Source organism: Streptococcus sp. KCJ4932 (genome assembly GCF_004352745.1).
GTDB classification, from domain to species: domain Bacteria; phylum Bacillota; class Bacilli; order Lactobacillales; family Streptococcaceae; genus Streptococcus; species Streptococcus ruminicola.
In genome coordinates, this window is record NZ_SJWW01000009.1 from 1 (window position 1) to 87332 (window position 87332).

Sequence of the window (87332 nt, forward strand, 5' to 3'; positions counted from 1 at the left end):
TACTTGGATAGTAAAGATACTAATCTAGACGGTATTTTACCACAAATATTTAGTGATGATTTATTAGATGTTATTGAAGACAAAGATTTTGTATTTCAACTTTTTGCTTCTAAATATAGGAATAAGATATATTATCATTTTTGTTTATTGCTTGAAAAGCAACCTGAGATTTCTTGTTATGAAGATATAATTTTTGAAATGATTTCAAAAATATTATTAAATGGCACATTTTATCAAATCGAACCATATTATCATTATAGAAAAATAGAAGAGGTACTTTCTAGATTAATGTTGAATGTTTATGATGAGCATAAAGAGGATGAAATTTCAGAGCAGTGTTTAGACATCATCGATAAAATGTTTGAAAATGAATTCGGAAATGCTCGTATATTAATCGATGAATTGATGCAGAAGTGAGCTCAGTAAGAAGGGGGGTATTATATATTGATAAGAGTGCTAATTAAAAGGAGTCCCTATGTCATTTGAATCAGATATTTTTAGAAAAAAGCGTGTGGTGTTTGAACGCTTGGTGACGTTTGGATTTGAGAAATCTGAGGCTGGTTATGACTATACGAAGCTGATTTTGAATAGTGATTTTGAAGTGCGAGTTCATGTCTCATTGGATGGTCAGGTGTCTACAAGAGTGATTGATACTGATTTAAATGAAGAGTATCTTGCTCTTCATGTGGCTGGTGCGAGTGGCAATTTTGTTGGGAAGGTTCGTGAAGCTTATCAAGAAGTTCTGGTGCGTGTGGCTGAGGCTTGCTTTGAAGCTCTGCCATTTGCCAGTGATCAAATGAACCGACTGGCTAGTCACTTGAAGACGACATATGGCGATGATTTTGATCATCCATTTGAGAAATACCCTGACTTTTCTTCATTTCGCTATCCTGAAAATCAGAAGTGGTATGGTCTTGTGATGACGCTTGCGCGTGGCAAATTAGACCTTGGTGAGGAGCAGTGGTCGCAAGAAGAGCTAGACGAAAAAGTTGAAATAATCAATATCAAGGTTGAGCAAGATAAGTTGCCTGAATTGATTGCAATCAAGGGCGTTTACCCGTCTTACCACATGAATAAGAAGTCTTGGGTGAGTGTGGTTTTAGATGAGACAGTCCCTGATGAGCTCCTTTTTTCTTTAGTGGAAAATAGCAGAGCTTTGGTCGCTGGAAAGCAATTAGGGAGCTCATCTGGACCTGATTATTGGTTAATTCCAGCTAACCCCAAGTATTATGATATTGATGCTGAATTTGCAGCAAACAAGGTTATTTTATGGACACAAAAAGCAAGCATTAAAAAAGGTGATTTCGTGGCAATTTACATAACAGCACCGACTAAGGCAGTTCGGTATTTTTGCCAAGTCTTAGAAGCTGATTTGCCAAATGAAACTTACCGAGATGATACTTCCATCAAAAAATTAATGAAAATAGAACTGCTTCATACTTTCTCAGATGAGCAAGTGACTTTTGAAACGTTAAAAAGTTGTGGCGTCAAAGCTGTTCGTGGTCCACGACGAATGACAAAAGAATTAATTGAAAAAATCGATTCACTCAGAAAAGAATAAAGTAACCGTGCTAGTAGGTGCGGTCTTTTTTTGAAAATAAAATTGAAAGAATATTGCAAAAATAACTTTTGAAGAGTATACTATCTAACAATCGGGAGGTGCTTATGAGGAAAATCGAACGAAAAAATACAGGTCTTTTAGTAACGAGCAGTACGATTTCAAAGATAGGTGATACTTTATTTGATTATGTGAATAATTCGTTTTTAGCGAGTATGAACGTGAAATCAATGGTTTTGGTAGGAGTTTATCAAGCACTTGAAAATGTCATTGGAGCCCTGTTTAATTTATTTGGCGGAGTGATTGCGGACCGTTTCAGAAGAAAGAAAATTATCATTTTAAGTGATTTTTTGAGTGGCTTAATTTGTCTGTGCTTGTCTCCTATTTCCAAGCAAACTTGGCTCATCTATGCAGTCATTTTGACAAATGCTCTGTTAGCGCTTTTGTCAGCTTTCTCGACACCAGCCTACAATGCCTTTACCAAAGAAATCGTCGAAAAGGACAATATTACTCGAGTGAATTCTTACCTTCAAACGCTTGCGACTCTGGTTAAAATTATTGTCCCGATGCTTGCTTTGGGGATTTATCACGTGATTGGTATTCGAGGAGCCTTGAGTCTTGATGGGGTGTCCTTTTTATTATCAGCTTTGATTGTTGCTTTTGTTCAACCGATTTTAGAAGAAGCCAGTAAAACAGATAAATTTTCAGTTAAGATAATTTTAGAGGATTTGGTTAGTGGGTTTCACTATGTAGCGAAAAATCGTCAGATTTATCTTCTGATTGCTCTTTCTGCTGGGGTTAACTTTTTCATGGCTGGTTACAGTCTTTTACTGCCTTATAGTAATCAAATGTTTCCCAAAATCACTGGAAATAGTTATGCTATGTTTTTAACAGCTGAGGCGATTGGTGGAGTGATTGGAGCGGTTATCAGCGGAAAAATTAGATACAAACTATCGCCTGGTCAATTAATGGCACTTTTGTCTATTTTTGGAGGCTTTGTCGCGCTTGCTCCCATTCTTTATTTTTTGAAACCGAGTATTTTTCTTTTGGCACTGTCGCCAGTTGGTTCTGGAATTTTTATGACCTTGTTTAACATTCATTCTTTTTCCCTTGTTCAAAGAGAAGTAGCTAGCGAGTATTTAGGTCGAGTGTTGGGAATTGTTTTTACGGTTGCTATTTTATTTATGCCGCTTGGGACAGCTCTTTTCACGCTGATTTTTACACCAAGCAATCCCTTTAATTTTTTCTATATTGGGTGTTCGGTTATTATTTTGAGTTTTATTTTTTTGAAACTGTTACAAGGGTCAAAAGAGTGATATTTGATAACTGTCATTATTTAAACACTATTTTGACAACGGTTTAATTATTAGAAAAAAGTTGAGCTGTTTTTGTTTGATGGTTCAATTTTTTTAATACTATAAAGTGAAATTTTCTTCTAAAAAATGCTTATAAATGGCTGATTTTCCATCCTTTGTTAGGTTATCTAACATAAAATTCAAAAATATTGCGAAAATTTGCAAAAAAGTGTTTATTTTTTAAAAACATAGGTGTATAATAGCTCTATCGTTGTAAAGCGATCACGAAATACAAAATATACCTCACTATCGTTCATTATCATTTTGGTATTTCAAATTTAAAAAAATTTTTAAGGAGGAGCATATGAAGAAAAGCTTTATTCATCAACAGCAGGAGATTTCTTTTGTCAAGAATACTTTTACTCAATATTTGATTGATAAACTTGGCATCGTTGAAGTGCAAGGACCTATTCTTAGCCAGGTCGGGGATGGTATGCAAGATAATTTGAACGGCGTTGAACATCCTGTATCTGTGCACGTTAAACGTATTCCTGATGCTGAATATGAAGTTGTTCATTCACTTGCTAAGTGGAAACGTCATACCTTAGCACGTTTCGGCTTCAATGAAGGAGAAGGGCTTTTCGTACACATGAAAGCTCTCCGTCCAGATGAAGAAGAATTAGACCCAATCCACTCAATTTATGTCGACCAATGGGATTGGGAAAAAGTTATTCCAAATGGTCGTCGCAACATCGAATACTTGAAAGAAACTGTTGAACAAGTTTACAAAGCTATTCGTTTGACAGAATTGGCAGTAGAAGCTCGTTTTGATATTGAAGCAGTTTTGCCTAAGAAAATCACTTTCATTCACACAGAAGAATTGGTGGAACGTTACCCAGATTTGACACCAAAAGAACGTGAAAATGCTGCTGCTAAAGAATTCGGTGCGATTTTCCTTATTGGTATTGGTGGTATTTTGCCGGATGGTCAACGCCACGATGGTCGTGCACCTGACTACGATGACTGGACTTCTGAATCTGAAAATGGATACCATGGTCTTAACGGTGATATTATTGTTTGGAACGAAGTGCTTGGCTCAGCTTTTGAATTGTCATCAATGGGTATTCGTGTTGACGAAGAAGCTCTTAAACGTCAAGTTAAAATCACTGGTGACGAAGATCGTTTGCAACTAGAATGGCACAAAGCTCTTCTTAACGGTCTCTTCCCACTTACAATCGGTGGTGGTATCGGTCAATCACGTATGGCAATGTTCTTGCTTCGTAAAAAACACATTGGTGAAGTACAATCAAGTGTTTGGCCAAAAGATGTTCGTGATACTTACGAAAACATTCTTTAATAGAAGAAACTTAATTTAAGGACTAAAAAAGGTCGGCTGATACTCAGTCGGCTTTTTGATTATAAAAAAATCGCTAGAAAAACTTCTAACGACTAAACTGTTATTCAAATTTACAGCGTGTATATCCAGCAGCAATAGCATTTGATAATGTTGTTGGTGTAGTACTGTTTGAGCGGTTAAGACCACGGCAGTATGGGCTTAGGTGATAACGACGACCAGTATTTGTGATGTAAACAGTAGTAGCATCACCTTGTTGTGCAGCAGCGGCAGCTTGCTCTTGTGCTTGACGTGCGGCTTCAGCTTCTTGAGCTCTTTTGGCTTCTTCAGCTTGTTTCGCTACCTCAGCTTCTTTGGCATCAATAGCTGAAACGACAGCCTTGATGCGGTTATTAAAGGCTTCCTTTTTAGCTGAATCAGATACCGCGTTTACTTTATTTTTAGCGTCATCGACGTTTTCACGTTTTTGGTCGCTTTCGAGTTTTTTAACAGCTGTTTCAGCCGCATTGATAGCTTCTTGTTGTTTTTTAGCTTCGATGGCTGTTTTTACAGTTGCAATGCGTTTTTGAAGCTTTTCTTTAACCTTGCTATCTGTGACAGCATTCACTTTATTAGTTGCAGCATCGAGGTTAGCTTGAGTTTGATCATTTTCAAGCTTTGTGACAGCAGCTAGTGCTTTATCTTCGATAGCTTTGACTTTTTGGTATTCTTTTTTACCAATTTCAATGTATTTGGCGTTTTCTTCTTTGAAATCGCTGAGTTCGTCTTGACTGTCAATTAAATCTGATTTGGTATCGTCAATTTCTCGGCTGAGTTGTTCAATTTTAGTTTCAGCTTGGGTAAGTTCATGATCTTTATTTCCTTGAGCAGAGAAACTACCAATCAATAAGACTGACAAGACAGTAAGGGCAATATTTTTCTTGTCTTTAAAGAATTTTTTAAAATCCATCATAACTCCTTTATCCTAAAAAACTTTGATAATTAAAATTATCCTATTCATCATATCAAATCTTATTTTTAGTGTAAACCTTATCAATAATTTTTTAAGGCATTTTAGGTTAATTCTGTTATAATGGTTCTTATGAGAGTTGTAGCAGGAAAATTTGGTGGGCGTCCCTTGAAGACGCTCGATGGAAAAATTACTCGTCCGACAACTGATAAGGTTAAGGGCGCTATTTTTAATATGATTGGCCCATTCTTTGATGGTGGGCGTGTTTTGGATTTGTTTTCTGGTAGCGGTAGCCTTGCTATTGAAGCTATCTCACGTGGGATGGATGAAGCGGTCATGGTTGAACGCAATCGTAAGGCGCAAGCTATTATTACAGAAAATATCAAAATGACGAAATCTGAACAGCAATTCCATTTGATGAAGATGGATGCTAATAAAGCGATCGGCATGGTCAAAGGGCCTTTTGATTTGGTTTTGTTGGACCCGCCTTATGCGAAAGAGGAAATCGTTAAAAATATCACTGACATGGAAGAAGCTGGACTTTTGTCTGAAGATGTGATGATTGTATGTGAAACAGACAAAGCTGTGGATTTGCCAGAAGAGATTTCAAACTTTGGCATTTGGAAACAAAAAACATACGGAATTAGTAAGGTGACGGTTTACATTAGATAGTAAATGTCATGATATCCTTGATGGAGGCAATATGACAAAAATTGGTTTGGTGACGGGATCTTTTGACCCTGTGACAAATGGACATCTTGATATTATAGCGCGTGCGAGTCGACTATTTGATACGCTTTACGTGGGGATTTTTTACAATAAAAATAAAACAGGGTTGTTTAGCATTGCTGAGAGAAAGGCTATGTTAGAAGAAGCAGTCCAAGCTTTCCCAAATGTAAAGGTCGTGACAGCACAGGATTCTTTAGCAGTTGATGTGGCAAGAGAGTTAAAGGCTGGCTATTTGGTTAGAGGAATTCGAGATGCTAAAGATTTGGAATATGAGGCAAGTATGGATTTCTTCAATCATCACTTAGCTAATGATATTGAGAGTGTTTATTTACTTACCTCACCAGAGTGGCTTCATGTCTCATCTAGTCGTATTCGCGAATTGATGCATTTTCATTCGGATATTTCGGCCTTTGTTCCAGAAAGCGTTGTGAAAAAAGTGGAGGAAAAATATGACAATCTTAAACGCATTTAAAGGGATTTTGAAAAAGTTAGGTCGTATTTTATACCGCTTTAAATGGTGGATACTAGGAGTAGTGGAAACTGTATTTCTCATCTTTAGTTTATTTTATCCCCTCGACTATTATGTTGAAATGCCTGGGGGTGCTTATGATGTTCGTAGTGTTTTAACCGTTAATAACAAAACAGATAAAGACGAAGGTTCCTATAACTTTGTAGCGGTGACAGTGAGTCAAGCGACGCTTGCTCAGCTGGTTTATGCTTGGTTAACACCGCATACGGAGATTTCAACGGCTGCCGCAACAACAGGTGGCTACAGTAATGAAGATTACATGCGTATTAATCAATACTACATGGAAACTTCACAAAATACAGCGACCTACCAAGCTTTAACCCTAGCAGGGAAAGACGTTAAGCTTGATTATCAAGGTGTCTATGTCCTAAATGTAACCAAAAATTCAACCTTTAAAGGACTTTTACATCTAGCTGATACGGTTACTGGTGTAAATGGTAAAACGTTCAAGAGTTCACAAGAATTGATGGCTTATGTAGCAGACTTGGATCTTGGCTCTAAAGTCACTGTTCAAGAAATTTCAAACGGTAAAACAAAAGAGGTTTCTGGTAAAATCATTGAATTGCCAAATGGTAAAAATGGTATCGGTATTGGTTTAGTCGATCATACCAAGGTGTCATCTGATGTCGATGTGACTTTTGATACCAGTGGTGTTGGTGGACCTAGTGCAGGCTTGATGTTCACCCTTGATATTTATGATCAAGTTAATAACGAAGACCTTCGTAAAGGTCGTAAAATTGCTGGTACTGGTACCATTGAATCAGATGGTTCTGTTGGTGATATCGGCGGAGCAGGCTTAAAAGTTGTCTCAGCTGCCAAATCTGGTGCAGATATTTTCTTTGTTCCAAATAATCCAGTCGATAAAGAAACATTGAAAAAAGATCCTGATGCTAAGACAAATTACGAAGAAGCCAAAGAAGCTGCTAAAGACCTTGATACAGACATGAAAATTGTCCCTGTCAAGAATGTCCAAGAAGCGATTGATTACCTAAGAAGTACAAATTAATACAAGAAGCATCTCTTTTAGACTAGCTAAAAGAGGTGTTTTTTGATGCATCAGTTAACTTTTTCTTAAGCTTTATTTTTTACAATGGTTTAAAATGAAGAGGTGGAATACTAATAGATTGGAGGAGTGTATGACAAACTGGCAGAAGCGTTTGGTGATTGGCTTTAATATTGCAGCCCTGTTTATCTTTTTAGATGTTAGTTTGTTAATTTTTATTAGATCTGTAAATGGTCATGGTATTTATCAGACCTTAGGCATGAAGTGGCTGACTTTCTCAGCTTGGGTACTTTGTTATGCTTCCTTATGGATGTTCCAAGGAATTGCTTATATGTTTGTTAAACGTCTCTCCTTGGCAAAAGAACAGCGAAATAGTCGCTGAGTATTGAAAAGCTAGATTTTTTATCTAGCTTTTTTGGTTGATAATAGATTTGTAAAGGCACTGAAATATCACTATCGGGGTGGAAAATGCTATAATATTGCTATGACAGAAAAGCTAACGATTTTACATCTGAATGATTGGCATTCTCATTTTGAAAATTATCCAAAAATCAAACGTTTTTTTCAAGAATATCCTGAGACAAATGAAGTTATTCGCCTTGATATTGGGGATAATATTGACCGCTGGCATCCGATGACAGATATCAGTAAGGGAAAATGTAATGTTCAATTTTTAAACGAGCTTAAGATTGACTTTGCGACCATTGGTAATAATGAAGGAATTGGTCTGGCAAAACATTGGTTAAATGAGGTTTATCAAGAGGCTGACTTTGATGTTATTTTAGGAAACTTAGAAGACGATAATGGTCGCCCCGACTGGGCAGTACCTTATAAAATTTATGAGACCAAAGCAGGCACTAAGATTGCTTTTTTAGCTTATACTTTTCCCTATTATCTGACTTATAAACCAGGTGGATGGACAGTCCTTGACCCTTTAGAATGCTTAAAAAGAGACCTTGCTATTAAGGAAGTGCAAGAAGCAGATTTTAGAATATTATTAAGCCATTTGGGACTTCCTTGGGATGAAAAAATCACCGCTGCTTGTCCAGAAATTGATTTGATTATTGGGGCTCATACGCATCATGTCTTTGAAGATGGAGCCTGTCTTAATGGCACTTACATGGCAGCTGCAGGAAAATACGGTCAGTTTGTCGGTGAAATTAATCTCAGCTTTGATAATCATGAAATGACTAATATCACAATCCACGCTCATGAAACTAGTCATATGGCAAGTAAACCAGGAGATAAAGAATGGATTGAAAAAATTGTTTCAGATGGTCGCAAGCTTTTAGGGCAAGAAATGGTGAAGCAATTTGATGAGGATTTGAGTTTAGACGAGTCTTGTCAATTGGTTATGGATGCTATGAAAGATTATGCCAAAGCAGATATTGCCATGATAAATTCTGGCTTGGTTGTGGAGCCTTTTACTAAGGACATTACTAAAGATACTTTGCACCATTCGCTTCCGCATCAAATGCGACTAGCAAGGTTAGAAGTAAGCACCGATGAGTTAGCCGAAATCTGTCAAGATGTTTATTCGCAAGCAGAATTGTTAGCTAGACAACAGATCCGTGGCATGGGATTTCGCGGTAAGGAATTTGGGACCGTTTTAACGAGTGGCTTTGCTTACAAAAACGGAAAAATAGTGTATAATGAAAAGGTTACGAATGAAAAGGAGACTGTCAGTCTAGTCTTGGTTGATCAATACTATTTTGCACGCTATTTTGAAAGCATTAAATCACATCAAGCTGAGCTGCTTTTTCCTGAATTGCTTCGAGAACTGGTAGAAGACTACCTCAGACATAAAGAATAAGTTTTACGATGGATGAAGAGAGGAGACCGATGAGAAAAGATATCTCTCCTGAAATGTACAATTACAATAAATTTCCTGGTCCACAATTCGTGGCACTTTCTGATCGTGTCAAAAGCGATGATATCGAGTTGTTGATTTTAGCCAATGAAAAAGATGCTTTTAATGCAACTGTGTTTAGTCAACGATTTTCAGAGATTTTGCTTAAATATGACTACATCGTCGGAGATTGGGGAAATGAACAGCTACGTCTAAAAGGTTTTTACAAAGATGACCGCGACGTTAAAAAGGCTAATCGTATTTCACGTTTAGATGATTACCTCAAAGAGTATTGTAACTTTGGCTGTGCTTATTTTGTTCTTGAAAATAAAGAGCCACGTGCTGTGAAGTCTGAAGAAGAAAAACAAACAAGACGTCATAAATCACAAAAACGTTCGTCTGGTAAGAAAAAAGCTGACCGTTCAGGAAATCAACATTTTACCAGTCAAAAACGTAAAGAAAGCAAAGGACGCAGTGAGCGTCACCAAAAACGTGAACAACAAAAAGAAATTCAGTCGGCAAAACAATTTGTCATTCGCCGCAAAGAGAAATAGGAAGGAAATAAATTTACAGAATGCAAACAGAAACTAAGGACATGAAGCCCTCTATTTACGGTTTAACACGTGATGAACTCATCGAATGGGCAATCGAACACGGTGAAAAGAAATTCCGTGCAACACAAATTTGGGATTGGCTTTACCGTAAACGTGTCCAATCTTTTGAAGAAATGACAAACATTTCAAAAGATTTTATCGCTATTTTAAATGAAAATTTCTGCGTTAACCCATTGAAACAACGTGTCGTCCAAGAAGCATCAGATGGTACCGTCAAATACTTGTTTGAATTGCCTGATGGGATGTTGATTGAAACAGTTTTGATGCGCCAACACTATGGCTTGTCAGTCTGTGTAACATCACAAGTCGGTTGTAACATGGGTTGCTCATTCTGTGCCAGCGGTTTGATTAAAAAACAACGTGATTTGACAAGTGGTGAAATCACTTCACAAATTATGATGGTACAAAAATACTTTGATGAACGTGGTCAAGATGAGCGCGTGAGTCACGTCGTTGTTATGGGGATTGGTGAACCATTTGATAACTACGATAACGTGCTTCGCTTTGTTCGTACGATTAACAATGACAATGGTCTTGCTATCGGTGCACGTCACATCACAATTTCAACATCAGGTTTGGCACACAAAATTCGTGAATTTGCTCATGAAAGCTTGCAAGTTAACCTTGCCGTTTCTCTTCACGCGCCAAATAATGAATTACGTTCACAAATCATGCGTGTCAACCGTTCATTCCCACTTGAAAAACTCTTTGCTGCGATTGAATACTACGTTGAAACAACTAACCGTCGTGTGACATTTGAGTATATCATGTTAAATGATGTTAATGACTCACCAGAAAACGCACAAGAATTGGCTGATTTGACGAAAAAAATCCGCAAATTATCATACATCAACTTGATTCCATATAACCCAGTATCTGAACACGACCAATACCGCCGTTCAAGTAAAGAACACGTTGCAGCCTTTTACGATGTTCTTAAGAAAAATGGTGTTAACTGTGTCGTTCGTCAAGAACACGGAACTGATATTGATGCCGCTTGTGGTCAATTGCGTTCAAATACAATGAAACGTGACCGCCAAAAAGCTGCTAAAGCAAAATAAGAAGGTAAAATGAGAAAGCTATTTGATGAAGAACTTGAGTTGACAAGCATAGGGCGTAAGGTGACAATAACTTTGGTGGGGATTTACATCCTTGCCCTTTGCTTCTTGTGTTTTAGTCCGCAACCATTTAAAATTGATGGGGTTGAGACACCCAATATCATTTATTATGGACGCTTACGTTTGCTTTTGGTGCCGTTTAACAGTTTGATTGGTATTGGTCAGCTTGATAGTGCCTTTGAAGCATTTTGGGTATTTGCGCAAAATGTCACCAATATGTTTCTTGTTTTTCCATTGATGTTTGGCTTGATTTGGCTATTTCCAAAATTGCGTCAGTGGAAGCGAGCTTGGCTATTTGCTTTTGGAGTGAGTCTAGTGATTGAAACGACTCAATTGCTTGTAGATTTACTCTATAATGCTAATCGGGTCTTTGAAATTGATGATCTTTGGACTAATTCGTTAGGTGGCTTACTAGCTTTGGGGCTTTACACAGTTATTTACAAAAAATATCACAAGTAGTTATTTATAGGTCAGGAAAAACTCCTGACCTTTTTCATATGAGAAGCTTAGGGCAGGAAACTTGACTTAGAGTCTACTCAAGGGTGTATAATATCAGCTAGAAAGCAGGTTTTAATGAAAATTATAAAGGATCTCTGGTGGTTTTTTAGGCTGGAGAAAAAACGGTATATTATTGGAATTCTTGCTCTTATTTTGGTGGCAATTTTAAACCTTGTCCCTCCAAAAGTTATGGGCGGAGTTATTGATCGAGTGACATCTGGTGAGTTAACACAAGGGCAATTGCTGATGAGCTTATTCTTGTTGGTTTTATCAGCTTTTGCTATGTATTTTTTACGTTATATTTGGCGAATGTATATCTTGGGAACGTCGTATCGTCTTGGTCAGATTATGCGTTTTCGCTTATTTGATCATTTTACAAAAATGTCACCTAATTTTTATCAAAAACATCGTACGGGTGATTTGATGGCGCATGCTACCAATGATATTAATGCACTGACACGTTTAGCAGGCGCTGGAGTTATGTCAGCAGTAGATGCGACAATTACGGCTTTTGTGACTTTGGTGACAATGGCTTTTAGTATTTCTTGGCAAATGACCTTGGTAGCGGTGATTCCTTTGCCATTTATGGCATATGCAACAAGTCGTTTAGGACGAAAGACTCACCAAGCGTTTGGAAAATCTCAAGCTGCCTTTTCAGAATTAAATAATAAGGTTCAGGAGTCCGTGTCAGGTATCAAAGTAACCAAGTCATTTGGATATCAAGAAGATGAACTTCAGTCTTTTCAAGAAATCAATGATATGACTTTTGTTAAGAACATGAAAACCATGAAATATGATGTCATGTTTGATCCTTTAGTGCTTTTATTTATTGGGGCAAGTTATGTTTTGTCATTGTTGATGGGAGCTTTTATGGTATCAGCCGGTCAAGTGACGGTTGGTAATTTAGTAACCTTTATCACTTACTTAGATATGCTAGTTTGGCCCTTAATGGCAATTGGTTTTCTTTTTAATATGATTCAACGCGGTTCTGTCTCTTATAATCGTATTAATCGTCTTTTGAAAGAAACATCTGATGTCCAAGAAAGTAAACAGCCTTTGCAGACTATTCAGAATGGTACTTTGGTTTATGATATTGATTCGTTTCATTATGAAAATGAGGAGACGTTATCAGATATTCATTTTGCTCTAGAACAGGGGCAAACGCTGGGATTAGTTGGGCAGACCGGTTCTGGTAAGACTACCTTGATTCGTTTGTTGTTACGTGAATATGATTTGACTGATGGTCGGATTATGCTTGATGGCAACAATATCAAGGATTACAAGTTATCTGATTTACGCCGTTTGATTGGTTATGTCCCACAGGATCAATTTTTATTTGCCACTAGTATTTTAGAAAATATTCGTTTTGGAAATCCCGATGCCTCTTTAGAAAAGGTTGAAGCAGCAACGAAGTTATCTCGAGTTTATGATGACATTATGGCAACACCAGATGGCTTTGAAACTTTGATTGGTGAGAAAGGGGTTAGTCTTTCTGGTGGTCAAAAACAGCGGATTGCTATGAGTCGTGCCATGATTCTTGATCCTGAAATTTTGATTTTGGACGATTCTTTGTCAGCAGTAGATGCTAAGACAGAACATGCTATTATTGAGAATCTTAAGCAAACTCGTCAACATAAATCGACAATTATCACAGCACATCGTTTGAGTGCGGTGGTTCATGCTGATTTAATCTTAGTCTTGCAAGATGGGCATATCATTGAACGAGGGCGTCATGAGGATCTTATTAAGCAAGGTGGCTGGTATGCAGATACTTATGAAGCTCAGCAATTAGAAATGGAAGGAGATAGTGATGAAGAATAATGCAAATCAGTGGCGTGTATTTAAGCGCCTCATGAGCTATCTCAAACCTTATAAATTCTTAACTGCCTTAGCTCTAGGTCTTTTACTACTAACAACGGTTGTTAAGAGTCTGATTCCACTGATTGCTTCTTACTTTATTGATCATTTTTTGACGGATATGAATCAGACTGCCATGCTGATTTTAGTTGGTTATTACCTCATGTATGTCTTGCAGACGCTTATCCAGTATTTTGGAAATTTCTTCTTTGCGCGTGTGTCTTATAGCATTGTTAGAGATATTCGAAGAGATGCCTTTGCAAACATGGAAAAACTCGGTATGGCTTACTTTGACAAAACTCCCGCGGGTTCTATTGTCTCTCGTATTACAAATGATACTGAAGCTATCAGTGATATGTTTTCAGGCCTTTTATCAAGCTTTATTTCGGCTATTTTTATCTTTTCAGTAACTCTGTTAACCATGTTGAAATTGAATGCGACATTGACAGCTTGGGTTGTGATTTTCTTGCCATTTATCTTTGTTTTGGTTAATCTTTATCGCAAAAAATCGGTAAGTGTGATTGAAAAAACACGTGCATTGTTGTCAGATATTAACAGTAAATTGTCTGAGAGCATCGAAGGGATCCGAATTATTCAATCCTTTAGTCAAGAAGAGCGTTTGAAAGATGAATTTGAAGCTATCAATGAAGAGCATGTATTTTATGCTAATCGTTCGATGGCATTAGATAGTCTTTTCTTGCGCCCTGCTATGTCACTTCTGAAGTTATTAGCATATGCTATTTTAATGGCCTATTTTGGTTTTCGTGGAATGGAAATTGGTATTTCTGCTGGTTTGATGTATGCCTTTATCCAATACGTTAATCGTCTTTTTGATCCTTTGATTGAAGTGACTCAGAATTTTTCAACTTTGCAAACCTCAATGGTTTCAGCTGGACGGGTGTTTGATTTGATTGATGAACAGCAATATGAACCTGAACAAAATGGTGTGTTAGATTTTGTGCAAGATGGCAATATTGAGTTTAAAAATGTGAGTTTTTCTTATGATGGAAAACGCCGGATTTTAGACAATATTTCCTTTAAGGTTAATCAAGGTGAGACGATTGCCTTTGTAGGATCGACTGGATCAGGAAAGTCATCAATTATTAATGTCTTTATGAGGTTTTACGAGTTCCAATCAGGTCAAGTTTTACTGGATGGTAAAGATATTCGTGATTATTCTAAAAAAGCTTTGCATAAAAATGTTGGTTTGGTACTGCAAGAACCATTCTTGTATCATGGTACTGTGGAATCTAATATTAAAATGTATCAGGATATTTCTGATGATGCTGTTCAAGCTGCCGCAGCCTTTGTGGATGCTGATCAGTTCATTCAAAAATTACCTGATAAATATGAGACAAAAGTGACAGAACGTGGTTCAAGTTTTTCAACAGGTCAACGTCAACTTTTGGCATTTGCAAGAACCGTAGCTAGTCAGCCGAAGATTTTAATTTTGGATGAAGCGACAGCAAACATTGATTCAGAAACGGAAAACACTGTTCAAGAGTCTTTGAAGAAAATGCGTCAAGGCCGTACAACCATTGCCATTGCTCACCGCTTATCAACCATTCAAGATGCTGACTGTATCTATGTCCTAGACAAAGGTAAGATTATTGAGTCAGGAACTCATGATGAATTGCTAAGTTTGAAAGGAACTTACCATCGTATGTATCAACTGCAAGCAGGTATGATGGAAAATTAAACTGATAACCAATTTGCTAAAGAGCAGATTGGTTTTTTGTTGCCAAAAACATGACAAAAGTCATATAATGTCATGACATTATAAGCTAAAAAGCTCAGCTATTTTTTTCTAAAATAAAATCATCAAATAAAGAGAAAAATGGAGCTTATGAAATGATTACGGTTGAAAATATCTCAAAGACCATTAAAGGAAAAACTATTTTACAGGACATCTCGTTTGAAGTGGCTGCCGGAGATTGTGTGGCTCTGATTGGTCCAAATGGTGCCGGGAAAACCACTTTGATGTCATGCTTGTTAGGAGATTTGAAAATTAGTAAAGGAAAGATTGTCATCAATGGTTTAGCCCCAAATAGTCAGCGATTAAAAGATTCAGTAGCTGTTTTACCACAAGAAAATCGCTTGCCAGAAAAATTGAGAGTATGTGAATTAATTGCATTTTTTAAAGCGATTAGCAAGACCCCTTTAACTGATAAAGAGATTGATTACATTTTGCAATTTAGCAAGGAACAAAAAAATCAGCTAACTGAGAAATTATCGGGTGGTCAAAAGCGCTTGTTGGCTTTTACTTTGTGCCTTATTAGCCAACCCAAAATTCTTTTCTTAGACGAACCAACAGTAGCAATGGATACTTCAACGAGACAACATTTTTGGCAAATTATCCAAAGCCTGAAAGAAAAAGGTGTAACGATTTTTTATTCGAGTCATTACATTGAAGAAGTCGAACATACGGCTGAGCGCATTTTAGTTTTACATCATGGAAAGTTGCTACGTGATACGACTCCATTTGCTATGAGAGAAGCTGAACATGAAAAACAAGTTACCTTGCCAAAAACATTTTTACCGTTTGTTAATAGCTTAGCAAATGGTTATCGCATTAAAGTAAAGAATGACTCAGTTACTTTTATGACAAAAGAGATTGATAGTGTCTGGCAGAAATTACAGAAACATGGTTGCCAGATTTCCGATATTGAAATTCAAAATAAAACCTTATTAAATACATTATTTGACCAAACACAGGAGAATGAAAAATGATTGCTTTATTAAAAGTTGAATGGATTAAAACGAAACGTACTTGGCTAACCTTTGTATTATCTATTGGAATGCCGGTTTTCTTTTTCTTGTTCTTTTCTGGGATGGAGCTCTCTCCAGATTTAAAAGAGCAGAAGGTGCTGGTGATGAGTTATATGTTAACCATGACAGCATTTTCAATGTCAAGCTTTGGCTTCTTCTCATTTCCAGCTATGCTTGTGGAAGATAAGACTAGCGATTGGTTGACTTATATTGAACATTCTTCGGTTTCAATTTGGCAGTATTATCTATCAAAAGTGATTCGAGTTTTAGTTTGCTTTTTACTGTCTATTTTAGCAACGTTTTTATTTGGTGCGATTTTTCGTGGGGTGACAATGCCGCTTAGCCGCTGGTTGGGTTCAGCAGCCTTATTGTTATTGTCAAGTTTACTATTTCTAGCTTTTGGTTTGTTGATTTCGCAAATGAAATCACAACAGTTAATGACAATTGTCGGTGATATTGCCTTTCTTGGATTGGCTATTATCGGTGGTTCTTGGATGCCAATCGAGACCTTTCCAGAGTGGATGCAAAAGCTAGCCAAAGTAACACCGATTTATCATGTGAATATCTTGGTGACGGACTTTGCTAAAAATGCTCAATTAAATTGGCAGTCCTTGATTATTGTGCTTGGCTATGCCATAATAATAGCAGCGTTAGCGCTTATGATTAAGAATAAAATTGAGGTTAAATGATGTTGAAAAGGATTAGGAATGTTCACTCCTTATTTTATCTGCCATTAGCTTTTTTAGCTTTTCCTGTTTTGGGTGTTTTCTTTTTCGGTTATCCAGTTTGGACTCTGGGGATAACAGCGGCTTTTTTGCTTGGCTACCTTTTTCTTGTCAATTTTGAAGAAAATCCCTTAACCAATTCTTGCTGGTTACTCATGCTATCTTATATTATCTACATGACACTTTGTGTTGATGGTGGCATGATGTGGTTTACTTTTTATTTTAATAGTTTGCTTGTTTTTCAATTTCAAGATGATTATCGCTCATTTCGTTTTATTTCCTACGATTTAGCCATGCTTTTCATGATGTTTGTAGGAATGACTTTGACAGAAGATATAACGACTCGTGTGATGATTTTTCTTGTTCCTGTTGTGAATTATGCCATTTTATTTCATTGGATGAATGCTCGAAAAAATGAAGCACAAGAAAAAGCTATCATGGAAAAGAATCGTACCATTAATTTGTTACTAGCTGAAAATGAGCGAAACCGTATTGGACGTGATTTGCATGACACCTTGGGTCATGTCTTTGCTGCCATGACTTTAAAAACAGAGTTAGCACTTAAGCAATTAGAGAAAGGAAAATACGACCTTGTCAAAAAGCAATTAGAAGAATTAAACCAAGCTAGCCGCTCTTCGATGCATGATGTTAGAAATATCATCAATAATCTCAAGTTTAGAACACTTGAAGAAGAGATTGAGCAGTTGGAGCATTTCTTTGCTATGACGGAGATTGATTATCAGTTGAAAAATGATTTGAATTTAGAAACTATGGCGCCTGTCTTGCAATCGACTTTGTGCATGATTTTGCGAGAACTAAGTAATAACGTCATTAAGCATAGTCAGGCTAATCAATGTCGTTTTCATTTATTTGAAAAAGAAGGAAAGGTATTTGTCAGAGTAGAAGACAATGGTGTTGGTTTTGAAAAATTAACAGGGAATGAACTCCAATCTATTCGTGACAGACTTCTCTTAGTTGAGGGAAAAATTCAGATTCTGTCACAAGCTCAACCGACACTTATCCAAGCTGAATTGGGGTTAAAGGAGAAATAGGATGAAATTATTAGTTGCTGAAGATCAATCCATGCTGCGAGATGCTTTGTGCCAATTGTTGCTCATGGAAGATGATGTCGATGAGATTTTACAAGCCAGTGATGGTGAACAAGCTATTGGAATATTAAAAACGGAGTCTCCAGATGTGGCAATTCTTGATGTGGAAATGCCAAAAAAATCTGGACTGGATGTTTTAGAGTGGGTTCGAAAAAATAAGGAGATGAAGGTTATCATTGTGACAACCTTTAAACGAGTTGGTTACTTTGAACGTGCAGTAAAGGCAGGTGTTGATGCTTATGTGTTGAAAGACCGTTCAACTTCTGAGTTGATGTCAACAATCCACACAGTGCTTGCAGGCAAAAAAGAGTATTCACCGGAATTGATGGAATCTATGATAAGCCAGGATAATCCGTTGAGTCCCCAAGAAAAGCGTATTTTACAATTGATTTCACTTGGAAAATCGAATCAAGATATTGCTGATACCCTTTATCTTTCAAATGGAACGGTGAGAAATTACACATCATCAATTTTTAATAAATTATCAGCCAATAATCGTGTTGAGGCGGCTAGAATTGCTAGAGACAAAGGTTGGTTATAAAGTAAATTAGAACTCGGTCAAATGGGTTCTTTTTTATTTTCCTCAATTAAAAAACGATTTCTGATTTTTGACATTTTGTTTACAGTTCCTGTTTTACAAGATTTCATTAGCATAATATAATGAAGGTATGGAAAATAAAAAATTAAGTATTGTGCTAGATCAGGCAGTTGTCGATCAGTTAAATCTGAGTAAAGGGCAGCAATTAAAAGCTGAATTATACAATGATAAATTGGTTCTTCAAAAAGAGGGAAAACCAAAACAAGGACGTTTATCAAGCTGGGTTTTAATTTTATCAACTGTCATTTTATGTGTCTTATTTTATGCAGTGAGTTCTATTGAGAAGATGGATCAGATTTTGTTGGTTGGAGATTATTCTATTATTACCTTCTTGATTGGTTTTGGTGGGATACTTGGAATGACCATTTTTACAACAACGCTCATTCGCAACCGGACAGTCTTTCTTGGTGGCATCAAAGCGCGAGTTTTTTGGCGCATGCTTCCTGTTATTGTTGCCTCGTTTGCGGTGATTTTACTGTTAGCTCTTCTCGGCTTTGGTTGGCTGCTGGAGCAGATTTTCACGGGTGCTTCTTTTGACAAGTTAACTTCGAGTTTGATTTTAGGTGCATCAATCTATGCGGTCAGTCTTTTTTGGGGGCAAATAGCAGAGATGATTAGGGCGACTTGGTTGACAACCGTTTTTACAGTGATTATGGTCAGTGGTGTCTTTGTCGCAATGGCGACGAATCGATCTTTGCAGTGGTGGCATTTCAACTTAAGCTTTTTGGGAACACAAGCTGCTAAGGAAAGTTGGCAATTTAATCTGACTTTGATTTTGTCAGCCTTGGTTTTGGTTGCTTTGGTGGATTACTTGTTTGTCGCTTTAGGTGAAAAATATGGTAAAAACTGGAAATTAAGAGCTATACGTATCATGTTGACCATCTTAGGGATTGATTTGGGAGCAGTTGGCTTTTTCCCGAATGACGCTAGCTCACATCTCTTGCATACCAGAGTAGCAGGGTATCTGGTTTTGATTATCATTGCCTTAATTATCAGTGTTAAATGGCTTTTGCCAGAAGTAACGCGAGATTTCTTGATTATGTCTTATGCTATTGGTGGCATGTTGGTTGGATTAGAAATCGCCTTTCAGGGTATTCATTACTTATCTTTAACAGCTTTTGAATTGAGTGCCTTCTTACTTGCTTTTGCTTGGTTGATTCGATTAATCACCCATTTAGAAGGACTCTTATCCCCTGAAACAAAAGAAATCACTTTAACCCTTGAATAGATTCTAAATCTCTGAGTTTGACTTAGCGTTCTTGCTAGGAAAAACTTAGAGATTTTTTAATTAAATCAACAAAATAATGAAAAATGTTGAATTTTTAGAAAATTCATAAAAAACACTTGACAAGTCAAAATCAGGTGTTTATAATGGTAACCAATCAGAAAGTAGCAAGGATTTGCTTACAGGGAGCTCGTGGTTACTGTGAACGAGTAGCAGGTGGTTGTGAAATTGGGCTGATGGTATATTGTTGAAGATAAGAAATATTTTTCAGGTAGGCACCCCTTATCGTGCAGCTCCTTGTTAGAGGAGATAGAGATGGCGGATTATAGTATTTCCGTTAAGTTGAGGTGGCACCGCGCTATACATTAGACGTCCTCGCACAGAAGTTTTTTCTGTGTGAGGTTTTTTGTTTAGTGAATTAAGTGGAAGTGAAAAAGATTTCAAGATACAAGTGAGATAAACACTAGTTGTCAGTGGTAAGTCTCAGGGTAGGCACTCCTTATCGTGCAGCTCCTTGTTAGAGGAGATAGAGATGACGGAGTATATATATCCGTTAAATTGAGGTGGCACCGCGCTATCATTAGACGCCCTCACACAGAAGGTTTTTTCTGTGTGGGGATTTTTTGTTTAAAAAGGGAGGAAATCATGAAAAGAAGAGATAAAGGCTGGCAAATCAGCGACTAGAATTTACAAAAAATACAATTAAAATTTCATGTAGAGAGGACATGACATGCGAAAAATTCTAACTGCTGATACCTTAACACCTATTCTTGCTTATATGCGAGTTCAGGGCGAGCATAAGGTTATTCTTGAATCAATTCCACGAGAAAAAGAGAACGCTCGTTTTTCAATTGTGGCTTACAACCCGGTCTTTGAAATCAAATATGAAAATGGTCAACTGACAGAAAATGGTCAAGTTATTGCTGGTGACCCGCTTGACTACCTCAATCAAGTAACAGTCAAAGGAGCTAGTAGTGATTTGCCATTTGGTGGCGGCGCAATTGGTTTTGTCGGTTATGACATGATTGGGCTTTATGAAAATATTGGTGAGATTCCAGAAGATACTATTGGAACGCCGGATATGCATTTCTTTGTTTACGAGTCTTATCTAATTTTTGACCACAAGACTGAAAAAGTCTACGTGGTGGAAGATAATATTTACAGCAAACGTGATAACGATGCAACGCGCCAAGCACTTGGCAAGGTTGTCAAAGATTTACAAACCCAAGCACCGAATGAATTTAGTCCACAAAATCTTCATCCTTTGACTTTTGTTAATCATATTGAAAAGTCTGCTTTTGAAGAGATGGTAGCCAGAGCTAAGAAGTTGATTCGTCAAGGAGATATGTTCCAATGTGTGCTGAGCCAACGTTTCTCAAGTCCATTTGATGGAGACCCGCTTGATTATTATCGTAATTTGCGTGTGACTAATCCATCAAATTATCTTTATTTCTATGATTTTGGTGACTATCAGATTATTGGCGCAAGTCCAGAAAGTCTGGTTTCTGTGAAAAATGGTGAAGTAACCACTAATCCAATTGCAGGGACTCGTCCAAGAGGTGCCGATGATACTGAGGATGCTGCGCTAGCTAAAGACTTGCAAGCTGATATTAAAGAAACAGCTGAGCATCGCATGCTAGTTGACCTTGGTCGAAATGATATTGGAAGAATTTCCCAAAATGGTACGGTCAAGGTAACTAAGTACATGGAAGTAGAGTATTTCCGTTATGTCATGCACTTAACCAGTGTGGTTAAAGGGCAACTGTTACCAGGTGTTCAAAGTATTGATGCCTTAAAAACAACATTGCCAGCTGGTACCGTATCAGGGGCACCGAAAATTCGTGCCATGAAGCGCATCTATGAATTGGAAGAAGAAAAGCGTGGCGTTTATGCGGGAGCGATTGGTTATCTTTCAGCAACTGGTGATATGGATTTTGCCATTGCTATTCGAACAATGATTCTTAAAAATCAAAAAGCATATGTTCAAGCAGGCGCAGGAATTGTTTATGACAGCGTTCCAGAAAATGAATTTTACGAAACCATCAATAAGGCCAAAGCCATGACACGAATAGGGGATAGCAAATGATTTTATTAATTGATAATTACGATTCTTTTACCTATAACCTAGCACAGTACCTTGGGACATTTGCAGAGGTAAAAGTTCTACGAAATGATGATGACACACTTGAAAAAACTGCTCAAGAAGCAGATGCCATTGTTCTATCACCTGGTCCAGGTTGGCCTGCAGATGCTGGAAAGATGGAAGATATGATTCAAGCTTTTGCGGGTCAAAAGCCAATGTTAGGCATTTGTCTTGGGCATCAAGCTATTGCAGAGAGCTTTGGTGGCAAACTTGGTTTAGCTAAAAATGTTATGCACGGCAAGCAAAGTGATATTGATGTTCTCAGCCAATCACCTATTTTTGCTGGGCTTGCTAAAAATATGCCAATTATGCGTTATCACTCAATTGTGGTGACAGACATGCCAGATGATTTTGAGGTAACCGCCAAAACGACTGATGATCAAGAAATCATGGCTATCCAGCATAAACAGTTACCGATTTATGGCCTTCAATTTCACCCAGAAAGTATTGGGTCACCAGATGGGCTTAAAATGATTGAAAACTTTGTACGATTAGTTGTTGAAAAGTAAAGCGAGGGATGGACAATGAAAGAACTCTTTAACCAAATTGCAAATAAGGAAGATTTATCAGAAGAACAAGTTGAAAGTTTATTTGATAGTATCTTAAATAACTCGATTTCAGAAAGTGAGATTGCTGCCTTTTTGATGGGACTCAAAGTGAAAGGTGAAACACCTTCTGAGATTACTGGTATTGTACGAGCTCTTAAGAGTCACGCTGTCGATTTACCACAGGATTTTGGGGATGCTATGTGTAACTGCGGAACAGGTGGTGACCAGTCTTATAGCTTTAACATTTCAACAACAGCTTGCTTTATTTTAGCAGCAGGTGGTATTCGTATTGCCAAAGGTGGTAATCGTTCGGTGTCATCAAAATCAGGTTCTGCTGATGTTCTTGAAGCTTTAGGGATCAATATTGCTGCTTCACCAGCAACATTATCAAAAGCTCTTGATGAAGTTGGACTCGCTTTTATCTTTGCGCAAACCATGCATCCAGCTATGCGTTTTATTGGTCCCGCACGTAAAACACTTGGGATTCCAACTATTATGAATATCGTTGGTCCTTTGGCAAATCCGCTTGACCTTGAAACGCAGTTGATGGGCTTGTATCGGGCAGACCTCCAAGAAACAGCAGCACAAGTGATGCAAAAACTTGGTCGTAAACGTGCCATTATTGTCACAGGTCCAAATAACATGGATGAAGCAGCTCTTTACGGCAAAAATACTTATACATTGTTAGAAGACGGTCAAATCACTCAACACAGCTTTACTTACAAAGACCTTGGCATGCCAAGAGTTGAGTTAGATGACATTGTTGGCGGAGATGCTAAGCAAAATGCAGATATTTTAGTCAGCGTTCTTGAAAATCAGGCTAGCCCATATCTTGAAACAACCGTGCTAAATGCTGGTCTTGGCTTTTATGCTAACGGTAAAGTTGAGAGTCTAGCAGAAGGGATTGACCTTGCTCGTCAATTAATCGCGGATGGTTCTGCTCTTGCTAAACTTCACCAATTGCAAGAGGTACAAGTATGAGTAAAGAATTTTTACCAACCATTTTAAAGCAAAAAGAAAAAGAAGTTGCCTCTCTAAAACTTGAGCCACTGCAACCTCTTCGTGAGACCTATAAGCTCTACGATTACCTTAAAAATAATGCGAATAAGCTGCAAATTATCACTGAGGTAAAAAAAGCCAGTCCCAGTCTTGGTGACATTAACCTCGAAGTTGATATTGTTAAGCAAGTCAAAATTTACCAAGATAGCGGTGCTGTGATGATTTCTGTTTTGACAGACCCTTTCTTTTTCAAGGGGGACATTGATTATCTTCGTCAGATTTCAAATCAAGTAAAAATTCCAACCTTGGCAAAAGATTTTATCATCGATGAAAAACAGATTATTCGTAGTCGAAATGCAGGAGCAACTGTTATTTTACTGATTGTGGCAGCTCTTTCTGAGACGCGTTTGAAAGAACTTTATGACTTTGCAACAGGATTAGGACTAGAAGTTCTGCTTGAAACGCATAACTTAGCAGAGTTGGAAGTGGCTCATCGCATTGGAGCTAAGATTATCGGAGTTAACAATCGTAACTTGGTGACCTTTGAAACGGATATCAATACAAGCTTGGAGCTATCAACATATTTTAAAGAAGATCCAGTTTATATTTCAGAGTCAGCTATTTTTACTAAAGAAGATGCTAGCCTTGTTGCTCCATTTTTCAATGGGATTTTAGTAGGAACAGCACTTATGAAAGCTGATAATGTTGCTGAAAAAGTGAAGGAGTTGCAAGTTGACAAAGGTTAAAATTTGCGGACTTTCAACCAAAGAAGCTGTTGAACAAGCGGTTAAAAGCGGAGCTGATTATATTGGTTTCGTCTTTGCCAAAAGTAAACGTCAAGTCGGCATAAAACAAGCTAGCCATTTAGCTCAGTTGATTCCAGAAACTGTCCAAAAAGTGGGTGTTTTTGTAAGTCCGACCCTCTTGGAGCTTCAAGAAGCCATAACCAAAGTGCCTCTTGATTTGGTGCAAATTCATGGTGAGTTTGCTGATGAGGACTTTGAAAAAATTGGAGTTCCAAGTATTCGTGCCATTCCTGTCCAAAAAACACTGGAAGAAATTCACACTAAAGCGGATTTTCTATTATTTGACGCCCCCCTAGCTGGTTCCGGAAAGACATTTGATTGGGAGCTGCTAAAGGATAAAAAAATAGCGAAGCCATATTTTTTAGCAGGTGGATTGAGTGTCGATAATGTCGGACAAGCTATAACTTTCTTTCGACCCTACGCTGTTGATGTTTCTTCTGGTGTTGAGACGGATGGTAAAAAAGATTTATTGAAGATTATGAGATTTATAGAAAGTGTGAAAAAATGAGCTATAACCAACCAGATATTAATGGATTTTATGGAAAATTCGGTGGACAGTTTGTCCCTGAAACGCTGATGACAGCCGTTATCGAACTTGATAAAGCTTACCGCGAAGCAAAAGCTGACCCAAGTTTTCAAGCTGAACTTGATGAACTACTTAAAAACTATGTTGGACGTGAAACACCGCTTTATTACGCAGAACGTTTAACCAAACATATTGGTGGCGCTAAAATTTATCTCAAACGTGAAGACCTTAACCATACAGGGGCACACAAAATTAATAATGCTCTTGGTCAAGTTCTTTTGGCTAAACGTATGGGGAAAAAGAAAATCATTGCTGAAACTGGTGCTGGTCAACACGGTGTGGCAACAGCTACAGCAGCTGCACTTTTTGACATGGAATGTACTATTTACATGGGTGAAGAAGATGTCAAACGTCAAGCCCTCAATGTTTTTCGTATGGAGCTGCTCGGTGCTAAAGTACACGCTGTCACAGATGGTTCACGTGTTTTGAAAGACGCTGTTAATGCAGCTCTTCGCGCGTGGGTAGCTAATATTGAAGATACACACTATATCATGGGCTCAGCACTTGGTCCTGCACCTTTCCCAGAAATTGTACGTGATTTCCAATCAGTAATCGGTAAAGAAGCTAAGAAACAATATGCTGAGATTTCAGGCGGAAAATTGCCAGATGCTGTTCTAGCTTGTATCGGTGGTGGCTCAAATGCAATCGGACTTTTCTATCCATTTGTTGAAGATGAATCTGTTGCCCTTTATGGTGCTGAAGCTGCAGGACATGGTCTTGATACTGAAGAGCACGCAGCAACTTTTGCCAAAGGTCGTCCAGGCATTTTGCATGGAGCTTTGATGAATGTTCTCCAAGACCGTCACGGACAAATCATGGAAGCTTTCTCAATTTCAGCAGGTCTTGATTATCCTGGGGTTGGTCCTGAACACTGTCACTTCCAAGATATCGGTCGTGCAACCTATGATTCAATTACGGATGAAGAAGCACTTGAAGCATTTATGCTTTTGTCACGACTTGAAGGGATTATCCCAGCGCTTGAATCAAGTCACGCTGTTGCGCTTACCCAAAAAGTTGCTAAGGAGCTTGGGCCAGACAAATCAATTATCGTTTGTCTATCAGGACGCGGAGATAAGGATGTTGTTCAAGTAAAAGAACGTTTGGAAGCAGAAGGGAAGTAAACGATGACTAAGACACTTACAAAACATCTTCAAGAGATTAAAGCTAGCGGCAAAGGAATTTTTGTTCCTTACATTATGGCAGGTGACCATGATAAAGGTCTTGATGGCTTATTTGAGACGATTGATTTATTGGAAAATAGTGGAGCTTCTGCCATTGAAGTAGGGATTCCATGGTCTGATCCCGTCGCTGATGGCCCAGTTATTGAATTAGCTGGTCAACGAAGTCTTGCTAAAGGCGTTAATTTGACTGCGATTGTTGAAAAATTACAAGAACAAACAGTCGAAGTGCCTTTGGTCATTATGACTTACATCAATCCTGTTTACCAATACGGCATTGAAAAATTTGTTAAAGATTTGGCCAATACCTCTGTTAAAGGTTTGATTATTCCTGACTTGCCACATGAGCATGAAAATCTTATCAAGCCATACCTTGATAATACAGATATTGCCCTTGTTCCACTGGTTAGCTTGACTACTGGCATCGAACGCCAAAAGACTTTGTGTCAAAATGCTGAAGGTTTCATCTATGCGGTTGCTATCAACGGTGTTACAGGAAAAACTGGTAATTACCGAGATGATTTGGACAAACATTTGGCAAATCTTGAAGCTGTTGCTGACATTCCAGTATTAACAGGATTTGGAGTGTCAACAAAAGCTGATATCGAGCGTTTTAATAAGGTGTCAGATGGCGTCATTGTCGGAACTAAAATTGTTCGAGATTTACACGAAGGTAAAGCAGATGACGTCGCAGCATTTGTAACATATGGCTCAAATTATCAAAAATAAAAGAAAACCACTCGATTGAGTGGTTTTTATGATATTTAAAACAAATCAATAATTAATTTTAAGTTTAAGACAGTTAAAATGATTGCTACTAAGTAGCCTAAAATAGAATTCCATTTGCTATTGACGAAGTCTCCCATAATCTTGCGATTTGATGTGAAATACACCAAAGGGAAAATAGAGAAAGGAAGTGCAAGAGATAGGAAGACTTGCGAGTAAACAATTAATTGATCAAGGACACTTTCTTGACTACCGTAGAGCACAGCCACAATCATAACGGGAGCTAGTGCAGCCAAACGTGTGACAAGTCTGATAAGCCATTGTGGTAAGCGTAATTTTAAGAAACCTTCCATAACGATTTGCCCCGTTAGGGTTCCTGTGATGGTAGAATTCTGCCCGCTAGCTAATAAGGCGACAGCAAATAAGGTTGATAAAGCAGCGCTAGCAACTGTACCTGCAATATTTGAATCTTGAAGAGCTTCATACATTTGTGAAAAAGCGTTGATTTCATTTGCGTGCCCATAAAAGAGTGATGCTCCTAAGATAAGAAGAAGTGAGTTCACCACAAAAGCAACTGTTAGTTGAATATTAGAATCCCAAGTCATAAAACGAACCGCTTGTTTAATAGAAGATTGACTGGAATAATCAACTTTACGTGTTTGTGAAATGGATGAGTGAAGATAGAGATTATGTGGCATTACGGTTGCACCAATAATCCCTAAAGCAAGTGTCAATTTACTATTAACACCACTTTGATGCAAATCTATGATAGACGGCTGAGGAATATAGCCATGTAAAATACCTGAGAAACTTGGTTTTGATAACAAGACTAGATATAAGAAGATAATCAAAATCGTTGCAATCAAGGTTGAAACCAAAGCTTCAATTTTACGAAAGCCAAGCTTCATCAAGGATAAGAGAATAAAAACATCTAAGATAGTTATTAAAATGGAAAATAGCAACGGCCATCCAAATAGTAAATGGAGCGCAATCCCAGAGCCGATAACTTCTGCTAAGTCTGTTGCCATCAAGGCTAATTCAATGACAATGAATAAAAGAATACGTAGTTTTTTAGGTAAATGAGCAGCAGTCGCCTGAGCTAAATCCTTTCTTGTAACAATTCCTAATTTTCCCGCCATCTGCTGTAACTGCATCGCAATCAGAGATGATATCAGTATAACTGATAAAAGGAGATATTTATAAGTAGCCCCACCGACAACACTAGTAATCCAGTTACCAGGGTCCATGTAACCAACAGCTACTAAAGCTCCTGGTCCAATAAAGGCTCGAAGTGTTTGCCAAAATGAGGCATTTTTTGGAACCGCAATACTTTGATTGACCTCACTAAGTGATTTTTGAGAAGTAACAGTAGTTTCCAAAGGCAGCCCTCTTTTCTAAAACTCTTATTCAAGGCCTATTATAGCAGAAGAATTTTAAAAATAAAGTATTTTTAACTATATTTAATAAAAAAATTAAGTGCGCTTAAAAATCATAAGTAAAAGATAGCCTAAAAATAGAAAAGGAACAAAGGGAATGCGTTTATTTTTATAAAAAAGACAATACAAAATTCCTATTAAAGAACCCAGTTCAACAATCCACAAAATGCTCTCCAAATCAAGAAAAAGACTCAAACTGGCTAGGTAGAAAAAATCACCGCTACCGATTTTTATGTCAAATAGCTCAGCTATGATGCCAAGTAACAGAAGAATAATGCTTACCGTATTAAGAGGAAGAAAAAGGAGTAAAGAAGCACTGGGTAGTAACCAGATTAATAGAGGAAAGGATTGGTGTTTTAAATCATATAGACTAAGCGTCATGCTAAAAAAGAAAATAAAGAGAGTAGCCGGTCTAATAACTTCGTGGTAGCAAAGAGCAGTTGCAAGTCCGCAGACAAATTCAAAAATGCCATACCATAAAGGAATTTTACTTTTGCAAAAATGGCAGCGAGAATGGTTAAAAATCTGAGAAAGAACTGGAATCATGTCCAGCGGTCTCAGTTGTTTACCACAGGTATTACAATGACTAGCAGGAAATAAAATAGATTCCTTCGGAAAACGATCAACAACTAATCCGATAAATGAAGCAAGCGATGCTCCAAGAAAAAAGAATAACAAAGTGTCCATACCTTATTATTCGAAAAAAATTTTTAAAATTTGTGAGCATATTATTTGCTACTTATTTAGAATTATTCTAAAATAGAACCATAAAGAAAAGGAAATATTTCCTAAAACCATTGATTTTATTTTTTAGAGGAGGTCGCTTATGACTCAAACAATGACTGAAACTATTTACGCATCTGTAACACATAACATTTCACAAAATACAAAAAATGCTAAAACAAAGGCTGTGCTTAATCAAGCAGTAGCAGACCTATCAAAGGCTGCTTCAATCGTTCACCAAATCCACTGGTACATGCGTGGTGCTGGATTCTTCTACCTTCACCCAAAAATGGATGAATTGATGGATGGACTTAACGCTAACTTGGATGAAATCAGCGAACGTTTGATTACAATCGGAGGCGCACCATTCTCTACACTTAAAGAATTCGATGAAAACTCTAAATTAGAAGAAACTGCTGGTTCATTTGATAAGACAATGGACGAAAATCTTGCTCGTTTGGTTGAAGTTTACACTTACCTTACAGCTCTTTACCAAGTTGGTCTTGATGTGACTGACGAAGAGGGAGATGCCCCATCAAATGACATCTTCACAGCAGCAAAATCTGATGCTGAAAAAACAATTTGGATGCTCCAAGCCGAACGCGGACAAGCTCCAGGACTTAAATAATTAAGAAAAAACGTGATAGTGGGCCGAAAGGTCCACTATTTTTTCATGAAAACAAGTGAAAACGTAAAAATAAAGAAAACGATTGCATATCCTATTGAAAAAGAGTCTTATTTTTGATAAAATGCTTTGTATGAAAACTTTATTTGACGTGCAGCAACTGTTGAAACGGTTCGGCATTTTTGTCTATATCGGTAAACGTCTTTATGATATAGAAGTCATGAAACTTGAACTTGAGAAATTGTATGAAAATGGGTTGATTGACAAGGCTGACTACCTGAATGCAGAATTAATTTTGCGTCGCGAGCACCGTTTAGAAATGGAGAAAGAAAATAATGACTAAAAAACTTTTAGGGATTGACCTAGGTGGAACAACGATTAAATTCGGTATCCTAACTCTTGAAGGTGAAGTTCAAGAAAAATGGGCAATCGATACAAATACACTTGAAGATGGAAAACACATCGTTCCTGATATTGTTGAATCAATCAAACACCGTTTGAACCTTTACGGTTTGACAAAAGATGATTTTGCAGGTATCGGTATGGGTTCACCAGGTGCTGTTGACCGCGAAAATAAAACTGTTACAGGTGCCTTCAACTTGAACTGGGCTCACACTGAAGAAGTTGGTTCAGTTATCGAACGCGAACTTGGTATTCCATTTGCTATCGATAACGATGCTAACGTAGCTGCTCTTGGTGAACGCTGGACAGGTGCTGGTGCTAACAACCCTGATGTTGTTTTCGTAACACTTGGAACTGGTGTTGGTGGTGGTGTTATCGCTGATGGTAACCTTATCCACGGTGTTGCTGGTGCTGGTGGAGAAATTGGTCACATGAACGTTGAACCAGTTGATGGTTTCGAATGTACATGTGGTAACAAAGGATGTCTTGAAACAGTTGCTTCAGCAACAGGTGTTGTTCGTGTAGCTCGTCACTTGGCAGAAGAATACGAAGGTGATTCAAAAATCAAGGCTGCTATCGACAATGGTGATGTGGTAACAAGTAAAGATATTTTCGTAGCTGCTGAAGCTGGTGACCACTTTGCTGACTCAGTTGTTGAAAAAGTTGGTTTCTACCTTGGACAAGCAACTGCTAACATTGCAAACATCTTGAACCCAGACTCAGTTGTTATCGGTGGTGGTGTATCAGCTGCAGGTGAATTCTTGCGTAGCCGTGTTGAAAAATACTTCGTTACTTACGCATTCCCACAAGTTCGTAAAACAACTAAAGTGAAAATCGCTGAACTTGGTAACGATGCTGGTATCATCGGTGCTGCAAGTCTTGCAAGCCAATTTGTAGATTAAGAGGCAAAAAATGAACTGGATGATTTTTCTAATTGCTTTAGTCGTTATCATTGGCTGGTTTGCATGGACATACATTAGTGTTCGTCGTTCAGCTAAATTCATTGATAATGCAGAATTTGAAAGTATGATTCACACAAGTCAATTGATTGATGTTCGTGAAGCAGCTGCTTTCAAAACAAAACACATTATGGGAGCACGTAATCTCCCAGCTAGCCAAATTCAATTGTCTTACTCAGCTATTCGTAAAGACAAACCAGTTCTTTTATATGACAGCAGTAGAAGTGCTGCCCTTCCACGTGTTATCAAAACATTGAAAAAAGCTGGTTACACAAATCTTTACGTCCTCAAAGACGGCTTTGATTACTGGACTGGTAAAATTAAAGAAGGTTAATAAAAAAGAAAGTCTTTCTGACTTTCTTTTTTGGTTTCCAAAAAAGAACATTTATGAGCTTTTGATGAATATTTAATAGTAAAATCTATTTCTGAAAACATTTACACAGCTTTTAACGATGTTTTTTCAGGTGAAATATGATATAATTCAAAAGTTAGAATAAATTAAAAATAAATCGAGGAATCATGACTAAATTAAGAGAAGATATTCGTAACGTGGCGATTATTGCCCACGTTGACCACGGGAAAACAACCCTTGTTGATGAATTGTTGAAACAATCACACACACTTGATGAACGTAAAGAATTGCAAGAACGTGCAATGGACTCAAACGATCTTGAAAAAGAACGCGGAATCACAATCCTTGCTAAAAACACTGCAGTTGCTTACAACGGTGTTCGTATCAACATCATGGACACACCAGGACACGCGGACTTCGGTGGAGAAGTTGAACGTATCATGAAAATGGTTGATGGTGTTGTTCTTGTTGTCGATGCTTACGAAGGTACTATGCCTCAAACACGTTTCGTGTTGAAAAAAGCTCTTGAACAAAACTTAACACCAATCGTTGTTGTTAACAAAATTGATAAACCATCAGCTCGTCCAGCAGAAGTTGTTGACGAAGTTCTTGAACTCTTCATCGAACTTGGTGCAGATGATGATCAATTAGAATTCCCAGTTGTTTACGCATCAGCTATCAACGGTACTTCATCACTTTCTGATGATCCAGCTGATCAAGAACACACAATGGCTCCAGTCTTTGATACAATCATTGACCACATTCCAGCTCCAGTTGACAACTCAGAAGAACCACTTCAATTCCAAGTGTCACTTCTTGATTACAACGATTTCGTTGGACGTATCGGTATCGGACGTATCTTCCGCGGTACTGTTAAAGTTGGTGACCAAGTTACTCTTTCTAAACTTGATGGCTCAACTAAAAACTTCCGTGTTACGAAATTGTTTGGTTTCTTCGGACTTGAACGTCGTGAAATCCAAGAAGCTAAAGCTGGTGATTTGATTGCTATCTCAGGTATGGAAGATATCTTCGTTGGTGAAACAATCACTCCAACTGATTGCGTTGAACCACTTCCAATCCTTCACATTGACGAACCAACTCTTCAAATGACATTCTTGGCAAATAACTCACCATTTGCAGGTCGTGAAGGTAAATTCGTAACATCTCGTAAAGTTGAAGAACGTTTGCTTGCTGAATTGCAAACTGACGTATCACTTCGTGTTGATCCAACTGATTCTCCAGATAAATGGACTGTATCAGGTCGTGGTGAGTTGCACTTGTCAATCCTTATCGAAACAATGCGTCGTGAAGGATACGAACTTCAAGTATCACGTCCAGAAGTTATCATCAAAGAAATCGATGGCGTAAAATGCGAACCATTCGAACGTGTTCAAATCGATACACCAGAAGAATACCAAGGTTCAGTTATCCAATCATTGTCAGAACGTAAAGGTGAAATGATTGACATGCAATCAACTGGTAACGGTCAAACACGTCTTGTCTTCTTGGCACCAGCTCGTGGACTTATCGGTTACCCAACTGAGTTCCTTTCAATGACTCACGGTTACGGTATCATGAACCACACATTCGACCAATACATGCCAGTTATCAACGCTGAAATCGGTGGACGTCGTCGCGGTGCTCTTGTATCTATCGATACTGGTAAAGCAACAACATACTCAATTATGTCTGTTGAAGAACGCGGAACAATCTTCGTTAACCCAGGTACTGAGGTATACGAAGGTATGATCATCGGTGAAAACTCACGTGAAAACGACTTGACAGTTAACATCACTAAAGCTAAACAAATGACAAACGTTCGTTCAGCTACGAAAGACCAAACTGCTGTTATCAAAACTCCACGTATCTTGACTCTTGAAGAATCACTTGAATTCTTGAACGATGACGAATACATGGAAGTTACACCAGAATCAATCCGTTTGCGTAAACAAATTCTTGATAAAAACTTGCGCGCTAAAGCAGCTAAAAAGAAAAAATCAGCTGAAGAGTAAAATAGTCTGCTAGACTATTTTAGTTCCAAACTTAAAATAAACTCGGAAAACAATACACATAAATTTGAATTGTAGGAAGGAATCATGAAATGTTTTATTTAATTATTGCAATCTTAATTATTTCATACTATATTTTCATGGCTCCTAAAACAATTCGTAATACTCTTGGGATGATTGGTTTTGTTGGCTTAGTTGCAATGCTACTTGTTTTAGCAGTAATGAGCTTTGTTAAAATCATGCAATCACCACCAGAAATTTTTCTTGCACTTGCTATGGTTGCCTTGGGATTTTTCGCGCTAAGGGATGTCTATCGCTTACCTGTTAAGAAAAATGAAAATGAGCAATATAGCGAAAGAGGCTGAGTATTTACTCAGCTTTTTTTGTCATAAACACTCTATCAGACATTGCGACACTAAGATTGTCTTAAATGCCGTAGAATGATTGAAAAACGCCTTAAATAAAGGTAGAATATTATTATATTTGCAATGTTAGAATGGATATATTATGAAAAAAATTGAAACATTTGAAAATAAAAAAGTCTTAGTTCTTGGTTTAGCAAAATCTGGAGAAGCTGCAGCGCGTCTCCTTGAAAAATTAGGTGCTATCGTTACAGTTAACGACGGTAAACCATTTGATGAAAATCCAGCTGCACAATCTCTTCTTGAAGAAGGTATTAAAGTTATCTGTGGTAGCCACCCACTAGAACTTTTGGATGAAAACTTTGAATTGATGGTTAAAAACCCAGGAATTCGTTACGATAATCCAATGGTAGCTCGCGCTATCGAAAAAAATATTCCAGTTATCACAGAAGTTGAGTTGGCTTACATGATTTCAGATGCCCCAATTATTGGTATCACTGGTTCAAATGGTAAAACAACAACAACAACTATGATTGCTGAAACATTGAACAATGGTGGTAAATCAGGTCTTCTTTCAGGAAATATTGGTTTTCCTGCTTCTGAAGTGGCACAGACTGCTACAGATAAAGACACTTTGGTTATGGAATTATCTTCTTTCCAATTGATGGGAACAGATACTTTCCACCCACACATGGCTGTTATTACAAACCTTATGCCAACACATATTGACTACCATGGTAGCTTTGAAGAATATGTTGCTGCAAAATGGAATATTCAAAAGAATATGACAGCAGAAGATTATTTGGTACTTAACTTTAACCAAGATTTGGCAAAAGAATTAGCACAAAAAACAGCAGCACAAGTTGTCCCATTCTCTACAACTGAGAAAGTTGACGGTGCTTACCTAGATGGTGATACTTTGTATTTCAAAGATGAAGCTATCATGAAAGCATCTGAAATCGGTGTTCCTGGTAGCCACAACGTTGAAAATGCTTTGGCAACAATTGCAGTAGCTAAATTGTCAGGAATTGCAAATGAAGCTATTAAAGAAACTTTGTCACATTTTGGTGGGGTTAAACACCGTCTTCAAGCTCTTGGTGAAGTTAACGGCATTAAATTCTATAACGATTCTAAATCAACAAATATTCTAGCAACTCAAAAAGCTCTTTCAGGATTTGATAATTCAAAAGTTATCTTGATTGCTGGTGGTCTTGACCGTGGTAATGAATTTGACGAACTTGTTCCAGATATTACAGGTGTTAAATTGATGGTTATCCTTGGAGAATCAGCTCCTCGTGTGAAACGCGCAGCTGATAAAGCACAAGTTCCGTACGTTGATGCTAAAGATGTCGCAGATGCTGCTCGTATTGCTTACAGTAAAGCTGAAGCTGGTGATGTTGTTCTCTTGAGCCCTGCTAATGCAAGCTGGGATATGTATAAGAGCTTTGAAGTTCGTGGTGATGAATTTATCGCAACCTTTGAAGCTATTAAAGGAGAATAAGCATGGCTAAAAAAATCGTATTTACCGGTGGTGGTACAGTTGGTCATGTTACCTTGAACTTGATTCTTATCCCAAAATTTATCAAAGATGGTTGGGAAGTTCACTATATTGGTGACAAACATGGAATTGAACACGAACAAATTGAAAAATCTGATCTAGATGTTACCTTCCATTCTATTGCAACAGGAAAATTAAGACGTTATTTTTCATGGCAAAACATGCTTGATGTGTTCAAAGTGTCATTTGGTATTCTTCAATCAATTGCAATTATCGCTAAAATTCGTCCGCAAGCTTTATTCTCAAAAGGTGGCTTTGTATCTGTCCCACCAGTCATTGCGGCAAAAACACTTGGAGTTCCTGTTTTTGTGCACGAATCTGACTTATCAATGGGCTTAGCCAATAAAATTGCTTATAAATTTGCGACAACGATGTACACAACCTTTGAACAAGCCAAAGGCTTGGTGAAAGCAAAACACGTTGGTGCGATTACAAAAGTTGGTAGCAAAGTTGCTTACGATAACAGCAAAATTGAAGAAATCAAAAAACACTTTAACCCAGATTTGAAAACACTTCTTTTCATCGGTGGTTCTGCCGGAGCACGTGTTTTCAATGACTTTATTACAAATACTCCAGAATTAGTTGACCACTATAATGTCATCAACATTTCAGGAGATAAAAGTTTAAACGGATTGAGTCAAAATCTCTATCGAATTGATTATGTCACAGACCTTTATCAGCCTTTGATGGATATGGCAGATGCTGTTGTGACACGCGGTGGTTCAAATACTATTTTTGAGTTAGTGGCTATGAATAAATTGCACTTGATTGTGCCTCTTGGAAAAGAAGCAAGCCGAGGAGACCAGCTTGAAAATGCAGCTTACTTTGAGAAAAAAGGTTATGCTCGCCAACTTTCTGAGGATAAACTTACTTTTACGCATTTGCAAGAAGAGCTCACACAACTTTTTGAACAAGAAAATAGTTATCACACACAAATGAAAAATTCCACTGAAATCAAGTCACAAGAAGAATTTTATGATCTGCTTAAACATGATATTTCTAAGACTGCAAAAGGAATTTAAATGACAAAAAAGAAAGAGCCTAAAAAAAGTCAAAAAGATAAATCAGAAAAAAAATCAGCTTTGACGGAATGGCAAAAACGTAATATTGAGTTTCTAAAGAAAAAAGAAGCTGAAAAAGCGGAAAAGAAAAAACGCCAAGAAAAATTACGCTTAGAGCGCAAGCCGAAAGTAACAGATACTGATACCAAAGCTGAAAAAGTCGAAGAAAAAGCTTTGACTGCAGAAGAAAAGAAAAAGGCTAAGGAAGCTAAAAAAGAAGAAGCTAGAGAAGCTAAAGAGGCTAAAAAATTACAAAAACTGGAAGCTAAAAAAGAGAAAACGCCTCTTCAAAAAGCGATTCATCATGCGCTACCAGTTATCATCACTTCTGCGGTTATTCTTTTAATTTCAATCTTTTTGGTAACCCCATTTAGTAAAAAGAAAATTGTTACGGTTACGGGTGCGACAACGGTTAGTCAGGAAGAAGTGATTAGAGATTCAGGAATTAAACCGTCTAACTATCTCTTTTCATTGATTTTCCACCATTCAGCTTATGAAAAAAATATTATTAGCAAAAATAAAATGGTGAAAAGTGCTAACTTTATTTACCGTTTCCCAAATAAATTAAATATTGATGTTAAAGAGTACAGCATAATTGCTTATGCCCAAACTGATGATGGCTATCAGCCAATCCTTGAAAATGGGACACGTATTGGTCTTGTAGGAGCTTCTGAATTACCAGAAAGTTTCTTAACGATTAATTTATCATCAGAAAAAGACATTCAAAAACTGGTTAAGGCTTTTTCAAAATTGGATAAAGATTTGGTTAATCAAATTCAAATTGTCAGCTCAGCAGATTCTGCAACAACATCAGATTTATTGAAATTGGAAATGCATGATGGAAACGTTGTTCGTGTTCCACTATCTGAGTTGGCTAAGAAATTACCATATTATTTGAAAATAAAAGATAGCTTGCCAGAAAACAGTATTGTTGATATGGAAGTGGGAATTTATGCAACTTCTGAATCCATTGAAGCATCTGTTGCAGCGGATAAAGAAAAAGCTAAAAACGAAAGTAAGCCAGAATCAGAAGAAAATTCTAAATCAGGTGAAGATGCCTCTCAAACAGAGTCGAGTGAAGCGCCTACTTCAACTGAATCAAGCGAAGCTGAAGGCGCAGAAAATCAAGCTCCAGGAGCTACAAATGAAGAGCATCCGAACGAAACCGCAGTAGTTGAACAAGTAGCTCAACAATAAAATTAAGATTCTATAACAGAAACTTAATACATTATTTTTGAATGCTTAAAAACGTTGATATTAAAGCATTTGATAGCCTTTTAAAAAAAGCATTTATAAATTTGTTACGTTTTTTGTTACGTTTTGTACAAAAAAATTAGGGTAACCCGATTAAGGGCTACCCTTTTTTATAAACTATTGATAGCCATTTCAAAAATGTTCCCGCCTTGTTTTGCTCCCTCTTCGGTTGCATGGACATAAATATTTAGCGTCATTGTGATAGTGCTATGACCTAAACGGTGTTGTAAGTCTTTTGGAGACATACCAGCATTTAACATTAATGTGGCGTGTGTATGGCGTAGACCGTGGAAACGTACATTAGGTACACCAGCGTTTTCAAAATGCTTATACAATTGGTTTCTAATGTTGTTAGGGTCAAAGTATTTACCAGTGAAATTTGAAAAGACAATTTTTTCAGCCCGACCAAGTTCCCACGCTTTAACTTGTTGTCGGTTTTTATATTGTTTAAGCATGAGTATAGTAGCTTTATCAATTGAAATTTGTCTATAACTTGCTACAGATTTAGGGCTATTTATTTCAATTCTTTTGTTTAGCGTCTTGTTAACGTCAATAATCCCGTTTTTAAGGTCAATATCAGACCATTCAAGCGCCATTGCCTCCCCAATACGTAATCCCGTAGCCAAAAGCAGTTTATATAAGACAGTGTTAAATAGATTTTTATAGTCTGATTGATCTAAAGTATCTAGATAGCTTAAGAATTGCTTTAATTCTTGTTTGTCTAAAAACTTGATTTTAGTTTTCTTTTCTTGTTTTTTACGGGGGGTGATAACGTCAAGTGCTGGATTATGTTCTAACAGTTGCAAACTAACGCCATATTTTAAGATACGCTTATTTAAGCCAACTAATTTATGATAAGAGCCAAAAGCGTTCTTACTTTGTCTATTGGCTTTGTTCGCCCATTTATTCACTTGTTTTTGAATAACGGGTGTTGTTAGGTTATCTAGTCTATATTCACCAAAGGCGGGCAATAGGTGGGCTTCTAAATAGCTTTTAACAGATTTTTCTGTATTGGGTTTAACTGTATTCTTGTAACTATCCCACCAAAGTGTGACAAGTTCCCTATAAGTTTTTACATTTACTTTCTTTTTAACGGTGTATCCGTTACGAGCAAACTCATTTATAGCCTCACGGATCTTGATTTTAACACCTTTTTTAGTGTTAGCAGTGATAGTGGTACGAGCTTGTTTACCCGTTGCTTTATCAATACCTAAATAGATATTAGTACGGTACACAGTAGTACCGTTTTTCTTTGTGATTTTCTTAATATTTGCCATTTGTAACCTCTTCTCTTAACTACAGCAGGCAGGCTATAAGGATTTTAGAGTTTGAGGTTTTGGAGCCGTTCAAGACAACATGGCAGTAAATGAATGTTAGGTTTTGTTAGGTTTTCTAATCGTTTTTAGCACCATTCAAAACAACACGGTAGCGAATGAATGTTATCCGCCCTAATCGTTATCGGTTTGGGCGTTGGTGTTGTTTTCTGCTAGTGTTTTTAAGATATTTAATAGAGATTTTTGCGTATCTTTTTTTAATGCTGAAAAGTAGATTAGCGCAGGCAGTTCTAAGTCTGTTAAGTAGGTGAGCGAAGTAAAAAAATTTGCAATTTCAGTATCGGCTAAAATATCAGTGCTACGTTGAATATATTCTTTTTGAGATATACCAACACTTGATAAGTCGGGAACTGAAAGAGTTACGTTTTCCTGTTTTCCTATGCGTTGGTATTTTTCATATACCTTTTTTTCATATTCTGTTATTTTATCATCTGATAAGTAATTTCCGTATTTCAAGCGCCCTTTATCTGCAGCAGGCAGTATATTTTTCAATTCTGCCATCTGTTCTTCGAAATTTTCGGGTTTTGGGTCAAGGGCTATGCTTTTTAGTTTTTGAAGATATAACTGTTGTTTATTCGCCAATGTTTTCGTGTCATACCCTAACAAATAAGGAACGCTAACACCGAAATAATCAGCTAACTTTTCCCACACTTGCTTGTTCCGTGGTTCTCTTTCCCCTTTTTCATAATACATTAATTGACTGGTTGAGACTGAAATATCATATTTCTCTTTCAATATTTTACTAAGTTTACTTAGGGATATCCCTTTTTCTTGTCTCAGTTCTTTCAAACGTCTTAATTGTTTAGACATACTATTTCCTCTCAGCTTTTAAGGTAAGTATAACATAACCGTGAAGTAATCAAAAGAAAAATTCTCAAAAAAAGAATAAAAAAGGCTTGTATTCTCAAAAAAAGAATGCTAGAATATTTTTGTTCTCAAAAAGAGAATAAAGAAAGAGAGGTAAAAAATGATTGTTTCAAAAAGTATGGCTGAAAAAGTCCGAGTAAAACGCGGAAAAATGGCGCTGACAAAAACAGCGTTATGTATTGAGCTCGGGATAGCTAGGCAAACATTGACAAAAATTGAAAAAGGCAACTATAACGCTCCAAAACGTATTTATGAAAGTGTTGTAAATTGGCTTATCGAAGATTTGTAGAAAAAACGACAAAAAAAGGCTTGAGGAACGAACTCAAACCAGAATGAAACTTAAAAAATATTAGATAAAACAAAACACTACAGCGGGCAGGCTATGAGGGTTTTAGGTTTATCATCTATGCTTATATTATAGCATAGAAACAGCGTTATATCAATGTTTAAGGCGTTTTTAGAAAGGCAATCAGATGAAACTGTTATTTGAAAAAGTGAACGATTATGACTATAACAACACGGGTCAATTTAAGTGTTATTACATGTTAACAACGCCTAATAGGGAAAAGTTTTGGAATGGTAAAAAGTTTCCCGAGTGGGAATTGGATATCCTTGCAAGTGAGGGTAAGACTATCAAAATTGTAAACACTATTGATTTACATTTAGATTAGAGAGGGCAGAATATGAGAACAGATGAATTAAAAGAGCTTGAAAAACTTGGATTTGAATTGAGTGACTTACTACCAAGGTTAGAAATGATACAACACGCTAGCGAGGCAGTAACAGCACTGAACCAGAAAGCAGATAACGCCACTACAGCGTATTTTGCTACTAAGGTACTTTCAAATATCTATACACAAATGCAAAAATTGAGCGCTGAAATTGATGACATTGCTTTTAAACTAACCAATTTTGAGGAGGAGGTAAAAAAATGATTTATCAAGAAATCAATTTACCAGTATGGGGGCAGTTGGTTCTTATGGCGTTTTGGTTGTTAGCGTTGGTTTTATTGCTATATATCAAGCCCAGAGAGGACGTTAAGCAAGAGAACAAAGAAACACACGCAGACCACGTAAAAGAGCGTTACGGGGCTTATATTCAACTGTATGGCAAGCGTTACAACTAAAGGAGGGATAAACAATGAACGAACAAGAAAAAGACTGTATTTATAACATGATTGATCTAGCAGACAATGCAATTATGCAAGGCGATAAAGACCACGCTTTAACAAGCCTTTACTTTATCAAGAAAGGGCTACAAGCACTACTAATGGGAATGGAGGCTAACTAATGGGAACATTTTCACTTGAGTTTGAACAAGGATTATTAGACCGTGTAGACGTACTAGCCAAAAAGAAGTTGGAGCTAGAAAAGCGACTACAAAAACAGACGGGATTAATAAGTGCTAAAGAGCTGAAAGAAGAGTTAGACATAACGGGGGCAACTCTTACAAATTGGGTCAAGTTAGGGCTTAAAGTCTATCAACCACCCTTTGAAAACAGTAAAAAGCAATATTTCAGAGTGTCAGACGTGATCAATTTTTTAACTGTACGTTGAAAGCAGTAGGGGAATAGAATGTACAGACTTATTGATTTGAAAATAAATAGGAAAGTGCTCCCACTGTTTAACTTTCTAAAAAACAATCCCACACGGACTATTGGGAAAGAAAACCATGTTATTATGACGTATTTTGAACCGCCTAACCATGCTTTCTTTCCATTTAGCTATAAAGGTATCACGGTAAGCATTCAAGAGTGTGATAACCTAGATAACTATTTAATGGACGGTTGGCAGATAGTAAGAGATTATAAAATAGCTAGCGTAAAAGATAAATTGCTTGGGGTGCTTTCTGAATTGGAATTAGAATATCTAAGCCAATCGAGAACGGGGAACACTTTAACGATTAACGGTATTGTTTACAATTGGGTTGCTTATGGATTATCAAATACAGATGACGTCATAAGCTTTGTAAAGGTATTTTATTTGAATGGTTATTCTTACGAGCAGATAATACAGCTATACACCAATTTAACTAAGAGCACTAAATTGAATGTTATTTTTTTGAATACATTAAATAAATTTTTTAAGGAGGAAATGAATGAGCGAATTTATGGAACAGCTTAACGAAGTTGTACCAGACAACAGCAATAAAAATAAAGTTACAAGCCTTAACAAAGGTAAACTAAGAAAGAACAATGACGGGACTGTTAGCAAAAGTCGCAACAACTTAATTTTAATGTTCCGCGGGGCTGACCCAAAACTAGATAAGTTATTCAAATACAATGAGGCAACTAAGAATATAGAGGTAACTAGAGACCAAGAGTTAACCGAATATATCACCCTAAAAAAGGGGTTGCTTTCAGATAGTGTTATCAATCAGTTATGGGCTTATATATCCGAAGAATACGGACTAGAGTATAAAGAAAATGATATAGATATTGTCATTCGTATTATTGCCTTGAGCCAAAGTTATAACCCTATCAAAATCATGTTGCAAAAATCAAAAGCAACAAGTAAAGACGTAGACCCATTTAAGGTTATTCAAAAGTATATCAATATTGAGGATAACCAATACAACAGAATTGTCTTAGATTTGTTCTTTAGGGGAGCAATCGCGAGGGTTTATCATGCAGGAATACAATTTGACTATTGTCTTGATTTTGTTGGGAAACAAGGAACGGGTAAAAGTACTTTTTTGCGTGAGGTGTTCAAAGGCTTTTACACCGAGGTAGAAACCTTTACCGAAAAAGATGACCTTTTAAAAATGGCAGGCTCATGGTTAGTCAATGATGATGAAATGGTAGCAAGCAACAGCAAGAAAGCAAGTTTTGACATTATAAAACGTGTCATCACTGCTAGAGAGATTAGAATACGCAAACCATATGGAAAGAATACTGAAACAATCCCAGTAGATTATGTTTTTAGCCGAACTACCAACAACAAAGGTCACCTTAAGGACGCAACGGGTGACAGACGTTTTTTAGTTATTGACGTGTTGCCACGGAAAGAGGGGCAGCCTAATAAGATATCCAACCAAGATTTAATGGATATTTGGGGCGGTTATTTCAAGTCATACGAAAAGAATAAAAAGCTTTACTATGATGAAAATAGCGAAGAGGGTAAACTTATCGCCCAAAAACGCAATGAACATAAATACCGAGATGACGTTATCGAGCGTTTTGAGTGGTATTTGGTTACTAAAATCCCCGAAGATTTTTATAGTCCGAAATATCAAGACTATATAAGAAAACAGTATTACACGGATATGGAAAACTATGGCGTAGGCTATAGAAATGAGGCAGACCGTGAGAATGGTGTTGAATGGGTCGGAACTGTTGAACGTGACCGACTAACCGTTAAGGACGTTATGAAAGAAGTCTTTAGTGATGATGATATCGAACAACCGAAGACAATTAGGAGTAAAATCAAGCTTTATCTTGATAATTCAGACCAATGGGAATACCGTGACGGAATAAGGTTCTCCCCGCTGGGGAGCAAGCGAACAACAAAGGGATACCTTAAACAATAATTTTAGCTAACAAAAACAGTATTTTAGCTAACAAAAACAGCGTTTTAGCTACCATGGCTAACAAATAGGCTAACGCCCTAATCTCTTATGTATCAAGGGGTTACATGTTCATGTTAGCTAAATAGTAATATTTTTAATAAAAAAATAAATATATATAGTAATAGGGTATATAGGGGTATAGGAAATAACTTGAATTTCTTTTGAGTTTTTTCGCTATTTGGCTAACAAAAGCCCCAAAATCCTTGATACTATTGGCTTTGTGTTGTTAGCTAAAATGTTGACATGTTACCTAAAAAAGCTACCGTCCTAATTCATGGTAGTAAGAATGGTGGTAAGGTAGTATTTTTTACTACATAAAGGCAAATGAAAATTATCCAAGTATAAATAAGTAAGGGGGCATAGAAATGCAAGCAGTAGAATTGTTACGAGGCTTTATCTATTTCAAAAAAAGTGATAAAATAGAGGTAGTTGAAATTCCTGAATTTGGCAGTGTAACTTTTAAAGTTCAGAATGGTGAAGTAGTAGCTAGCGAGAGAATGGAACAAAAACAATATAAAAATAAGTAATACTGACTGAACAAATCAGAGGTATAGCAGTTATTATAATTGCTATACCTTTTTTGTTTATCAAGTAAAAAAATATTGAAAAGAGGTTTTAAAATGGATAACTATAATGAATTAATTACAGAATTAAATGAAAAAATCGAACATGGCGATAACGGTGAAAAGAAAGCTGGTGACGTTTCTGTAACTGATTGGAGTAAGATCGGTAATAAACTAATTGAACGTTTTGAAGATTATCCAACAAAAGTGAAACGTTTAGAGGCACAAAAAAAAGTAAAAGATTTAAAGGGAGAGGCGCAACAAGTTATAGAAAATTTTTCAAATTTTGTTGATAGTCTTAGCGCTAATAACTTATACACAGATGATGCTAAAAAGTCATTATATAAAGAGCAGTATAAACAATCAGAGGCGAAGTTAAAAAGCATTGGTAACGAACAGTGCCAATTATTGAATGAAACAGTTGAATTATCACAGAATAATGCTAAAAAAGCCTATGAAGATTTGAAACACAACGCAAAAACTTCCGACCTAACTCCACAAGATTTTAATTATATTGAGCTTGTGTTAAAACGAGATAATAGTCCTAAAGCTAAACAAAAAATCGCAGAAAAATATAACTATCATTTTGTTGTTTTGGATATTTTAAACGCTGGGGTACCAACTGTAGGCGGTGAAGAGGCGTTTATCAATCACCCATTAGACTATATGGCAAAAGGTTTACCACGTTATGGAGCGGGTTTTCAAGACGTTTTTTTAGAGCAAGGCGGCGCATATGTTAGAGAAGTATTGAAACCATTGAATAACAAATTATTTAGCGGTTCTATTAGAGATGGTCACCATGGACTTTTTTAATAAAATGTTGGAAAATGTTGGTATGAAATACTAGAAAATACGAGAAAATCCTAGTGTACAGTCAGCATAGAGCAAGCATGTATCAGCAATCACACTGAACACCGAACGAAGTCCGAGAAACAGCCATAGGGAGGCTTATAACGGGGTGTATAAATGTTTGGAAACACCCCACTTATTTTTATCGGGGTGCTGTATTGTTCGGAAATAACAACGCCACCCTCTTCCGTGTGCAATTTTCCCTTTTTGAATTTTTTAGAACGTCCGAGAACCCTCCTAAAAGCCCGTATAAGGCGTTTAAGGTGTTTCATAGCTGATTATATTCAAGACATTTAAAAAGCACCCCCCCGCCCTATCTGACGTCAAGGAGAGCCACCACAAGGTGTCCGCTTGTACCGAGCGCCATTTTTTGAGATTTTTAAGGGGTGTCATGCTATCTATGACTTTATTATAATATAACCGTTACCGCCATAGTATAATAGAACTAGTGATTTAAAAGGATTGTGGGGACTTTCATGGAACAAAAAACACTATTAAATAAGCTAGGGAATATCAAAAAAATAGATAAAGAAATTAAGGTCATCAACTTAGAAATTCAACACTTGAATAGTGGTATTTTTACACAGTCAACGTTTACAGATACAAAGGTGAAAGCTAGCAAAACTAAAGATATGGCTGACAAATATAACAGCTTATTAGAACGTAAAGAAAAGCTTTTGAGCCGTATTAATTCGCTTATGGCTGAACGTGATAGCCTTATTAGTTTGATAGATGATAACCTAGAAGACCCAGAATTAAGGGCAATTCTTCGCCTTACGTATATTGGCAATAATACGATTTACGATATTGAGGAGTTTTTAGGTATTTCAAGTTCAACTTTTTATAGAAAAAGACAAATAGCACTCAAACAGTTAGCGTCAATGATTTAACATTCTTATGATAATTTTAGGCGAAAAATATAATAAAGGTATCCTAGCATGGATACCCTTTTTTTATGCAAATAAAAAACCGTGGAGCAAACCACGGATAAGAAAATTACAAGAAATATTCTATCTAAGTACATTAATATTATAGCATAATCGCTTGCGAAAGCACTTATAGAACATTTAATTAGTAAAAATTAGTACTTTTTCTGTTTCTTTTACGAATAGATAAGTAAGGAGGTATGATCATGCTATATTATGATGAATTTAAAGAGGCGATAGACCGAGGATATATAAAGGGTGACACTATTCAGATTGTAAGAAAGAATGGGATAGTATTTGATTATGTTTTGCCTAATGAACCAGTAAAGCCCTATGAGGTGGTTACTACTGAAAAGGTAGCAGATGTTTTAGAAGAGTTAAGAGAATGGTAACAAAAAAAGAACCTCAAAAAACCTCAAAAAACAGCCCGAACATTTTTCACTATATCATAAAAGCACCCGTTAAGGTGCTATTTTTTCCTGCCTGCTGAACTCGTAAATTTGTTATAAAATTTGTTACGATTTTTGTTACGTGTATTTTATCGTAATTAATATATTCTACCTATAAATATTAGTATGTGTTTTATACTATAACGTTTTTTACAATATTAATAGTAGGTAAATTTCTATAACAAAAAACGTAAAATGATAACATTTTACGTTTTTTTATGATATAATATTTTCTGAATAATTCTGATTTTATGCAGATTTTAGAATAGTAAATGATTGGAAAGATAGTGAGGTCGAGTGAATGGCTAGAAATGGCTTTTTTACAGGATTAGATATAGGGACAAGCTCGATTAAAGTTCTAGTAGCAGAATTTGTTTCTGGCGAAATGAACGTGATTGGTGTGAGTAACGTTCCCAGCACGGGAGTAAAAGACGGTATTATTATAGATATTGAAGCAGCTGCAGAAGCAATCAAAACAGCGATTGAACAAGCAGAAGAAAAAGCTGGAATGACAATCGATAAGATTAATGTTGGTCTTCCAGCTAATCTTCTTCAAATCGAACCAACTCAAGGTATGATTCCAGTTCCAAGTGAATCAAAAGAAATCAAAGATGAAGATGTTGATAGCGTTGTTAAATCAGCATTGACTAAGAGCATCACTCCAGAACGTGAAGTTATCTCTTTGATTCCAGAAGAATTTATCGTTGATGGTTTCCAAGGTATTCGTGACCCACGTGGCATGATGGGAATTCGTTTAGAAATGCGTGGTTTAATTTATACTGGACCAACAACAATTCTTCATAACCTTCGTAAAACAGTAGAACGTGCTGGTATCAGTGTTGAAAATGTTATTATTTCACCACTTGCTTTGGCAAAATCAGTTCTTAACGAAGGTGAACGTGAATTTGGTGCTACTGTGATTGATATGGGTGGCGGTCAAACAACCGTTGCTTCTATGCGAGCACAAGAATTACAATATACAAACATCTATGCAGAAGGTGGCGAATATGTCACTAAAGACATTTCTAAAGTCTTGAAAACTTCTATGGAAATTGCTGAAGCCCTTAAATTTAACTTTGGTCAAGCAAACTTAGAAGAAGCAAGCTCTTCAGAAACTGTTCAAGTAGATGTTGTTGGTAGCGAATCTCCAATTTCAGTTAGTGAACGCTACTTATCAGAAATCATTTCTGCACGAGTTCGCCACATTTTAGATCGTGTTAAACAAGACCTAGAACGTGGACGTTTACTTGACCTACCAGGAGGAATTATCCTTGTTGGTGGTGGAGCAATTATGCCAGGTGTGGTAGAAGTTGCTCAAGAAATCTTTGGAACAACTGTCAAACTACACGTTCCAAATCAAGTTGGTATCCGCAACCCAATGTTCGCTAATGTTATTAGCTTAGTTGAATACGTCGGTACAATGAGCGAAGTTGATGTTATTGCTCAACGTGCGGTATCAGGTGAAGAATTACTTCGTCGTAAACCAGTTGATTTCGAACCACAGCCACAAGTACAAGCGCAACAACGAGTGGTTTATAATAACGAACCTGTTGTACCAGTTAATGAAAACATGGTACCACAGCCAGCTCCAGTTCAGCCTGTACAAAGACACGAAGAACCAAAATCAAAATTTAGCGAACGTGTTCGTGGTATTTTCGGAAGTATGTTTGACTAATAATAAGTGAGGAATAAAAATGGCATTTTCATTTGACACAGCATCAGTACAAGGTGCAGTTATTAAAGTTATTGGTGTCGGTGGTGGCGGAGGTAACGCTATCAACCGCATGATTGATGAAGGTGTTGCTGGTGTTGAATTTATCGCAGCAAACACTGATATCCAAGCATTGAGCTCTTCAAAAGCTGAAACTGTTATTCAGTTAGGGCCTAAATTGACTCGTGGACTCGGTGCTGGAGGACAACCTGAGGTTGGTCGTAAAGCCGCTGAAGAAAGCGAAGAAGTATTGACTGAAGCTCTTACAGGTGCTGATATGGTCTTCATCACTGCTGGTATGGGTGGTGGATCTGGTACAGGTGCTGCACCAGTTATCGCACGTATCGCTAAAAGCCTTGGAGCTCTTACAGTTGCAGTTGTAACACGACCATTTGGTTTTGAAGGTAACAAACGTGGTAACTTCGCTGCAGAAGGTATCCAAGAACTTCGTGAACAAGTTGATACATTGCTTATCATTTCAAATAACAACCTTCTTGAAATCGTTGATAAGAAAACTCCACTTCTTGAAGCTCTTAAAGAAGCAGATAACGTGCTTCGTCAAGGTGTTCAAGGTATTACTGATTTGATTACAAATCCAGGTCTTATCAACCTTGACTTTGCCGATGTTAAAACAGTTATGGCTAACAAAGGTAACGCTCTTATGGGTATCGGTATTGGTTCTGGTGAAGAACGTATCACTGAAGCAGCTCGTAAAGCTATCTTCTCTCCACTTCTTGAAACAACAATCGATGGTGCTGAAGATGTTATCGTTAACGTAACTGGTGGTCTTGACATGACTCTTACTGAAGCAGAAGAAGCTTCTGAAATCATCAGTCAAGCAGCTGGTAAAGGTGTTAACATCTGGCTTGGTACATCTATTGATGACACAATGAAAGATGAAATCCGTGTAACTGTTGTAGCTACAGGTGTTCATCAAGATCGTGCAGAACAAGTAGCAGGATTCCGTCCACAAGCAACTCGTTCATTTGCTCAAAACAACGCACAACAAGCAGCTGGCGCTCAATACGCTTCAGAACGTGCTCAACAACCTGGTCAAGCAGCTTTTGAACGTCGTTCAAACTTTGACTATGATATGAGCGAAAACCATGCAATGCCAGCTCCACAACAACCAACAGCAAATCAATCACAACAAAAAGATAATTCATTTGGAAATTGGGACCTTCGTCGCGATAACATCGCTCGTCCAACAGAAGGTGAACTTGATAGCAAATTGACAATGTCAACATTTACAGCTAATGAAGATGCTGATGATGAACTTGAAACACCACCATTCTTTAAAAATCGTTAATGACCGATTTTCAAAAAAATAAAGACCTTGTTTTTGAACAGGTTGCGCAAGCAACAAAAGCAGCCAATCGTTCACAAGAAAGTGTCAAGATTATTGCTGTGACGAAGTATGTTGATAGTGGTGTTGCTGCTCGTCTTATTGACACAGGTATTGAACATATTGGTGAAAATAGGGTCGATATGTTTCTGGATAAGTATGAAGCGTTAAAAGATAAAAATTTAACATGGCACCTAATCGGTACTCTACAGCGTCGTAAAGTAAAAAATGTCATTAATTACGTTGATTATTTTCACGCTTTAGATTCTGTTAAATTAGCTGCTGAAATCCAGAAAAGAGCAGAGCATCCCATTAAATGCTTCCTACAGGTTAATATTTCCGAGGAAGAGAGTAAACACGGCTTTAAAGTTTCAGAAATTGATGAAGCTTTAGCTGAAATCTCTGACTTTGATAAAGTGGAAATTGTAGGATTGATGACGATGGCGCCTAAGAATGCTTCTGAAAGTGAAATTGACGACATTTTTGGAAAAGCCGACAAACTTAGACAAGAGTTGCAGGCACGACAATTAGCTCATATGCCGTTTACCGAATTAAGTATGGGCATGAGTGGTGATTTCCCAATTGCTATTCGCAATGGGGCAACTTTTGTTAGAATTGGATCATCATTCTTTAAATAACGGGAGAAAAACATGGCTTTTAAAGATAAATTTGACAAACTAATCTCTTATTTCGATACTGATGAGGTAAGTGATGTTGAAGAAACTGTTGAAGATGAGGTTAGACAACCTCGTGTTCAACAACAAGTTGAGGCTAAGCCACAGCAAGCACCTAGACGCGCAGAACAGCAATTCTCATCAGCACGAGCTCAACAAGTTCAAGCTGGTGGTGCTGTTCGTCAACGTGTGCAACCTCAACAAAGACGTGCTACTGATGAAAATCCGCACGTTCATTCATTGAATCAACGTCGTGAAGAACAATTACAAGTTCGAAACAATCAAACGACTACAACAATTGCCTTGAAATACCCTCGTAAATATGAGGATGCTCAAGAAATTGTTGATTTGTTGATTGTTAACGAATGTGTTTTGATTGATTTTCAATATATGCTTGATGCTCAAGCACGTCGTTGTCTTGATTTTATTGATGGTGCAAGTAAAGTTCTTTATGGTAGTCTTCAAAAAGTTGGCAGTTCAATGTATTTGTTGACACCATCAAATGTCATCGTCAATCTCGAAGAACTTCCAATCCCAAATGCGGGACAAGATGTTGGTTTCGACTTTGACATGAAGAGACGTTAATATATGATTTTTGTATTAATTGTACTATTAAAAACCATTCAATTATACTCTTATCTGCTAATTGCGTATGCGCTCCTATCTTGGTTTCCTGGTGCGTATAACACTGGATTTGGTCGTTTATTGGTTCAAATTGTTGAACCAGTAATTAAACCTTTTCAACGTTTAAATCTTCAATTTATGGGATTGGACTTTACGATTTGGGCCGCGGTTATTGCCTTAAATCTCTTGAGTCGCTTTCTTATTATGTTATTGGTTCGATGAAAAAAGAAATTTACCAACATTTTCGACCTGAAGAGTATGACTTCATTGAAAAAATGGATGACATCGCTCAGAGGGTCGAAGAGACATACGCTTATTCATTAACAGATTTTCTAAATCCTCGCCAAGTTGATATTGCTAAAAGTATTCTTGGAAATCGAGGCTTGTGTTACTTTGTTTCGAGTGATTATTATCCTGCAGAGTACGCACGTATACTAGTTGCACCTGATTACTATGAGCTAAATTTGGAAGATTTCGAGTTAGCACTGCTAGAAGTGAATTATAATTCGAAGTTTAATCAATTAACTCACGCTCAAATAATGGGAACTTTGCTTCACAAGCTTGGAGTTAAGCGAACGATTATTGGAGATATTTTAGTTGAGCAAGGCTACGCACAGTTATTAGTTACGAAAAGTATGGTTGATTATTTTCGAGTTAATGTTACTAAGATTGCAAAAGCAAGTGTAAGCCTAAAAGAGATTCCGCTTGACCAGTTAATTAAGGGAGAAAAAGAATCTCATCAACTAGATATCATGGTTTCAAGTATGCGTTTGGATAAAGTTCTAGCAACAGTTTTGAAGCTTTCTAGAAGTCAAGCTATTCAGTTGATCAGTGCTGAAAAGGTAAAGCTTAACTATCAGATGCTTGATAGACCTTCAGAAATGCTTCAAGTTGGAGATTTGATTAGTGTTAGAGGATTTGGTCGCTTTTCTATCTTAAGTGAGAATGGGCTTACGAAGAATGGAAAATACAAATTGACCGTAGATAAGATGATACATAAATAAGGAGAAATCAATGGCACTTACAGCACTTGATATTAAAGATAAAACATTTAAATTAAAATTTCGTGGATACGACGAAGAAGAAGTTAATGAATTTCTTGATATCGTTGTAGATGACTACGAAGACTTGGTTCGTCGCAACCATGAACAAGAAAACAGAATCAAAGATTTGGAGGACAAACTTGCTTACTTCGATGAAATGAAAGAATCTTTGAGCCAATCTGTTATTCTTGCTCAAGAAACTGCTGAAAAAGTTAAAACATCAGCTAATGATGAAGCTGCTAACCTTGTTAGCAAAGCTAACTACGATGCACAACATTTGATTGATGAAGCAAAATCTAAAGCAAACCAAATCTTGCGCGATGCAACAGATGAAGCTAAACGTGTTGCGGTTGAAACAGAAGATTTGAAACGTCAAACTCGTGTCTTCCACCAACGTTTGGTTGCTGCTATCGAAGGTCAACTTGGTTTGACAAATTCACCAGAATGGACAGAATTGTTGCAACCAACAGCTGTTTACCTTCAAAATTCAGATGCAGCTTTCCGTGAAGTTGTTGAAAAAGTTTTGGAAGAAGAAATGCCTGAAGCTGATGATGAATTGTCAATGGATGCTACACGTCAATTCACTCCAGAAGAAATGGAAGAATTGCAACGTCGTGTAGAAGCAGGAAACAAACACCTTGAAGAAACACAAAAACTTCCTGTTATTGATGATGCTGATGACATCAATCTTAACGAAACACAAACATTTAAATTAAATATTGAAGAATAAGAAAAACGCGATTGATATGCTATATTAACAGCGAGTGGACGATGGTGCGAGGTCTGCAATCACTGGGATATCAGTTATCCTTTTCTAAGATTTTATCTGAATAAAGTAAGATAAAAGGGATAAACTCACCTTACGGGTTAAAGAGGGAAATTTAGATTTCTACCTTATTTTTCAGTGTAGCTAAATTTCTAAACTAAGGTGGTACCACGAGCTTTCGTCCTTATTGAGACGAGAGCTCGTTTTGTTTTACCACTTAAAAAAGTCATTTTTCTGTCAATGAGTCAATCATGGGCAGTTGAATATTATTTATTATAAGGAGTAGTCATGAAATTAAAAGAAACGCTTAATCTTGGAAAAACTGCTTTTCCAATGCGTGCTGGACTCCCAAACAAAGAGCCTAAATGGCAAAAAGAATGGGAAGAAGCAGACATCTATGCTAAACGTCAACAATTAAACGAAGGCAAACCTTCATTCAATCTCCACGATGGACCTCCATATGCCAATGGTAATATCCACGTTGGTCACGCCATGAACAAAATTTCTAAAGACATTATTGTGCGTTCAAAATCAATGTCTGGTTTCCGTGCTCCTTATGTTCCTGGTTGGGATACACATGGACTTCCAATTGAACAAGTATTGGCTAAAAAAGGTGTAAAACGTAAAGAAATTCCTTTGACTGAATACCTTGAAATGTGTCGTGAATACGCTCTTAGCCAAGTAGACAAACAACGTGAAGACTTCAAACGTCTTGGTGTGTCTGCTGATTGGGAAAATCCATATGTAACACTTATCCCTGCATACGAAGCTGCACAAATTCGTGTCTTTGGTGCAATGGCTGATAAAGGTTATATCTACCGTGGTGCAAAACCAGTTTACTGGTCATGGTCATCAGAATCAGCTCTTGCCGAAGCTGAAATTGAATATCACGATATTGACTCAACATCACTTTACTATGCTAACAAAGTTAAAGATGGTAAAGGTGTGCTTGATACTGATACTTATATCGTTGTTTGGACAACAACTCCATTTACAGTAACTGCTTCACGTGGTTTGACTGTTGGTCCTGATATGGATTATGTTGTTGTTAAACCTGCTAACGATGATCGTAAATTTGTTGTTGCGGAAGCACTTCTTGATAGCCTTGCTGAAAAATTCGGTTGGGAATCATTTGAAGTTCTTGCAAAACACAAAGGTACTGAACTTGAATACATCGTTACTGAACACCCATGGGATACAGAAGTAGACGAACTTGTTATCTTGGGTGACCACGTTACACTTGATTCTGGTACTGGTGTTGTCCACACTGCCCCAGGTTTTGGTGAAGATGACTACAATGTAGGTATCAAATACAACCTTGAAGTTGCCGTTACAGTTGACGAACGCGGTATCATGATGGAAAATGCTGGACCTGAATTCCAAGGTCAATTCTATGATAAAGTTGTTCCAACTGTAAAAGAAAAACTTGGTGATCTTTTGCTTGCTAGCGAAGTTATCACTCACTCATACCCATTTGACTGGCGTACTAAAAAACCAATCATTTGGCGTGCTGTTCCACAATGGTTCGCATCTGTTTCTAAATTCCGTCAAGACATCCTTGATGAAATTGATCGCACAACATTCTATCCAGAATGGGGTCGCACTCGTCTTTACAACATGATTCGTGACCGTGGTGACTGGGTAATCTCACGTCAACGTGCATGGGGTGTTCCACTTCCAATCTTCTATGCTGAAGATGGTACAGCTATCATGACTAAAGAAGTGACTGATCACGTGGCTGACTTGTTCGAAGAATTCGGTTCAATCGTATGGTGGGAACGTGATGCCAAAGACCTTCTTCCAGAAGGATTCACTCACCCAGGTTCACCAAATGGTGAATTCACTAAAGAAACTGATATCATGGACGTTTGGTTCGATTCAGGTTCTTCATGGAATGGTGTTATGAATGCTCGTGAAGGTTTGGAATATCCAGCTGATCTTTACCTTGAAGGTTCTGACCAATACCGTGGTTGGTTCAACTCATCATTGATCACTTCAGTTGCTGTTAACGGACATGCACCTTACAAAGCTGTGCTTTCACAAGGTTTCGTTCTTGATGGTAAAGGTGAAAAAATGTCTAAATCTAAAGGTAACATCATTTCACCAAACGACGTTGCAAAACAATACGGTGCTGAAATCCTTCGTTTGTGGGTTGCTTCAGTAGATACTGACGCTGACGTACGTGTTTCTATGGAAATCCTTGGTCAAGTTTCAGAAACTTACCGTAAAATCCGTAACACACTTCGTTTCTTGATTGCTAACACAACAGACTTCAATCCAAATAAAGATGCAGTTACCTACGAAGATTTGCGCTCAGTTGATAAATACATGACTGTTAAATTCAACCAATTGGTAGCAACAATTCGTAAAGCTTATGAAGACTATGATTTCATGGCTATCTACAAAGCAGTTGTTAACTTCATCACAGTTGATTTGTCAGCCTTCTACCTTGATTTTGCCAAAGACGTTGTTTACATCGAAGCAGCAGACAATATTGCTCGCCGTCAAATGCAAACAGTCTTCTACGATATCTTGGTTAAAATCACTAAATTGTTGACTCCAATTCTTCCACACACAGCTGAAGAAATTTGGTCATACCTTGAATTCGAACCAGAAGAATTCGTTCAATTGTCAGAATTACCAGATGCTGAAGTCTTCGAAGGTCAAGAAAATATTCTTGAAGAATGGGATGCCTTCATGACACTTCGTAACCAAGCTCAAAAAGCTTTGGAAGAAGCTCGTAACGCTAAAGTTATTGGTAAATCATTGGAAGCACACTTGACAATTTATGCTGGTGAAGAAGTGAAAACTCTTCTTGCTGCCCTTGATAGCGACATTGCTCAATTGTTGATCGTATCACAATTGACTGTTACTGACGAAGCTGCTCCAGCAGATGCGGTTGCCTTTGATGGTGTTGCCTTTACAGTAGCGCATGCTGAAGGTGAAGTTTGTGATCGTTGCCGTCGCGTAGATCCAACAGCTAAAGAACGTTCATACGGTGTTACAATTTGTGACCACTGTGCTGAAATCGTTGAAGCTAACTTCCCAGAAGCAGTAGCAGAAGGCTTTGAAGTTAAAGCAAAATAATGCGATAACCTATAATAACTAAAAACGAACTCACTTGAGTTCGTTTTTTTGTATGTAAACTAAAAAAATCAGGTTTTAAAAACCTGATTAGTGAACTGTTGGGAAGGAAATTTCAATTAGATTCGCTGTATGTAAGGTTTTCAACTGATCTAATTGAACGGTAGATTTGTCAATTTTGCGTTTGAGGAAGAATTCCCGAATGGCTTCGATTTCACTTTCTTTGATAGCACGATACTTGTTTGAAATCAACAGTTCGTAATGACTTGGTGCTTTAGTGAAAACAACATCGGTATTTCCTGCAGAGTAAGTCTCAACGAGTTTAGCGTCCGTGTTTCGAAGCTGGTTACGAACTAGCTCGGAATGACTACTTGTTGTGTTGATTAACCTCATAAATTTCCTCCTATGAACTTTCTACAATTATTATAACACTATTTTAGGTGAAAAACTTAGATTATGAGATTTTAATGATGATTTTTTTTCCAAGCATCAACACCCCATTTATGGCTGCCACGTTTTAATTTTACAATAGCTTCATCGACTGGGAACCAAGCAAGGTGATTAAAATCTTCAAGCGGTGCCCCAATTTTTTCATAATGTGTGACTTCATAGAGGTAAGCAGGGTTATAAAAATAAGTATCACGATGATGTGAGTAGAAGTACTCGTCAGCTTGTCCGTAATAATAACCAAGTTCAGCTGAAAATCCGAGTTCTTCAATAAGTTCGCGTTTTAAGGCTGAAAAATGATCTTCGCCCGCTTCGATTTCTCCGCCTGGAAGGAACCAAGAGCCGTTAGGGGCTTGAACTAAAATGATTTGGTCTTTAGTTGCATTTGGAATGATGGCATACACTCCGTAGCGAGCTTTGTAATCAACATTATCAATTTTTTCACCAAAGGTTGGATTTGACATAAACTTCTCCTATAAACATGTGCCAGAAAGAGTGGAGATAATATTTTTAATCTCTAAAATGGATTTGTAAGAGTGGCTATTAATCTCATTATACTAAAAAAATCTGTCTTTTGCTAGAAAATTGTCGGAATATTTTGATTTTGAATTTGAAGATGTTAAAAAAGCCTAGAAAGCTAAAAACTTCCTAGACTTTGCTTTTATTATTCTGCTGAAACAGTTTCTTCTTTTTCAACTTTTTTAGCTGATTTGATGATGATTTTACCATTGCTTGTCATCACAGCTTTCAAATCTTTTTCAGTTGGGTGTTCAAGGTAGAAGTCTGTAATAGCATCTTCAATGTGATCTTGGATAGTACGACGAAGTGGACGAGCACCCATCTTAGGATCATATCCAAGGTCAACTAGTTTTTCTTTAACTTTATCTGTTACTTCAAGGTGAATATCGTTAGTTGCCAAACGGTTGTTAACATCGTCAAGCATGAGGTTAACGATATGAAGGAGATTATCTTTGCTTAGGGCTTTGAATTCGATAATGCCGTCAAAACGGTTCATGAATTCAGGGCTGAAGAAGTCTCCAAGTTGACCAAGAACAGAATTTGTACGTCCTTCACGAGCAGCACCGAAACCAACAGAAGCTTCAGATTTGCCAGTACCAGCGTTGGATGTCATGATGATAATTGTATCTTTAAAGCTTACAGTGCGTCCTTGACCGTCAGTTAAACGCCCATCGTCAAGAACTTGCAAGAACATGTGCATGACATCAGGGTGTGCTTTTTCAACTTCATCAAGCAAGATGAGTGAGTATGGATTTCGACGAACTTTTTCAGTTAATTGACCAGCTTCTTCGTAACCAACATATCCTGGAGGGGCTCCGACGAGTTTAGCGACGGCGTGTTTTTCCATGTATTCAGACATGTCAAAGCGAATCATGCTGTCAGCTGAACCGAAGAGTTCAATAGCGAGTTGTTTTGAAAGTTCAGTTTTACCAACACCAGTAGGACCGACAAAGAGGAATGAACCAATTGGACGGTTTGGTGTACCAAGACCAACACGGTTACGACGGATAGCTTTGGCAATCTTATCAACAGCTTCGTCTTGACCAATAACGTGTTCTTTCAAGTCATCAGCAAGGTGAATCAATTGTGATTGTTCTTTTTCTTTCAAGTCACCAACAGGGATGTTTGTTTTTTCTTCAACGATTGCTTCGATAGTTTTCTCAGTAATCACTGGAATATCATCTTCGTTGATGGTTTGTTTTTGCATTTCCTTGTATTTAGCGATTTGATCACGGAAATATGCTGCGCGTTCGTAATCTTCTTCACGAGTGGCTTGAGTTTTTAGATTTTCAGCTTGAACCAAACGTTTGTCAATTTCTTTTGGATCAACAAAGTTGAGTGTCAAGTTCATCTTAGAACCCGCTTCATCGAGAAGGTCGATAGCTTTATCTGGAAGGAAACGGTCTTGAATGTAGCGATTTGAAAGGGTAGCAGCAGCTTCGATAGCATCATCACTGTATTTGACATGGTGATAATCTTCGTATTTCTTTTGAATACCACGAAGAATAGTAATAGTTTCTTCGACGCTTGGTTCGTCAACTTTTACAGGTTGCATACGACGTTCAAGCGCAGCATCTTTTTCGATGATACGGTATTCGTTCAAAGTAGTTGCACCAACTAATTGTAGCTCGCCACGAGCAAGAGCGGGTTTCAAGATGTTACCAGCATCCATGTTACCGTCACCAGCATTACCAGCGCCGACAATTTCGTGGATTTCATCGATGAAGAGGATAACATCTTTACGTTCACGGATTTCTTCCATGAGTTTTTGCATACGTTCTTCAAATTGACCACGAATACCAGTTCCTTGAACAAGGCTTACCACGTCTAGGCGGATAACTTGTTTATTTTGGAGTTTTTGTGGAACGTTACCGTCTACAATTTTTTGGGCTAATCCTTCAACAACGGCAGTTTTACCAACACCAGGTTCTCCGATAAGAACAGGATTGTTTTTTGTACGGCGGTTAAGAATTTCGATAACACGAACAATTTCAGCATCACGTCCGATGACAGGGTCGATATCACCACGACGTGCGATATCAGTAACATTGATACCAAATTCTTCTAGCAAACCTTTAGGCTCTTGTTGTGCTGGTCCGTTTGGGCGGAAATTGTTGTTGCCATTGCCACCGCGTCCGTTATTATTGCCTCCACCAGATTGAGTTGGAGGAGTATTTTGGAATCCTTGGCTTCCAAATGCTGGGAAGCCGCTGAGATTATTAAAGAAATCGTCGAAAGGATTCGATGATTGGTTTGTTTGGTTAGAAGTTGATTGAGGATTACCTCCTAATCCTCCTAATCCTCCTAAAATAGCGTTATTTGGGTCAGTTTTCATAATTTGATAGCAATTTTGACACAAATCAATTTGCTTTTGCTGACCATTGACATTTGTATACAGGTGAATAGTAGATTCATTTAAATGACAATTTTGACAGAGCATATAAAATACCCTCCTTTCGTAATGTCTGACTAAAACAACAAAGGTCAAAGATAGTCAGATTTCATACTTACATTATAGCACTAGCCACTAGGAAATCAAGTAAAAAGCATTAAAAAATTAGCACTCTTATAAAAAGAGTGCTAATTTTTTTCAGGGTCAATTTGACTAGCAGCCATAGACCCCATAATAGCTCCAAAGATAAAACCAGAAAAAATGAAGATACTTAAGAAGAGAGGATTGAACAAGATTTCAAGAGGATTTTCACCTTCTTGCCATTTGCTAAACATGTTAAAAACAAGCATAAAAATGGCAAAAACAACTCCATTAAGCCAGCCTTTTTTCTTAGCTTTTTGGCGCTCTTTCTCAAGCTTATCTCTAGGGACTTCAAGAGGTCCCTGTAAGTCTCTATTGGTCAGCATTGTCATCATAACCATTGGCATGACAAAAATAATGACAAAAGCGTTGCAGTAGAGAAAAATTTCAGCAGATACTTTCCAGACAGTGCTCAAGAGAAAGGTAAGAGCTGTTGAAATAAATTCAAAAAGGAAGAGCAAGATAAATAATTTATTTCCAATTCGGTTAACTTCTTGCTCACGGTATTCGTCCAATGCTCCATTAATACCATAAAATCGTTTGATGAATCGTGGCCATAGCGGCCCTTTACTTTTTTTCATGACTAAATCTCCTAATTCCCAATTCCTTTTTAAAGATGGCGAGTCTCCCAAAATAGTGTATTTAGATCAGTTCCTAATGCCTCGGCTAACTTGATGCAAAGGTCAAGTGAAGGATTGTACTTGTTATTTTCAATTAAATTAACAGTTTGCCTTGCGATTCCTATTTGCTTAGCAAGGGCAAGCTGAGAAATACCTAAATTAGTTCGAAATTCTTTAACTCGGTTCATTATTCCATCCTAATCTTTCTTGTACCAAGTATAGTACAATATATGTGACATGTCAATTATAAATGACATGTTTTTCTGAATTAAAATTTATTTTTATTCAAAATAGGCTTGACAAGGTGTATAATTATGCTAAAATTAGGTATATTATTCAAGAAGAAAAGGATGGATTGGCCTATGGTTTTTAATAATTCGTTTTTGAAAGAGATTGATTTTACTAAGGAAGAGCTAACTAATCTCATTGATTTGGGATTGAAATTTAAAGAGTTGAAAAAGAAGAAAATTGCTCATAAATATTTAGAAGGCTTAAATATTGCTCTTATTTTCGAGAAGACAAGTACCAGAACACGTTCTGCTTTTACAGTAGCTGGACAAGATTTAGGGATGAATGTGACTTATCTTGGAAGCAGTGAAATTCAACTTGGCAAAAAAGAATCCGTAATTGATACGGCAAAAGTTCTAGGTTCAATGTTTGACGGGATTGAATATCGTGGCTTCAAGCAATCTGATGTTGAAGCTTTAGCGGAATTCTCTGGTGTGCCTGTCTGGAATGGTTTGACAGATACTTGGCATCCAACGCAAATGATTGCTGATTTTATGACTTTGAAAGAAGTTTTTGGAAACCTAGAAGGTTTGACAATCGCTTATGTTGGCGATGGACGCAACAATATGGCAAATTCTTTGTTAGTTACTTCAGCTATTCTTGGCGTGAATGTAAAAATCATTGCACCAGCTAGCTTACAGCCAGAAAAAGAAATCATCGAGATTGCACAAGCACACAATAACGGAGCTGAGTTGACTATTACTGATGAGCTTGATGCCGTTTGTGGCGTTGATATGCTTTACACAGACGTTTGGGTGTCAATGGGCGAAAAAGTTGATTTTAAAGAACGTATCGACCTTTTGTTGCCTTATCAAATTAATGCTGATTTGGTTGAAAAGACAGGAAATCCAGATGTGATTGTCATGCATTGCTTGCCTGCTTTCCATGATTTAAACACAGAAATCGGTCAAGATATCTATGATAAATATGGTTTAGCAGAACTTGAAATTACAGATGAAGTCTTCCAAAAATACAGCTCAGTCATTTTCCAAGAAGCTGAGAACCGCATGCATTCCATCAAAGCGATTATGTATAATTCCCTAAAAGAGATTTAAAACGTTCTTTTTTGACGAGAAATTGTGATAAATGTGAGAAAATGCACTCTCTTGTTGTTTGTTTAGGAGAAATTATGTTAAAATAGTATGGACAATAAACGAAGAGGAGAATAGTCATGGAATCACATTTGGTGAGAATTATCAATCGTCTTGAATTAATGACGACTGATGGTAGCAATCTTAAACGTAATTTTGAACGTGATGGTGTCGTTGTGGCAGAAGTGTCTTTCAGCAATGACCCTGAAAATGGTCCAGTTTTCACTTTGCGTGATGTTGAAGCACGTGAGTCTTACTCATTTGACAGCATTGATTTGATCGCAATGGAAATTTACGATCTTCTTTACTAAGATAAAGAAAAAATTCAGACACAGTATAAGGGCAAAGGATTTTTAGTCCTTTCCATCCTATTTTTAAGTGTGGTTTCTGTGCTTTCTTATATTGCTATTTTGAATTGATAAAAGTCTAGGATTTTCTAGGCTTTTTTGTTTTTTATAAATGCTTGATACTTAGGTAAAAATTCTTTTTAATCGTTTTGACTAGAAGTGTCTAAAATCCCTATATATCAAGCTTTTTAAGTCAAATCATCCTTTAGTGTTGATTGGTATTTTTATTCAATATATGTTATAATTAATTGATTATTGCTTATAGGAGACACAAATGGATTTTTCATTTTTACCAAAGTATTGGGCTTATTTTAACTACGGTGTCCTTGTAACCATCATGATTTCAGCTTGTGTTGTCTTTTTTGGGACAATCATTGGTATCTTGGTTGCTTTAGTTAAACGTACAAATATTAAAATTTTAAATTGGATTGCTAGTTTTTATGTTTGGGTCTTTCGTGGAACTCCGATGGTCGTGCAAATCATGATTGCCTTTGCTTGGATGCATTTTAGTAATGCACCTATCGTAGGTTTTGGCGTTTTGGACCTTGACTTTTCACGTTTGCTTCCAGGTATTATTATTATTTCGCTAAATAGCGGAGCTTATATTTCTGAAATTGTTCGTGCTGGTATCGAAGCAGTGCCAAAAGGGCAACTTGAAGCGGCTTATTCATTAGGAATTCGCCCTGTGAATGCAATGCGTTATGTTATTTTGCCACAAGCCCTTAAAAATATTTTACCAGCTCTTGGTAATGAATTTATTACGATTATCAAAGATAGTTCACTTCTTCAAACAATCGGTGTTATGGAATTGTGGAACGGTGCACAATCAGTCGTAACAGCTACATATCTACCAATTACGCCATTGTTGTTTGCTGCATTCTATTACCTCATGGTGACTACAGTCTTGTCATTCTTACTTAAAAAACTTGAAAATCGTATGGGAAATGGAGGTAGCAACTAATGTCAGAGACTCTTATTTCAATTAAAGGCCTTCACAAATACTTCGGAAAAAATGAAGTGCTTAAAGGCATTGATCTTGATATTAAAGCAGGTGAAGTTGTTGTTATCATCGGCCCTTCAGGATCTGGGAAATCAACTTTCCTTCGTACAATGAACTTGCTTGAAACACCTACTAAGGGTGTGATTACCTTTGAAGGTGTCGATATTACTGATAAGAAAAATGACATTTTCAAAATGCGTGAAAAAATGGGAATGGTTTTCCAACAATTTAACCTCTTCCCAAATATGACAGTGCTTGATAATATCACTTTGTCACCAATTAAGACAAAAGGTGTTTCTAAAGAAGAAGCGCAAGCTAAAGCTTATGATTTGCTAGATAAAGTTGGGCTTCGTGATAAAGCTGATGCCTATCCAACAAGTCTATCAGGTGGTCAACAACAACGTATTGCTATTGCGCGTGGTCTTGCCATGGACCCAGATGTTCTTCTTTTTGATGAACCAACATCAGCGCTTGACCCAGAAATGGTTGGTGAAGTTCTTGGTGTTATGCAAGATTTGGCGAAATCTGGTATGACAATGGCAATTGTAACGCATGAAATGGGATTTGCGCGTGAAGTTGCTGACCGTGTCATTTTCATGGACGGTGGTGTGATTGTTGAACAAGGTTCACCAGAAGATGTTTTTGAAAATACTAAAGAAGCACGTACAAAAGATTTCTTGAGTAAAGTTTTGTAAGATAAAAAATAGCCCCAGTTGAGTTACAAACTCGGCTGAGGTTTTTTGTTATAAAAAAAGAAAGTTAAAGGTACTTAAAAATGAGTAAAACATTAACTATAAATTAGTAGATTTTATACATTAAGCACACTTAATTTTTATGTTTTAGTTATTTTTAAGAGTGTTTTAGTCTATGAAAGGAGTGTGAAAACAGCTATATTATAACGATTCTAAAAAAGGGGTGGTTTTATTTAGAATGATTCTAATCAATGTATAAATAAAGAAAAAAATTAATTTTTATGGTTTTTTTCGCTTATGTTTATGATATAATGATTCGGACGGAAGGTCAAATATTTTATCAAAAAAATTTGGGGAGGTCAAGAATTTTGATTTTGCAGAATGCTAAAGTTGGTATTCCTTACACTATTGTCAGTATTGATTTACCTGATGAGAGTGTTAGACACTTGTCAGACTTGGGGCTAAAAGTAGGAGCCTCACTTAAAGTGGTTTCTAAAACGCCAACTAGTGCGATTGTTATGCTTAAATCAAGTCGTTTGGCTTTTGATCAATCGATTTTAAGTCAAATTGATGTCACAGAAGAAGAAGGTGCTCTATTATCCCTTCCTCTTTCAGAGTTAAAAGTAGGTGAGTATGCTTACGTTGACGGTATTTATGCAATGAATGAAGCAAAACGTCGTCTTATGGATATGGGCTTGACTCGCCATACAAAAGTTTACTTACGTAAAGTTGCTCCTTTGGGAGACCCAATTGAAATTAGCTTACGCGGTTACGAATTGACACTTCGTAAGTCTGAAGCGCAAATGATTAGTGTCGTAAAAGTAGATAGCGAGGGGGAAAAATGACAGAGATAGCCTTAATCGGTAATCCGAATAGTGGTAAAACAAGTCTTTTTAACTTATTGACAGGAACAAGTCAACGCGTTGGTAACTGGCCTGGTGTTACTGTTGAGCGTAAAAGTGGAACAGTTAAGAAACACGCAGACTGGAAAGTTCAAGATTTACCAGGGATTTATTCAATGTCACCTTACACGCCTGAAGAAAAAGTTGCGCGTGATTATTTATTGAGTAATGATGCTGACAGCATTCTTAATGTTGTTGACGCAACAAACTTGGAACGTAACCTTTACTTGACAACTCAATTAATTGAAACAGGTATTCCAGTGACTGTTGCACTTAATATGAGTGATGCCCTAAAAGCTCAAGGTAAAACAATTAATGTTGATAAACTTTCTTATCAATTAGGTGTTCCAGTTGTTTCAACTAGTGCGGTTAAAAATACAGGTGTCGATAAAGCTGTTAAAAAAGCAGCTAATACGACAAAAGAAAGTGTTGATTTTATTCAATACCCAACTTACAGTGACCAATTCGAAGCAGCTGTTAAGCAAATTATTGATATTCTTGGAGATGTTGTTCCAGAACGTTCAGCACGTTTTTATGCCATTAAATTATTTGAACGTGACACTTTGGTACAAGAAGAAATTACTTTGTCTGATTTCCAAAAAGGTGAAATTAACCAAGTGATTAAGATTACAGAAGAAATCTTTACAGAGGATTCTGAATCTATCGTTATCAATGAACGTTACGCATTTATTGAACGAGTTGCTAAAATGGCTCAAAACCAAGATAGCAATTTCAAAATGACAGTTTCTGATAAAATTGACCGAATTGTAACAAATCGTATCTTGGCCTTACCAATTTTTGCTGTTGTAATGTTCTTGGTTTACTACCTATCAATTCAAACGGTTGGTACAATGGGAACTGACTGGGTTAACGACGTTCTCTTTGGAGAGTTAGTTCCTGGGTGGGTTCAATCTGGTCTTGATGCTCTTCATGTTTCAGGATGGCTTGAATCACTTATCATAGATGGTATTGTAGCTGGTGTCGGAACAGTTCTTGGTTTCTTGCCTCAAATCTTTGTTCTCTTTATCTGTCTAGGTATTTTGGAAGATATTGGATACATGAGTCGTATTGCATTTGTTATGGACCGTGTCTTCAGACGTTTTGGTTTGTCAGGTAAATCATTTATTCCAATGTTGATTGCAACAGGTTGTGGTGTACCAGCTGTTATGGCAAGTCGTACCATTGAAAATGAACGTGACCGCCGCATCACTATCATGACAGCAACATTCATGCCATGTTCTGCTAAATTAGCGATTATCGCTTTGATTGCAGGTGCTTTCTTCCCTGATAATCCAATCGTTGCACCATCTACTTACTTTATTGGTGTTATTACAATTATCCTTTCAGGGATTGCGCTTAAGAAAACGAAATTACTCGGCAGCTATGTCAGTCCATTTATCATGGAATTACCAGCTTATCACATGCCAAAAATCATGAGTGTGCTACGTTACGCTTTTGGTAAAGCTCTTAGCTTTGTGAAACGTGCTGGTACAGTTATCTTTAGCTTGACAGTTATTATTTGGTTCATGTCAACTTATAACTTTACTTTCCAAGCTGTTGATACTGACCACTCTATCTTGGCTTCACTTGGTAAATTGATTTCATGGCTCTTTGAACCACTTGGATTTGGTAACTGGAAGGCTACAGTTGCTGCAGCAACAGGTCTTGCTGCTAAAGAAGCTGTTGTCGGTACTTTTGGTATTTTGTATAACGATAGTACAACTCATGGTTTGTACCATGCTTTGCAATTGGATTATACATCACTTGCAGCCTTCTCATTCTTGATTTTCAACCTCCTTTGCGCACCATGTTTTGCTGCAATGGGGGCAATCAAACGTGAAATGGGTGATGCTAAGTGGACACTTGGAGCTATTGGTTTCCAAACAGGTCTCGCTTACGTTGTTAGTCTGATTATTTATCAACTTGGGCTTGTTGCTTTCTACGGTAAAGGTATTAACTTCTGGACAATCGTAGCTGTTGTTCTATTAATTGCGATTATCTACTTTATCGTGAGAAAACCAGCTCAAGAAAAAGAAGAAGTGATTACATTAGATAATCTAGAAAAAGTTGGAGAATAGTGTTTATGGCGACTATTATTATTGCATTGCTAATTGCATTTGCTGTCTTTATGGGCTTACGAAGTTTCATCAAGGGTAAAGGCTCTTGTGGTGATTGCAATTGTTCTTGTCCTGTAAAAGATAGCCAACATAAAAGTGTGAAAATGAAATAACAGAGGAATGCTTGCTCAGCTGAGCAAGTATTCCTTTTGTTGTATTTTTATAGAATATTCTGATAATTTATTAAAAAATATTTTATTATGAAGTCGCTTTCTGGTATAATAAAAGAAATATATTTTCAGGAGAATTTCATGGCAAAACTTATAGATGGTAAAGCTTTAGCTGCTAAAATGCAAAATGAATTAGTTGAGAAGGTTGAAAAATTAAAAGCTGAAGCTGGTATTGTACCTGGTCTAGTGGTGATTTTGGTTGGTGATGATCCCGCTAGTCAGGTTTATGTGCGTAATAAAGAACGCTCTGCTAAGAAAGCTGGATTCTTGAGTGAAACGGTTCGTTTATCAGAATCAACTAGTGAGGAAGAATTGATTCAAGTCATTGAGCAATACAACAATGATGATCGCTTCCACGGGATTTTGGTACAGTTACCACTTCCTGCCCACATTAACGACAAACGTGTGATTTTGGCAATTGATCCTAAAAAAGATGTGGATGGTTTTCACCCTATCAACACAGGTCATTTGTGGAATGGACGTCCTGTCATGGTGCCCTGTACGCCAGCTGGAATCATGGAATTATTGCGTGCTTACGAAGTTGATTTAGAAGGAAAAACGGCAGTTATTATTGGTCGTTCAAATATTGTCGGAAAACCAATGGCGCAGCTCTTGCTTGATAAAAATGCAACAGTGACACTAGCGCACTCACGTACTCGTGACTTGGCGCGTGTAACAAAACAAGCTGATGTCTTGATTGTGGCAATCGGTCAAGGACATTTTGTGACTAAGGAATTCGTCAAAGAAGGCGCTGTAGTCATTGATGTTGGTATGAACCGTGATGAAAATGGCAAATTAATCGGGGATGTTAAGTTTGATGAAGTTGAACCAGTAGCTAGTCTCATCACACCAGTTCCTGGGGGCGTTGGTCCAATGACAATTACCATGCTGATGGAGCAAACTTATCAATCAGCTCTTAGAAGTGTGAAAGCATGATTATTGACGAACGCTTAGCACGCAAGGTTGTTGTCAAACGTCAAGCGGATTCCCATAAGGGGACTTATGGGCGCGTACTCTTGATTGGTGGCTTTTATCCTTATGGCGGGGCTATTATCATGAGTGCTTTAGCTGCTGTTAAAAGCGGTGCTGGGCTAGTGACAGTAGCAACTGAACGTGAGAACATTGTAGCACTTCACACTCAGTTACCAGAAGCTATGGCTTTTGATTGTGAGGACGAAGAATTTTTAGCAGAAAATCTTACTAAGGCAGATGTGGTTTTGATTGGTCCTGGTTTAGGAGAAAATAGCAAAGCTAAACGTGTGTTTGAAGAAGTGCTTTCTAAAGTTTCTGAAAATCAGATTTTGCTTGTTGATGGCTCTGCTTTAAATCTTCTTGCCAAAGCCATGCCAGTTTTTTGTCAGGCAGGTTACATTATTTTAACACCGCACCAAAAGGAGTGGGAACGTCTGTCTGGTTTGGCAATTGCTGACCAAAGTCTTGAAAATACACAAGCAGCTCTAGCTAATTTTCCAAAAGAGACGATTTTAGTGGCTAAAAGTCATCACACCAAAATCTTACAAGGTAGCCAAGTTGGAGAATTAACCGTTGGTGGTCCTTATCAGGCAACTGGTGGCATGGGCGATACCCTCTGTGGGATGATTGCAGGCTTTGTAGCACAATTTAAGGAAAATCTTTTTGAGAGTGTAGCAGTAGCAACTTATTTGCACTCAGCGATCGCTGAACAACTCAGTCAAGAAGCTTATGTCGTTTTACCGACAACAATCAGCGCCGCTCTTCCAAAAGCAATGAAAAAATTATCAGAATAAAATAGCAAAGTACACTTTTTATAATAAAAAGTGTACTTTTTTGCTCTCGAAAATACTTACAAAACAAAATATTTCAAAAATGTTACAAATGTTACAGTTTTATATTGACTTATGTAAAAAACTACTCTATAATATTGGCAGAATTGGCCGATTCTAAGATGACAATAGTTGTTAAAAAGGTTATTTATCACGCTGTATTAGCTTTTTTCTAAAATTATCCAAAAGATTTTTTTAGAAAAAACAGTGTAATCTTTTTGTAACAAAAAACTGGTTATAAGCAAGTTTTTGGGAAATGTTTATTTTATCAAAGGGGAAAGATATTATGAAAAAAGGTAACTTTAATCAAAGAGCACAACGCTTTTCAATTCGTAAATATAGCATTGGAGTTGCATCTGTTTTGGTAGCAAGCGTGCTATTTATGGGAGGACATGTTGTAGCAGCTGAGGATATGTTGTCAGCGGATACCATGTTACAAGAACAAGTCACTCAATCAGGTAATAATCAGGTAGTAACTAACGAAAACACTAAGCAGGAAACAAGTGAGGGAGAGCTTGTTTCTAAAATCAATCAGCCCAGTGAAGTGCCTGATATCGGTGATAAAGAAGAAACTGTGAATGCTGAACAAGACCTAGCTTTAAAGGATGATCAAGTATCTACAAAAGAAAATCAGCCAGAACAAGAGACAGTTGTTAGCGAAGAAATTAATCAGTCAGCGGATTTTCCTAAAACTGTCACTGTTGATGCGGCTGATTTAGTAGGTGAAGCAAAAGCCAATCAAGAGTCATTTGTTAGAGAATCAAAAGTGTCTGTTACTGCTCAAAGTAATTTGCCAAGCCAAGGTTATTACACTTATTCTCAAAAGACAGAAGTAAAAAATGAACCGAGTGCCTCAGCTCCAGTTGCTTTTTATGCTAACGCTGGTGACCGTGTCTTTTATGACCAAGTCTTAACACGAGACGGTTATCAATGGATTTCTTATAATTCTTATTCAGGTCAACGCCGTTATGCTGCTATTTCTAAATTAACAGCTGAAGTTGTTCAAAAATTATCTGGCTCACTTAATTTTCAAAATGTGACAAGCCAAGGCTTTGATGTCCTAGTAACAAATATCTCAGATCCTAAGGAGATTACAAGTGTTAAAGTTCCTGTTTGGACTGTTAAGGACGATCAAGATGATATTATTTGGTACGACGCCACTAGACAAGGTAATGGTGATTACAAAGTCCGTGTGAATATAGTGGATCATAAAGGTGAAACAGGAACCTACAATGTTCACTTGTATTATCAAGAAAGCGATGGACATCTTCAAGGGGTAGCGGCTAAGCAAGTAACTTTACCAGAAAAAACAGCTGGTGCCAAGACAATTCCAGCTCAAGGTTCTTACGTATTTCAAAATACAGTAGAAGTAAAAAATGAAGCTCGTATGTCAGCACCGACAGAATTTACCTTTGAAAAGGGTTATAAATTAGATTATTACGACCAAGTTTTAGAGGCTGATAATCATCAATGGATTTCTTACGTCAGCTATGGTGGCGTTCGTCGCTATATTCCAATTGCAACTTTGACAAATCAAAAACCAACAGGAGATATTTCGGTTAATAATCATGCTAACGGTGATTTTGATGTGGTTATTTCGAATATTTCAGATGCCAATGGTGTATCAGCCGTCAAGGTTCCTATCTGGACCGTTAAGAATGAACAAGACGATATCATTTGGTACGATGGTGCCAAACAAAACGATGGGACCTATAAGGTAACTGTCAAACTTTCAGACCATCGTAATGAACGAGGAGCCTATAATATTCACCTTTATTATGTAGAATCAAATGGTCAGCTGCAAGGTGTTGCGGGAACTCAAGTGACGATTCCTGAAGCAAGATTGTCGGGCGATTTACACATTAGCAATCAGTCTGCAGCAGGTTTTGATATTTTGGTAACTAATGTGTCTAATCCTGGTTCACTGAAAGCAGTTAAGGTACCTGTCTGGTCAACGCAGGGAGGACAAGATGACATTATTTGGTACACTACAACTAAACAAGCTGATGGTAGTTATAAGACAAGGGTTAATGTTAGTGACCATAAAAATAATTATGGTGAGTACAATATCCACCTTTATTATGAGCAAGCAGATGGTTCTCTGAAGGGTGTCGGTGGTGTTAAAACAACCCTTGAAGCACCTAAGACACCAGCAATGCCACAAAGTGGGACTTATACTTTTACAAGTTTAAAAGAGGTCAAGAGTCAACCGCGTTTATCAGCACCAACAGAATTCACGCTTGATGCAGGTTACCAAGTCCGCTATGACAAGGCTTTGTATGCGGATGGTCATCAATGGATTTCTTATCTTAGCTATGGTGGTTTAAGACGTTACGTTTTAATAGATTAAAAGGAGAAGGGGCTTCTACCAGTGCTTAAACTGGTAGAGGTAGAGTTTAGGAAAAGGGAAAATGCGAAAGAAGTTTTCAAAAAAGGTTCTTATTTTACTTTTGACTTTTACTAACCTAGTGGTTGGTTATGGTCTGTGTCGACAACTGATGGTTACTCATCAAGAATCTGAGGTTAAACTTGATGAGTATGCTTTTGAAAAAAGCATGAAGAAAACTCAGAAGAAAATTTATCCTGACTTGTCAAAGTATGATCGTTTAAGTATTTTAGTGTCAATTTCACATCAGAAAATGATTGTTTATTCTAAAAATGATGTCATTTTTAAAACCAAAGTATCGACTGGCGCTAAAGATACGCCAACACCAACGGGGAAATTTGCTATCGAGGCAGAACGTGGTGACTTTTCTTATGATGATAGTTTGAACCGAGGTGTTTGTTACTGGGTATCCTTTAAAGACCATGGAGCATGTCAGTTTCAAAGTCTTCCGACAGATTGGAAAGGAAAGGTCTTGAAAGGAGAGATGAAGAAACTCGGAAGGGCATGTACTGATGGGAATGTAAGGTTATCAAAAGAAGATGCCAAGTGGCTTTTTGAACACATGCCAGAAGGAGTTATCGTTAGTGTGCATTAGTTAGAGGTCCTAGAATTAGAAAAAATTTTCGATTTTCAATAGAGCCGCTTTTGAATTTCTAGGCTCGAGAAAAAACTGTCCACTGGACAGTTTTTTTCTGCTATAATAGTAAATGATATGCAAAATTTGTATGAAGTCAAAAATACTATGGAAAGGAGCCTGTTATGTCAGATTATTTAAGTGTTTCGACTTTGACAAAATACCTTAAATTGAAGTTTGATCGTGATCCTTATTTGGAACGCGTTTATTTGACAGGTCAGGTTTCCAATTTTCGACGTCGTCCAACGCATCAATATTTTTCTTTGAAAGATGAAAATGCAGTGATTCAAGCGACGATGTGGGCAGGGACTTTTAAAAAACTTGGTTTTGAGCTTGAAGAAGGTATGAAAATCAATGTTGTGGGACGTGTCCAACTTTATGAACCGAGTGGGTCATATTCTATTATTATTGAAAAGGCAGAACCAGACGGTATTGGTGCTTTAGCGCTGCAATTTGAACAGTTGAAGAAGAAATTAGCAGAAGCTGGCTACTTTGATGAGCGTCATAAGCGTCAACTGCCACAATTTGTGAAGAAAATCGGTGTGGTAACCAGTCCAAGTGGTGCGGTTATTCGAGATATTATCACGACAGTGTCGCGTCGTTTTCCTGGGGTTGAGATTTTACTTTTCCCGACAAAGGTTCAAGGAGAAGGTGCTAGTCAGGAAGTGGCTGCTAATATCGCAAAAGCAAATGAACGTGATGACTTAGATCTTTTGATTATTGGTCGTGGTGGAGGTTCTATCGAGGACTTGTGGGCTTTTAACGAAGAAATTGTTGTTCAAGCGATTTTTGAATCTCGTTTGCCAGTCATTTCGAGTGTGGGACACGAGACGGACACGACATTGGCAGATTATGTTGCCGACCGTCGTGCAGCGACTCCGACAGCGGCTGCTGAACTTGCGACACCTGTGACTAAGGCTGATATTATTTCTTGGATTGCTGAACGTGATAATCGTATCTATCAAGCTGCTCTACGTCGCATTAAGCAAAGTCAAGAACGTCTTGATAAATTAGCTAATTCAGTGATTTTTAGACAGCCAGAGCGTTTATATGATGGTTATGTTCAAAAACTGGACCGCTTGGTCATGTCCTTGACAAATACCATGCAAAATCAATTTAGCCAAGCTAAACAACGTCAAGAGTTATTACACCAGCGTTTACTTGCTTTGGATTTTGATAGTCAGATTAAGCATTACAAAGACAATTTGCAAGGTTTAAGACGCTTGTTGTTATCAAATATGACTAGTCAATACGATAGTAAGTTAGCTCGATTTGAAAAGGCACAAGATGCCTTACTGTCCCTTGACACTAGCCGTATTATTGCTAGGGGCTATGCGATGGTGCAAAAAGATGATAAAGTCATCTCAAGTGTGACCAATGTCAATCTAGGAGACAAATTGACGGTTCAATTAAAAGACGGTCAACTCGAAGTGGAGGTAAAAGATGCCAAGTAAAAAAACATTTGAAGAAAATTTACAAGATTTAGAAGCGATTGTAACAAAACTTGAAAACGGCGATGTAGCTCTTGAAGACGCTATTGCTGAATTTCAAAAAGGAATGCTTCTTTCGAAAGAATTGCAAAAAACACTAGATTCAGCTGAAAAAACACTTGTTAAAGTGATGCAAGCTGACGGAACTGAAACAGAAATGGATGCCTAATGGATAAAGTAAGTAAAATTGGTCAAGCCATTCATCGATATTACGAACAAAAAGACTTAGTATCGCCAGATTTGATTGAGTCAATCTTGTATTCTGTTGATGCTGGGGGCAAACGTATCCGTCCATTGATTTTTCTAGAATTACTAGAAGGTTTTGGAATTTCTTTGACAGATGCTCATTATGATGTGGCTGCCGCTCTTGAAATGATTCACACAGGTAGTTTGATTCACGATGATTTACCTGCCATGGATGATGATGATTATCGTCGCGGACGCTTAACAAACCACAAAAAATTTGATGAAGCAACAGCGATTTTGGCTGGAGATAGTCTCTTTTTAGACCCATTTGATTTGGTGGCAAATGCTGCGCTAACAGCTGACATCAAAATTCGTTTGATTGCAGAATTATCACATGCTTCAGGAACTTATGGTATGGTTGGTGGTCAAATGCTTGATATGAAAGGTGAAGAACGTAAACTCAGCCTTTCAGAATTGCAATTGATTCATGCAAATAAGACAGGAAAATTATTAACCTTCCCTGTTGTGGCGGCTGGTATTGTTGCAGGAGTAGCTACTGAAGAACTTGAGGAGCTGCGCAAAGCAGGAAGCTTGATTGGGCTTGCTTTCCAAGTTCGCGATGATATTTTAGATGTGACAGCAAGTTTTGAAGAAATTGGAAAAACACCGAAAAAAGATTTACTAGCTGACAAAGCGACTTACCCAAGCTTACTTGGTTTAGATAAGTCTTATGAGATTTTAAATCAATCGCTTGACCAAGCGCTAGCGATTTTCAAAACCCTCTCAGCCACTCATGGCTTACATGCAGAAAAAATCACAGAAATGATAGAAAGGTTACGACTAAATGCCTAAGGAAAGAGTTGATGTACTAGCCTATAAACAAGGGCTTTTTGAGACACGTGAGCAGGCAAAACGTGGAGTAATGGCTGGTTTAGTAGTTAATGTTATTAACGGCGAGCGCTACGACAAACCAGGTGAAAAAATTGATGATGCAACAGAATTAAAACTAAAGGGTGAAAAATTAAAATACGTCAGCCGAGGTGGACTAAAACTTGAAAAAGCTTTGCAAGTTTTTGAGATTTCTGTTGATGGTCAAACAACGATTGATATTGGTGCTTCAACAGGTGGTTTCACAGACGTGATGCTACAAAATGGTGCAAAATTGGTTTATGCTGTTGATGTGGGAACCAACCAATTGGTTTGGAAACTACGTCAAGACGAACGTGTGCGTAGTATGGAACAATATAATTTCCGCTATGCTGAATTAGCTGATTTTACCGAAGGACAACCAACTTTTGCTAGTATCGATGTCAGCTTTATTTCGTTGAATTTGATTTTGCCAGCACTTCATAATATTTTGGCTGATGATGGTCAAGTGGTAGCTCTTATTAAACCGCAATTTGAAGCTGGACGTGACCAAATTGGAAAAAATGGAATCATTCGTGACAAAGCTGTGCACCAAAAAGTTTTGGAAACTGTGACAAGTTTTGCTGTCGATTTCGGATTTACAGTTAAAGGGCTTGATTTCTCGCCTATCCAAGGTGGACATGGTAATATTGAATTTTTGGCGCATTTGCAAAAATCAGCTGATGCGAAAAATTTAGTTGCTGCTATGATTCCAGAAATTGTTGAAAAAGCGCATAAGGAATTTAAAGATGAAAAAGAGTGAACGTTTAGAATTAATTAAAAAGATTGTTGCTGAAAATGCTGTCGAAACACAGCATGATTTGCTAAAGTTGCTTGAGGCTGAAGGACTCACTTTGACACAGGCTACCATTTCTCGTGATATGAATGAGATTGGTATCATCAAAGTGCCGTCAGTTGATGGACCATACATTTATGGCCTTTCAAAAGATAAAACTAAAAAAGTTGGACAAGTGTCTGTTCCAATTAAAAGCACTGTCCTTGCAGTTTCAGAGGAAACTGCAGGTCTTGAAAACATGATTAATCTTGATGTCATTCCAGGAAACAGCCGCTTAATCAAGCGTTTCTTGTTGGAAGATTTCAAAGATAGTCTTTTTAGCGTTATTGCTGATGATGATAGTTTGTTAGTGGTCGCAAAAACAGCAGAAGATGCTGCAGCCATTCGCCAAGAAGTTCGTAAATGGATGACAGACCACAAATAAGAAAGGTCGTTCTATGCTTTTAGAAATTTCCATTAAAAATTTTGCCATCATTGAAGAAATCTCATTGACTTTTGAAAATGGCATGACCGTTTTGACGGGTGAAACTGGTGCAGGGAAGTCTATTATTATCGACGCCATGAATCTCATGCTTGGTGCGCGTGCGAGTCTTGATGTCATCCGTCATGGGGCAAATAAAGCTGAAATTGAAGGTCTGTTTTCAGTTGGTGAAAATGCTGCGCTCACGCAAATTCTGGAAGAAAACGGCATTGAAGTTACGGAAGAATTAATTATCCGTCGTGAAATTTTGCAAAATGGTCGTTCGATTGGTAGGATTAATGGACAAATGGTTAACCTGACAACGCTTCGTGCTGTTGGTCAATATTTGGTTGATATTCATGGACAACATGACCAAGAAGAATTGATGAAACCAAACATGCACATTCGTATGCTGGATGAATTTGGAAATAGTCATTTTGCTTCGGTCAAGAAACACTACCAAGACCTTTTTGAACGTTATCGACGCTTGCGTAAACGTGTTTTAACCAAGCAAAAAAATGAGCAAGAACATAAGGCTCGTATCGAAATGCTGGAATTTCAAATTGCAGAGATTGAAGCAGCTGCCCTAAAATCAGGTGAAGACCAAGTTCTAAACCAAAAACGTGATAAGTTGTTAAATCACAAACATATCGCAGACACATTAACCAATGCTTATGTCATGCTTGATGATGAAGAGTTTTCAAGTTTGTCAAATATTCGTTCAGCTATGAACGACTTGATGACCTTGGAAGAATTCGATGCGGATTACAAAGATATGTCATCAAATGTTTCTGAAGCTTATTATATTTTAGAAGAAGTGACTAAGCACTTAGGTGATGTTATTGATGAGCTTGATTTTGATGCTGGCAGTCTTCAACAAATTGAAGCTCGTTTAGAAGTGATTTACAGCATTACCCGTAAATACGGTGGCAGTGTTGATGATGTTTTAGATTATTACGAAAATATCACCAAAGAATACAATCTTTTGACCGGCAATGATGAGTCATCTGATGATATGGAAAAAGAGCTCAAACGCTTGGAAAAAGAATTGATTGTTGCTGCTGAGAATCTCAGTCAAGAACGTCATCAATTAGCTAAAAATTTGGAAGCTGAAATCAAGCAAGAATTGGCTGATTTGTACATGGAAAAGGCTGATTTTCAAGTGCAATTTAGCAAGGGAAAATTCAATCGTGATGGGAATGAAGCTATTGAATTTTACATTTCAACTAACCCTGGTGAAGGTTTCAAGCCTTTGGTTAAGGTAGCCTCTGGTGGTGAAATTTCACGTTTAATGTTAGCTATAAAATCTGCCTTTTCACGTAAAGAAGACAAGACAAGTATTGTCTTTGATGAGGTTGATACAGGAGTTTCTGGACGTGTAGCGCAAGCTATTGCCCAAAAAATCTATAAAATCGGTAGTCACGGGCAAGTTTTGGCGATTTCACACTTGCCACAAGTGATTGCGATTGCGGATTATCAATTCTTTATTGAAAAACGTAGTGATGAAAATACAACTGTTTCAACAGTGCGTTTGTTAAGTGAAGAAGAGCGTGTGGAAGAAATTGCAAAAATGCTTGCTGGTAGTGATATTACGGAAATGGCGCGTGAACAAGCGCGTGAATTGCTAAAGAAATAAAATAGGAGCCCCAGGGCTTCTTTTTTTGTCTTCTAAAACCTGGTTGATAAAATGTCCCCCAACTGCTAAAAATTTGGTATAATGGTTGTTAGGATAAATTTTGATATAAAGTTTTGAAAGTATGATAGGATAAAAAATGAGTAAAATTAAAATTGTTACAGATTCATCTTTAACGATTGAACCAGAATTAGTTGAAAAATATGATATTACAGTTGTGCCATTGTCAGTTATGATTGATGGTGTTGTTTATTCTGATAACGACATGAAAGAGGAAGGAAAATTCCTCAATTTGATGCGCAATAGCAAAGAATTACCTAAGACAAGTCAACCCCCTGTTGGTGTGTTTGCAGAAGTTTACGAAAACTTGATGAAAAATGGTGCTGAGCACATTGTTTCAATTCACATCACGCATACACTTTCAGGAACTGTTGAAGCAGCTCGTCAAGGGGCTAATCTTGCTGGAGCAGACGTAACGGTTATCGATTCAACATTTACAGACCAATGTCAAAAATTCCAAGTGGTGCAAGCTGCCAAATTAGCCCAAGAAGGTGCAAGCTTGGAAGAAGTTATTGCTAAAGTTGAAGAAGTTCGTCAAAAATCAGAACTTTACATTGGTGTTTCAACCCTTGAAAATTTGGTTAAGGGTGGACGTATTGGACGTGTTACAGGTCTTCTCAGCTCACTACTTAACATTCGAGTGGTTATGGAAATGATTGATTGCGAATTGAACACAGTTATCAAAGGTCGTGGTGTTAAAACATTTAACAAATGGCTTGATAGCTTTATTGAGCATGCACAAACATCTGGCAAGAAAGTCGCTGAAATCGGTATTTCATACTGTGGAACGGCTGATATGGCAAATGGCTTTAAAGAAAAGCTGCAAGTTTTGGGTGCTCCAATTGCTGTTTTAGAAACTGGTTCAATCATCCAAACGCACACTGGTGAAGACGCTTTTGCGGTTATGGTACGCTATGAATAAGAAAAAGAATTTTTTAACTGGGTTTGCTTTCTTTTTAGCAAGCCTTCTTCTGTTTATCGCCGTTTTTAATATTTTGATTCCAAAATCAGATCAAGAATTAACCAAAAAGGATTTCTTAGCTCAGAAAACAAAGTCATTTCATTATGTGGCTATCGGTGATTCCTTGACCGAAGGGGTTGGCGATACAACTAATCAAGGTGGTTTTGTCCCAATTCTATCCCAAAGTTTAACAGATACTTATCATTATCAAGTCACACATGATAATTACGGGGTTTCAGGAAACACCAGTAACCAGATTTTGACACGAATGAAAGATAAGCAAGACATCCAAAATTCCTTAGCTAAAGCGGATATGATGACCCTAACCGTTGGGGGAAATGATGTTATGGCCGTCATTCGCAAGCATTTGACGAAATTATCTGTGGCGACCTTTAAAAAGCCTGCCAAATCATATCAAGAACGTTTACGTCAGATTATTGAGCTAGCTCGTTCAGAAAATGAAGATTTGCCAATTTATATTTTGGGAATTTATAATCCTTTTTACTTGAATTTCCCTGAAATGACGGAGATGCAAGAAATTATCAATGATTGGAATGATGCTACTGAGAGCGTGACAAAAGAGTATCATCGTGTTTACTTCGTTCCAATCAATGATCAACTTTATAAAGGAATTGATGGTCAAGAAGGAATTGTGTCAACATCTGGTGACCAAACAACGGTTATCAACGATGCTTTGTTTAGTGGTGACCATTTCCACCCGAATAATATTGGCTATCAAATTATGTCAGACGTAACAATGGAGAAAATCAATGAAACTAAAAACGAATGGAACAAAGACTAACTGGTGGAAGTGGGCGTGTCTCCTCATTTTAGCTATTAATGTGGCTTTTGTGGGAGTGATTGCTAGCCGCTTAATTCAAGTTAGAGAACCAGCAGCACAAACGATTACTTCAAAAAAGGTTAAAAGTGTCAAAGTTGGAACAGTTTCAACGACACGTGAGCAATTGAATGATACGGTTGCTGCTTATTTGAAAGATTATCAAACAAAAAATTCGTCTTATAATGTTTACGCAACTTCATCAGCGATTTTGTTTGAAGGAACTTATACTTTTTTAGGTTATGAAGTACCACTTTATATTTATTTCCAACCAAGTCGCCTAGAATCGGGAGCTATTCAGCTAAAAATCACTTCATTTTCAGTCGGGACACTAACATTGCCAGAATCAGAAGTTTTGAAATACTTAAAATCAAGTGTAGACCTTCCAAATTTTGTGGAAGTTTTGCCAAAAGAGTCTGTTATTAATATCAATATTCAGAGCATAAAAAACGATGCAGGTATCTTTTTGAAAGCGACAACAATCGATCTTGTAGGCGATCAATTTAACTTTGATATTTACAAGAAAAACAGCTAATTAAACGTTTAATACTTGACCTTAAGCCTTTTTTTGGGTATCATAGACTTTGTTAAAGTGTTAACGCTTAGAAATTAATTGGAGGATTTGTTAAATGGCTAACAAACAAGATTTAATCGCTAAAGTTGCAGAAGCAACTGAGCTTACTAAAAAAGATTCAGCAGCAGCTGTAGATGCAGTATTCTCAGCAATCGAAAGCTTCCTTTCTGAAGGCGAAAAAGTTCAATTAATCGGTTTTGGTAACTTTGAAGTTCGCGAACGCGCAGCTCGTAAAGGTCGTAACCCACAAACTGGTGAAGAAATTGAAATTGCAGCTTCAAAAGTACCTGCATTCAAAGCTGGTAAAGCACTTAAAGACGCTGTAAAATAATTACATAGAAAAGAACCTTGTCGTATCAACTGTTGTTGAGTCTGGCAAGGCTCTTTTTTCTTGTAAAGAAGAAAAGTTTTACAGTAATAAGTCAAAGTAATTCAGGCTTTTATGTTATAATCGAACGTAGAAATATCGTGAATTTACGTGTGATAAATGTAAAGAAAGAGTTAAATCATGGATAAAACACTTTTGTTAGTTGTTATTTTTTTAGGTGCTTTTTCACTTTTTAAAGCAGTGATGTTAATTATGGTTGGACTCGCCATGAAACCAAAAGTTGATGAAAACGGAAATGTCATTGCTCAAGATCAAGCAGAAGAAGACGATAAAACAAGCCCAGGCGAAGACGACAGTGATTTTTGGGATAATTGGTAAAGAATAAGGAAGTTGGGGTGAGAGCTGATTTCTCAGCCGATTATGGCTAAGTTAGCAGTGAGTACTTGCTTAAAAATTGTCTGAAGTTGGAAATCTAGCTTGTAAAGGAAACTTAGTCACTTAAAGTTGGCAATCACTGTTTTTATATTTTTGACAATCGTTTTTAAAAATTTATCTCCAGATTGTTGAAATGCGTATATTTATTACAATTTTATAAATTGAGAGGCTGAGTATTTTTGACTCAGCCTCTTTAAAAGCCCAAAAATAGCGCCTTTGTGGCGCTATTTTTTTGAGCAAGTCATTTGAAAAAGATGTTGATTTTGAGAGGAATTTGCTGTGATTATATCCATTTTCAAGAATTTACTTAATATTTTAAATAAAATTTCTATTGCCCAAATTAAAAAAAATCTATATAATGGATTGTATGGAAAAAAATAAAGAAAAAACATTTTTTGGACAGCCTAAGGCTTTGTTTACTTTATTCCAAACAGAACTTTGGGAACGATTCTCGTATTATGGAATGCGTGCAATCTTAATTTACTATTTGTACGCATCTGTTACTTCAGCTAACGCAGGGTTAGGACTTCCTAAGCCACAAGCAATGGCTATTGTAAGTATCTATGGAGCTCTTGTATACCTTTCTGGTATTATTGGTGGATGGTTTGCAGACCGCGTCCTTGGCGCATCTCAAACAATCTTTATCGGTGGTATTCTTATTACCCTAGGGCACATTGTTTTAGCTCTTCCGTTTGGCTTGACGTCTCTTTTCATCTCACTATTCTTGATTATTTTGGGAACAGGGATGTTAAAACCAAACATTTCAAATATGGTTGGTCACTTGTATGAACCAGACGATCCTCGTCGTGACACAGGTTTCAATATCTTTGTCATCGGTATCAACATTGGTTCATTGCTTGCTCCTATCGTAGTAGGAACAGTTGGACAAAGTATCAACTATCACTTAGGTTTCTCTCTTGCCGCTATTGGTATGGTATTTGCTTTATTTGTTTATTGGTATGGACGAATGAAGCAATTCCCAGAAATTGGAAACAAACCTTCCAATCCATTAACGACAGCAGAGAAAAAAGGGTTAGCAATCAAATCAGTTATTGGTTTTGTTATCTTAGCTGTTGCTGGAACATTACTTTACCAAGCAAGCCCAGCTAAATTCGTTGATAACGTCATCAATATTCTATCAATGGCTGGTATCTTCATCCCATTTATCTACTTTATCTTGATGTTCGCATCTAAAAAAGTTTCAAGTACAGAACGTAAGCAATTGTTGGCTTACCTTCCATTGTTCTTGTCTTCTATCGTTTTCTGGTTAGTTGAAGAACAAAGTGCGACAGTTATTGCTGTCTGGGGTGAAACTCGTACAAACTTGCATCCAACAATCTTTGGTATTAACCTTTACATTGACCCTTCATGGTATCAATTGCTTAATCCATTGTTCATCGTTATTTTGACACCATTATTTGTTTGGATTTGGAACAAAATGGGTGAACGTCAACCATCAGCGGTTACAAAATTTGGATTAGGATTGTTGTTAACTGGTGTGTCATACATGATCATGGCTTTGCCAGGTATGTTGTATGGAACAAACAACCGTGTAAGCTTTATCTGGTTGGTAGTAATGTTTGCCGTTCAAATGGCTGGTGAGTTGTTAGTTTCTCCAGTAGGTCTATCTGTTTCAACTAGACTTGCACCACTTGCATTCCAATCACAAATGGTTGCACTTTGGTTCTTGGCAGACTCAACTTCACAAGCAGTGAATGCTTTGATTACACCATACTTTACTAAAGACACAGAAGTAGCATTCTTCGGTATCTTAGGACTTGTATGTCTTGGTATTGGTGCTTTGTTGCTACTTATCAAAAAACCAATTTTGAACTTAATGCGTAATAATTAATCTTTTAGGAACTCTTTCTCTTATGAGAAGAGCTTCTATGTCAACTGTAGGAGGTGGCAAATCCTAAAAAGAGTGAGGACAACATGTCCTTGCTCTTTTTGTTTTTTATTAGTCGATATATTTCAATTTGCCACGGAAGTCTTCTAGGGTTTCATAACCTTTTTCTGCCATGATAGCTTTAAGTTCTTCTGTGATGCGGGCAAAGGCAGCAGGACCTTCTTGGTGAAGAATTGTTCCTATTTGAACCATACTTGCACCGCATAAAATATGTTCAAAGGCATCACGACCAGTTTTAACACCACCTGTTCCAATAATTTGGATAGATGGATTTAGGCGTTTATAAAATGCGTGAACATTAGCAAGTGCGGTTGGTTTGACATAATCACCACCAATACCACCAAAACCATTTTTAGGTTTGATAACAACAGTTTCATCGTCAACCACCAAACCATTTCCGACTGAGTTGATGCAGTTAACGAATGTTAGTGGAAATTGATTGAAGATAGCTGCCGCACGGTCAAAGTGTGCGATGTCAAAATATGGAGGCAGTTTAACTCCAAGAGGTTTTGTAAAGTATGTGAAGATATCTTTTAAAATTCGTTCAGTTGTTTCAAAATCATAAGCGATTTGTGGCTTACCTGGGACATTTGGACAAGAAAGGTTTAGTTCTACAAGTCCTTGGTAGTCAGATTCTTGAACTGTTTTTAAGATAGTATGTGTTTCTTCTTCAGACATACCAACAAGTGACAAGAAGTGATTTTTACTATTTGGTGTGTTTTGGAGTTCAGTAACGTAGTCAAGATAATATTGGAAACCATTGTTTGGTAGTCCCATAGAATTGATTGAACCAAGAGCTGTATCAGCGTAACGCGGTTCGGGATTTCCTGGACGCGCAGCCAATGTTCCAGTTTTTGTGACGAAAGAGCCTGCAGCAGAAGCCTCAATTTCAGCTAATTCTTCTCGAGTCATACAATAAACGCCAGCAGCGTTCATCAAGCAGTTGTCAAAATCGAAAGCTCCAATTTTTGTTGCAGTTGAAACCATAAAGTCCTCCAAAAATCTATTATCACACAATAGTGAATTTTCTGATATTACAAGAAATATTTTACTATTTCAGTAACCTGAAAGCAAGTGTTTTTCCGAACAATCTTGAAAATATTATAAAAAACAGAAAGATTTTGCCTGATTTTGGATACTTTTTTTGTTTTTTATCTTGTTAATAGACTGAAAAAATGAAAAATACCTCTCGAATTAAACAAAGTTAGTTCATGCTTGCATAGTTTTTGTGAAAGTGATAAACTGATTACAGTAGAACATTTGAGTAATTGTTCAAGTGTTTTATAAAAGATATTGGAGATAATTAAGATGATTGAGACTAATGAATCACAAAAATTACTAAAAGGTGATTTGCTAATGGATGTTTCCAGCTTTTTTAAGGCGTTAGGAAACACGACTCGTTTGCAAATTATTTCTTGTTTAAGCAAGGGAGAGTTAAAATCTAGTGAATTAGCAGAAATTTTAGAGATGACGCCATCAGCGATTTCACATCAGTTGACTATGCTAAAAAATCTCAAGATTGTTTCTGTTCGACGCGAAGGTAAAAATCAGATTTATGCCCTTGCTGATAAGCATATTAGCCAAGTTTTGGAGTCTGTTGTAGAGCATTATCAGGAGGATTAATCATGTCACATAAACATAAAAAGAAGCTCGCTCGCATCTTGCTAGCAGCGCTAGTTTTTCTTGTCGTTTTCCTTGTGGTTCGCTTGAACCATCTGGGCTTAGTAGCTCAAGCTTTTTTATATGCCATTCCGTTTTTAATGGCTGGTTATGATGTTTTGAAAAAAGCCTTGGTAAAAATAAGTCAAGGGAAAGTCTTTAGTGAACATTTTTTGATGTCACTAGCGACACTTGGAGCATTTGCTCTTAGTTTTATGACTGGTGAGGCTGAATTTGCCGAAGCTGTATTTGTAATGATTTTCTACCAAGTTGGTGAATTCTTTGAGCATATTGCTGAAGGTAGCAGTGAAAAATCAATTTCAGAACTACTAGATTTGCGACCAAATCTTGTTCATTTGGAAGAAGGTGGTCAAACAGTTGATGTTGATCCGAAAACCTTACAAGAGGGTCAGGTGATTGTGATTCAACCTGGGGAGAAGGTTGCGATTGATGGTATCTTGGTTTCTGGTGAGTCTTCAGTTGACACAGCAGCTTTGACAGGAGAAAGTTTACCACAAAGTGTTCAGGTTGGTGACCAAGTTCTCTCAGGGATGATTAACATGACTGGTGTGATTCGTGTTAAAGTTTTGCATCGTGTTGAAGATTCTACTTTGAGTAAGATTTTAGATTTGCTTGAAAATTCAACAGCTAATAAATCAAAGAGCGAACGTTTTATGACTAAGTTTGCAGAAGTTTACACACCAACGGTAGTTATTGCTGCTTTGATTTTAGCTTTCTTACCGCCAGTATTTTCAGGTGATTTTGTAGGGAATTTTCCAGAGTGGCTTAGCCGTGCGCTTACTTTCCTTGTTATTTCTTGTCCATGTGCTTTGGTCATTTCTATTCCGCTTAGCTTTTTTGGCGGTTTGGGAGCAAGCTCAAAAGCTGGTGTTCTCATTAAAGGCTCAAACTATCTTGAAAGTTTAGCTTCACTTGAAACGTTGCTTTTTGATAAAACAGGGACTTTGACAGAAGGTGTTTTTGAGGTAACAGCTCTTCATTCAGATGATATTAAGAAAGAGCATTTACTACACTTGGCTAGTCATGTGGAACGTTTTTCAAGTCACCCGATTGCTCAATCACTTCGTGAAGCTTATGAAAAAGAAGCAGATGATTGTTCGATTACAGATGTGACTGAAAAATCTGGTTACGGTATTAGTGCTAAGGTAAACGGTCATGATGTGGCTGTCGGAAATACTAAATTTATGGATAGCTTAGGAGCTAAATGGAAACCTTGCCATAAAGTCGGAACGATTGTTCATGTGGCTATTGATGGTGCTTATGCTGGTCATATCGTTATTTCAGATTGCATTAAATCAGATACCAAGGAAGCTCTGGAACAACTTAAAAAAGCTGGTGTGAAAAATCTTGTCATGTTAACGGGAGACCGTCACGAAGTAGCTGAAAAAATTGCTGATGACTTGTCAATGACAGATTACAAAGCGGAGCTATTGCCAGCTGATAAGGTCAGTGAACTGGAAGGCTATTTGACGAAAAAATCTCCTCGTGCCACAGTCGGATTTGTTGGTGATGGCATTAATGATGCTCCTGTATTAGCTAGAGCTGATATCGGTATCGCCATGGGGGGGCTTGGTAGTGACGTTGCCATTGAAGCAGCAGATGTTGTTGTTATGAATGACCATTTGTCAAAAATTGCGCAGGCTATCAAGATTGCACGTCAGACAATCACTATCGCTAGAGAAAATATTATTTTCTCAATCGGTATCAAAGTTTTAGTCTTGATACTCGCTAGTCTAGGCTTAGCTAATATGTGGTTAGCTATTTTCGCTGACGTTGGTGTGACAGTACTTGCGACCTTGAATGCCATGCGAACAATGAAATTGACATAGAAAATTTTTTGAATTATAATAGCCTTAATCATATAGAAAGCTACCATTTTCGTTAGAAAGTGGGGTGGTATGACTGCTTTTGAATCTCTCTTTTTGAGAATCGATTGCTGGTCATGCCATTTTTTATTTTGAAAAAAATGAGAGTAAACGGTTGGTAAAGGCAGACTCTTTTACAGAAAATTAGCAATTATACTAGCTTTTTTAGAGCTTTTTGGGTAGAATAGTAAGAGTAAACGACTTTTGTCGTAATAATAATTGGTTAAAATGCTGAGCCAAAAATAGTTTAATGATTTGCCATTCTGGTAAGGGTTAAGATCTATTTTTCGCTGTGTATTTATAGCCTTTGGACTATTTTAAAGGAGACTTTATCTAATGGTAAAATTAGTGTTTGCACGTCACGGGCAATCTGAATGGAACAAAGCTAACCTTTTCACTGGTTGGGCTGACGTTGACCTTACAGAAGAAGGTACTAAACAAGCTACTGAAGCTGGTAAATTGATCAAAGAAGCAGGAATCGAATTCGATGTTGCTTTCACTTCAGTTCTTAAACGTGCTATCAAAACAACTAACCTTGCTCTTGAAGCTTCTGACCAACTTTGGGTTCCAGTTGAAAAATCATGGCGCTTGAACGAACGTCACTACGGTGGTTTGACTGGTCAAAACAAAGCTGAAGCTGCTGAAAAATGGGGTGACGAACAAGTTCACATCTGGCGTCGTTCATACGATGTATTGCCACCAGCTATGGCTAAAGACGATCAATACTCAGCACACACTGACCGTCGTTACGCTAACCTTGATGACAAAGTTGTTCCAGATGCAGAAAACTTGAAAGTTACTTTGGAACGTGCCCTTCCATTCTGGGAAGATAAAATCGCTCCAGCTCTTAAAGATGGTAAAAACGTCTTTGTAGGTGCTCACGGTAACTCAATCCGCGCTCTTGTAAAACACATCAAACAATTGTCAGATGACGAAATTATGGATGTTGAAATCCCTAACTTCCCACCACTTGTATTCGAATTTGACGAAAAATTGAACGTTACTGACGAATACTTCTTGGGTAAATAATCTGATATAGGATTATAAGGCTTAAAACCCTTGATATGAAAGCATTCTAGGCTCACCCCTAGGGTGCTTTTTTTGAATTTGTTTAGATTTTTGTTTAGATTTACTAAAAAAGTTTGAAAGAAAAGGGTGACCCAAAAGTGTCATACCCTTTATAAACTATTAATAGCATTTTCAAATATTGAAGCTGATTTTTGAGCCCCTTCTTTAGTTGCGTGAACGTATGTATTAAGTGTCATAGAGATATCACTATGACCTAGACGGTGTTGTAAGTCTTTTGGCTGAATACCAGCGTAAAGCATAATTGTAGCGTGTGTATGGCGCAAACCATGGAAAGATACATTAGTTACACCAGCGTTTTTAAAGTGCTTATCAAGTCTTCTTCTTAGATTGCAAGCAATAGCGTATTTTTCTGTAAAAACAGAGAATACAACTGTTTCAGACCGTCCGAGTTGCCATGATTGGACTTGTTGGCGGTTTTTATATTGCTTAAGCATAAGTATAGTAGCTTTATCAATTGAGATATCCCTATACCCTGATTTTGATTTAGGCGGATTTACTTTGTGGTACCTATTAAGTGTCTTATTAACGCTGACTATACCTTTTTCTAAGTCAATATCAGACCATTCAAGGGCTAAAGCCTCACTAATACGCATACCAGTAGCAAGCAAAAACGTATATAAAACAAAGTCAAATAGATTTTCATAAATTGATTTGTCTAATGTATCTAGGTAGCTTAAGAATCGCTTTAATTCTTGCCTGTCTAAGAACTTAATTTTAGCTTTTTCTTTTTGTTTTTTACGTGGGACAATGATATCCCTTGCTGGGTTGTGTTGTATTAGTTGCATAGCAACGCCATATTGAAGTATACGGCTATTTACATTGTGAAGTAAGTTGTAGTTTGCGTATGCTCCTTTAATGCCCTTATTTGCCCTGTCAGCCCATTTATTAACTTGTTGTTGAATAATAGGTGTTGTTAGCTTATCAAGCTTATAATCGCCAAATACGGGCAATATATGAACCTTTAACAGTCCTTTCATTGCTTGTTGGGTGTTTGGCTTAACTGTATTCTTGTAATTATCATACCAGAGTGAAGCAAGTTCTTTATAAGTCTTTGCTGTAACTTTGGTTTTAGTTGTATAACCGTTACTGATGAACTCATTAACCGCCTCACGGGCTTTGGTTTTAACACCTTTTTTGGTAGAAGCGGGACAGGGACATATTGTCAATATTGCCAGCATCGCTGGTTTGATTGCTTCAGCGAAATCATCAGTTTACTCGGCAACAAAATTTGCGGTGATTGGCTTTTCAAATGCCCTACGTTTGGAA

91 protein-coding genes and 2 pseudogenes are annotated in these 87332 nt (G+C 37.3%); 81 read left to right on the forward strand and 12 right to left on the reverse strand.

Annotated elements, in window-relative coordinates; translation table 11 throughout:
- The 4 genes from E0E02_RS09440 to asnA all read left to right on the forward strand — a co-directional run.
- Positions 1–417 (forward strand): hypothetical protein (locus E0E02_RS09440; protein WP_165937139.1); only part of this gene is annotated, 417 nt, incomplete at its 5' end.
- Positions 418–475: 58 nt separating this feature from the next.
- Complete coding sequence (locus E0E02_RS04995) at positions 476–1561, forward strand: MmcQ/YjbR family DNA-binding protein (protein WP_133018015.1); 1086 nt, start codon at positions 476–478, stop codon at positions 1559–1561.
- A 104-nt stretch (positions 1562–1665) separates the two neighbouring features.
- On the forward strand, positions 1666–2874 hold the full coding sequence (locus E0E02_RS05000; protein ID WP_133018016.1) for an MFS transporter: 1209 nt from the start codon (positions 1666–1668) through the stop codon (positions 2872–2874).
- A 343-nt stretch (positions 2875–3217) separates the two neighbouring features.
- Positions 3218–4210 (forward strand): aspartate--ammonia ligase, encoded by a 993-nt coding sequence (gene asnA / locus E0E02_RS05005; RefSeq protein ID WP_074563225.1) that lies wholly within the window; start codon positions 3218–3220, stop codon positions 4208–4210.
- A 100-nt stretch (positions 4211–4310) separates the two neighbouring features.
- On the opposite strand, the gene E0E02_RS05010 is transcribed toward asnA, so the two are convergent.
- Positions 4311–5156: a hypothetical protein gene (locus E0E02_RS05010; RefSeq protein WP_133018017.1), complete on the reverse strand. Its 846-nt coding sequence runs from the start codon at positions 5154–5156 to the stop codon at positions 4311–4313.
- Positions 5157–5288: 132 nt separating this feature from the next.
- Between E0E02_RS05010 and rsmD the strand changes: the two genes are divergently transcribed.
- From rsmD to trpA, 22 genes are all read left to right on the forward strand, one after another.
- A complete protein-coding gene (rsmD, locus tag E0E02_RS05015) occupies positions 5289–5828 on the forward strand; it encodes a 16S rRNA (guanine(966)-N(2))-methyltransferase RsmD (RefSeq protein WP_133018018.1) in 540 nt (179 codons plus the stop codon).
- Positions 5829–5859: 31 nt separating this feature from the next.
- Positions 5860–6357, forward strand: a complete 498-nt coding sequence (gene coaD, locus E0E02_RS05020; protein WP_133018019.1) for a pantetheine-phosphate adenylyltransferase — start codon at positions 5860–5862, stop codon at positions 6355–6357.
- Positions 6335–7420, forward strand: coding sequence for a SepM family pheromone-processing serine protease (locus tag E0E02_RS05025; protein WP_133018020.1), 1086 nt, complete (start codon positions 6335–6337; stop codon positions 7418–7420). The genes coaD and E0E02_RS05025 overlap by 23 nt, the downstream gene beginning before the upstream one ends.
- A 130-nt stretch (positions 7421–7550) precedes the next feature.
- On the forward strand, positions 7551–7799 hold the full coding sequence (locus E0E02_RS05030; RefSeq protein WP_014334393.1) for a DUF3923 family protein: 249 nt from the start codon (positions 7551–7553) through the stop codon (positions 7797–7799).
- 102 nt (positions 7800–7901) lie between these two features.
- Positions 7902–9230, forward strand: coding sequence for a bifunctional UDP-sugar hydrolase/5'-nucleotidase (locus E0E02_RS05035; protein ID WP_133018021.1), 1329 nt, complete (start codon positions 7902–7904; stop codon positions 9228–9230).
- 29 nt (positions 9231–9259) lie between these two features.
- Positions 9260–9820 (forward strand): YutD-like domain-containing protein, encoded by a 561-nt coding sequence (locus E0E02_RS05040; RefSeq protein ID WP_133018022.1) that lies wholly within the window; start codon positions 9260–9262, stop codon positions 9818–9820.
- A gap of 20 nt (positions 9821–9840) precedes the next feature.
- A complete protein-coding gene (gene rlmN / locus E0E02_RS05045; RefSeq protein WP_039697319.1) occupies positions 9841–10941 on the forward strand; it encodes a 23S rRNA (adenine(2503)-C(2))-methyltransferase RlmN in 1101 nt (366 codons plus the stop codon).
- 9 nt (positions 10942–10950) lie between these two features.
- Positions 10951–11457, forward strand: coding sequence for a VanZ family protein (locus E0E02_RS05050; protein WP_133018023.1), 507 nt, complete (start codon positions 10951–10953; stop codon positions 11455–11457).
- A 114-nt stretch (positions 11458–11571) separates the two neighbouring features.
- The gene (locus E0E02_RS05055) at positions 11572–13317 is read left to right on the forward strand and encodes an ABC transporter transmembrane domain-containing protein (protein WP_133018024.1); all 1746 of its coding nucleotides are present in this window, start codon (positions 11572–11574) and stop codon (positions 13315–13317) included.
- Positions 13307–15052, forward strand: coding sequence for an ABC transporter ATP-binding protein (locus E0E02_RS05060; RefSeq protein ID WP_074601332.1), 1746 nt, complete (start codon positions 13307–13309; stop codon positions 15050–15052). Before E0E02_RS05055 ends, E0E02_RS05060 begins: the two co-directional genes overlap by 11 nt.
- Positions 15053–15204: 152 nt before the next feature.
- Complete coding sequence (locus E0E02_RS05065) at positions 15205–16083, forward strand: ABC transporter ATP-binding protein (RefSeq protein ID WP_074601335.1); 879 nt, start codon at positions 15205–15207, stop codon at positions 16081–16083.
- Positions 16080–16811 (forward strand): ABC transporter permease, encoded by a 732-nt coding sequence (locus E0E02_RS05070; protein WP_074601337.1) that lies wholly within the window; start codon positions 16080–16082, stop codon positions 16809–16811. The genes E0E02_RS05065 and E0E02_RS05070 overlap by 4 nt, the downstream gene beginning before the upstream one ends.
- Positions 16808–17899 carry a sensor histidine kinase gene (locus tag E0E02_RS05075; protein WP_174235031.1) on the forward strand — a complete coding sequence of 364 codons (1092 nt, stop codon included), beginning with the start codon at positions 16808–16810 and terminating at the stop codon, positions 17897–17899. The genes E0E02_RS05070 and E0E02_RS05075 overlap by 4 nt, the downstream gene beginning before the upstream one ends.
- 1 nt (position 17900) lies before the next feature.
- A complete protein-coding gene (locus tag E0E02_RS05080) occupies positions 17901–18497 on the forward strand; it encodes a response regulator transcription factor (protein ID WP_074563241.1) in 597 nt (198 codons plus the stop codon).
- A gap of 127 nt (positions 18498–18624) precedes the next feature.
- Positions 18625–19782, forward strand: a complete 1158-nt coding sequence (locus E0E02_RS05085; protein ID WP_074481841.1) for a permease — start codon at positions 18625–18627, stop codon at positions 19780–19782.
- Between the two features lie 727 nt (positions 19783–20509).
- A complete protein-coding gene (trpE, locus tag E0E02_RS05090) occupies positions 20510–21865 on the forward strand; it encodes an anthranilate synthase component I (protein WP_133018025.1) in 1356 nt (451 codons plus the stop codon).
- On the forward strand, positions 21862–22431 hold the full coding sequence (locus E0E02_RS05095) for an aminodeoxychorismate/anthranilate synthase component II (protein ID WP_133018026.1): 570 nt from the start codon (positions 21862–21864) through the stop codon (positions 22429–22431). Before trpE ends, E0E02_RS05095 begins: the two co-directional genes overlap by 4 nt.
- Before the next feature lie 15 nt (positions 22432–22446).
- Positions 22447–23451 (forward strand): anthranilate phosphoribosyltransferase, encoded by a 1005-nt coding sequence (trpD, locus tag E0E02_RS05100; protein WP_133018027.1) that lies wholly within the window; start codon positions 22447–22449, stop codon positions 23449–23451.
- The gene (gene trpC, locus E0E02_RS05105) at positions 23448–24215 is read left to right on the forward strand and encodes an indole-3-glycerol phosphate synthase TrpC (RefSeq protein WP_133018028.1); all 768 of its coding nucleotides are present in this window, start codon (positions 23448–23450) and stop codon (positions 24213–24215) included. Before trpD ends, trpC begins: the two co-directional genes overlap by 4 nt.
- Positions 24202–24783, forward strand: a complete 582-nt coding sequence (locus E0E02_RS05110; protein WP_133018029.1) for a phosphoribosylanthranilate isomerase — start codon at positions 24202–24204, stop codon at positions 24781–24783. Before trpC ends, E0E02_RS05110 begins: the two co-directional genes overlap by 14 nt.
- Positions 24780–25982, forward strand: a complete 1203-nt coding sequence (gene trpB, locus E0E02_RS05115; protein ID WP_074563251.1) for a tryptophan synthase subunit beta — start codon at positions 24780–24782, stop codon at positions 25980–25982. The genes E0E02_RS05110 and trpB overlap by 4 nt, the downstream gene beginning before the upstream one ends.
- A gap of 3 nt (positions 25983–25985) precedes the next feature.
- Complete coding sequence (gene trpA / locus E0E02_RS05120; RefSeq protein ID WP_133018030.1) at positions 25986–26768, forward strand: tryptophan synthase subunit alpha; 783 nt, start codon at positions 25986–25988, stop codon at positions 26766–26768.
- A gap of 35 nt (positions 26769–26803) precedes the next feature.
- On the opposite strand, the gene E0E02_RS05125 is transcribed toward trpA, so the two are convergent.
- On the reverse strand, positions 26804–28144 hold the full coding sequence (locus tag E0E02_RS05125) for an Nramp family divalent metal transporter (RefSeq protein ID WP_133018031.1): 1341 nt from the start codon (positions 28142–28144) through the stop codon (positions 26804–26806).
- A 93-nt stretch (positions 28145–28237) separates the two neighbouring features.
- Entirely contained in the window at positions 28238–28888 is a 651-nt protein-coding gene (locus E0E02_RS05130) for an A24 family peptidase (protein WP_133018032.1), read from the reverse strand.
- Between the two features lie 139 nt (positions 28889–29027).
- Here E0E02_RS05130 and E0E02_RS05135 point away from each other — a divergent pair, with 139 nt between their 5' ends.
- From E0E02_RS05135 to E0E02_RS05175, 9 genes are all read left to right on the forward strand, one after another.
- Entirely contained in the window at positions 29028–29552 is a 525-nt protein-coding gene (locus tag E0E02_RS05135) for a Dps family protein (RefSeq protein WP_074559453.1), read from the forward strand.
- A gap of 130 nt (positions 29553–29682) precedes the next feature.
- Complete coding sequence (locus tag E0E02_RS05140) at positions 29683–29892, forward strand: YqgQ family protein (protein ID WP_006531568.1); 210 nt, start codon at positions 29683–29685, stop codon at positions 29890–29892.
- Positions 29885–30853, forward strand: a complete 969-nt coding sequence (locus tag E0E02_RS05145) for an ROK family glucokinase (protein WP_039697292.1) — start codon at positions 29885–29887, stop codon at positions 30851–30853. Before E0E02_RS05140 ends, E0E02_RS05145 begins: the two co-directional genes overlap by 8 nt.
- A gap of 10 nt (positions 30854–30863) precedes the next feature.
- A complete protein-coding gene (locus tag E0E02_RS05150) occupies positions 30864–31244 on the forward strand; it encodes a rhodanese-like domain-containing protein (protein ID WP_039697291.1) in 381 nt (126 codons plus the stop codon).
- Positions 31245–31429: 185 nt separating this feature from the next.
- Positions 31430–33274, forward strand: coding sequence for a translational GTPase TypA (typA, locus tag E0E02_RS05155; protein WP_074559456.1), 1845 nt, complete (start codon positions 31430–31432; stop codon positions 33272–33274).
- 89 nt (positions 33275–33363) lie between these two features.
- Entirely contained in the window at positions 33364–33636 is a 273-nt protein-coding gene (locus E0E02_RS05160) for a DUF3165 family protein (RefSeq protein WP_039697289.1), read from the forward strand.
- 142 nt (positions 33637–33778) lie between these two features.
- Positions 33779–35134, forward strand: a complete 1356-nt coding sequence (gene murD, locus E0E02_RS05165) for a UDP-N-acetylmuramoyl-L-alanine--D-glutamate ligase (protein ID WP_133018033.1) — start codon at positions 33779–33781, stop codon at positions 35132–35134.
- A gap of 2 nt (positions 35135–35136) precedes the next feature.
- Positions 35137–36213, forward strand: coding sequence for a UDP-N-acetylglucosamine--N-acetylmuramyl-(pentapeptide) pyrophosphoryl-undecaprenol N-acetylglucosamine transferase (locus E0E02_RS05170; RefSeq protein WP_133018034.1), 1077 nt, complete (start codon positions 35137–35139; stop codon positions 36211–36213).
- Positions 36214–37449 (forward strand): FtsQ-type POTRA domain-containing protein, encoded by a 1236-nt coding sequence (locus tag E0E02_RS05175; protein ID WP_133018035.1) that lies wholly within the window; start codon positions 36214–36216, stop codon positions 37447–37449.
- 167 nt (positions 37450–37616) lie between these two features.
- Here the strand turns inward: E0E02_RS05175 and E0E02_RS05180 are convergent, their stop codons facing one another.
- Entirely contained in the window at positions 37617–38783 is a 1167-nt protein-coding gene (locus E0E02_RS05180) for a site-specific integrase (protein WP_133018036.1), read from the reverse strand.
- A 171-nt stretch (positions 38784–38954) separates the two neighbouring features.
- Positions 38955–39650 (reverse strand): helix-turn-helix transcriptional regulator, encoded by a 696-nt coding sequence (locus tag E0E02_RS05185; RefSeq protein ID WP_133018037.1) that lies wholly within the window; start codon positions 39648–39650, stop codon positions 38955–38957.
- A 157-nt stretch (positions 39651–39807) separates the two neighbouring features.
- On the opposite strand from E0E02_RS05185, the gene E0E02_RS05190 reads away from it, so the two are divergent.
- The 19 genes from E0E02_RS05190 to ileS all read left to right on the forward strand — a co-directional run bounded on the left by E0E02_RS05190 (position 39808) and on the right by ileS (position 55311).
- Positions 39808–39996 carry a DNA-binding protein gene (locus tag E0E02_RS05190; RefSeq protein ID WP_039670340.1) on the forward strand — a complete coding sequence of 63 codons (189 nt, stop codon included), beginning with the start codon at positions 39808–39810 and terminating at the stop codon, positions 39994–39996.
- Between the two features lie 394 nt (positions 39997–40390).
- The gene (locus tag E0E02_RS05195; protein ID WP_133018038.1) at positions 40391–40642 is read left to right on the forward strand and encodes a hypothetical protein; all 252 of its coding nucleotides are present in this window, start codon (positions 40391–40393) and stop codon (positions 40640–40642) included.
- Complete coding sequence (locus E0E02_RS05200; protein WP_133018039.1) at positions 40639–40833, forward strand: hypothetical protein; 195 nt, start codon at positions 40639–40641, stop codon at positions 40831–40833. Before E0E02_RS05195 ends, E0E02_RS05200 begins: the two co-directional genes overlap by 4 nt.
- 14 nt (positions 40834–40847) lie before the next feature.
- Complete coding sequence (locus tag E0E02_RS09445; protein ID WP_165937140.1) at positions 40848–40997, forward strand: hypothetical protein; 150 nt, start codon at positions 40848–40850, stop codon at positions 40995–40997.
- On the forward strand, positions 40997–41263 hold the full coding sequence (locus tag E0E02_RS05205) for a hypothetical protein (protein ID WP_074628906.1): 267 nt from the start codon (positions 40997–40999) through the stop codon (positions 41261–41263). The genes E0E02_RS09445 and E0E02_RS05205 overlap by 1 nt, the downstream gene beginning before the upstream one ends.
- Before the next feature lie 18 nt (positions 41264–41281).
- Positions 41282–41830 carry a hypothetical protein gene (locus tag E0E02_RS05210; RefSeq protein WP_133018040.1) on the forward strand — a complete coding sequence of 183 codons (549 nt, stop codon included), beginning with the start codon at positions 41282–41284 and terminating at the stop codon, positions 41828–41830.
- The gene (locus E0E02_RS05215) at positions 41805–43235 is read left to right on the forward strand and encodes a VapE domain-containing protein (RefSeq protein WP_133018041.1); all 1431 of its coding nucleotides are present in this window, start codon (positions 41805–41807) and stop codon (positions 43233–43235) included. Before E0E02_RS05210 ends, E0E02_RS05215 begins: the two co-directional genes overlap by 26 nt.
- 404 nt (positions 43236–43639) lie before the next feature.
- The gene (locus E0E02_RS05220) at positions 43640–43801 is read left to right on the forward strand and encodes a DUF2292 domain-containing protein (protein ID WP_133018042.1); all 162 of its coding nucleotides are present in this window, start codon (positions 43640–43642) and stop codon (positions 43799–43801) included.
- Between the two features lie 93 nt (positions 43802–43894).
- Positions 43895–44650 (forward strand): hypothetical protein, encoded by a 756-nt coding sequence (locus E0E02_RS05225; protein ID WP_133018043.1) that lies wholly within the window; start codon positions 43895–43897, stop codon positions 44648–44650.
- A 512-nt stretch (positions 44651–45162) separates the two neighbouring features.
- Entirely contained in the window at positions 45163–45576 is a 414-nt protein-coding gene (locus tag E0E02_RS05230; protein WP_133018044.1) for a DUF1492 domain-containing protein, read from the forward strand.
- A 242-nt stretch (positions 45577–45818) separates the two neighbouring features.
- On the forward strand, positions 45819–46004 hold the full coding sequence (locus E0E02_RS05235) for a Paratox (protein WP_133018045.1): 186 nt from the start codon (positions 45819–45821) through the stop codon (positions 46002–46004).
- Between the two features lie 358 nt (positions 46005–46362).
- Entirely contained in the window at positions 46363–47736 is a 1374-nt protein-coding gene (gene ftsA, locus E0E02_RS05240; RefSeq protein ID WP_039697286.1) for a cell division protein FtsA, read from the forward strand.
- A 19-nt stretch (positions 47737–47755) separates the two neighbouring features.
- Positions 47756–49081 (forward strand): cell division protein FtsZ, encoded by a 1326-nt coding sequence (gene ftsZ / locus E0E02_RS05245; protein WP_039697285.1) that lies wholly within the window; start codon positions 47756–47758, stop codon positions 49079–49081.
- Positions 49081–49755 (forward strand): YggS family pyridoxal phosphate-dependent enzyme, encoded by a 675-nt coding sequence (locus E0E02_RS05250; protein WP_006531551.1) that lies wholly within the window; start codon positions 49081–49083, stop codon positions 49753–49755. The genes ftsZ and E0E02_RS05250 overlap by 1 nt, the downstream gene beginning before the upstream one ends.
- Positions 49756–49767: 12 nt before the next feature.
- Entirely contained in the window at positions 49768–50376 is a 609-nt protein-coding gene (locus E0E02_RS05255) for a cell division protein SepF (protein ID WP_074563268.1), read from the forward strand.
- 3 nt (positions 50377–50379) lie between these two features.
- Positions 50380–50637, forward strand: coding sequence for a YggT family protein (locus tag E0E02_RS05260; protein ID WP_039697283.1), 258 nt, complete (start codon positions 50380–50382; stop codon positions 50635–50637).
- Entirely contained in the window at positions 50634–51419 is a 786-nt protein-coding gene (locus E0E02_RS05265; protein ID WP_133018046.1) for an RNA-binding protein, read from the forward strand. The genes E0E02_RS05260 and E0E02_RS05265 overlap by 4 nt, the downstream gene beginning before the upstream one ends.
- A gap of 10 nt (positions 51420–51429) precedes the next feature.
- Positions 51430–52188, forward strand: a complete 759-nt coding sequence (locus E0E02_RS05270) for a DivIVA domain-containing protein (protein ID WP_074559481.1) — start codon at positions 51430–51432, stop codon at positions 52186–52188.
- Between the two features lie 324 nt (positions 52189–52512).
- Positions 52513–55311, forward strand: coding sequence for an isoleucine--tRNA ligase (ileS, locus tag E0E02_RS05275; RefSeq protein ID WP_133018047.1), 2799 nt, complete (start codon positions 52513–52515; stop codon positions 55309–55311).
- Between the two features lie 87 nt (positions 55312–55398).
- Here the strand turns inward: ileS and E0E02_RS05280 are convergent, their stop codons facing one another.
- The 5 genes from E0E02_RS05280 to E0E02_RS05300 all read right to left on the reverse strand — a co-directional run bounded on the left by E0E02_RS05280 (position 55399) and on the right by E0E02_RS05300 (position 59615).
- Positions 55399–55701, reverse strand: a complete 303-nt coding sequence (locus E0E02_RS05280) for a DUF1827 family protein (RefSeq protein WP_020916381.1) — start codon at positions 55699–55701, stop codon at positions 55399–55401.
- 71 nt (positions 55702–55772) lie between these two features.
- A complete protein-coding gene (locus tag E0E02_RS05285) occupies positions 55773–56219 on the reverse strand; it encodes an NUDIX hydrolase (RefSeq protein WP_133018048.1) in 447 nt (148 codons plus the stop codon).
- A 200-nt stretch (positions 56220–56419) separates the two neighbouring features.
- Positions 56420–58714: an ATP-dependent Clp protease ATP-binding subunit gene (locus tag E0E02_RS05290; protein ID WP_133018049.1), complete on the reverse strand. Its 2295-nt coding sequence runs from the start codon at positions 58712–58714 to the stop codon at positions 56420–56422.
- Between the two features lie 140 nt (positions 58715–58854).
- Positions 58855–59388: a DUF3278 domain-containing protein gene (locus E0E02_RS05295; RefSeq protein ID WP_133018050.1), complete on the reverse strand. Its 534-nt coding sequence runs from the start codon at positions 59386–59388 to the stop codon at positions 58855–58857.
- Positions 59389–59417: 29 nt separating this feature from the next.
- The gene (locus tag E0E02_RS05300; protein WP_039697275.1) at positions 59418–59615 is read right to left on the reverse strand and encodes a helix-turn-helix transcriptional regulator; all 198 of its coding nucleotides are present in this window, start codon (positions 59613–59615) and stop codon (positions 59418–59420) included.
- A 174-nt stretch (positions 59616–59789) separates the two neighbouring features.
- Here E0E02_RS05300 and argF point away from each other — a divergent pair, with 174 nt between their 5' ends.
- The 23 genes from argF to E0E02_RS05415 all read left to right on the forward strand — a co-directional run bounded on the left by argF (position 59790) and on the right by E0E02_RS05415 (position 81375).
- A complete protein-coding gene (gene argF, locus E0E02_RS05305) occupies positions 59790–60770 on the forward strand; it encodes an ornithine carbamoyltransferase (protein ID WP_133018065.1) in 981 nt (326 codons plus the stop codon).
- A 116-nt stretch (positions 60771–60886) separates the two neighbouring features.
- Positions 60887–61117, forward strand: a complete 231-nt coding sequence (locus E0E02_RS05310) for a DUF1797 family protein (protein ID WP_004230761.1) — start codon at positions 60887–60889, stop codon at positions 61115–61117.
- A gap of 310 nt (positions 61118–61427) precedes the next feature.
- The gene (locus E0E02_RS05315; protein ID WP_020916387.1) at positions 61428–62114 is read left to right on the forward strand and encodes an amino acid ABC transporter permease; all 687 of its coding nucleotides are present in this window, start codon (positions 61428–61430) and stop codon (positions 62112–62114) included.
- Complete coding sequence (locus E0E02_RS05320) at positions 62114–62848, forward strand: amino acid ABC transporter ATP-binding protein (RefSeq protein WP_006531536.1); 735 nt, start codon at positions 62114–62116, stop codon at positions 62846–62848. Before E0E02_RS05315 ends, E0E02_RS05320 begins: the two co-directional genes overlap by 1 nt.
- Positions 62849–63213: 365 nt before the next feature.
- The gene (locus E0E02_RS05325; protein WP_074559490.1) at positions 63214–63690 is read left to right on the forward strand and encodes a ferrous iron transport protein A; all 477 of its coding nucleotides are present in this window, start codon (positions 63214–63216) and stop codon (positions 63688–63690) included.
- Positions 63687–65825, forward strand: a complete 2139-nt coding sequence (gene feoB, locus E0E02_RS05330; protein ID WP_133018051.1) for a ferrous iron transport protein B — start codon at positions 63687–63689, stop codon at positions 65823–65825. The genes E0E02_RS05325 and feoB overlap by 4 nt, the downstream gene beginning before the upstream one ends.
- 5 nt (positions 65826–65830) lie before the next feature.
- Positions 65831–65977 carry a FeoB-associated Cys-rich membrane protein gene (locus E0E02_RS05335; protein WP_074563280.1) on the forward strand — a complete coding sequence of 49 codons (147 nt, stop codon included), beginning with the start codon at positions 65831–65833 and terminating at the stop codon, positions 65975–65977.
- A 138-nt stretch (positions 65978–66115) separates the two neighbouring features.
- Positions 66116–66970 (forward strand): bifunctional methylenetetrahydrofolate dehydrogenase/methenyltetrahydrofolate cyclohydrolase, encoded by an 855-nt coding sequence (locus E0E02_RS05340; RefSeq protein ID WP_039697272.1) that lies wholly within the window; start codon positions 66116–66118, stop codon positions 66968–66970.
- Positions 66967–67800, forward strand: coding sequence for an NAD(P)H-hydrate dehydratase (locus E0E02_RS05345; protein ID WP_133018052.1), 834 nt, complete (start codon positions 66967–66969; stop codon positions 67798–67800). The genes E0E02_RS05340 and E0E02_RS05345 overlap by 4 nt, the downstream gene beginning before the upstream one ends.
- A 322-nt stretch (positions 67801–68122) precedes the next feature.
- Complete coding sequence (locus E0E02_RS05350; protein WP_133018053.1) at positions 68123–70186, forward strand: GBS Bsp-like repeat-containing protein; 2064 nt, start codon at positions 68123–68125, stop codon at positions 70184–70186.
- A 61-nt stretch (positions 70187–70247) separates the two neighbouring features.
- A complete protein-coding gene (locus E0E02_RS05355; protein WP_133018054.1) occupies positions 70248–70817 on the forward strand; it encodes a L,D-transpeptidase in 570 nt (189 codons plus the stop codon).
- Positions 70818–70981: 164 nt separating this feature from the next.
- A complete protein-coding gene (gene xseA, locus E0E02_RS05360) occupies positions 70982–72310 on the forward strand; it encodes an exodeoxyribonuclease VII large subunit (protein WP_133018055.1) in 1329 nt (442 codons plus the stop codon).
- The gene (locus E0E02_RS05365) at positions 72300–72515 is read left to right on the forward strand and encodes an exodeoxyribonuclease VII small subunit (protein ID WP_006531527.1); all 216 of its coding nucleotides are present in this window, start codon (positions 72300–72302) and stop codon (positions 72513–72515) included. Before xseA ends, E0E02_RS05365 begins: the two co-directional genes overlap by 11 nt.
- Entirely contained in the window at positions 72515–73384 is an 870-nt protein-coding gene (locus E0E02_RS05370) for a polyprenyl synthetase family protein (RefSeq protein WP_133018056.1), read from the forward strand. The genes E0E02_RS05365 and E0E02_RS05370 overlap by 1 nt, the downstream gene beginning before the upstream one ends.
- Positions 73377–74201 (forward strand): TlyA family RNA methyltransferase, encoded by an 825-nt coding sequence (locus tag E0E02_RS05375; protein WP_133018057.1) that lies wholly within the window; start codon positions 73377–73379, stop codon positions 74199–74201. Before E0E02_RS05370 ends, E0E02_RS05375 begins: the two co-directional genes overlap by 8 nt.
- Positions 74188–74658, forward strand: a complete 471-nt coding sequence (locus tag E0E02_RS05380) for an ArgR family transcriptional regulator (protein WP_074563288.1) — start codon at positions 74188–74190, stop codon at positions 74656–74658. The genes E0E02_RS05375 and E0E02_RS05380 overlap by 14 nt, the downstream gene beginning before the upstream one ends.
- Before the next feature lie 13 nt (positions 74659–74671).
- A complete protein-coding gene (recN, locus tag E0E02_RS05385) occupies positions 74672–76330 on the forward strand; it encodes a DNA repair protein RecN (RefSeq protein ID WP_133018058.1) in 1659 nt (552 codons plus the stop codon).
- 136 nt (positions 76331–76466) lie between these two features.
- Positions 76467–77309 (forward strand): DegV family protein, encoded by an 843-nt coding sequence (locus tag E0E02_RS05390; RefSeq protein ID WP_133018059.1) that lies wholly within the window; start codon positions 76467–76469, stop codon positions 77307–77309.
- Positions 77302–78150, forward strand: a complete 849-nt coding sequence (locus E0E02_RS05395; RefSeq protein ID WP_133018060.1) for an SGNH/GDSL hydrolase family protein — start codon at positions 77302–77304, stop codon at positions 78148–78150. Before E0E02_RS05390 ends, E0E02_RS05395 begins: the two co-directional genes overlap by 8 nt.
- The gene (locus tag E0E02_RS05400; protein WP_039697264.1) at positions 78119–78721 is read left to right on the forward strand and encodes a YpmS family protein; all 603 of its coding nucleotides are present in this window, start codon (positions 78119–78121) and stop codon (positions 78719–78721) included. The genes E0E02_RS05395 and E0E02_RS05400 overlap by 32 nt, the downstream gene beginning before the upstream one ends.
- Positions 78722–78815: 94 nt before the next feature.
- On the forward strand, positions 78816–79091 hold the full coding sequence (locus tag E0E02_RS05405) for an HU family DNA-binding protein (protein WP_009853724.1): 276 nt from the start codon (positions 78816–78818) through the stop codon (positions 79089–79091).
- 177 nt (positions 79092–79268) lie between these two features.
- A complete protein-coding gene (locus tag E0E02_RS05410) occupies positions 79269–79466 on the forward strand; it encodes a hypothetical protein (protein WP_133018061.1) in 198 nt (65 codons plus the stop codon).
- Between the two features lie 424 nt (positions 79467–79890).
- Positions 79891–81375 carry a peptide MFS transporter gene (locus E0E02_RS05415; RefSeq protein ID WP_133018062.1) on the forward strand — a complete coding sequence of 495 codons (1485 nt, stop codon included), beginning with the start codon at positions 79891–79893 and terminating at the stop codon, positions 81373–81375.
- Between the two features lie 108 nt (positions 81376–81483).
- Here E0E02_RS05415 and E0E02_RS05420 read toward each other — a convergent pair whose 3' ends face one another.
- Complete coding sequence (locus tag E0E02_RS05420) at positions 81484–82419, reverse strand: dihydroorotate oxidase (RefSeq protein ID WP_133018063.1); 936 nt, start codon at positions 82417–82419, stop codon at positions 81484–81486.
- 321 nt (positions 82420–82740) lie between these two features.
- Here E0E02_RS05420 and E0E02_RS05425 point away from each other — a divergent pair, with 321 nt between their 5' ends.
- The 3 genes from E0E02_RS05425 to E0E02_RS05435 all read left to right on the forward strand — a co-directional run bounded on the left by E0E02_RS05425 (position 82741) and on the right by E0E02_RS05435 (position 86006).
- Positions 82741–83055, forward strand: a complete 315-nt coding sequence (locus tag E0E02_RS05425; RefSeq protein ID WP_074601408.1) for a metalloregulator ArsR/SmtB family transcription factor — start codon at positions 82741–82743, stop codon at positions 83053–83055.
- A 2-nt stretch (positions 83056–83057) separates the two neighbouring features.
- On the forward strand, positions 83058–84941 hold the full coding sequence (locus E0E02_RS05430; protein ID WP_133018064.1) for a heavy metal translocating P-type ATPase: 1884 nt from the start codon (positions 83058–83060) through the stop codon (positions 84939–84941).
- Positions 84942–85313: 372 nt separating this feature from the next.
- The gene (locus E0E02_RS05435) at positions 85314–86006 is read left to right on the forward strand and encodes a phosphoglycerate mutase (RefSeq protein ID WP_020916409.1); all 693 of its coding nucleotides are present in this window, start codon (positions 85314–85316) and stop codon (positions 86004–86006) included.
- 149 nt (positions 86007–86155) lie between these two features.
- Here the strand turns inward: E0E02_RS05435 and E0E02_RS05440 are convergent.
- Positions 86156–87211: pseudogene (locus tag E0E02_RS05440) on the reverse strand (site-specific integrase); the annotation flags it as partial.
- On the opposite strand from E0E02_RS05440, the pseudogene E0E02_RS05445 reads away from it, so the two are divergent.
- Positions 87162–87332 (forward strand): annotated as a pseudogene (locus tag E0E02_RS05445) (SDR family NAD(P)-dependent oxidoreductase); the annotation flags it as partial. The pseudogenes E0E02_RS05440 and E0E02_RS05445 sit on opposite strands and share 50 nt — an antisense overlap.

Bases quoted from the DNA above. Each gene is read 5' to 3' on its own strand.
- E0E02_RS04995 (WP_133018015.1), top strand. From the start codon at position 476: ATGTCATTTGAATCAGATATTTTTAGAAAAAAGCGTGTGGTGTTTGAA.
- E0E02_RS05000 (WP_133018016.1), top strand. From the start codon at position 1,666: ATGAGGAAAATCGAACGAAAAAATACAGGTCTTTTAGTAACGAGCAGT.
- asnA (WP_074563225.1), top strand. From the start codon at position 3,218: ATGAAGAAAAGCTTTATTCATCAACAGCAGGAGATTTCTTTTGTCAAG.
- E0E02_RS05010 (WP_133018017.1), bottom strand. From the start codon at position 5,156: ATGGATTTTAAAAAATTCTTTAAAGACAAGAAAAATATTGCCCTTACT.
- rsmD (WP_133018018.1), top strand. From the start codon at position 5,289: ATGAGAGTTGTAGCAGGAAAATTTGGTGGGCGTCCCTTGAAGACGCTC.
- coaD (WP_133018019.1), top strand. From the start codon at position 5,860: ATGACAAAAATTGGTTTGGTGACGGGATCTTTTGACCCTGTGACAAAT.
- E0E02_RS05025 (WP_133018020.1), top strand. From the start codon at position 6,335: ATGACAATCTTAAACGCATTTAAAGGGATTTTGAAAAAGTTAGGTCGT.
- E0E02_RS05030 (WP_014334393.1), top strand. From the start codon at position 7,551: ATGACAAACTGGCAGAAGCGTTTGGTGATTGGCTTTAATATTGCAGCC.
- E0E02_RS05035 (WP_133018021.1), top strand. From the start codon at position 7,902: ATGACAGAAAAGCTAACGATTTTACATCTGAATGATTGGCATTCTCAT.
- E0E02_RS05040 (WP_133018022.1), top strand. From the start codon at position 9,260: ATGAGAAAAGATATCTCTCCTGAAATGTACAATTACAATAAATTTCCT.
- rlmN (WP_039697319.1), top strand. From the start codon at position 9,841: ATGCAAACAGAAACTAAGGACATGAAGCCCTCTATTTACGGTTTAACA.
- E0E02_RS05050 (WP_133018023.1), top strand. From the start codon at position 10,951: ATGAGAAAGCTATTTGATGAAGAACTTGAGTTGACAAGCATAGGGCGT.
- E0E02_RS05055 (WP_133018024.1), top strand. From the start codon at position 11,572: ATGAAAATTATAAAGGATCTCTGGTGGTTTTTTAGGCTGGAGAAAAAA.
- E0E02_RS05060 (WP_074601332.1), top strand. From the start codon at position 13,307: ATGAAGAATAATGCAAATCAGTGGCGTGTATTTAAGCGCCTCATGAGC.
- E0E02_RS05065 (WP_074601335.1), top strand. From the start codon at position 15,205: ATGATTACGGTTGAAAATATCTCAAAGACCATTAAAGGAAAAACTATT.
- E0E02_RS05070 (WP_074601337.1), top strand. From the start codon at position 16,080: ATGATTGCTTTATTAAAAGTTGAATGGATTAAAACGAAACGTACTTGG.
- E0E02_RS05075 (WP_174235031.1), top strand. From the start codon at position 16,808: ATGATGTTGAAAAGGATTAGGAATGTTCACTCCTTATTTTATCTGCCA.
- E0E02_RS05080 (WP_074563241.1), top strand. From the start codon at position 17,901: ATGAAATTATTAGTTGCTGAAGATCAATCCATGCTGCGAGATGCTTTG.
- E0E02_RS05085 (WP_074481841.1), top strand. From the start codon at position 18,625: ATGGAAAATAAAAAATTAAGTATTGTGCTAGATCAGGCAGTTGTCGAT.
- trpE (WP_133018025.1), top strand. From the start codon at position 20,510: ATGCGAAAAATTCTAACTGCTGATACCTTAACACCTATTCTTGCTTAT.
- E0E02_RS05095 (WP_133018026.1), top strand. From the start codon at position 21,862: ATGATTTTATTAATTGATAATTACGATTCTTTTACCTATAACCTAGCA.
- trpD (WP_133018027.1), top strand. From the start codon at position 22,447: ATGAAAGAACTCTTTAACCAAATTGCAAATAAGGAAGATTTATCAGAA.
- trpC (WP_133018028.1), top strand. From the start codon at position 23,448: ATGAGTAAAGAATTTTTACCAACCATTTTAAAGCAAAAAGAAAAAGAA.
- trpB (WP_074563251.1), top strand. From the start codon at position 24,780: ATGAGCTATAACCAACCAGATATTAATGGATTTTATGGAAAATTCGGT.
- trpA (WP_133018030.1), top strand. From the start codon at position 25,986: ATGACTAAGACACTTACAAAACATCTTCAAGAGATTAAAGCTAGCGGC.
- E0E02_RS05130 (WP_133018032.1), bottom strand. From the start codon at position 28,888: ATGGACACTTTGTTATTCTTTTTTCTTGGAGCATCGCTTGCTTCATTT.
- E0E02_RS05135 (WP_074559453.1), top strand. From the start codon at position 29,028: ATGACTCAAACAATGACTGAAACTATTTACGCATCTGTAACACATAAC.
- E0E02_RS05140 (WP_006531568.1), top strand. From the start codon at position 29,683: ATGAAAACTTTATTTGACGTGCAGCAACTGTTGAAACGGTTCGGCATT.
- E0E02_RS05145 (WP_039697292.1), top strand. From the start codon at position 29,885: ATGACTAAAAAACTTTTAGGGATTGACCTAGGTGGAACAACGATTAAA.
- E0E02_RS05150 (WP_039697291.1), top strand. From the start codon at position 30,864: ATGAACTGGATGATTTTTCTAATTGCTTTAGTCGTTATCATTGGCTGG.
- typA (WP_074559456.1), top strand. From the start codon at position 31,430: ATGACTAAATTAAGAGAAGATATTCGTAACGTGGCGATTATTGCCCAC.
- E0E02_RS05160 (WP_039697289.1), top strand. From the start codon at position 33,364: ATGTTTTATTTAATTATTGCAATCTTAATTATTTCATACTATATTTTC.
- murD (WP_133018033.1), top strand. From the start codon at position 33,779: ATGAAAAAAATTGAAACATTTGAAAATAAAAAAGTCTTAGTTCTTGGT.
- E0E02_RS05170 (WP_133018034.1), top strand. From the start codon at position 35,137: ATGGCTAAAAAAATCGTATTTACCGGTGGTGGTACAGTTGGTCATGTT.
- E0E02_RS05175 (WP_133018035.1), top strand. From the start codon at position 36,214: ATGACAAAAAAGAAAGAGCCTAAAAAAAGTCAAAAAGATAAATCAGAA.
- E0E02_RS05180 (WP_133018036.1), bottom strand. From the start codon at position 38,783: ATGGCAAATATTAAGAAAATCACAAAGAAAAACGGTACTACTGTGTAC.
- E0E02_RS05185 (WP_133018037.1), bottom strand. From the start codon at position 39,650: ATGTCTAAACAATTAAGACGTTTGAAAGAACTGAGACAAGAAAAAGGG.
- E0E02_RS05190 (WP_039670340.1), top strand. From the start codon at position 39,808: ATGATTGTTTCAAAAAGTATGGCTGAAAAAGTCCGAGTAAAACGCGGA.
- E0E02_RS05195 (WP_133018038.1), top strand. From the start codon at position 40,391: ATGAGAACAGATGAATTAAAAGAGCTTGAAAAACTTGGATTTGAATTG.
- E0E02_RS05200 (WP_133018039.1), top strand. From the start codon at position 40,639: ATGATTTATCAAGAAATCAATTTACCAGTATGGGGGCAGTTGGTTCTT.
- E0E02_RS09445 (WP_165937140.1), top strand. From the start codon at position 40,848: ATGAACGAACAAGAAAAAGACTGTATTTATAACATGATTGATCTAGCA.
- E0E02_RS05205 (WP_074628906.1), top strand. From the start codon at position 40,997: ATGGGAACATTTTCACTTGAGTTTGAACAAGGATTATTAGACCGTGTA.
- E0E02_RS05210 (WP_133018040.1), top strand. From the start codon at position 41,282: ATGTACAGACTTATTGATTTGAAAATAAATAGGAAAGTGCTCCCACTG.
- E0E02_RS05215 (WP_133018041.1), top strand. From the start codon at position 41,805: ATGAGCGAATTTATGGAACAGCTTAACGAAGTTGTACCAGACAACAGC.
- E0E02_RS05220 (WP_133018042.1), top strand. From the start codon at position 43,640: ATGCAAGCAGTAGAATTGTTACGAGGCTTTATCTATTTCAAAAAAAGT.
- E0E02_RS05225 (WP_133018043.1), top strand. From the start codon at position 43,895: ATGGATAACTATAATGAATTAATTACAGAATTAAATGAAAAAATCGAA.
- E0E02_RS05230 (WP_133018044.1), top strand. From the start codon at position 45,163: ATGGAACAAAAAACACTATTAAATAAGCTAGGGAATATCAAAAAAATA.
- E0E02_RS05235 (WP_133018045.1), top strand. From the start codon at position 45,819: ATGCTATATTATGATGAATTTAAAGAGGCGATAGACCGAGGATATATA.
- ftsA (WP_039697286.1), top strand. From the start codon at position 46,363: ATGGCTAGAAATGGCTTTTTTACAGGATTAGATATAGGGACAAGCTCG.
- ftsZ (WP_039697285.1), top strand. From the start codon at position 47,756: ATGGCATTTTCATTTGACACAGCATCAGTACAAGGTGCAGTTATTAAA.
- E0E02_RS05250 (WP_006531551.1), top strand. From the start codon at position 49,081: ATGACCGATTTTCAAAAAAATAAAGACCTTGTTTTTGAACAGGTTGCG.
- E0E02_RS05255 (WP_074563268.1), top strand. From the start codon at position 49,768: ATGGCTTTTAAAGATAAATTTGACAAACTAATCTCTTATTTCGATACT.
- E0E02_RS05260 (WP_039697283.1), top strand. From the start codon at position 50,380: ATGATTTTTGTATTAATTGTACTATTAAAAACCATTCAATTATACTCT.
- E0E02_RS05265 (WP_133018046.1), top strand. From the start codon at position 50,634: ATGAAAAAAGAAATTTACCAACATTTTCGACCTGAAGAGTATGACTTC.
- E0E02_RS05270 (WP_074559481.1), top strand. From the start codon at position 51,430: ATGGCACTTACAGCACTTGATATTAAAGATAAAACATTTAAATTAAAA.
- ileS (WP_133018047.1), top strand. From the start codon at position 52,513: ATGAAATTAAAAGAAACGCTTAATCTTGGAAAAACTGCTTTTCCAATG.
- E0E02_RS05280 (WP_020916381.1), bottom strand. From the start codon at position 55,701: ATGAGGTTAATCAACACAACAAGTAGTCATTCCGAGCTAGTTCGTAAC.
- E0E02_RS05285 (WP_133018048.1), bottom strand. From the start codon at position 56,219: ATGTCAAATCCAACCTTTGGTGAAAAAATTGATAATGTTGATTACAAA.
- E0E02_RS05290 (WP_133018049.1), bottom strand. From the start codon at position 58,714: ATGCTCTGTCAAAATTGTCATTTAAATGAATCTACTATTCACCTGTAT.
- E0E02_RS05295 (WP_133018050.1), bottom strand. From the start codon at position 59,388: ATGAAAAAAAGTAAAGGGCCGCTATGGCCACGATTCATCAAACGATTT.
- E0E02_RS05300 (WP_039697275.1), bottom strand. From the start codon at position 59,615: ATGAACCGAGTTAAAGAATTTCGAACTAATTTAGGTATTTCTCAGCTT.
- argF (WP_133018065.1), top strand. From the start codon at position 59,790: ATGGTTTTTAATAATTCGTTTTTGAAAGAGATTGATTTTACTAAGGAA.
- E0E02_RS05310 (WP_004230761.1), top strand. From the start codon at position 60,887: ATGGAATCACATTTGGTGAGAATTATCAATCGTCTTGAATTAATGACG.
- E0E02_RS05315 (WP_020916387.1), top strand. From the start codon at position 61,428: ATGGATTTTTCATTTTTACCAAAGTATTGGGCTTATTTTAACTACGGT.
- E0E02_RS05320 (WP_006531536.1), top strand. From the start codon at position 62,114: ATGTCAGAGACTCTTATTTCAATTAAAGGCCTTCACAAATACTTCGGA.
- feoB (WP_133018051.1), top strand. From the start codon at position 63,687: ATGACAGAGATAGCCTTAATCGGTAATCCGAATAGTGGTAAAACAAGT.
- E0E02_RS05335 (WP_074563280.1), top strand. From the start codon at position 65,831: ATGGCGACTATTATTATTGCATTGCTAATTGCATTTGCTGTCTTTATG.
- E0E02_RS05340 (WP_039697272.1), top strand. From the start codon at position 66,116: ATGGCAAAACTTATAGATGGTAAAGCTTTAGCTGCTAAAATGCAAAAT.
- E0E02_RS05345 (WP_133018052.1), top strand. From the start codon at position 66,967: ATGATTATTGACGAACGCTTAGCACGCAAGGTTGTTGTCAAACGTCAA.
- E0E02_RS05350 (WP_133018053.1), top strand. From the start codon at position 68,123: ATGAAAAAAGGTAACTTTAATCAAAGAGCACAACGCTTTTCAATTCGT.
- E0E02_RS05355 (WP_133018054.1), top strand. From the start codon at position 70,248: ATGCGAAAGAAGTTTTCAAAAAAGGTTCTTATTTTACTTTTGACTTTT.
- xseA (WP_133018055.1), top strand. From the start codon at position 70,982: ATGTCAGATTATTTAAGTGTTTCGACTTTGACAAAATACCTTAAATTG.
- E0E02_RS05365 (WP_006531527.1), top strand. From the start codon at position 72,300: ATGCCAAGTAAAAAAACATTTGAAGAAAATTTACAAGATTTAGAAGCG.
- E0E02_RS05370 (WP_133018056.1), top strand. From the start codon at position 72,515: ATGGATAAAGTAAGTAAAATTGGTCAAGCCATTCATCGATATTACGAA.
- E0E02_RS05375 (WP_133018057.1), top strand. From the start codon at position 73,377: ATGCCTAAGGAAAGAGTTGATGTACTAGCCTATAAACAAGGGCTTTTT.
- E0E02_RS05380 (WP_074563288.1), top strand. From the start codon at position 74,188: ATGAAAAAGAGTGAACGTTTAGAATTAATTAAAAAGATTGTTGCTGAA.
- recN (WP_133018058.1), top strand. From the start codon at position 74,672: ATGCTTTTAGAAATTTCCATTAAAAATTTTGCCATCATTGAAGAAATC.
- E0E02_RS05390 (WP_133018059.1), top strand. From the start codon at position 76,467: ATGAGTAAAATTAAAATTGTTACAGATTCATCTTTAACGATTGAACCA.
- E0E02_RS05395 (WP_133018060.1), top strand. From the start codon at position 77,302: ATGAATAAGAAAAAGAATTTTTTAACTGGGTTTGCTTTCTTTTTAGCA.
- E0E02_RS05400 (WP_039697264.1), top strand. From the start codon at position 78,119: ATGAAACTAAAAACGAATGGAACAAAGACTAACTGGTGGAAGTGGGCG.
- E0E02_RS05405 (WP_009853724.1), top strand. From the start codon at position 78,816: ATGGCTAACAAACAAGATTTAATCGCTAAAGTTGCAGAAGCAACTGAG.
- E0E02_RS05410 (WP_133018061.1), top strand. From the start codon at position 79,269: ATGGATAAAACACTTTTGTTAGTTGTTATTTTTTTAGGTGCTTTTTCA.
- E0E02_RS05415 (WP_133018062.1), top strand. From the start codon at position 79,891: ATGGAAAAAAATAAAGAAAAAACATTTTTTGGACAGCCTAAGGCTTTG.
- E0E02_RS05420 (WP_133018063.1), bottom strand. From the start codon at position 82,419: ATGGTTTCAACTGCAACAAAAATTGGAGCTTTCGATTTTGACAACTGC.
- E0E02_RS05425 (WP_074601408.1), top strand. From the start codon at position 82,741: ATGATTGAGACTAATGAATCACAAAAATTACTAAAAGGTGATTTGCTA.
- E0E02_RS05430 (WP_133018064.1), top strand. From the start codon at position 83,058: ATGTCACATAAACATAAAAAGAAGCTCGCTCGCATCTTGCTAGCAGCG.
- E0E02_RS05435 (WP_020916409.1), top strand. From the start codon at position 85,314: ATGGTAAAATTAGTGTTTGCACGTCACGGGCAATCTGAATGGAACAAA.